This window comes from Campylobacter gracilis, from assembly GCF_018374135.1.
GTDB lineage: Bacteria > Campylobacterota > Campylobacteria > Campylobacterales > Campylobacteraceae > Campylobacter_B > Campylobacter_B gracilis_A.
In genome coordinates, this window is the sequence record NZ_JAHAFS010000011.1 from 1 (window position 1) to 88,415 (window position 88,415).

The window sequence follows — 88,415 nt, forward strand, 5'->3', positions numbered from 1 at the left end:
TATGCTCCTATCGTAGGCTGGATAACGCTAATCGGTCTTTTTTATACGACGGTTATCCCGAATTGCTTTAAATTTATTGCGTGCTACGATGATAAAGTGATAGTAAGATATATCTTTTGGCAAAGAATTCTAAAATATGATGAGATTAAGTATATTGCTACATTTGCATATCTGCCTGGAGGCGAAACACTTTGCCTAAAACTAAAATTTAATTTGGCAAATATCGTATTTAATCTAAGCTCGATTATTTTGCCTTTAAGTTATATAACAAAAGAGGATTTTGAAAAATTAAAAATTTTAATGAGTGATAAAAATATCGAATATAGGGATTTTATCTAAACCGAAGCAGTCTTAAAATTAAATACGCAATCAAGTCAATCAGAATAAAATTTCGGGCGGCGCAAACCGCCCGAGATACCGCACTAAGCCCTACTGCTCGTAAAAGCCGCTCGGTTTGGAGATCGTGTCGATGTAGATGTTTTTGGTCTGGGTGTAGTGATCCAGGATCATCTTGTGCGTTTCGCGACCGATGCCCGATTCTTTGTAGCCGCCAAACGGCGCGCCTGCGTGGATCTGGTTGTAGGTATTGACCCACACGCGACCCGTCTCAAGCAGGCGTGCGACAGTGAGCGCTTTTGCGATGTCGCGCGTAAATACGGCGCCGCCTAGTCCGTAGAGGCTGTCGTTTGCCATGCGGACGAGCTCATCTTGATCTTTAAATTTAATCACGACGCCCACAGGACCGAAGATCTCCTCCTGCGCCACGCGCATGTCGTTGCGCACGTCCACGAGTAGCGTAGGCTCGACAAAAGCCTCTCCCGCGCTATGTCGCTTGCCGCCCACGGCGATCTTAGCGCCCTCCTCTACGCCGATTTTTACGTACTCTAAAATTTTATCGGCTTGCTTTTTGTTGATCTGGCATCCCATCTGGGTGTTTGGATCGAGCGGATCGCCTACCTTGATGCGCTTAAATTTCTCCACGAGCGCCGGTACGAATTTATCGTAGATGCCCTCCTGCACGAAAATTCTACTTCCCGCGCAGCAGACTTGGCCTTGGTTGAAAAGGATACCCAGCTGCACGCCGTCGATCGCAACATCGAAGTCGCAATCGTCAAAGATGATATTCGCGCTCTTGCCGCCAAGTTCAAGCGTAGCGGGGATGATCTTTTGCGCTGCGGCTAGCGCTATGCCTCTGCCGACCTCAGTAGAGCCCGTAAATGCGAGCTTATCGAGCCCTTTGTGAGTGCGGACGAACTCGCCTGCCTTGCTTCCCTTGCCGGTTACGACGTTGATGACGCCTTTTGGAAGCAGCGGCGCGATTAGGCGGATGAACTCCAAAATGCTAAGGCTGGTTTCGGAGCTTGGCTTAAATACGCACGTATCACCCGCGGCAAGTAACGGAGCGAGCTTCCATGCGCCCATCAAAAACGGGAAATTCCAAGGCACGATCTGTCCTACTACGCCGATCGGCTCGCGCAAAACGACGGATAGATAGCGCTCTTTTAGCATATTGGCGCTGCCCTCCTCGCCCAAGATCACGCCCGCGAAATAGCGGAAATGCTCGATCGACCACGCTACGTCGACCGCGCGCGTCTCGCGGATCGGCTTGCCGTTGTCGATAGTCTCTACGGTGGCGATGAACTCGGCGTTTTGCTCTAAGACGTCGGCGATCTTATTTAACAGCGCGCTACGCTCATAAACGCTGGTGCGGCGAAAGCTCTCAAACGCCTTGCGGGCCGCGGCGACCGCTCTATCGACGTCCGCCTTGCTAGCATCTGCGATCTTTGAAATTTTCTCGCCGGTAGCGGGATTAAAAACGTCTAGGCTCGCGCCGCCTTCGGCACCCACAAACTCGCCGTCGATGAAAAGCTTATAGCTTGGTTGGATTGTAGCCATGCTTACTCCTTACGTGAAATATGACATTCGCTATTATATATCCGCGGCGGTTAATGCGGCATAAATTTCGGAGCGAAAATCGGTTAAAATTTCGCGGTGTGTAAATTTGAGAAGCAATGCGGCGCTCGCGAAATTTTAAAATTTAATCTACGCGCGCGACAGCTGAGGTTTTGAGCAGCTTTGAAGCGGCGTGAAATTTAACCCGGCGCGAACGGCGAAATTTCAAAATGTAACGTTTATGAAACGAGAGCGGAAATTCGGCTGCGTGAAATTTTAGAATTTCGCTCCGATAAAATTTTAAAATTTGGCTTCGTCTGGATTTTGAATTCGGCTTCGTTAAAATTTTAAAATTTTGTGAAGTAAAATTTTTGAAACATTTTGCGGAGCGGGCGAGCGGTTTAAATTTACGGCGCGCGACAGCGTGCGACGATCAATTAGCGAGCGCGACTCAAGCTATATGTAACCCAAACTATAGTCTGCCGATAAAATTTTAAAATTTTGCGGGGTAAAATTTCATAATTCGGCTTCGTCGGAGTTTTGAATCGGGCTTCGTTAAAATTTTAAAATTTGGTCTGGTTGAGAATTTTAAAATTTTGTGAAGTAAAATTTCAGAAATACTTTTCGGAATAAAATTTCTACAACTATCTTTCGCGCAAGCTTTGTGAGCCTCTTAACGCTTATTTGTAAGGCTCCGCTTGGTACGGGCGGCTTTTGAGCAAGACGAGAGGGCGGCGCCGAAAGCAGCCGCAGCTGTTTTGTAAAAACAGACACAGCACGCACAACCTACTATCGCTCGTAGCTTCTCGGGTACAGAGGGCACAGTCGCTCATGCGCACGGCTTCGGGCACAGAAGTACAACCACTCGCGCACACGGCTTCTTAGACGCAGGGGGGATAGCTATTCGCCGCGGCTCGTGTACAACTTATACTCAGAAGTGCAATCGCCCGCACCGCAATTTAGACACAGTGATCCAACTGCTCACGCTGCGGCTCACAGCTCGTTCGAGCACGGGGGAAAATAACTGCTCTGCGTGCGTCAGGCTCATTCAAGCCAAAAAATCGAACTAGGCGCACGAAACTCATGTTATCGCAAGAACTGTGCGCTTTGAATTCGTTTGAGTGAAGGAGTGCAAACCGCTTAAAATTTTAAAATTTAGGCTCGAAAAAAGTCTCTTCGTGGATGTTGGCAAAGGCGGCTTGCAGGCTGATAAAAAACCTCGGATGGGCCTTTTCGTACTGCGCCAAAAGCTCCTTCGTAGCGGCGCGCGCGGTGGGTTCCTTGCCGCCGTATTGCTTCGCGGGGCAAACCTCCTCCTCGCGCATGATCGGAAGCTCGTTATCTCTAGCACAGGCGGCGATTTGGCGCTCGCGCGTGAGAATGAACGGGCGGATGATCACGAGCCCGTTTTCGGCGACATAGCACGGAGCGAGAGTGCGAAGCGCGCCGTTGAAGGTGAAATTCATAAAAAAACTCTCCGCGGCGTCATCGAGGTGGTGGGCGATGGCGATCTTATTAAAGCCGTGTTCGAGCGCGTAGGAGTAGATGTATCCGCGCCTCATACGCGAGCAAAAGCTGCAAAACGTGGTGTTTGCGCGGATCTTTTCCTTGCCGAATTCAAAAATTTTAGTATCGATTATCTCGTAGGGGATCTCGTGCTCTTTAAAATGGGCGCTTATCTCGCGCAGATCCTCGCCGATACCGTAGGTGACGGTAACGGCTCGAAACTCCCAATCTAGCGGGCTTACGCTTTGGAAGTGCTTCAGCACGTGCGCCAAGCTCATGCTGTCCTTGCCGCCGCTAAGAGCTAGTAAAATTTTATCGCCGCGCTCAAACATCTTGTATTTGGCGTTGGTTTGTCCGACCCGGCGCAGTAACTTTTTGGAGAGGTTTATCATAACCTTTCGATCATTTTTAGGACGAAATTTGCGCTCGTTTGCGCGCTTTTTACCATAAACTCGTCAAAGTCGAACTCGGCTTTGTGTCCCGCCTCGTCGCTTATCGCGCGCAGCACGCAAAACGGTACGCCCAGCGCGTCGCACACCTGCGCCACGCTCGCTCCCTCCATCTCGACCGCGCTCGCGTCAAACGTCCGCTCGATCCAGCTCTTGCGCTCCTCGTCGCTTACGAACTGATCGCCGCTAGCGATGATACCCGATTTTAGCGTGATGCCAAGCTGCTCGGCGACGCTTTGCGCGATGGAATTTAGCCTCGCGTCGGTTTGGACCGAAATTTTACTTCCCGGCACGAATCCGTGCGGATGACCGAACGCCGTGATGTCCAGATCGTGCTGCACGAGCGAGGTGGCGTATAAAATTTCGCCGATCTTGATGCCGCGCTTCAAAGCCCCCGCGACACCCGTAAAAATGAGCGCGCGCGCACCGAATCTCTCGATCATAACCGTAGCCGTCAGGGCGGAATTTACCTTGCCGATCTTCGAATATGCGATCACTAGATCGTGACCATTAAGCTTGGCGGCGTAGAATTTATTATTCGCATGCTCCGTAGCATCCACGCTCACGTCCCGCTCGCGCAGTACGGATAGCAGTGGCTCGATCTCTTCGGGCATGGCGCCCAAGATCGCTACTTTCATCCATTCTCCTTTGCAAATTTCAGAAACTCGTCTAAGCTTGCAAGATCCGTGATGCTAAAGGTTGATTTCTGCGTGATCTTTTTGTTTATACCTTTTAAAACCGCCGCGCCGAACTCTACGAAGCAGTCCACCTCGCCCTCATAATTTTTGATGCTTTGCTTGTAAAGCACGGGGCTGATAAGCTGGGCTTTAAGCAACTCTAGCGCTTCGGATTTCGCCCTGTATGCTCGCGCCGTGGCGTTAGCGACGACGGGGGCGAAGCTCTCTTTTAGCGCGGGGCGCAAAAATTCCAAAAGCTCGTCGCTGGCACTCCCTAGCATCGGGCAGTGGCTTGCGACGCTCATATTCAGTAGCATCGCACGCTTTGCGCCTGCGGCTTTAAACTCGCCCTCGAGTGCCGCGAGATCGTTTTTTTTGCCCGCAACTACGATCTGCCCGTCGCAGTTATAATTCGCCGCCCATACCTGCTTACCGGCACTCATCGCATCCGCGCAAATTTTCTCGACCGCCTCGTCGGCAAGAGCCAAGATCACCATCATTCCGGCGCCTTTGCCCTCGCAGGCGTTCTGCATGAGCCTACCGCGAATATTTACGAGCTTTAGCATCTGCTTCGGCTCTATGCCTCCCGCAGCGCTTAGCGCGCTAAACTCGCCCAGCGAATGCCCGAGCAAAAACTGCGGAGCGATATTAAGCTTTTCTTGATCCAGCCTTTCTTGCAGCGCCGCAAGCGCCATCATGGAATTTAATGCAATCGCAGGCTGCGTAAATTCCGAAACATCGAGCTTGTCGTTAGGTTCAAACAGTAAATTTTTAAAATCGATGCCGGTAAATTCTGAAGCCTCATCCAAAAGCGCGCGCGCAGAGGCGGAGTTTTCGTAAAACTCCCTGCCCATGCCTACGCTTTGGCAGCCCTGTCCGGGGAAGATAAAAGCGAATTTCATAAAAAAATCCTAATGCTCGTGGTGATGCCCGCCGCAGCACTCGTGATCTTTTCCGTGATCGTGACCTCCGCAACACTCGTGATCCTCTGCGTGATCGTGTCCGTGTCCGCCGCAGCACTCGTGCCCCTCGTGATGATGGTCGTGTCCGCAGCTGCAGCTGTGCGCACCTTCCGGCTGTCCGGTAAGAATTTCGTCCGCCGTCGCTTCGCGGTTCTCGACGATCTTTATATTAAATTCCAGCTCCTTGCCCGCAAACGGGTGGTTAAAGTCGATAGTGACGTCCTGCTCGCCGATAGCTTTGACGCTCACGCGGGTGGTCGCGCCGTCCTCTGCCTGGCCGAAAAGCTCCATGCCCACCGCCAGATCGATGCCCGCAAACTGTTCTTTAGGCAGGATCTGCACGGCGTCCTCTTTATACTCACCGACCCCGTCACTCGGGCTTATACGAACCATTTTGCTCTCGCCCGCTTGTAGATTTAAAATTTCATCTTCCAGCTTCTGGATGATTTGATCCTTGCCGCTAAGAAAGGCAATCGGGTCGGAGTTTAAATTTGATTCTAAAATTTCGCCGGTTTTACCGTCTTTTAGCTCATAATGCATCTTTATAACTCGGTTGTTAGCCATAGTTTTTCTCCTGTTTAAAATTTTATTTTTGATTTTGTATTTAAATTTAGGTTATCTAGTGGGTGCGGCTTTAGCTTCTTTGGAGTCCGGGTATGAAGCCTTGAGCGCTTTGTAGAATTTATCTGCGCTGTCTTTATCGCCGATCTTATCGAAGCTGATCGCAGTGTGATAAAGAAGTTTTGGGGTGTAGTCTTGGCTCTCGTTATGCGAAATGCTCTTTTTATAATAGTTTATCGCCTCTGCGTATGAGCCGGAAAAATATGAAATTTCGCCCAGCATATAGTTTGCCTTAGCTGGCTTATAATTTTTAGATACTAAATAATTGTAGCGCTCTTTTGCGCCGGAATAGTCTTTTTTCGCATACAAGGCGTCGGCCTCTTTCAATACTGAAGCTTGATCTTTTGATTTAAAATCGGAATATACTTTTGTACTAGCGGAGGTTGAAGCAGTGCCTGCGTCTAATTCAGCGTTTTTTTTTACGCTGCCGCCGCTACCTAATTTTTTATTGATTTCAGCGATTTGGGCTTTTATAGTTGAGATATCTCGTTTCATCTGATCTAGCTCGCTGTTACCTTGGCTTTTGCCAGTAGCGCGAATTTCTAGATCCGCTACCCTGTTTTCCAGGTTCGAAATTTTAGAATTTGTTCCTTCAAGGACGCTTCGCAAACCTTCGACACTCTCGCGTGTATTATCTACACTAGCTTGCATCTCGCTTATACGCTTGCGGTTATCGCGCAATACTTGTTCGTTTTCAGTTAAGCCGTAAGAGCTGCCTGAATCAATATTGCCAGCATCAAATGCAGAAGTTTCTGCATTTAAAAAAGTGGCAGCTCCCAAAAGAGCCGCCACCGTGAAATTTTTAAATTTCAAATTAGAATCCAACTTTGAATTCGTCGCGTCTGTTTTGAGCGTCGCACTCTTTAGAATGCTCTGTGCAAGCCATATTGCTCTCGCCGTAGCTTACTACGGAAATTCTGCTCTCATTTACGCCTTGAGCAACCAATGCGTCTTTAGCTGCAGTAGCTCTCTTTAGACCAAGAGCATAGTTGTACTCATCAGAACCCCACTCATCGCAGTTACCCTCAACTTTAACAGTTAGAGACTCTGCGCCTGCTTGATTGAATAGAGCTGCGTTATTATTGATTGTGCCTTGCTGATCGGCTCTAATATTAAATTTATCAAAGTCGAAATAAACAGTGCCAACTTCACTTTGGATCTGAGATGCCAAAGCAGCTAGTCTATCTGCACCACTTGTGCTTGTAGTATCGGCCTCTGGGGTCTTTTTAGAACAACCGCTCAATAATAGAGCAGCAACTGCTATCGAAGATAAAACTAAATGTTTCATTTTCTATCCTTTCAAAAAAAATTGAAGTCATTATATCACGAGATTTTTTAATATTTTACCAATCAACCGATTGAATTTTACCCACTCTTAACGGAAATTGGAAACTTTTATTCTCGTTAACTCTGATAATACCTACCGAGCTTCCGCCGCCGTCTTGCTTGATAAACATAATGCTGCCGCCATCGCTAGAAAATCTAGGAAACATATTTTTGCCGCTAGCCGTTAACTGGCGAATCATATCGGTTTGAGTAGAGATTAAATATATATTAAATCCGCCCCCGCCGTCGCGACTAGAGTAAGTAACGTAATTACCATTTGTGCTGATGGAGTTATTGTTTTTGCCATGATAGACGAGCTGCTGAACGTTGCCGCCATTTATGCTAGTGGCAAATACGTTCGGATAACCTAAACGATCGCTCACAAAAGCCACGCGCGAATCGCCGTCGATAAAATTTCCATTTACATCAATGCCAGCGTAATCGGTAATTTGCTTAGCGCTGCCCGAGGCTATATCATACAAATAAATATCGGGTTGATCTTTAGGCGCATTGGTGATTAAAAGCTTTCTGCCGTCGGCGCTTACATCTGAAGCTATCGTCATGCCATGACCGGTAAAAATTTTACTTTTGCTACCATTGGATAGATTAAATTTATAAATAGCGGGCGTATTTTTATTGACATAGTAGGTATAATAAAATTCGTTCTGCGCTGCGCTTGCCCATTTAGGGAAGATATTTAATCCGCCGCGAAGCACAACCTGCTGGTAAGTAAGCGTATAATCAGCCACCATGATCTCGCTCTCGCGCGTCGAAGTGTAGCGAGAGAGCAAAATCATCTCCTTCATCCAATCGACATTTGAGTAGCCTAACTGCTTGACGATCTCAGATACCGCCATGTGTGCTAAAAACGGATACTTTTCGGCATTTGAAAGCGTAAAGCTCTTCTCGTACATCACCCTGCCGCTGTTCGCCTCAAGTACTTTGGCTTTTAGGCTCATCGGCGAGCTTTTATCACTTACCGCGTAGCGCACGATCAGAGCGGCGCCGCTAGAGCCTAGATTATCGGAAGCGCCCGCATCATAGCTGCTTTGTAGATACTCGTCGCTGACTTCAAAAGTCGCGCCGACCTTTAGATCACCCACCATAAGTTTAAAGAATTTGTTGCCAAATTCTGAATTTGCAAGATTCGATGCATCTTGAACGACGATTTTAGGTAGATTTACCCCTTCGTTTACGATAGACATAGTCGCATCTGCCGCGAAAATGCTACTACAAAATGCAAGAATCAAAAGTAGTTTCTTCATCTTTTCTCCTTAAATTTAATTTGCTACGTCGGATAATACCATTTCAAATGTGTGAGATTTATTATCCGGTGATTTTGGAAAGCTTCGCTTAGGAAGCTCGTCTAAAAATTTCCTTAGCTTTTGGTTAAATTCTGTGCTACGCCCAAGCTCTAAAATTTGATAATCTATCACTCGTCCATCGGTGCTAAATTCTACGCAAACTCTAGCTTCATCGGAAATGCCTACTTGATACTCCGTCCATAGAGTTTGTAATTTCGACGTCATCTGCGAAAAATAAGTATCTAACTCCTTTGAAATTTTAATTTTACCAGATTTTTGCGAAACGGAATTTCTTTCATAAATAAAATTCTGTTCCGAATCCGCCGCAAAAAGCATACAGCAAAACGCAAAAATACAAAAAAGTCTCTTCACTTTTTTCCCTTACGAATTCTAATTTGTCTTCATCACGTCGGACATCCTAGTATCAATCTCATGCGACGCTCCGTCGGGAGACTTCGGGAAAGTCTGAGTCGATAGATTATCCAAAAAATCTCGCAACTTCTGGTTAAATTCAGTCTCTCGCCCCAACTCTATAATAGTATAATCCGCCACTCGCCCATCTGCGCTAAAGACTATCTTAATCCTTGCGTCGTCCTTCGCGGTCGCCACATATCTGCTCCATAGAACCTGAAGCTTCTTCTCGATAGCGCCGTAATAAGCGTTATACTCGCCCGTCCTTTGCGTCCTGCCGCCAAGCTTATCGGATTTGACGACAGCATTTTTAGATGCTGCTTTATCCTTAGCACTAGAGGTGGCGGTTTCTTTATCGGACTTTTTGTTACTCTGAACGGCGTCGCTAGCTTTGGCGCTCTCCTCAAGCTTCTTATTGTCCTTAGTTGTATCCGAAAAAAGATCGCTCAAGCTCGGTTTTTCCTCTTTTTTTGGCTCCGACTTAGCTTCCTCTTTTTTCTCTACTACTTTTTCGGAAGGTTTATCTTCCAACTTAGGCTCAGGTTTGGGCTCCTCTTTTTGGGGCTCAGCTTTAGACTCGTCCTTTTTAGGTTCCGACTTCGGCTCTTCCTTCGGCTTTTCGGGCTCTTTCGGCTTTGCCTGCACCGGAGGTGGCGGAACTACTTGCGCCGTAGTCTTAATTTTATCCTCCGGCACGTCCTTCACATTCTTATTGTCAAACTCGCCTTGCTTCGTTTCTTTAGCGATTTCAGGCGCGGACGGAAGTTTATCATCTATTTCGAAATCAAAAGTAACATCCATATAATCGTTGGGATTGTCAGTATATTTTTTAAATTTTTCCTGCGGCTTTGAAATTTGATATAAAAGAACAAAAATCACCAGCAGATAGGCAAAAAGGGCGATTAAAAACGATTTAAAATTATCGTATTTAACCCCCGTAAAATTTGAATAATTAGCCATTTGTTTGAAGTGCGACTTTTGTAAAACCCGCCTGCTTTAGGCTCTTTAAAACAAACATTACATCGTCGTAAACGAGTCTTTTATCGGCTTGGATATAGACGGGTTTTTCCAAGCTATACTTGCCGGTGCCTTTAAGCAACACGAGATTATCCGGGAATTCAGCTAGGCTCATCGAGCTTTTGTCGATATAAACCTTGCGATCTTCGCCGATACGCACAAGCAAGAATTCCGCGGTATTTTCCGAAACCTGTGCTTTTGAGCCACTAGGCAGTTCGATCTTTTCATCGTAGATAATCGCCGTTTGCGCGACCATTAAAATCGCTAGCAAAACAAGCATAATATCGACGAGTGGAGTTATATTTAACTCTGGATTTTCGTCGAAATTATACATTAAATAGCTTTTCCAGTGTTTGCTTTAAATAGCAAAATATCTGCCGTACGATTTATAATGCTCATAACTTCGTATGCTTTGCGTTTTATAAGTAAGCTGAAGGTGTATGCGGGGATCGCTACAAAAATTCCACATCCTGTGGCAACCAGCGCCTCACTGATCGCAGGAGCGATAGTATCGATGCCGGAATTTCCGCCGCCGAGCTTGGAAAATGTGTGAAGTATGCTAACGACTGTACCAAATAGCCCGATAAACGGCGAAGTGGAGGCGACGATAGATAGCCAAGTAAGTCCGCTAGTGGAGTCGCGTTCAGCTTTGCCTTTATAAATTTCCAAGGCTTCTTTTGAAATTTTATCGGTATTTACTTTTTGAAAAATAGAGCCCGAAAGCGAAATCCTACCACCCATTAGTAAGGATTCGAGTGCCTTTGCTTCGCGGTGTTGCCACGCACTAAGCCCTACAAATCTGGAGATCAAAATCGTAAAAGTGACGATAAAATAGATGGATAACCAAGAAAGCACGAATATCGTAATAAATGTGCTTCTCGTAAAATAACTTAAAATTAGATCTAGCATATTTAACTTTGCCTTGCGAATTCGTCGACTCTAGCCATGATTGCTGCGGAATTTGCCGCATCGGAGCTAATGGACGCAAGCATATCTTTGGCGCGCTGCAAAGACTTTGCTACGGCGCTTTCGCTATCGCCTCCGATAGCTACGGCTTGAGTGGCTAGAATAGTAGTTTTTTCTTCTGTAACTTCCAAAAATCCGTCGTTTACCAAAACAAGCTGTTTTTTGCCATCTTTATCCACGATCTCGACGACGCCACCTTCGCTTTTGTCTTTAAGTCCCGTCAGCAAACTCGCATGCCCTGGCAAAATACCCATTTCACCAGTGATGCCGGGAAGTTGGACGGATTTGACCTCACCCGAAAAGACCATCCCTTCGGGCGTAACGATATCTAAAAGCAAAAATTCTTTCATCTTAAAATTCCTATGCTTTCATCTTTTCGGCTTTTGCCACTACCTCGTCGATATTTCCCACCATATAAAAGGCATTCTCCGGCAGATCGTCGTATTTGCCCTCTAAAATTCCCTTAAAGCCAGCGATAGTCTCCTCTAGCGAGATATATTTGCCCGGACTTCCGGTAAATACCTCGGCTACGAAAAACGGCTGAGATAGGTAGCGCTCGATCTTTCTAGCGCGCTCGACTACGAGCTTGTCTTCTTCGCTAAGCTCGTCCATACCCAAAATCGCGATAATGTCTTGCAAGTCTTTGTATTTTTGAAGCACTGCCTGGACGCCGCGAGCGACCTTATAATGCTCCTCTCCGATAATTTGTGGATCAAGCATTCTTGAGGTCGAATCAAGCGGATCGACGGCAGGATAAATTCCTTTTTCGGCGATCGCTCTGTTTAAAACGGTCGTCGCATCAAGGTGCGCGAAAACGGTCGCAGGCGCGGGGTCAGTAAGGTCGTCCGCAGGTACATAAACGGCCTGAACGGAGGTAATGGAGCCCTTCTTAGTAGAAGTAATGCGCTCCTGTAATTTACCCATTTCGCTAGCAAGCGTAGGCTGATAGCCGACCGCGGACGGAATTCGTCCTAAAAGCGCAGACATCTCCGAACCCGACTGCGAGAAACGGAATATATTATCGATAAACATCAAAACGTCAAGTCCTAGCTCGTCGCGGAAATACTCGGCCATCGTAAGACCGGTTAGCGCGATGCGATTTCTCGCCCCCGGCGGCTCGTTCATCTGGCCATAGGTCAAGGCGACTTTATCCAAAACGCCCGATTCTTTCATCTCGTTATAAAGGTCGTTTCCCTCTCTCGTTCGCTCGCCGACACCCGCAAATACGGAGTAACCGCTGTGTTTGAAAGCGACGTTGTGGATTAGCTCCATGATGATGACGGTCTTGCCGACACCAGCACCGCCGAATAATCCTACCTTGCCGCCCTTTGCGTAAGGGGCTAGCAGATCGACTACCTTAATGCCGGTTTCAAAAATTTCGCTCTTCGTGCTTTGATTTTCAAAGCTAGGCGGATCTCTGTGGATCGACCAGCGGGTTTCAAATTTTTCATCCTCGCCTTCATCGATCAGATCGCCTGTGACATTAAAAATTCTACCCAAAACCTTCTCACCCACTGGCACCGTAATAGGCGCGCCAAGAGCCGTAGCCTCAAGCCCTCGCCTAAGTCCATCGCTCATATCCATAGCGATCGTGCGGACGCGATTGTCTCCAAGGTGTGCGGCTACCTCTAGGATCAGCCTACGATGAGCGCCTTCGACGTCAAATTTAACCTCGATAGCTTCATTAATCTTCGGCAAGTAGTCCTTGAAATCGACATCGACCACGGGACCCATTACCTGAGAAATTATTCCTTTCATCCATTTTCCTTTCATTTCATTGATTCGACGCCGCTTATGATCTCGATAAGCTCAGTCGTGATAGAGCCTTGTCTGGCTTTGTTGTATGCTAAATTTAACTGCGATACGCGTTCTTTGGCGTTATTTGTCGCATTCTCCATAGCGTTCATTCTCGAGCAGTGCTCCGCGGCCAAAGAGTCGATCAGCGCATAATACATGCTGTAGCTAAGATAGCTCTGGATTAAATTTAACATCAATGTTTCTTCGTCCTCAGGGCTTTCAACTTCTACTTCCAATGTAGAGGTTTTTAAAGCGTCCTCGTTAATCGCAGGCTCTCCGATTGGCACCAACGTATTTACCCGCATCTCTTGGGCAATCATATTCAAATAGCCGTTATGGATAAGTATAACTTCGTCAGTTTTACCTTCGTTAAAATCCTTAACCGCGGCTTGGACGATTTCGTTAGCTTTCTCGGACGATGGAGATGAGCTCACGCCGATATATCGCTCCAAAAGCTCAATGCCTTGAAAATCAAAATACTCTATCCCCTTTTTGCCGACGGCGCGAAGGCGAACCTTGATCTTTTTAGCTTTAAGCTCCTCGATCAAAGCTTTGATCTTTTTGATGGTATTGATATTAAAACCGCCGCAAAGCCCTTTATCTGCGGTAATAAACAGCAAATCAACCACCCTTACCTCTCGAGTGGTATCAAAAATTCTAAGTTTTTCGTCGTTACCTGAATTATTACCTACGTAATTTTTAACGCGCGCAGAAATTTCACCCAAGACCTCGTTAATCTTCACCGCATAAGCTCGCGAGCGCATCGCCGCTTCTTTAGTGTTTTTAAGCTTGACGTTGGAGACCAGCTTCATAGCTTTGGTAGTCTTCTCCGTATTTCTGACGCTCTTGATCTGTAGCTTTATATCCTTTAAATTTGCCATAATTTAGCCTTTTTAAGCGGCAAAGGTCGCTTTAAAGTCATTTAGAGCCTTGATTAAATTTTCTTCCAAATCCTTCTCGATGGTCTTTTTGCTTCTGATCTCTTCAAAAATTTCAGGGTATTTTGCCTCGATATACGGATAGAGCTCAGCTTCGAATTTACCGATCGAGCTTGCAGGTATGTCATCCAAAAATCCGCGGCTTCCCGCAAAGATGATGACTACTTGATTTTCGACCGGAAGCGGCGAATAAGGAGGTTGCTTTAAAATTTCGACCATTCTTTGTCCGCGATCCAGCTGCTTACGGCTGCTCTCGTCCAAATCGCTCGCAAACTGCGCAAACGCCTGAAGTTCACGGTATTGAGCAAGATCTAGGCGCAAGGTTCCCGAGACCTTTTTGATCGCTTTAATCTGCGCGGAACCGCCGACGCGGCTAACCGAAAGACCCACGTTGATCGCAGGACGAATTCCAGAGTTAAATAGACCAGATTCTAGGAAAATTTGACCGTCAGTGATAGAGATAACGTTTGTAGGGATATACGCCGAAACGTCGCCTGCCTGCGTCTCGATAATAGGAAGCGCCGTTAGGCTGCCTGCACCGAGTGCATCGCTTAGTTTGCTAGCGCGCTCAAGCAGGCGGGAGTGCAGGTAAAATACATCGCCAGGATATGCCTCGCGTCCTGGCGGACGGCGCAAGATAAGCGACATCTCGCGGTACGCAACCGCATGCTTGCTCAAATCATCGTAGATGATAAGTGCGTGGCGGGAGTTATCTCTGAAATACTCACCCATCGTGCAGCCCGAATACGGAGCCAAGTATTGAAGTGCAGCCGCCTCGCTAGCACCGGCTGCAACTACGATCGTATAGTCCATCGCACCGTATTCTTCAAGCTTCTTAACGACTTGAGCGACGGTAGATTGCTTCTGGCCGATTGCTACGTATATGCAGATAACATCCTGGCCCTTTTGATTGATGATAGTATCAACAGCAACGGTGGTTTTTCCCGTTTGGCGGTCGCCGATGATGAGCTCGCGCTGTCCGCGACCGATCGGCACTAGCGCGTCTATCGCTTTAAGACCGGTTTGAAGTGGCTCATGGACGGATTTACGAGCCATGATGCCTTTAGCCTTTTCTTCAACAAACCTAGTATCGCTAGTCTCTATCGCGCCTTTGCCGTCGATCGGTTCGCCTAGAGCGTTTACCACGCGACCGATTAATGCATCACCTACCGGAACGCGCAAAAGCTTACCCAGTCTTTTAACGCTACTACCTTCGTTAATACCGCTAGTATCGCCTAAAATAACGATGCCGACACTGCTCTCCTCTAAATTTAACGCGATACCACGAGCCCCGTTTTCGAATTCGACCATCTCGTTAGCCATTACGTTTTTTAAGCCGTAAACATTAGCAACACCGTCTGCGACCGAAACGACCTTACCGGTTTCTTCGATATCAACGCTAAGATCGAAATTTTCGATTCGCTCTTTGATTATGCTGCTGATTTCGTCTGCCTTAATTTTCGCACCCACGCTTTACTCCTTTAAATTGCTTTTAAAATATATTCGCTCATTTTTTGTTTCAATCTATCGACTGAAAAACTAATCTCAAATCCAAGATCCTCGACTTCGATCTTAATGCCTTCAAGTTCGCTTTTAACGGGTTGCAGAGTAATATCTGCATTAAATTTCTTTGAAATTTTAGCCTCTAGCTCTTTTATTTTTGCGGCGTCTATTTCAGTAGCAGAATAAATTTTGCCCAAATATTTATTATCCAGTGCTGCAATATTCTCGCGCAGTTCCTCGACTATCTGCGGGATCAGCGCAATACGCCTATTTTTAGCTAGGAGTTTAATAAAATTTACGATTTTTTCGCTTGGATTTTTTATAAACGAAGCAATAAGTTCCACTTTGGATTCCTCTTTTAGCGTCGGAGATTTTACGATATCTTGGAATTTTGGAATTTTAAACGCGCTCGCGACGCTCTCGAGCGTCTGCAAAACAGAGCCTAGTTCATCTTTTTTATAGCTCAGTATAAGGGCGTTTACATATCTTTTTGAGGTGTTATTTATCATCATCCGACCTTTTTCTCTACGATTTTAACCAGTTTGTCTTGACCGAATTTAATGTCGTCCGATGCAAAAACGTCATCCAGTATCTCGCTTACGACCTCTTTTTTGATCTTACGCGCCTCAAAGCTCTTCTGCTCGTCGAAAGATTTTTGCAAATTCGCAATCTCTTGCTCGGTTACATTTTTTATCTTTTCGGCGGCGAACACGATCTCTTTTTTAGCAGTTTCGATTAAAGCTGCACCTTGGACCTTAGCATCTTGCAGATCTTTTTTAGCTTGCTCCTTGCGAGCTGCAGACTCTTTTAAAATTTTTTGATTAGCCTCAAGTCTAGATGCGATGCCGTCGATCCTACCTTGATATGCCGCTTTTGCGGGACCTTTTAAAAGATAAAACAAAATTCCGAAAAACAAAATGAAATTTATACTTCGCCACAGCACGTCGTAGTCTTTGACTCCATCGTGCCCACCGCTTGCTAAAACAAACGCCGGAATTATAAATAAAAATAGATATTTTTTCATACTGAAATCCTCATACTTTAGCCACGGCAGTGCTTAGAGCATTTTTAAATTCCGGAATTTTGGCTTGCAAATCATTTTTTAGATTGCGCTTTTGCTCATCCAAACCGCCTAAAAATTGATCAAAATCCTCCTCCATCGCGGCTTTTTTCTCGGCTATTTCTCTGGCGGCAGCCTGCTTCGCGCTATCCATCGCCTCTTGCTTTATTTTAACAGCTTGCAACTTCGCAGCATCCATGATTCTTACGATCTCTGCTTTATCGGCATCTGCGTCCTGTGCGTTTTTCATCGCATTTGCCTCATCTTCTTTAATAATAGCCTCTCGCTTTTCCATATGCAAAAGTAGCGGTCTATAAAGCTTGATATTTAAGAAGTAAATCAAAGCTAAAAATACGACAATGGTCGTTATCATGGCGGTCAAACTTACGTCTAGCATCGCACCTCCTCCAGGTTAGTTTTAAACAAAATGCGTATTTTACAATATGAAAAATTAAAATACACTATAAAAAATCATCCGATTTTCTTTAAAAACTCGGAAATTTGTAAAATTTCGTTAAATTCGATCGAAATTTTACGCTCTTTGATACTTATTTTACCAAATTGATCAAGCTTAGCCTTTAGCTTTAAAAGCTCGGGCTTGAAGCTTTGAAATTCCACGCCGGGCTTTTTCTCTTTTGGAACGGTTTTATCTTTGAGCTTTTTTACTAAAGTTTCAGTATCTCTTACGCTTAGGCGCTGTCCTAAAATGGTATTTAGCGCTAAAATTTGATCCTCTTTTTCGAGTCCAACCATTATCTTGGCGTGCCCTTGCGAAATTTTATCTGCGCTTATGGCGTCTTGCACTTCGGAGCATAAATTTAAAAGCCTTAGCGTATTGGTAATCTGCGTGCGGGACTTTTTGATGATGTCGGCTAACTCCTCTTGCGTGATCCTGTATTCGCCGATAAGCTCCTTATAGGACTTAGCAAGCTCGATAGGATTTAGATCCTCACGCTGGATATTTTCGATAAGGGCAAGCTCTCTTAAATTTTGAGATTTTATGTCTGCGACTACGGCTTTGATTGTACTCTCGCCCAAAAGCTTCGTCGCTCTTAGACGTCGCTCGCCGGCGATCAGGACGTAAGAATCATCCTTTTGAATAACGATGATAGGCTGAATAAGCCCGTGGCGAGCGATGCTCTCGCTTAGCTGCCTAAGTGCCTCCTCATCGAAGCTTTGACGCGGTTGATATGGATTTGGCTCGATTTTATCGACATCGATTTCGATAACTAAGCTATCGGCATTTCCACTTTCTAGCTCCCTGTTATAGGAGCTTTCTACGTCGTCTAAAATCGCACCGAGCCCGCGCCCGAGTGCTCTTTTTACCTTGCCCATTTTTGCTCCATTATGGATTTAGCGAGGTCTTGATAGGCGATGGAGCCGGCGGATTTTATATCGTATAAAACCACCGGCTTGCCAAAGCTTGGGCTTTCGGCTAGCTTGATATTGCGCGGGATGATGACTAGATCATCACTCTTACCGATACGAAAGAGCTTATCATCAAAATATTCGCGTAAATTCGCAACTGTCTCTTTGGCGAGGTTGTTTTGCAAGCTGTACATTGTCGGCAAAAATCCGCGAATTTTTAAATTTTTATTGAGCGTTTGCTTGACGACTTTTACGGTATTTAGAATCAACGCGACGCCTTCAAGCGCGTAGAATTCGCACTGAATCGGGATAATTACACTATCGCTTGCGACCAAGGCATTTACCGTAATGCTACCGAGCGTCGGCGGCGAATCGATGATGATGAAGTCGTATCTGTCTTTAACCTCGGAAATTTTATTTTTTAGCATTAGTTTGAAGTCTTTCTCTTCGCTTACTTCGCGCTCGATACCTACAAGTCCGATGTTTGACGGCACCAGATCCATAAACTCAAGTTCGGTCTTTTGGATCACTTCGGACATGCTCTTACGCCCCGTTAGGACGTGATAAATGTTAAATTCAAAGTCGCTGCGATTAAATCCAAGTCCGGTCGTAGCGTTCGCCTGAGGGTCTACGTCGATCAGTAGGACCCGCTTTTTCTTTATTGCTAGCGACGCAGCAAGATTAACCGCTGTGGTCGTCTTTCCGACGCCGCCTTTTTGATTGGCAATCGTAATTACTTCACTCATCTTAAAGCATAAACCCTTTCTTCATTTATTATGATCGATCCGTCTTCGCAAAGTTTAGCCTGCGCGAGTGAAATTTTTTCGCCGCCTAGATGAACGCTAAAATTTTGCGATTTTTGGAATTGTAACGAAAAATTTCTAAAAATTTGCTTCCACGGGATTTTATTTTCATATAGTGCGAAAAAGCCCTCTATAGCGTCTTTTGCGCTGATTTTTATATCTAAAATTCCCGCATATTCGGGCGCGCCGAGTAGGTTCATGCCGATGCCGCAGACGAGGGTATTTTTGATCTTATTCGTCATCGTCCCACCGATTTTGCGCTCATCTACATAAAAATCGTTGGGCCATTTTAGCCAAAGCTGCGAACCGAGCGATGCTAGAAGCTCCTGCATGATCATCGCAAAATATATGCTCGCCGACTGAGGCGGCACATCTGCGGGCAGATCGCTCTGCGCGACACAGAACGAAAAGGCGAGATTGCCGCTAGCGCCCTCCCAATCATTGCCGCGCGAGCCGATACCGGCGCTTTGGCGATTTGCGGCTATCGCAAAAGGCGGCGTTATCCTGCCTTCGCGCACGGCGTCTACTAAAAACTCCTGCGTAGATGGCATTTGCTCTACGAATTCTATCTGCAAAACCAGCTCCTTGCATAAAACAAGGCGCTCATCTTACGATATCGCAAGCATTTAAATTCCGCGCTGCGATAGAATTTTGCGACAAGATAAAATTTAGCACGATAAAATTTTACGGCGTAGCGGAATTTTATGCGATGAAATTTTGCGATCTTGCTAAATTTTTCGGTAACGCGGATTTTTCTAGCGGCACTGCGATAAAATTTTAAGGCTCTGTCTCGCAAAAATTCTGCGGCACGATCATAGAATTTTAAGTGGTGCGTGTTCGGTATAGCGCTGTAAAGTCCGCAACCGCGGCAGCGAAATTTTAATCTCCTGTGAGCGTAAAATTTTAGAGCATAGAAGCGAGATTTTAAAATTCTATAAAGCCTTGATTTTGGAGCTTCACTTCGAAATTCCGCACAGCAAAATTTTACCTCACGATCGCGGCGATACCCGGGGCAAAATTCAGTCGTAATGCCAAAAGTGCAGCGCAAATAAAATCCCCGCGTAGCATCATAAGCGCGACGCAAAACGCGAGAATTTAAAATCCCACTTAGCATAGCAGATCGCCGATCTTTAGCCGCTTGCCGTTTAGATACGCGCTAGCGTCCACGGGCTTTTTGCCAGGCTCTTGCACTTTTATGATCTTGACCGCGCCCTCGCCGCAAGAAACGCAAAAGCCCAGCTTATCAACGTGCAGAATTTTACCCGCGCGTTCAAATTTACGCCCGCAAGATTCGCTCAAAAGCTCTAGTTCTAAAATTTTTAACCCGCTAGCTAGATAGATCCCGGGCCAGGGCGTCAGCGCGCGGAATTTATTATAAATTTGCCCCGAGCTTTCCTCAAAACTAAAAAGCCCGTCAGATTTGCTTATTTTTTTACAGTGCGTAGCCTGCGCGTCATCTTGCTTTAGCTGCGTTAAATTTGTAAAATTTCGCAGCACTCGCACGATCAGCTCGCCCGCCAGATCACCCAGTTCGTCAAACAGCTGCGCCGCCGTTTTGTCCTCGCAAGGCGTATAGGCAAAATCAAGCATATCGCCCGTGTCAAGCCCCGCATCCATCAGCATCGCCGTCACGCCCGTCTGCTTTTCGCCAGCTAGTAGCGCGCTTTGAATGGGACTTGCGCCGCGGTACTTAGGCAGGATCGAAGCGTGCAGGTTTATGCAAGGCGCGATATCAAGCACGCTTTGCGGCAAAATTTTACCGTATGCGGCAACCACGATAAAATCAGGCTTTAGCTCTTTTATCTGCGCTCGGGCCGCCTCGTCTTTCAAGCTTGCAGGCTGAAAGATCGGCACGGCGGGAAGGTGCTGTTGCGCGTAAACTTTAACCTCGCTAGGCGTTAAAATTTGCTTCCTGCCGACGGGCTTATCGGGCTGCGTAAAGACGGCCGCGATCTCAAATTTCGCCTCCGCAAGCGCGCGCAAAATTTTAGCCGCATACTCAGGCGTTCCCATAAAAACTATATTCATTCTTTTCCTTTAAATTTAGCCACATCAGGGCGCGAGCGATCATGCAGACGCAATCGTGCTCGCAATAAATTTTGCGCAGACCGTAAGGTAAACCCGGGTCCACACTCGCGCGCCTTATTTGACGGCGGATTGATTTTTATCCTCGGATCCGTCCGGCCAAGGCCAAAAAGCGCACGGATCTTCGGACCAATAAATCTTTACAGACGGTTTCGCTCCCAGCTCATCTAGGCTAATCTTGCCGTCGTGATTAGCATCGAGCCTCTTAAATTCCGAGCCCGAGCGCAGATTTAGCTCTGCTCTCAGCCCAGACGGTACCTCGCCCGCCATCCACTCCTGCAAGCTCAGCGCGCCGTCGTGATCCTTGTCGTTAAAGTCCATAAAATTCGGCACCGGATCGGCGGGATCACAACCGTATGCGCCGAAGCATAAAAATACTAGAATAAAAATTTTATTCATTTCGCTTCCTTAAATTTTATCTTTTTGCGGCGTTTGCGAGCGATAAATAAAATTTAACCGCGTATGCGGGCGCGCTTAAGGCCTGCGTTCGTCAAAACCCCTCTACGGCGCGGCTTTTAGCGCAACCTACAGCTCCTTTTTAAGCAGTTCAAGCAGGTTAAATTTTAGCTCGTTTATATTTTGTCCCGTAGCCGAAGATATCGGCATCACGAAAAACGGCTTAGCGGCGTCAAACTCATAAATATCTTGTTTAAATTTCATCTCGCCAGCCGTGCCCGCAAGTCCCAAATGCGACAAAAAAGCGTCAAATTTTTCCTGCAAATTTTCGGCCGCGTCCGCGCGAGTTAGAGCGATCGCGTAATCTCTTTTTGCAAGCTCTCCGGAAAATTTCGCCGTCTCGGTCCTCAGCGCATCAAACTGCTCCTCAAGGCTGCGGTAGTTCGCAAAATCGAGCATAAAAAGCAAAATTTTAGTGCGCTCGACGTGTTTTAAAAACTGCACGCCAAGCCCGCGCCCTTCGCTTGCGCCCTCGATGATGCCCGGGATATCGGCCATGACAAAGCCGCTATATTCGTCCACCTCGACGAGACCGAGCTTTGGCGTGAGCGTGGTAAACTCGTAGTTTGCGATCTGAGGTTTGGCGTTTGAGACGGTGGATATGAGCGTGCTTTTGCCCACGTTTGGAAAGCCTACGAGCCCAACGTCGGCGATGAGTTTTAGCTCCAGTCTCACCTCGCGCATCTGCCCTTCGAGGCCTTTTTGCGCGTATTCGGGGGCTTGATTAATCGAGCTTTTAAAGTGCACGTTGCCAAGCCCGCCTTTGCCGCCTTTTAAAAACAGCCTCGTCTCGCCGTCATTTAGCATATCAAGCACCAGCTCGCCGCTATCCTCGTCGTAAACGCTGGTGCCCGGAGGGACGATGAGATAGAGATCCTCCCCGCTTTTGCCGGTCTTTTTGCGACCCTCGCCGGGCGTGCCGTTTTGCGCTTTAAACTCCCGCTTGCCCTTGTAGGATGAGAGGGTGTGGGAGTTTTTATCGACCCTAAAATACACGTCGCCGCCGTCGCCGCCGTCGCCGCCGTCAGGACCGCCTAGGATGACGAATTTTTCGCGGCGAAAGCTGACGCAGCCCGCGCCGCCGTCGCCTGATTTGACGCTAAGCTTTACGCTGTCTATGAACATAGCTATCCTTAAATTTAAAACGGCAATTATAGCCAAATGAGTTGAAGATAATTTTTAAACGGATGAAATTTTAAAAGAGGGGCTTGCGCCCCCGAAGATTTTAGCGGCAATTACGCAGCGGGATAAACCGATACTTTTTTGCGATTTTTGTCTTTTCGCTCAAATTTTACGACGCCGTCGATCAGCGCGAAAATCGTGTGATCGCTACCCATGCCCACGTTGCTGCCCGGGTGCGTCGCAGTGCCGCGCTGGCGGATGATGATGTTGCCCGCGCGAACGAACTCGCCGCCGAATTTTTTGACGCCTAAGCGGCGTCCGATACTATCTCTATTATTTTGGGTTGAGCCTTGACCTTTTTTGTGTGCCATTTCCTATCCTTTATGCGTTAATCGAAACGACTTTGACGCGGGTATATTGGCGTCTGAAGCCGCGTTTTACTTTTGAATCTTTGCGTCTGCGTTTTTTGAAGATAACGACTTTTTTATCCTTGCCTTCGCAAACGACCTCCAAAACCACCTTGGCACCCTTTACGAACGGTGCTCCTACCTTTAACTCGCCGTCATTTAGCGCTAAAACTTCGCTAAGCTCGAGCTTTGCTTTCGGCTCTGCATTAAAATGGTCTAAATTTAGGTAGTTGCCCTCTTCGACCTTATACTGCTTGCCGCCGTGTTTGATGATAGCATACATCAAAAATCCTTTAAAATTTGGTAGCCAAAAAGGCATTTGCCGTGCAAAATTTAAAAGCCCGTTTGGTATGAAACTTTGAATATTATCCGAAATTTTATAAATTCCTACTGAAACGCCTCGCAAAATTCCTACGAAATTTCAAATTTCAAGGGCTCGGATTTATTTTAAACTAAAGATAAATGTGCTACTATCGCAACGAAATTTTTGAAGGAGAATTTTATGAGAAATTTAATAGCTGCGCTCGTAGCAGCGGTATTTTTTATCGGTTGTTCCAACTGGAATATATCCAACGAACCAAGCGGAGTACGCAATCAAACAAAATCCCAAAGCAGCAAAACAAATATCGGCGGCGTAAATGATAAAGTCCAAGAGGTTTCCACCGCAGGCACCACCGATATGGTCGAAACGACCTTGCCCGATAGCACAGGTATGACTAATGCGCCGAAAGACCGCAGCGATGCATTTCATATCAATCAAGTAATTTCTGCATGGAATAAACAGCCAGACTCCATCAAAACAACCGAAGACAATGGCAACATATACACCTGGAAAAACTATAAGCCAGGCTGCGACGTATCACTTACCAGCGACTCGGAAGGCTACGTATCAAAATCCGCTATCAAATCAGCACTGTCTCAGTGTCTATAACTAACTTATCCGCGACGCCGAAATTTTAAAATTTCGTAAAATTTCGGCTTACGAGCGGGTCTGCTTCGTCAAATTTAATCTTAGAGTTATATGGTTCGCTCTTAAAAATTTACTATTCGTATTGTATAATCGAGGACTTTTAATCACTGGAGCAAAATATGAAGAAAATTTTATTTGCAGGTGCGCTTTTAGCGGCATTAGGAAGCTATGCGGCGGCGGGCGAACATGTTAAGGTCTATCACGGCGAGAGCTGCGGCTGTTGTCACAACTGGGCAAAATACATGGAGCAAAACGGATTTGAAGTCGAGATGATTTCGCTGGCTGACGAGCCGCTTATCCAGAAGAAGAATGAGCTCAAACTTCCGCTGGAGCTCGCTAGCTGCCACACCGCGATCATAGACGGATATATAGTCGAAGGGCATATGCCAGCAAGCGAGATCCGCACGCTACTAAAAAATAAGCCTAAAGACGTCATCGGCATAGCAGTGCCTGGCATGCCGCTAGAAGCGCCAGGTATGGAGCAAGGCCTCAGCCCGAGGTCTATGATGTGGTAGCGTTTAAAAAAGACGGCTCGTATCAAAGCATCGCCACTTACAAAGGCAAAGAAAAAATCAAATAATCCGCCGCGCTTCAAAGCGGCGAACTTACTTATTGGCTCGATAAAATTTTGCCTATTTATGGCTTGGCACAATTTACTTTAGCCGGCGAATGCTGCCACGATCTGCAAAAATGACGCGCAAATTAATTTCAAACGCTAGCTATGATAAAGGGGATTAAAAATTTAAGTGGATGGGCTAATAGGGGTCGAACCTATATTCACAAATCCAGAGTTTGTTGTCCTGCCATTAGACGATAGCCCATTGCGGAAGCGGTATTTTATAGAATTTTGCTTTAAAAAAGCATAAGAGCGGGCGGAATTTTAAAATTTTGTAAAATTTTAGATTAAATTTAAAGCCCTGCTGCGCCGAAACGATAAAATTCAAACGCAAAAGCTAACGCTGCTTTCATCGGCTCCGATAAAAGAATATGGCTATCATCGCGGAGCTCAATTTTAAAATTTGGCTAGTTCATCCTGTATTTGCGCCTTTGCGAGCTATTTATCGCAGGATGAAATTTTAGCGCATGAATCCACCTCAAAACATATATGTTTAGTGCTCGCTGGGCGCGGGCGCGACCTTAAATGCTATAAATCACACCGAAAATCCGCAGCGAGCATAATTGCGACAAACCCGAATACAGCGCCCTAAATAAGTGTCAAATAGACTTGCGGCAAGATCGCACAAAAAGCCTGTCAAATACTTGCCTCAAGCGAAGCATAGAATTTATCGCGATTAAGTTAGGTTTAACTAAAATCAAAGCCAAAATTTGAGCACGAAGATTGCATAAAATTTCTTGCAAAAGCCATTCGCAAACTCAAAAGACATTGCAAAATTGCGTAAAATTTGGCTACGGCAAGATTTTCCAGTACATTGTGTTAATACAAACCGAAAGTGAATAGAACACAATTACTCGAGGTAGCAAAATTTTCCCATACGCTGTTAATACCGAACATTGACGAATCGATCAAGTACTATGGACAAAGTGAAATATTCCCGTACATTGTTAGTTCGGCACATACAATTACTAAACCAGAGCAGAAATATGCGAAATTTAACTCCGCGTATCGTTTGAACACTTACCTCCAGCTAAATAGCGCGGACAAATTTTATATTGCGCGCCGTTTAAAACGCAAAAATTAATTGGAAATTTTAAATTTCGGGCGCGGGTTCACTTCTAAGTATTCGCAAAAATAGTGCATCGAAGCTAGAAAAATTTCGCTCCGTCGCGCCTAAAATTTCGATGAAATTTCGCGTATCAACTCAACCGCCTCTTTTGCGTCCGCGCATACGAACTCGAAATGCGCCCGTAGCTCCGAGGCACTGCCGTAGCCGCAGCTTACGCCCACGCTTCGCACCGCTGCCGACTTTGCCGCGATAGCGTCAAGTAGCGTATCGCCGATCATAAAGATATTTTGGCTTACAGAAGGCAGGATTTCGTCACTGCAAATTTTGTCATAACAAGGAGTGGAATTTAGCTCATGTGCATCATAAATTTTACCGCCGCGCGCGCCGCCTTTATCGCTCTCGCCCTCGATGCTGACACCGCTCTTTTGACCCTTATCGCCAGCCTCGTATCTATCGCTCTTTGCTTCGCTTAAATTTTTAAACGAAATTGTATCGGAATTTTGACTCGCAATACTGCTTAAATTTTGCTCGAAAACTTTGCCAGAATCAGGATCAAGCGCAGGAAGGCTCTTTAAATCAGGCGCTGAAATTTCATTCAAAATCGCGCTCCTGCTAGCAGCGCTTGTGTTTTTATTGGCAGTAGCATAGCAAGCTTTACTGCTAATTGTATTTGAACTTTTGCTAGCGGTCGCGCCGCAAATTCCTAAATTTTCGAGCGCCTTTAAAATCGGTTCAGCGCTTGGTTTGGGATCTTGCACGTCCTCTCGTCCGACGATGGTGCCAAAAAATTTCGCGACACCAAGATGCTGCAATAAAATTTTAGAAAATTTCGACGTTTTGGTGGTTACGACGCCTAAATTTGCAAACTCGCTCGCCGCACGAACCGCCTCGAACGCACCGCTTAGCAGAACGGTCTGATCTAAAAAAGTCTGCGCGTATCGCTGTTTGTAGGCGAGCACGAAATTCTGCACATCGCGCGTCACACCTAGACGTTCAAACATCACTTCTAACGGATGCCCGATAAGCCTTTTAATCGCTTCGTCGCTAGGCTCTGCGGCGCCCAAATGCGCAAACGCGTAGTGAAAGCCGTCCAGTATCGCGGGCGTGGAGTCGATGAGCGTACCGTCGAGATCAAAAAGCAGAGTGGTTTGGAAATTTGGCATTTTAAAATTTAATTTGGATATAAAAAAAGCGGAGCCGAAGCTCCGCTTATGTGGATCTAGAAAAGATTATTTTCTAAATTTAGCATCTACGCGTCTATTTTGAGCGCGGCCTGCTTTAGTAGCGTTTGTAGCGATAGGCTTAGTCTCACCGTATCCTACAGTGGTGATTCTGCTAGCATCTACGCCGAAGCTCTTAAGCGCACCTCCGACTGCAGCAGCTCTGCGCTCGGAGAGCTTTTGATTATATGCATTCGAGCCGGTGCTATCGGTGTGACCCTCTAGAATTACTTTGTAATCAGGGTGAGCTACTAGCACATCGCTTACGTTTTTAATCTGGTTCATAAACTCAGGGGAAATTTTTGAGCTATCTGTAGCGAAATTTACGCCCAAATTTAATCTAATAACTTTCTCGCAACCATATTCATCTACAACTACACCAGCAGGTGTGCCTGGACATCTATCGACATTATCGCATACGCCGTCGTTATCTGCGTCTTTGCAGCCTGTAGGAGCCGGAGCGGCAGCTGGAGCTGCATCAGCATATCTCTTGCCAAAATCAACTGCAAAGCCTAGAGTATAGAACAATACGTGGTTGCCGTCGTCAAATCTGATAGCATCGCGTGCTTCAAGTTTTGTAGCGAAGTTGTCGGTAATGTAGTATTTTAGACCCAAGCCGTATTGACCAAAGCCGCTATCTTGATCGCCATCGTTGTAAACGTCTTTAGTGTAATCCATATATCCAAGACCTAGCAAGCCGTATAATTTGAAATTATCGGTGAAATTTACCAAGTCTTTTACAGCATTGATATGATAGTATTTAGCGTCAGGCTTATCGTTGCCTACTCTATGAGCTAAATCCTCTACGCCGATATTGCGAGAGTAATCAAAACCAACCTCTACTTGATCGATAAACGAATCTTGTAGATTTTTGGCAAGACGTAGACCGAACATAAAATTCGAATCCAAATCCATATTGCCCTCATGAGTCATTCCGCCAATAGTAGGGGTGATCTCCCAGTGATAATCAGCATCGCTAGCGAACAATGCGCCGGATGCACACAAGCTTAATGCAAGTAGAACTTTCTTCATTAAACATCCTTTCAAATAAAGTTATAATTCGATATTACCATAAAATTTTTAAAGAATTTACAAATTTGCGACAATTTCGCCACAAATTTGCAAAAAACATTATCTCTTAGAGAACTGCGGACTTCTACGCGCTTTGCGGCGACCGAATTTCTTTCGCTCGACCACGCGACTATCGCGAGTTAGCAGACCTTTTGGCTTAAGAGCCGCTCTAAAATCCTTATCCATCGCGGCAAGCGCTTTTGAAATTCCGTGCTTTAGCGCATCCGCTTGAGCCGAATATCCGCCGCCTAAAGTTTGCGCGGTGATGTCCATCGAGGTCTCTTGTTTAGTCGCCAAAAGCGGCTGAACAACCCTTAGCTTGATCGCTTCGTGACCGCCTAGCCAGGTGTTTAGATCCATACCGTTTACTACGATTTTGCCGCTTCCCGGTTTTACCCAAACCTTAGCTACGGCAGTTTTTCTCTTTCCGGTTGCATAAATTGTCGCCATGATTATTTTCCTTTTTTAGTTGTTTGCGCAGTATGAGGGTGCTCGCCGCCTTCATATACGAATAGCTTTTTGATCATTGCCTTGCCGAGCTTCGTCTTAGGAAGCATGCCGCGAACCGCAAGTCTGTAGAGTTTTGCGGGATTGTTTTTAAGCAAGTCTTGAAATTTCACGCTCTTTACGCTTCCGAAATAGCCCGAGTAGTTGTGATAAAGCTTGTCGTCGCCCTTGTTATTGCCGGTAAATACAGCTTTTGAAGCGTTGATGATAACGACGTAATCTCCGCAATCCACGTTTGGAGTGTAGCTTGGTTTGTGTTTGCCGCGTAGCAATACCGCAACTTCGGTAAGCATCCTACCGAATCTTTTGTCGGTCGCGTCGATAACGACCCAGTCGCGCTTAACTTCGCTCGGCTTTGTAATTTCTGTCATGGTTTCCGCCTTATTAAAATTTGAGCTGTGATTATATAGAAATATCCTTACGTATAGCTTAATTTAAGCTATTTTTAATCTGTCTGCGCTCAAATTTCATCTAAATTTTAAAATTTTATCCCTCTTCATTCACTTCGATTAGCCTAGCATCCGCGGCTTCGAGAGCCAGCACGAAGGCGCGCACTCGCGCATGCGGATAAAACTCGCGGATCACGCTTTTATACCGCGCCACTTGAGCTTTGTTTTGCGCGAGGTATTTTTCGGAGCTCTTGTAATCAAAAAGCAAAATTTCATCCTGCCCAAAGCACGCCAGATCCACGCGCAAAAGATCATTCTCCGCGCTTTTAATCGGCATCTCTTTATAAGCTTGAGCGCCCTTTATCAGAGCTAAAAATTCCTCGTTTTTACTTAGTCCTAGCGCCCGCGTCGCGATATTTTCAAAATCCGCGTCATTTAAAAATTTAGCGTAGCGACCTCTCGCCAGGCCTACTCCTCGTAAAATTTCATCCGCCGCAAAGCTTTCGCTCATCTCGAGCGCATAGTGCAGCGCCTCGCCGAAATATATCGCGCTTAGCGCCTCCGTTTCGCCGCCGCCTGCTTTTTCTTGCGCGCCTTGAGGCTCGCCCGCTACGAGCGCGATCTTTTTGCGCGGCGGCTGCTCTTCTGATTTTACGGAGCTTGGGATTACGTAGCCGTATTGAAAATCCGGGATATCCAGCCACTCCACGACGCCCGCGCCCTTGGTCTTTTTGGCATAAGGCGAAAAAAAGCTATAATTGTATTGATCTATTTTTGCCTCGGAGCGTTTTACGATGATGAGCGAGCGTTCAGCGCGTGTAAATGCTACGTAGAGCTTGTTTATATCCTCCTCGTGTGCAGAGCGATCGTTTTCGTCCATTAGCGCCGCAAATTCCGCATCCAGGCTCTTTCTGCTCGCAAATTTATAAAAAATTCTCCACTTATGCGTGGCAAAATCATAGTCCGTCGCGAGCTTTGAGCTATCACCCCGGTCTTTTCCTCCGATGCGGTCGCAAACGATTACGTGCGGGAACTGAAGCCCCTTGGACTTATGCACGGTCATAATTTTAATGCCACTTTGTTCCTTGGCAAATACCTCCGTTTCGTCGTTTGCAAACAGATACTCGCTAAAACTATTAAATTTTGCCAGCGTCTCAAAAAACAGCAGTAGATCCGGATCGACAAAATTTAATTTCAGCGAGCTAGCGATAAATTCCGCCGTTTTTTGCGCGTTTTTATGCAGATCGACCGCTATCTTTTTAAGCCGCCTCCCTAAAATCGCTTCGGCGTTTCGCAGATAAATTTCATCGCCACCTACGCAGAATTTCGCGTATTGAATTACGGCATTTACCTGCTCGCTGCAACGCAGAGCCTTATTTGAGCCGCTGCAAACCTCGCAAAATTCCGATAGCATCTCTTTTAGCGCGCTTACATGCTCGTTTTTCCAGCATAAAATCGCTATATCATCAGCTCTCACGCCGCACTCCTCAATAAGCCTGCGCGCTTGCTCCGCAGCCCCCTTTAGCACATCGTCGTATGAAAACGCTGCTACGTAGCCGTAATCGTCGCTTTGCACCTCAAATAGCGGCATTTGTGGATGAGAAAGAGGATAATCCTTGATTTTTTGCAGCACCGAAGCGGGCAGATCGCTATCTAGCTTATTTGCCGCGATTTGATCTTCATAAGACGCAAATTTATCGCGCAAGATCTCATTTACAAATTTTACAATGAGTTTTAAGCTGCGATAATTGCGCGGCAGGCTCTGCGTTTTGATTTGACTAAACTGCTCGCGCAAAATATCAAAAATTTTTCTCTCTGCGCCGCGAAATTTATAGATGCTCTGTTTTTTATCGCCTACGTAAAAAAAGCTGCCACAGCGCTCCTCCGCCCCTTTGCCAGCAAGCGCCTCAGAGATTAGCGGCAGCATAATTTCATACTGGCAAATGTCGGTATCTTGGAATTCGTCAATTAAAATATGCGTGATTTTAGAATCGAGCCTGAAATACAAAAGCTCGCGATTGCCCTGTAACGCCTCTGCGCTTGGATTTAGCAGCGAGTGCACGGCTGCAGTGACATCGCCGAATGTAAGCTTGCGACTTTTGCGCTGCACCGATTTAAGCGCTTCGGCATAAATTCTAATTAGTCCTGCCAGCTTAGCCGCATATACCGCATCCATCCACGCTATTTCGCGAGCTATGGCGTCTTTCAGCCTTGCTAGCTCGCCGTCAAGATGCGAAATTTTTTTAAGCTGCGAGCGCGGATAATCGAAACTACCGTTGGCAAGAGCCGAAAGAATGAAGCCCGAAGATAATTTTGACAGATCACCAACAGGGCTTAGCCCATTTACGGCTCCCGCGCTTACGCCCGCATCTCTCGCCGCTTTTTGCAAGTGGGATAAAATTTCATTTATCTCTGCCAGCGCGGAGCTTGCGGGAAGCGTGGGCGGATTTATGCTTATATCGCCTCTCCAAATGCTTTGCAAGCTATTTAAAAACTCACCCTTTGTCATTCCTGAGTCGCTTACATAATCCACGACCTCTCTTAATAGCGCTTCGTTTTTACAAATCACGCCTAAAAACGCCGCCTGCTGCACGCCCAAAATCCCTTCATCGTTTTCAAAGCTCGGATCGATGCCGCTATTTAGCGCAAAGGAGCGCAGAGCTTTTGCAAAAAACGCATCGAAGGTAAAGACATTTAGGCTCTCGCTTAAAAATTTAGGCAGTAGGCGCTGTTGCGCTGCCATAACCTCATCCGCGCTCATATTTAGATCCTCGCAAATTTGCGCCAGCTCGGGGCTTGACACAAGGGCGCCGTCGCGCACGACAAGCAAATTTTGAAATTTCTCCACGATGCGCGTTTTCATCTCAGCAGCCGCTTTTTTAGTAAAGGTAAGCGCTAAAATTTCATTGATCGGCTCACCTTTTAGCACCAGCTCGATGAACCTGACCGCGAGATTGAAGGTCTTGCCGCTGCCTGCGCTTGCTTCAAGCGCCAGATAATTTTCAAATTTTGCCATCGATCTGCCCCTTGCAAATGATTTTATAATCGCAGTATTCGCAGCTTTGCACCGCTTCCGTGCGCGTAAAAGCGACCTCGCTTGCAAATTCCTTGCCGATAGAGCTTAGCGTCTCGCGCAGATTTTCTAAGCTAGGCGTTTTGTCGCCAGGAGCCGCAAACGCGCAGTCTTTTAGCGACAGATAGGCGCATTCGCACTCCTGGGCTAAAAGCGCGCGATAAAACGTAAGCTGGAATTTTTCCATATGTTTTTTAGCCGAACCACGTTTGTAATCGATGATAAATTTCCGCCCTGTCTTGTCTTCGTCGATACGGTCGATCCGTCCGCTCAGCCGCACCCCGTCAAGCTCGCCTTTTAGCGATACTTCACTACCGCTAAAGCCCCAAATTTGCTCATGCTCTTCTAAAAGCCTAGCTAGCTTTTCTACCGATTTTAACTCAAGTTCCGCATCAAAGCGCGCGATGCCCGCTTCTCGCGCGAGCTGCGAATAAATAAAGCGAAATTTTTCCATGCTAAATTTCATCCCCGCTCGCTCATATAAACGCTGAAAACTCGTATGTAAAATTTTGCCCAAAAGCGCATTATCCTCGCCAAATTTTAGCCCCTCCTTCAGCCCAAAAACGTAGCGGTAATAATACTTCCTCTTGCATTCTAAAAACGTATCCAACCGCGAAAACGACAGCTCCTCGGCAAAAAAATCATGGCGAGCCACGGGGTCTTCTTGTCCGCATAAGGCGGGCTTAAATTCCTCCCGCCCAAAAAGCCGCAAATAATCCTCCTGCGAAAATTCCGCGTCTTGTTGCACTTCAAAGCTTTTCAAAAACCGCGAAGGCAATTTCTCGACGCTTTGCAGATAGCAAATCGCGCTTTTTTTAGCGCCTCTTAGCAAGCCGTCGTAGTAAAATCTTTGTAAATTTTCGCGGTCCGCGTGGCTGATGAGCCCTGCTCTAGCGCGCAAAGCAGAGTTTAAAAACATCTCTCCGCTACTGCGCTTAGGCACCAGATCATCGTTAAAATCGGGGATTATCACGCCGTCAAATTGCAGTCCGCGGCTCTCTAAAAGCCCCATTACCGTGACCTTTCCGCCACGAACATCATCAAGCTTAATGCGCGAAATTTCTAACAAAAAAAGATCGATCAGATTGCCTAAGCTTAGGTTTTCGTCCTTAAATTTTCGAAGTAAAATTTTAATTAGATATAGCGGCTCTTTTAGCTTTTCTTGCAGCAGCGCGTCGCTAATTTTAGGTAAACAGGCGAGCTTGATAATTAACGCCTCGAAATGCTCGAAGCTTACTTGCTTTGCAAAATCGCGCACGAACTCGCCAAAAAGCGCCTCATCCACACCCACACTCGCAAAAAACAGATCAAGCTCCTGCGGGTTTGGGCGCTGCGGATATTCATCTGCACCCTCGTGCATTTTAGAGTGCCTAAAGCAATCGCGCCGCTCAGGGCTTTTTGAATACCCATCTTCCTCCTCAAGCTCTATATGCTCCAGTTGCATAGAGTATCGTAGGCTCTTTTGCTGCTTTAAAAGCTCTTGCTGTTTTGCACGAGCCGAATAATCGCGCTGCTGCGCACACTCCAAAGGCTCTTGAAACTCCGTAAAATCCAAAGAAAAGCTTTGTTCTCCCGCGCTATTCGTGCGTTCCGCCGAAATTTCGCGCAGAATTTCAAAATTTTCCGTATTTTCAAACTCTCGCGCAGACATAAAATTTAAATCCGTTTTGGAATTTGAAAAAATTTCGCAATCAGGCGCGGAATCTTGCTGTGTAAAATTTTGCGAAATAGAATTCTCCAAAGCGAAATTCCCAAGCGCTAAATTTTGCTGTACCGCAGAATCCTCCGTATTCAAGAATCCTCCCTCCGGGCTTTTAAATGCGCGGTAATCTACGCCAAATTTCGGCGTGCGCGCTTCTTTTAAGCACTGCGAAATTTTCTCTAGCGTTACATAAAATAGGCTATCTTTAAGCTTCTCTCCCATCGCGAAATTTAACATGCGGTGCGAGCCGCGAGCCCTTGCGATACGCTCGTCGTAAAGCCGCAGCGTACCGGCAAAGCTCTCGTCGGGCAAAATCACCGCGATGCGCTCCGGCGCAATGCCCGCGCGCACAAAGGATGAAATTTTTTCAAAAACATAGCTCGCCTGCAAGCTTCGCAGCTCAAAGCCTCTACACACAACCGCTCCGCCCACGCCTAGCGGCTCTCGGCTTAGAATTTCACCCGTACCAAGATTTACGCGATATGCAAAACCTGGCCCCAGGCTTATGCCGCAAAGCTCCTCCACCGCGCGCACGGGCTTAGAATTTAAGGTCGTGGCTCTAAAGCTCAACACAACCTCGCCAAGCTCCGCCGCGCGCTTAAAAATCTCGAACTCAAATGCGCTAGGATTGCCGTCGATTTTGATTTCTATCCGCTCAAATCCGCGCAGATAGGACTCGTTTAGCTCATAAAGCGCGGGTAGCGTGATCTCGTCGTAAAATCCATGCTCGCGCAAAATCCTTGCATACGCCCCCGCTAGCTCTCGCAGAATTTCAAAATGCTCGGCGTACCACGCGTAGGTATCGCTAAGATCGAGCGCATCGATACTCACGCGCTCCGTCGCAAGCTCCTTGAAAAAACCAAAAAGATACTCGCGGTTACGCATAAACTCGTAAAGCTCATTAGGGAATTTAAGCCTCTCGCCTGCACGTTTGCTCTCGTTTACCGCCTGCTTCATAAAAAGCGCGCGATCTATCTCGCCGCAAGCGACAAGATCCGGCACAAAAAGCGCCTTTTCGTAGAATTCCGCCAACGTAATCCTGGGCGCGAGCACGCCGCCACTCTCGCTTTGTAGCGCCGCGCGTAGCGCACGCGAGCTGGTGTAGACAAAAAGATTTTTAGAGGGCAAATTTTTCAAAACAAATCCTTTATGAGCGATTCGCAGAACGCGGAATTTTGCGATATTTTAGCAAGAAATTTTTAGTTTGGGCTTTTAAGCAAAGAAGTTTTTGAGGAGCCTGAGAGGCTAAATTTTATCAAGTTAAATTTAGTAAGTTGGACGAGCGTCAAATTTTAATCTGTGGCGCTTTGAGCGCGAAATTCTGCCTCGCTCCGCATTAATCGCGACGTATTTAGATGCAAAATTTTACGAGTGGATTCCGTAAATTACAAAGCAGCAAAACGCGATCAAATTTAAGCAGGCTCAAGCTCGATCTTGTATCCTAGGCTCGGGACATTTTTTATGATTTCGCCTCCCACTTTATCGCGGATACGCTTGACGAAGGTACGAAGCGCCGTATCGCTCACGGCTCCTTCGGTCCAGACATAACGCTTGATCTCGTCGTAAAGCACCAGCTCGCCCACGCGACTGGCTAGTAGCGAAACGAAAGAAAGCTCCTTTTTAGTAAGCACGATCTGCTCGCCATCCTTCAGTAAAATACGGCAAAGCCCGTCAAATACGTAGCCGGCACCCATATTTACGACTCGTACAGAGTCCAGCTTAGACTTCATCAGCGCACTTATCTCTAGCACAAATGCGGCGATATCTACCGGCTTAAAGTAATACCGCTCGACGCCAATCTCCATAACGCCTTTTAGCTGCTCCTCCCTACTGAAGCCGCTAAGCACCACGATAGGGGCATGTGGAAAGATCTGTTTGATCTGACGTATCATCGCTAGCCCATCTTCGATCGGCATCAAAATATCGGTAATGACGAGATTAGGGCTAAATTTTTTAAATTTTTTCACACCTTCAAGCCCGTTTTGGGCATTGTAAACGTTGTTAAAAATACCCTCAAACGCCTTATGCAGCGAGGCTAGTAATTTAGTATCATCCTCGACTAGCAAGACGTCCAGCTCTTTTAAAGCGCAGCTCATAGCAGACCCCTCAAGGCGAAATTTCAAACGAAATTCTTTCAAATTTTCTCTTTTATTGAGCTTAAAATAATGTTAAGTTAAAAATTTAATTTCATAAAGTAACACAACTCTTATTTTAGGTGCAAATATGGGCGGGATTAAAAAAACAAGCGTGAGTAAAAACTGCAGCCTAGGAGTGGGGCAAAATTTAAAGTGACGCGAGCTAAATCTTATCGGTGCGAAAGAGATTTAAGAGCGGCTGAAAGTAAAATTTTAAAGTTAGCGCAGGTAAAATTTCACTACGCGGCGGAGCGGAATTTTATTTTAGGCAAATATTTTAGAGGGAAATGAAACAGCGCTGATAAGGTTTTAGTAGGTAAACGGCGCTAGATAAAATTTTACGGGCGGCAAAGCGTTTATTGGCATAATTTTGACAGCAACAAGACGACTTCTCAAATTTAAACGGCTTAAGACTGCGCGAAATGTACCGCAGGATCTGTTTTGAAAGAGCTAAGCGCACCAAGTCTGATCTTTAAAGTGCATGAAATTTAGCCGCGTGTGCGCTTAAAAGCTACGTGGAAGCAAAATCGCGCAAATGAAAAGTTACGGCGCGCAGCCAGTTTAAATTTAAAATCGCGACTAGCGCAGATCCGTTTCATCCAAAAAGCTGCTTAATCCAAAATCACCGCGGCAATCCTCAGCCCGCAAAAGCACACTTTGCGTACCGCTCCAGCCTGCAATTATCCAGGCTGCGACGGGTTTTAAATTTACGACGCAAAGACCGCTTTAGAATTTAAAGCTTGCCGTAAATTTAAAATTTTACCGCGCGACCGCGGTAAAATTTCATGCGGGCAAAATTTTAAAAATCATAAAATTTCAAGAAATTCTTTGAATATATATTTGCTCTCTGTTGGCCCCGCGCTGGCTTCGGGGTGGTGCTGCACCGAAAATACGGGATACTCTTTGTATCGCACCCCCTCGATCGTGCCGTCGAAAAGATTGCGGTGCGTGATCTCGCAGATCTGCGCAATCGTTTCGGGGACATTGTAGTTGTGGTTTTGCGCGGTAATCTCGATCGATTTGGTGCGCAGATTTTGCACGGGGTGGTTTGCGCCGTGCTGGCCGAATTTCAGCTTGTAGGTCTCATACCCCATCGCGTTGCTTAGCAGCTGATGACCCAAGCAAATTCCAAAAATCGGCATGCGCGCTTCGACCATCTTTTTGATCTGCGCGATCTCCTCTTTAAGCATACGAGGCTCGCCCGGGCCGTTTGATAAAAACACGCCGTCGATCTGCCCTTCTTTAAGCTTAGCAATCAGGCTCTCTGCCGTAACGTCGTGCGGAAAAACCTCGACGCCGAGCCCCAGATCGCAAAGCTCGTTTAGGATATTTCGCTTGACGCCGTAATCGATCACGGCTATCTTTTTACCGCAGCTTACGGGCTGAGCGTAGCTTCCGCGCTCGGCGTTCCAGCGACCCGATGTGTGCTTATACGGCGCCTTCGTGCTTACGATGCTTACGTAGTTGATCTCCTCTATGTGCGCAGATTCGCTGAGCGCCTTTTTAAGAGCCGCTTTATCGCTAATCTCGGTAGAGACGAAGGCGCGCAGACTGCCCTGATCGCGCAGCATCTTGGTTAAAAATCTAGTGTCGATATCGTAAACGCCGAATTTTCCGTTTTGCAAAAAATAATCCTCCAAGCTCATCTGCGAGCGAAAATTTGAAGGCTCGTTGTTAAAATTTCTTACGAAAATTCCGCTTGCGTGGATTTTGGAGCTTTCCTTGTCATTTTCGTTGATACCTACGATGCCGATTTCAGGCATAGTGAAAATAATAAACTGCCCCGCGTAGCTAGGATCGGAGATGATCTCTTCATAGCCGGTGGCAGAGGTGTTAAACACGAGCTCGCCGAATGCGCTGCCGCCCTTGCCGAACGCCTTGGCTTGCAGATAGATGCCGTTTTCTATGTAGATATACGCGTTCATCACAGCATGCCCCGTTTTCTTAGCTCCTCTTCGTAGAGCTTTTCAAACACCAGCTCGTATTCTTCGGTACCGGGGAGCAATTTTTGTTTGTAACCCTCGATCTTTTCATAGACCACATCCTCAATCTTTTGATAATTTTTAAGATATTCGTCGATCGCGTTATAAATTATCGTTTTTAGCCTGTTTTCCGAGACTTTGTAATCGATCAAATTTTTCTTCCAAACGGTTTCTAAAATTTTATGCGATATGGTGCCGTAGCGATCCTCGAAATTTAGCTCGAAATTCTCGTCGTTTGCGATGTGGCGTTTGATGAGCCAAAACATATCTTTTTTATTCACGCTCATCTCATCTAGCTCGCTTATGCGCTCATCTATCAGCTCGTTTGCGCGTTCGTCTATCGCTCTTTCTTTTTGCAGATCGCCCCTTATGATCTCATCTGCTTCCTTGGCGACGGGCTCTATGCCTGCACTAAGCGTAACGCAGCCCGAGTTTAGCAGATCCAGCGCTATTTTATGCGCGATATATGGCACGTGTGGTAGTCGTATTCGCATGATCGTTCCTTTAAATTCAGTTCTACGAGCGGTCGCGCCGCCCGCAACGGGTAAAATTTAAAATTTTGCCCGATTTATAAAATTATCGTGTCGCTTCTTTCGGGACTGGTAGAGATAAAGCCCACCTTCGCGCCGCTTAGCTCCTCTATTTTGCGGATATAATTTTGCGCGTTTTGCGGCAGATCCTCAAATTTTGAAATTCCTTTGACGCTGTCCCAGCCAGGCATCTGCTCATAAACCGGCTCGGCAGCTTCCAAATCGATCGGAAAATAATCGATCTCCTCCCCCTTATAGCGATATGCGCGGCAAATTTTAATACTCTCAAAGCCGTCTAGGACGTCAAGCTTCATAAGCGCGAGCTTGTCGATGCCGCTAAGGCGCACGGCGTATTTCGTAGCCACTCCGTCGAACCAGCCGCAGCGGCGCGCCCTGCCCGTCGTGGTGCCGTACTCTTTACCGATCTCGCGCATCGCCTCGCCTTGCGGACTCTTATCCTCGGTAGGAAACGCGCCGTTGCCCACGCGGGTGGTGTAGGCTTTTAAAATTCCCATCACCGTGCCGATATCTTTCGGCGCGAGCCCGAGCCCGCTGCAAGCCCCGCCCGCGATGGTAGTCGAGCTCGTGACGTAAGGATAGGTGCCGTGATCGATATCAAGCAGGCTTCCTTGCGCGCCCTCTACGAGCACGCGCTTGTCGTAATCAAGCGCCTTCCACAGCATGTGCGTGGTATCGGCGATGTATGGCTCGAGCGCGCTTTTATAGCGTTTTAGCTCGTCATAAATTTCAAGCTTGCTAGGGATTTTAACCCCCGCTTTTTCAAAAACGCTCTCATGCGAAGCAAAATCGCGCGATAGCGCCTCGGCAAGCCTTTCAGGCTCTAAAAGCTCCACTACGCGGTGTCCCGTGCGCGCGATCTTATCGGCATACGCAGGCCCTATACCCTTGCCTGTGGTGCCGATTGCAAGCTCGCCCTTGCTCTTTTCGCGCGCTTGATCGATCAGCGAGTGGTACTGCAAATTTAAAAACGCCTTCTCGCTTATGAAAAATCTGCCCTTTAAATTTTCAAACTGCGCCATCTCGGTAATCAGCACGTCGGGGTTGATCACGACGCCGTTTCCGATAATGTTGATGATATTTTTGTGAAGCACACCGCTAGGAACTAGATGCAGCGCAAATTTCTCGCCGTTTATGACGATGGTGTGGCCCGCGTTGTGCCCGCCACTGCTGCGACATACGAAATCGTAATTCGCGCTTATCATATCTACGATCTTGCCCTTGCCCTCATCGCCCCACTGGGCGCCGATGACTACGTCAACTTTACTCATTTCTCATCCTTTTGCATAATTTTTTCTATCAAAGCATCCACTAGCAGCGCAAAGCCGCTGGATTTTAGCCCGTCAATCTCGTAATTTCCGCCGTTACAATACACTGCGCCCGCGTCTAAAAATCTAAAAAATAGCGCGTCGTAATAGCGCATTTTAGAGTAATACAGCAGCGAAACGCAGATGCGCTCGTAATCCACGCCCAGGCTTAAAATTTCATCTAGGCATGGCACGAGCTCTTCAGGCACCTGCGTGCGCAGAGCCTGCACGTCCTTTAGCGATGTGGCGCGAGCCGTAGCATCCAGCCAAGGCAAATTTTGCTCAAGCAGCGTCTCAATCTTGCCCTTTTCAAAAATTTCAAGCGGCAAATTTAAAATTTCGCAGATTTTTTTCGGAATTTCGATGTTGCTTAGCTGAAGCGCGGGCATAAGATCAAATTCTTTAAAAAATTCCTGCGCGATTTTAATCGCAAGGGGCAAATTTTTCTCTCCGATCAGCTCTGCGCCGATCTGATAAAACTCGTCGCTTGGGTATTTGAAAGTAGGCTGGACATAAAATAGCCGCCTTAGCTTATCGTCTTTCAGCCGCTTGCGCACGATACGCACGACGTCCACGGTGCTGTCTGCTCGAAGCGCTAGCTCGTGGTTCGTGGGATCGGAGAGCTTAAGAAGCTTTTGCGGCGCGACGCTTAGGTGCTGATGATATGAAAAATATGGCGTTAAAATTTCGCTAAAGCCGTTTTTAACGAGGATTTCGCTCGCTTTATTTTCCAGCTCGCGCTTGAGCTGCGCGCTCTTTCCGAAATAAAGCCTCGAGCCGTTGGGTATCTCGTGATCGAAATCGGCGCTAACGCTATCTATCATGCTGCCTCCAAATCGCTTATGAACTGATCTAGCCGCGCCCTAAAGCCTGAGATGAAGCTTACTAAAGCGCGATAATCAAGCGAAAGAATATCTAAAATTTGCTTACGTATTTCTGTAGTTAACGCAAATTTTTCGCTGCCCGCGCTTTGAGTTTTGTTTAAAATTTCACCGAATTTTGCTCTAAAGCCTTCAAATTCTCCGGGGCTCAGATCGCCCGCATCGGCGCGCGAAACGAAGCTTAAAGCAAGCTCTTTGTAATCAAGCGCGTTTAAAAAGCCGATAAACTCGTCCTTACCGATAGCCGCGAGCTTCGGCGTGTCTTTAAAGCGCGCGATAAAAGCGTCTATCTCTTTGCGATCCAGCGCTTTTGCGATAAAATTTCCCTGCAGATAGTTAAATTTCAAATTGTTTAAGAGCCGCAGCGACAGCGCGTTTTCGACCCCTTGAGCGCCAAGAGCGAAGCCAAATTCTCGCTTTAGCTTACCCGTGATCTCCACCATCGTTCGGATAGCATTTTTTTTCTTGCCTATGTCAAGGCAGAGCTCGCGGTCGATTTTAACGACATCGAAAGGCTGGGCATTCAGGAATGGGATATTATTTTTATTTGCACTATTAAGGGCAAATTTAATCCCAAGATCTGCATAACGCCCACGCGCAGGTGCGAATCCCTTAAAATTTTGCTCGCTAAAATCGGTTATCTCAAACATCAACTCGCCTTTTGCATTAGCCCTGTCTCGCAAGCTGTGAGCTACGAAATCGTAAAATTCGTCGTTTGTAAGCACGGCTATACTTACGTTTATCGAGCAGTTTGCGCCCGTTTGAGCATTAAATTCCATCATCTTTGAAAACGCAAATTTTGAGATCGGTAACTCAAATCGAGGCTCGCTTAATATCTGCGCAAAATCCTGCGGGGCAAGAATTCCGCGCTTTCCGCGATCCCAGCGTAAAAGCAGCTCATATCCGTAAATCTGCGCGCCGCTAATGATCGGCTGATAGAGCACGAAAAACTCCCCCTCTTCGATCGCTGCAGCAATCCCTTCTTCGCTAGGTTCGTCTGCTTCGGCGCGCTCAAAGATGCAGTAGCGGTTTTTGCCGCTCGTTTTAGCGCGATACATCGCTCTATCGGCGCGCGATAAAAGTCCTGAAAATTCGATCTTTTCGCTGCCGTCGTAAAACGCTGCGCCAACGCTGATGCTTGCGCTGATCTCATTGCCTTTAAGATTAAATTTCATCTTTGAAATTCCAAGCAGACGGTCTAATAGCACATGCGCCGCGTCCTTGCTTTGCAGATCGCCGATGATAGCGCCAAACTCATCGCCGCCTAGGCGCGCCAAGATATCGCCTTTACGCAGTAGCCCACTCATCGCCTTTGAGATCGCTTGTAAAAACATATCGCCGACCTCGTGCCCATAGGTGTCATTGATCGCTTTAAAGCCGTCAAAATCGATGAAAAGCACCGCCATAAGCTTGGAATTTTCGCCCGAGTTTGCGGTAAATCTCTGCGCAGCCTTCATAAAATACACTCTATTCGGAAGCCCGGTAAGCGCGTCGTAATGGGCGATCTTGGCTAGCTCGCTCTCTTTTTGCTTGATCTGCGAAATTTCGGTAAACATCAGAATGAAATTTGAAGTAAGCGAAAAATCATCCTTTATCGCAATTGCCGTAAATAACGCAGGAAAGGTGCCGCCGCCTCGTTTTAGTCCGTAAATTTCATCTTTGTAAGAGGTCTGTTTGCCAACGAGATTTTTTCTAATCCTCTCCATCACGTCTGCCCCGCCCTCTGTAGGAGCGAAGAAATTTGGAATTTTGCCGATAGTTTGGCTTTCGCTATAGCCGGTGATTTCATAAAAGGCGTTATTAGCGCGCAGCACGCGACCGCTCTCATCTGTGATTAAGATCGCCTCTAGCGAGCGCGAAAAGACGTTGGCGTTTAAATTTAACTCCAGCTCCGTCTGTTTGCGCGAGCTAATATCTTCGAGCGTAGTTTTTACAAGGCGCGAGCGAGAGCCGTGCTTTTCGGTGACGTAGCCTTGCATACTGATCCAAGTATAGGCATTAGCGGCATTTCGCAGACGGAATTCACAGCTAAAATCGCTTCTAAGTCCGGCGGTGCATTCGCGGATCATTTTATTGAAATTCTCTAAATCCGCGAAGTAAATTTCATAACTGAACTCCCCAAAGCTCATCGCAGTGTTTAGCCTTTTGCCGCGATATTTTAAAATTTTAAAGTAATTTTTATCAAACGACAGCGTCTGCGCATCAAGATCGATTAAGCAGGTGCAAAAATTCCTAGTCTCGATTACGGTGCGGTAAAAGTCCAAATCCTCCTGTAAGCCGCGGATCGCCTTAACATCGTCGTCGATATTTTGAAAATAAAACGCAGCCCTGGCGGCGGACTTTTTGACATAGATGCTCACTTCGTAGCTATAGCGGATATTGTCGTTGTGGCGAATTTTATAGCTTTGAGAAAAGCTTAGCTCTTCTGAAGGCATATCGGCTAAGCGGTTTAAAATTTCGTTTTTAGCCTCATTCGCATCCTTTTCATCCAGCAAATCCCATAGCCTTATCTCGCCACTTAAAAACTGCGCCGCTTCGTAACCCCAAAGCTCTTTTATATTTTTGCTAGCATCTACGATCTTGCCCGAAGTGTAGTCAAACACGAGTGTAACGATAGGCGCGTGATTTAAATACTCATATTTTTGCTTAGTTTCATCGTAAAATCTGCGATATTTTGACGCATCCAGCACCACAAAAAGGGTTGAAATTTTACTTCCGTCGCGGATATAAGATTTTTTAACATAGAGGTCCTTGACGCCGTTTTTGGTCTCTTGGCGGGTTACGACGTAGTTTTCTTTGACGTAGTTTGCGCGCTGGGTTTGATAGGCGTGATCGTAAAACGAGCCTGCTTGCAGCGCGAAGATATTCCGCCCTACGACGTCATCGCCGTAAAGCTCGCGTGCGCCGTTGCTAGCGCTTTCGATCGTGCCTGCGACGTTATCGATACTAAGCACTGAAAGAGAGCTGTATTTTAGCGCATCTTTAAAGCTGAGGCTAAAATCGCCGTGGCGCAGATTAGACTTCAAAACCTCATCTATGGATTTAGAAATTTCTAAGACGGAGCTTAGCGGATTTAGCGCTTCTATATCTCGAATTTTGGAGTGATAGTCCCCTTGGCGCAGCGCGTTTTGAACTGCTGCAAGCGGGATGAAAACGCGCTTTTTTAAAAACGTAAAATTTGAAATTAGAAGGATTAAATAAGCCAAAATAGCTGCTGCTAGCGCTACGACGATAAAATCGTCTGCGCCCAAAAAATAGCCGGCTCGTTCGCGAGCCATTACGAAATTATCCCCAAATTTCGCAAGATAGGCAAAGCTTAACCCAGATTCGTCTTCGAAGCTTACCACTTCGCCTAGGCGCGAAAAATCAAAATCCTGCCCCAATATATCGGTTGCGCTGCCAGGAGCGTTAAAAAATTTACCTTCGGCATTAAAGACCAAAATATCTCCCAGCGAAGAGAGTCTGGCAATCGACCTAGCGGTGTTGGCAAAGCCTAGCAGATATGAATCAGCATTTACACGCTTGATCAAAAAATACCGCCACGCCCCATCCATCATCATATAGCGCGATACCCATTCATCCTTTTTTAGCTCGCTTGCGATATCCGCAAGCCGTATCTCGCCAAGATCCGAAATGCGCGCATCCGATGAAAAATGTGCTAAGCTCTCCTGCTCCGCGCCGTGGGCGCGCATATAAAAAATAGCGTCAAATCTATGAGAAGATTTTACGACATTACGGATCAAATCCGCATAAAGCTCGCTTTGTGCAGCTTCGTGCCTTGCGTCCAAAGAAATGATATTCTCTTTTAGAATTTCAAGCTCGCTAAAAAGCGACTCGTCGGTATTTTTAAGTAAAGTAATCGCCGTGCGCGTCCGCAAATCAAGCTGCGTAGCGATCCTAGTGCGCAAAAAGCTAATCTCGCAAACTACTACAAGCGTAAGTAGCGCAGCGCCTAGAATCAAGGCGGCGTTAAATCTTTCGGTAACGAAGTCTTTTTTGTTTTTCATGCCAAATTCCAAATTTTGCGGGATTTTAGCAAATTTCGTTTTAAAGCCTATTTAAGCTTTGATTTTTGCTCCGCGCGCGCCCAAAAAATGCATGATTAAAAGCACCACGAAGCTAAAGATAAGCATCAGCGCCGAATATGCGTGAGCCTGCGCAAAATCGAGCGTCTCAGTCGCTTCGTAGATCGCGATGGAGGCGACCTTGGTCTGCTCGCTCACGCTGCCGCCGATCATTAGCACGACGCCAAACTCACCCATCGTGTGCGCAAAGCAGATCACCAAAGCGCTAAGTAGGGAGTGGCGAATTGCTGGCAATGCGACGCGAAACAGCTTGGGAAAATAGCTCTTATCCAGCGAGTCGCACGCCCAAAAAAGCGAGCGCGGAAGCGAGCGAAAGCCCGAAACCAGCGGCGAAAACATAAACGGCAGCGAGTAGATACAGCTCGCGATCACGAGCCCGCCGAAATTAAATACGAACCGAAGCCCGAAGTGTTTGTCAAAAAACTCCCCTAACACCGAATAGGGCGATAGAAAAACGAGCAGGTAAAACCCTAGCACCGAAGGCGGCAGCACGAGCGGAAGCGAGATGATCGATTCGATCACGCTTTTGCCGCGGAAATTTTTTCTCGCCATAAAAAATGCAAGCGGCACGCAGATGATAAACAACGCAAATGTCGTTAAGCTCGCAAGCTTTAATGAGACGAGAAACGGCGTGTAATCGAGCCCCTTTAGAATTTCAAACATTTATCCTCCAAGCCGAGCCGCTGGGCTCAAACTATAAAATCTTAAAAGCCTAGCCCTGCTTTAAAATTTAGAGGCAAAGCTAGATAGAATTTACGCAAATCTCATAGTCATAAGGCCTTGCAAAATGAAATTTTGAAAAATTCTGCGCAGAGCTAGCTGCGCAAGAACTTTAGCAAAATGAAATTTTAAAAATTCCATGCAAGCCGAACTGAGCGGAATTTATAAAAGTGCTTGGCTAATAAATTTCTTCAAGCGTGCGAATTCCACTGAGCTTTTAAGCTCTCTACCAAGCTGGCAAATTTTCAAGGCCACGAATTTTGCCTAGCTAAATTTCAAAAAGCTTCACTAGGCTTTAAAACTTGAGCGAGCAGGATTTATCTGAGCGCAAATTTCACGCAAGATATAGCCAAACGGCGTTCTCCGAACAACTTAGCGGAATTACATTGAGCCCGACAAAACGAAATTTTAAAATTTCGCAAACTTAAAAAACCGGGTTAACGAAACCTTGCCACAGCTTGCAAATTAAGCGAGTTTAGCACGCAAGCTTCAAGCCGTTAAAGCTTTTAAAATTTCAAAGTCACAAAATTCAGGCAAAATTCTAAATCTGGAATTTTAAGTTTTTGCGAAGCTTCACATTAAATTTTTTACCAAGATCGCATGATAGAATTCACGCAACTCCTGCCAAAAAAGTAAGCTAAAAGCCGCTAAATTTAAAAATAAACCCACCGCCGCCAAATAATAAATTCAAAGAAGGAATTTAACGATGCCTGCCTGCGCAAAATCTAAAATTTAAAGCTTAATTTCCGCACGCTATCTAGCCTCGCATTGCAATTTTGCTCTAGCCTGCGTTTAAATTTTACGCAGAGTGATATTAAAAGCTTTAGCGCCTGTTTTGACCTCGTCGCCTACTTGCAAGCCCTCGGCTTCCGTATTGCTTAGCACCACTTCGCATAGCTGGCTACCGATCGCTACGACGGCTACTTTGACCCCGTCGCGTGCTTGCAAATCGACAACTTTGCCCGCGAAAGAAAACTTCTGCGAGCCGCTAGTTTTAAGAAAAATTTCCTCCGGCGTACCGGTGCGGACGATCCTGCCGTCCTTCATCTCATAAACTCGCTTGCAAAGCCTATAAATCTCGCTTACGTCGTGGCTTACCAAAATCACAGTCTGATGAAACTGCTCGTGGATCTTTAACAAATATTCTTGGATTTTTTCACGCATCGTAAAATCAAGCGCCGAAAGCGGCTCGTCAAGTAGCAAAATTTCAGGCTCCTGCATCAGTGCGCGAGCAAGTGCCACGCGCTGTTTCTGCCCACCACTAAGACCCTCTACGCCGGATTTTGCAAACTCGCTAAGCTCTAAAATTTCAAGCAACATCGCAGCTTTTTGCGGATCGTTTCTGGCAAAAAGTAGATTGCCCGTCACGCTCATATTCTCAAAAAGTGCGTAATCTTGAAACAGAAAACCGATTCTGCGCTTGCCTGCGCTTAAGAATTCATTGCCTTCTTGTAGCACGCGATCGCCGTCTTTTATGCTACCACTATCTGCGCGCAAAAATCCCGCTAAAATGCGCAGCAGTGTAGTCTTACCGCTGCCGCTGCGCCCATATAGACATACAAACGAGCCTTTGTTAATCTCTAAGCGAGCATCAATCGAGAAATCATCACTGATTTTTTTCTTACAATCAATCGTTATCATATTTTTCTATATATATCGCAGTGGCGCTAATGTATGCGAAAACCTCGTCGCCCTCGCGTAAAGCAAGCTCCTGCGCAGAATGCGCGCTAATGAGCACATCAAAGCTTATCTTGCCTTCAAACCTGAGCGCGCATAGAATTTCGCCCAAGCTTAGGCTCGTAATCTTGCCGTGAATTTCGTTTTCGCTAGATATACCACTTAGAGCTTCGCGAGATAAAAGCACATCGGTGCTTTTAAAGTCCACATAAACTTCACTGCCCACCTTAAGCTCGCTACTTAGCTGCAAAAATACGCCGCGCAGCTTGATGCCGCCCGCGATAAATCCTACAGAATGGATGCCGTCTTTTTGTAAAATTTCGTTGATTCTCGCTCTAATCATTAAAACTCGTATCCGTATTTAGCAAAGATCGCCTTACCCTTATCGCTTAGGATAAAATCATAAAATGCCTTGGCTTCGGCATTGTCTTTGGCGCGGTTTAGCACGACCATGCCTTGAGCTATCGGCTCGTAGAGCTTGGTGTCGACCAAGACGAAATTTTCGCCCTGCTTGCAAGGCTTGCCGTTGCAGCCGTCCTTTGCCATCTTAGGCGCATACATCGCGCTGGCCGCGATAAAGCCGACGTCGGAAGCTTTAAGCGCTTGCGAAAGAGCCTCGCCGATCGATTTTGCTTCTACGATTTTGCCTTTGATCTCATCGTAAACCCCCGCTTTTTGGAAGGCCTGTACGCTTGCAGTGCCGTAAGGAGCGGTCTTTGGATTTGCTATCGAAATCGTTTTGACGCTAGGGTCTTTTAAAGCTTCAAGCCCCTTGCTAAGATCTACACCGCGCACGCTAAACATCGCGACCTTGCCCTTTGCGTAGGTTTTGGCAGGCGCCGTCGCAAAGCCCTCCTTATGCAGATCGTCTGCAAATTTCATATCCGCCGCCATAAAAATATCAAACGGCGCGCCGTTTTTGATCTGCGTGCTAAGCGCACCGCTGGCGCCCAAGCTCACGTTTAGCGTGGTTTGCGGATGCAGCTTGGCAAATTCCGCCTTGATCTCGTCAAACGCATACGTCGTGTTCGCAGCGGCTGCTACGCTGACCTCTCCTGCGCTAAGCGCGCCTGCGGTTAAAATTCCTAAAAGCACTGCTTTTAACTTCATTTTATGCCTTTCGTTTCGGCTCTCGCCGAGAATTGAATTGTATCTAAAATTTTAAATTTACGCCTTAAATTTTAAAATTTTGCGCACCTAATTTCACCCTATTACGCGCCAATAATGATTTCGCTAGGCTCGATGATCGCCGTTACCTCATCTCCTACTCCTAGAGCCATCGCGGTGGCAGATTCTCGCGTGATGATCGCGGTGATGTTTTGATGCGAGCTTGTGCCTAGACAGATCTCTGCGTTTACTGCGCCAATTTTGACCTCGCTAATCGTGCCTTTGATTTGATTCGTCGTGCTAAGTTTTAGCTTCTCCGAAGCTCCTTTGGCAATGATGACGCTTGGAGCCTTGAATAAAAACAGCACATCCTTGCCCGCCTTTAGCCCTAAATTTTTTTCGCTCTCTACGGTTACCGTCGCGCATAAAATTTCACCACCTGCGAGCTTAGCCGTGATCTGCGAGTTTACAGCGCCTGTTTGAACATCCGTAATCTCAACGCTTAGCTGATTTCGCGCAGAAAGCTTCATACCGATCTTCTCTAAGCTCAAAAGGCTCTCTTCGGTGATCTCGTCAAGCTTTAAAATTTCACTCAAAAACGTCTCGCCCGCGTGGCTGATAGCATCATAAGCGCGAATCAGCTTGTGAGCGTAAGGGGTGAGCTCGGAGCCGCTATTTTTCTTTGTGCCTTGAGTGCGGACGATGAGCGGCTTTTTGCTCGCGTTGTTGATTAAATTTAGCGCATCCCAGCCGTTTTTATACGACACTCCTACGATCTCCGCAGCCTTTGTAATACTTTTAGTCTCATCTACGGCCTTAAGAAGCTTAATGTGCTTGGCTAGAAGCGATGCTTCGTTGCCAAGTAGGAATTCCAAAGCAAATTTTGCATCCATTTTCATCCTTTCTTATTTACTTTCGCGTGATTTTATAATATATCCTCTGATATATTTCTTAAAGAGCCGCAGGCTTTATTTTGCGCTATAAAGAGGGAAATTCTATATGAAATTTTACCTTTATTGACAAAATTTCTTTAAATTTGTAAAATCGCCACTTTGATTTATAAAGAAGGGTCACATTTGAAATTTATAAAAATTCTATTCTTAGCCGTAGCATTGGCACTCTGCGGTTGCTCGCAAAAGCAAGACGTAGCGCCTGGCGATACGGATAGTTTTGATGCGGAGTTCGCGCAGCGTGAGGTTTTCGATCCACTTAGCGGCTATAACCGCGTTATGACGAGCTTTAACGACGTATTTTACTCATACATACTAACCCCCGTAGCCAGCGGTTACGACTATGTAACGCCCGATCCGATTCAAGGGGCATTTTCAAATTTTTTCTATAATATTTTATATCCGATGAGGCTCGTAAACAACCTATTACAGGGTAAATTTGAAAATTCTTGGGATGAGACAAAGCGGTTTTTGATCAACTCGACCGTCGGCTTCGGCGGGCTTAACGATATGGCGGGCAAATACTACGGAATTCCGCGCCACGACGAGGATTTCGGGCAGACACTAGGATACTGGGGCGTGCCGGCAGGCCCTCACATCGTCTGGCCGATTTTGGGACAGAGCAATCTCCGCGATACAGCGGGGCTTGTCGGAGATTATTTTTCAAACCCGATAAATTATATTAAAGATGGCACCGTTCGAAACTCCGTCAATGGATTTAGAATATTTAACGACTACTCGCGCGATCCGAAATTTTATGAAAAAATGACCAAAGATGCGGTGGGTCTGTATCCATTTTTACGCGATGCTTACGAGCAAAATCGCGAAAAACTAATAAAGGAATAACAATGAAAATTTTAAAAGTTCTAGCGCTTTGCGGAGCGCTTTTGATTTCGGCGCACGCTATTAGCGATGCGGATATCGAGTCGGTGATGAGCCAGAAGGTCGCCGAGGCCGTAAATATTATGCGAAGCAGTACACCGAAAGACGCAAAGCCTGCGAAAATTTTTGCACTTTTTGACGGCTATTTTGATTATAAAATGATGGCGAAGCTATCCCTTGCCAAGCATTACGCGAGTCTTAGCCCCGCGCAGATCGCGGAATTTAATAAGGCCTTCGAGGCGCATCTAAAGCGCTCCTTTATCGAAAAACTTTCGCTTTATACCGATCAGGATATGAAAGTGCTAAGCAAACAAAGCCCGAGCGATAAGCGCCGCGTGCTAAAAACGCAGGTCATCGGCGAGCAGAAAAACTACGACATAGATTTTAAATTTTATCCTAACGGCGCTGATTGGCGTATCTACGACGTCGATATCGTGGGCGTCAGCTTAATTCAGACCTACCGCTCGCAGCTAGGCGACGTAACGCAAAGCTTGGGCTTTGACGAGCTTATAAAGCGGCTAAATTCCACTGTCATCAATAGCGGCGAATAGCGGCGCACTCAAAAAGAGCGGTATTTGAAAAAAATTTTTCGCTTAATCGTCGCGTTTCCAAAAATCACGCTCGCGCTGTTTACGGTGCTGGCGCTGTTTTTCGGATATTACTCCACAAAGCTAGAGATCGACGCTTCGAGCCAGACGCTTCTACTAGATAATGACAAAGACCTTCAAATTTGGCGCGAAGTATCCAAACGCTACGAAACGCCAAATTTCTTGGTGCTTGCATACACTCCCGCGGGCGATCTTTTAGCGCCCGAGACGATCCGCAAGATAGCGCAGATGGACGCAGCTTTTTCCAAGCTGGATTTCGTCGCTAGCGTCACGGACATCACGAATGTGCCGCTTTTGCTAAACAAAGGTGGCGGCATGAGCGAGCTGCTTAAACACATACCCACCCTTACCGACGCGGACGTAAATTTAACCGCGGCTAGGCGCGAGTTTGCCACGAGCCCCTTTTACGCGTCAAATTTAGTAAGCGCAGATCTTCGCACTACCGCAATTTTAATAAATTTAAAGCCGCAGACCCGCTACGAGGAGCTTTTGCGCCTAAGAGACGGAGCTAAAAGCGCTCTAGAGCAAGCGGAGCACGAGGGCAACCGCTCGGGGGCTCAAATTTCACAGCTTAAAGACGCGCTTAAAGTTGCGGAGCAAAATTTTAAATCCTACCGCGACGAACTACGCGAAAAGGATCACCGCGACATTGTGGCTTTGCGCGCGCTGATCGCGGGCTTTGAGAAGGAATTTACGGGCGACCGATTGTTTCTAGGCGGATTAAATATGATCGCAGACGATATGGTGGGCTACGTCCGCTCGGATCTGGCGACCTACGGACTCGGCGCCTTGGTGCTTCTGCTGGCTTGCTTTTGGCTCTTTTTTAGACAGGCGAAATTTATCCTGCTGCCGCTTATCATCTGCGCGTATTCGGTCGTGCTCGCAGCGGGGCTTTTCGGCTTTTTAGACTTTGAAATTACCGTCATCAGCTCAAATTTTATCGCGCTTCAGCTCATCATCACGGTTTCGGTCTGTATCCACCTAATCGTCGCATACCGCGAATTTAGCGCGCGCTTTCACGCATTTTCGCAACGCCAGCTCGTTTACGCAGTGCTTCGCGAGCGCGCGATGCCCTGCTTTTTCGCAATCTTTACGACCGTTATCGGCTTTATGTCGCTAATTTTTTGCGATATAAAACCCGTAATTTCTCTGGGAATTATGATGAGTGTAGGCATCAGTATCTCGCTAGTTACGGCGTTTGGAGTATTCGGCGCGGTTATGTCGCTGCTAAAGCGTACGCACAATAATCGCAGCTTCGAGCAGCACTTTAAATTTACGCTTTGGTGCGCCGAAACGGCGCTACGCAGCAGAGGCGCGGTCTATGGCGTATGCGCTGCGGCGGTGATCTTTGGGCTGTACGGTATCTCGCAGCTGCGCGTCGAAAACAGCTTCATCGGCTACTTCAAAAAAAGCACCGACATCCGCGCAGGCATGGAGGTCATCGATACAAATCTCGGCGGAACAATCCCGCTTGATATCGTCGTTAAATTTAAAAGTGCAGGCGGCGCAGATACTGCTAGCGGGAGTGAAAATTCCGCAAGCGGTAGCGCAAATTTTAAGAGCGGCGAAAATTCCAATCCTGCGGGGCAAAATTTTGCTGCAAATTCTACTCAGCAAAATTCTACTCAGCAAAATTCTATCGCGCATAATTCCGCTACTAAGAATTCTACCGCCACAGCGCAAAATTCTATTGCAGGAAATTCCATACCTCAAAGTTCCGTTGCCGCGGCGCAAAATTTAAATGATCAAAATTTTATCGCGCAAAGCTCCGTCGCGGCAGCACAGCCAAGCGGCGCCGTAAATTTAGATCAAACCCATGCCGCAAATTTAGAGCAAAATTCCACTGCGAGCGACGATTTTGGCGATTTCGAAGCCGAATACGCCGCCAACGAAAACAAGCCGCAATATTGGTTCACCTCCGAAAAGATGCGTATCATCAGCAAAATAGATGATTTTTTGAAAGACAAAAACGTCACGGGGCACGAGTTTATCGGCGACGTAAGCTCGCTCGCATCGCTTTTGAAGCTCGGCAAGCAGATTAATCAAGGGCGCGATCTGGATGATCTAAGCCTTGCTCTAATCTACTCTGAAATGCCGGCAAACTACCGTGAATTGGTGCTTTCGCCCTTTGTAAACATCGAAGCGAACGAGGCGCACTTTAGCGTCCGCACGATAGATAGCGATCCGCGCTTACGCAGAGCGAAATTCCTAAAAGATCTGCAAAACGAGCTAAATTCTTTGCTCGAAGGCGAGCAGGCAAGCGCACAGATCAGCGGTATAATGGTGCTTTATAACAATATGCTTCAAAGCCTGATGAGCTCGCAGATAGACACCCTGGGTATCACCGTGCTCGTGCTTTTCGTGCTTTTCGTGATCATCTTTCGCTCGTTTTCATACGCTCTTATCGCGATCGTCGTAAATTTAATCCCGCTTTGCGCCTGCTTCGGCATCATGGGCGTTGCGGGCATTCCGCTGGATATCATGAGTATCACGATAGCGGCGATTAGCATCGGTATCGGCGTGGACGATGTCATCCACTATATCTATCGCTACAAGCGCGAGTTTGCGCGCCTTGGCGACGAGGCTGCGGCTATCCGCGCAAGCCACGCAAGTATCGGATACGCGATGTATTATACGTCGTTTGCGATCATTTTGGGCTTTAGCGTGATGATGATGAGCAATTTCTGGCCTACGATCTACTTTGGGATGTTAATATGTCTGGTGATGAGCCTACTGCTTTTGGGCGCGCTCATAATCCTGCCGTCGCTAATAATGAGCCGAAAGGGTTTGAAATTTAGCCTCTTTAAAGCTAAATAAATTTTATCTCGCTATAATTCCCGCATTTGGAGAGGATGGCGACCTGGTGGCGTCTGCGGACTTCAAATCCGATAGGAGGGCGGTTGACCGTTTTCCGGGGGGTTCGATTCCCTCCCTCTCTCGCCGAATTCTTTTAAAAATTCCATCTTTAAATTTTATCTTTCACGCTTTTAACCACGTGCTTCACGAATTTATCTCAAATTTCGGCTCGATAGCAAGCTTTGGGCATAAAAAAGAAGGTGGATCATCAAAGCTTGCTATCGAGCTAAATTTTATCGTAAATGAGGGTAAAAGCGTAAGTCTGTCTGATAAATTTAAACTTATCACGAACGGTAAAGAAGATCCCGTAAATAAAATGAAGTCAAAAGATGTCATAGCAGGCTTCTACGAAAGGCAATAAGCGCCTCATCTCGCGGCTAAATTTTATGAAATTTTAAAATTTAGCCGCTTTTTTTATAATAAAATTTCATCCAAAATTTCAGGTGTGATTTTAAATTTAAAACGCGGCGGAAGCAGTTTCGCTCGCCGCGCCGTGAAATTTTACGCCGAATACAAGCTTATTTGTCGTGTCCTTGCAGATACGCAATCGCGCTAAGTGCGGCAACCGCGCCGTCGCCTGCCGCGCAAACGACCTGTTTAGGCGCATCCTGTCTCATATCGCCCGCCGCAAATAGTCCGTGTACGCTTGTTTGCATCTTTAAATTTACCGCGACCTGCCCGCCCGGCGTGATGTCGCAGATGAACTTGCAGCTTTCGTCTTTTAGCACCTCGTTTCGTACGTCAAGCCCCACGAATACGAAGACCCCGGGTAGTTGCAGCTCACGCGCGGCGGCGCTAATTTTATCCTTGACGACTATGCCCGTTACCCCGCTTGCATCGCCTTTGATCTGCTCTACGAGCGCGTTTGTGATGAGCTCGATATTCTCACTTTCACGCACCTTTTGCACGGTCGAAGGCGCAGCACGAAATTCGTCGCGACGATGGATCAGATAGACTTTAGAGCAAATTTTAGCTAGATACAGAGCCTCCTCTAGCGCCGTGTCGCCGCCGCCGAGGACGGCAACCTCTTTGCCCTTATAAAAAAACCCGTCGCAGGTCGCGCAGGTGCTAACGCCGCGACCGAAGAACTCATCCTCGCCCTCGATCCCCGCGCGGCGCGGAGTAGAGCCCGTAGCGACGATAACGGCGCGTGCGCGACGCGTTTGATCGCCCTCGAGATAGATCGTAAAATTTCCGTCGCCGTCTTTTGAGACGCGTAGCACGCGCACCATCTCATGCTTCAGCCCGAAGCGGAAGCACTGCTCCTGCCAAGGCGCCATAAAGCTCATCCCATCAGTCACCGCAGCAACGCCGGGATAGTTTTCCATCTCGGAGCTTGAGGTAATCTGCCCGCCGGGCATCCCCATCTCAAACATCACGACGTCCTTTAAACCGCCTCTTGTAGCATAAAGCCCCGCCGCTAGCCCCGCAGGACCGCCGCCGATAATTGCTAAATCTAACATTTTTTCTCCTTAATTATTTTATTAAGTAAAGTCGCGAGCGTTAAATTTACGAATTTAATTAATAAAACGATGAGTGGGAGAAAAAAGGGCGAAGCCGCCCTTTGAAATTTACAGAAGCGAGTTTAGCTTGTCGGCTATGATCTGCTTGGATTGCGCGCCGATGAGCTGAGCTTTTAGCTCGCCGTCTTTGAAAAATAGTATCGTTGGGATCGAGCGAACGCCGAACTGTACCGCAAGATCCTGCGCTTCGTCGGTATTTACTTTGCAAATTTTAGCCTTGCCGTCGTAATCGTTCGCAAGCTCCTCGATGATCGGGGCGATCATACGGCACGGTCCGCACCAAGGCGCCCAAAAATCGACTAACGCGACACCCTCTTTAGTAACATCGAAATTCTCCGAAGTAAGCTCTATATACTTTCCCATAATGTTCTCCTTGTGTTAAAATTCTGCGGATTATAGTTCATTATCTTAAATAAATAATAAAAATTCTAATTTAAAAAGATATGTTGGCGATAAATTTTATCTGCTTTGGATAAACTTCCACGACGTCGATCTGCCACGGCTCGTCCGTATCGCAGCTCATCAGATAAAATTCCGCCGCCTTTAAAATTTTAGCCATCTTAGCGCCCGTCACACGCTCTACGGCGTCGTAATCGCCGCTCGTGGCCTTCACCTCGACGAAGTGCAAAATCCCGTCTTTACGCGCGACAATATCAATCTCGCCAAAGCGACAGCGGAAATTTCGCTTTAAAATTTCAAATCCTTCGCCGCGTAAAAATTCCGCAGCACGGTCCTCGCAAGCAAAGCCGAAAATGTATTCTTTTAAGCCCAAGCTAACTTTCTATCCTGATCATAAAAGGCTTTTGCGTGATGAAATTTTCGCCGCTAATTACGCTTATTGCGCGCTTTATGTCCTTCTCGCAACACGTATGCGTCGTGAAAAACAGCGTCACTTCCTCGTCCGTTTTGAGCTTAGGCTTTTGCAAAAAGCTGTCGATCGAAAGATCGTTTAAGCTCATAATATTCGTAAGCTTCGCCAGCACGCCCTTCTCGTCGCGCACGCGCAGTCTGAAATAATACTTCGTGCGGATCTGCTCGCTCGGCAAAATTTGCATAAAATTTTCGCTCGGCAAAATTTTATATCCAAGCATCGGGTTTTTGTTATCGCGCGCGATGTCGATGAGATCGCTTATAACAGCGCTTGCCGTAGCGCTACCGCCAGCGCCTGGTCCGTAATACATACTCTCGCCGACGCAGTCTCCGTAGATGCTCACGCCGTTCATCACGCCGTCTACTTTTGAGAGCATTTGATCCTTCGAAATGAGCGCAGGATGGACGCGCAGCTCGACTTTGTTGTCGCACGCGCGCTTGGCTACCGCAAGCAGCTTGATTATGAAATCAAATTCGCGCGCAAAATAGATGTCCTCCTGCGTGATCTCCTCTATTCCCTCTATTAGGATATCTTCCGGATCGCCGTGCACGCCGTATGCGATGCTAGCTAAGATCAAAAGCTTATGCGCCGCGTCGAACCCGCCGATATCAAAGCTAGGATCGGCTTCGGCGTAACCGAGTTCTTGAGCTCGCTTTAGCGCGTCCTCAAATTTCTCGTTTTTTTGCATCATATTCGTAAGGATAAAGTTGCTCGTGCCGTTTACGATGCCGATTATTTTTTCGATACGATTGGCGCTTAGCCCCTCGCGTAGGGTTTTGATGATCGGAATTCCGCCCGCCACGCTCGCTTCAAAGCCAAAAGGCGTATCGCCCGCCAAAGCCTGGAGCTTGTAGCGATGATAAGCCAGAAGCGCCTTATTTGCGGTAACGACCGCCTTTTTACGCTTTAAAATTTCGCTTACGATCTCGTAGGGCTTTTCTACCCCGCCCATAAGCTCTACAAAAACGTCGATGTCGTCGCGCTCAATGATACTCCCAGCGTCGTTGCTAAGCGGAATTTTCACGTCACGTTTTTTGCTCGTATCGCGCACGAGCCCGATTACGGGCTCTATGCTAACGCCCGCGCGCGCAAGGATGATATCTTTGTTTTTGATCAAAATGTTTGCAACTTCGCTACCTACGGTGCCGACGCCTAAAATCGCTACCTTCATCAGATCTCTTTCAAATATTTTTTTATATTTCTAGCGGCCTGGCGGATCCTGTTTTCGTTTTCGATAAAAGCGATCCGCACATAATCGTCTCCCGCCGCACCAAAGCCCACGCCTGGGCTTACGGCGACGCGCGCCTTGGTAAGAAGCTGTTTGGAAAACTCCATACTCCTTAGATGAGCCGCCGCGGGCGGTAATTTCGCCCATGCAAACATCGATGCGCTAGGTTTTGCGATCTGCCAACCCGCATCCGCAAAAGTATCGATCAAAAAATTTCTACGCTTCTCATAGCTCGCGCGGATCTGCTCTACGCACTCCTGCGGTCCATCCAGTGCGATCGTAGCGGCTACTTGGATCGGCGTAAACATGCCGTAATCAAACCACGACTTGATCTTTTTAAGCGCGGCTACGAGCTTTTTGTTGCCGCTAACAAAACCCACGCGCCAGCCCGCCATATTGTAGGTTTTAGAGAGCGTGTATGCCTCGACGGCGACGTCTTTTGCACCCTGAACCTCAAAGATCGACGGCGTTTTATAACCCTCAAAAGCGATCTCCGCGTAAGCGATGTCGCTGATGATATAAAACCGCTCCTGCCGCGCCATCGCCACGAGCCGCTCGTAGAAGCTCTTTTGCACGACGACCGTGGTGGGGTTGTGCGGGAAATTTACGACGACGTATTTTGGGCGCGGAATGCTCTCGTCGAAGGTTTTTTGCAGATCGATGAAAAATTTATTCTCATTAAAATTTAAATTCTCATCATAGGCAAGCGGGATTTTAACGACGTTGCCGCCCGCGATGATGAAAGCTTGAGTATGTATCGGATACGCGGGATCAGGCACCACCGCGACATCGCCAGGATTTACGATCGCGCTAGTTAGATGCACGAAGCCCTCTTTAGAGCCCATCACGGCGACGATCTCGCTTTCAGGGTCCAAGATCACGCCGTATTTGCGCTTATACCAATTCGCGCAGGCAAGTCGCAGCTTGTAGATGCCCTGGCTTACGGAGTAGCCGTGCGTCTTGTCCTTTTGCGCGCTTTCGCAAAGCTTGTCTATTATATGCTGCGGCGTCCTGCCGTCGGGATTGCCCATCGAAAAATCGATTATATCCTCGCCGGCTCTGCGTGCAGCCATTTTTATGGCGTTAACCTCGGCAAAAACGTAATTTGGCAAACGCTCGATTTTTGAAAAACGGATTTCGTCAAACATCTCAAACCTCTTATTTTAAAGTAATTTTCAAGCCATATTTAAAATTTCGCGCCTTAAACGCAGCGATCTGCTCATGCTGCACGGAGGCAGAATTTCAAGCCCTAGCAGCGATGCGGCGGCGCTTTTATATCACTAAGACGTTTAAAACCCTTGCCTCGCTAAAATTTTAAAACCGCGGAGGCGCAGAGGCGTGTTGATCGTTTAAATTTATCGCGTAGCGACTACTTTGCGGCGACATTTAAATTTACATCCGATCGAAACGACCGAGACCTCCGTTTTGCAGGGCACCATGGACGGCGCCTCTTAAATTTAGTGCGCTACTGCAAGCGCCCGCACCGCTAAATTTTATCTACGCCGTTTAAAATTTTATCCAAGGCAGCGCGATTCAAACTTTTTAAATTTACAGCCGTGAGTTTAAATTTAAACCGAGCGCGCAGCAAGCCGAAATTTACCCTCGATGGCGGCGAAGTCCTACGAGCGAAAAACCGCGCGAGAGCGAGGATTTTACCACTTTTTGCCCTTGTTTAGGCGCAGAAACTCATCGGCTGAAATTTTAGTAATATTGCCATCTTTGACGTGAAATTTTTGAGTGTTTCTTTCGCTGAAAGTTACGTTGCCATCGGCTTTGCCGAGCTCAAACATCCCATGACCGGTAGAGATTAGCAGTTCCTCATCTCCTTGCGAAGCGACGACGTAAGGGGTATTTATGACCATCTCACGCTTCTTGCCGCTTTTTAGATCGATGATGCCGATCCACATCTTACCGCGCGGGCTAAGCACAATATCTTTGCTGGGTGCCGGTTTGCTTTGCGTGGCGTTTTCGTCGGTAAAATTTTCCTCAGTCTTAATGCTCGCGCGCTCGATCCTGATAGAACGGTCCAGCGCATTGAGCGAGCTTAAATTTTCATCCGCAGCAGCGGCTGCATTGGCATCTGACTTTAATGCGAATTTTTCATCTGTAGCGTTGTGTGAAACGACGTCGATACCGATGTTTTCAAGCTTTTTTTGAGTGTTATTTACGATTGGAGCGTCCGAGTAGGTGGTTTTGTTTTGCTCCCATAAAAGCGAGCCAAAAAATTCGCCGAAGCTTTTATAAAGTCCGAAATAAAAGATCGCGCCTATAATTAACACCATCACAAGCAGCCACAAAAGCCAACCGCCGCCGCTTTTGTTAGGGCTGACCCTTTGACCATAAACCTGCTCGACTTTGGCTTTTTTAACAGGCGCAAAGCTGGCTTTGGCGCTCTCAAACTCGCTAAGCCAGTCCGATAGATCCAGCCCGAACTCGCGCTCTAAAATTTTAATGTAACCTCTAACGTTAAAATTTGCAAGTTTTTCGAAGTCTTTATTGATGATGTATTCTAAATTTTGCGCGTCGATGCGCGTCGTACGCGCTATCTCGATCAGATCCATAGATTTTAATTTATCTAGATCGCTGCTTTTTGGTTGCTGCGTTTGCTCCGGCTTCTCGGTTTGTTCCGCCTGCTCGTCCGTATTATTTAACTTCTCTTCTATTTCTTCCATTTAAAATTCCATCACATAGTATCGCAAATGCCGCGCTTACGTTAAGCGAATCCCAGCCTTCGCGCATCTTTATAGATACCGCGCAGTCGCATTTTTTAAGCGCTCTAGCAGGTATCCCCTCTTCTTCGTTCCCCATTACTAGTGCGTTTTTCGCGCCGAGCTCTAACTCCTTAAAGCTCGTCCCGCCCGCACTCGCGGCGTAAATTTCAAAGCCGCTTTGTTTAAGCTCGTTTATCACGCTAAGCCCGTCTGCGGCCTTAACGACGTTTAGCTCGTACGCCGCGCCCGAGCTTGCGCGCACTACGCCCGCCATATTTAGATTATTTGCGACGACGATCACGCTGTCCGCGCCCAAAGCATAGGCGCTGCGCATTATCGCGCCGATGTTTCCGACATCGGTAAGCCCATAAAGGATCGGCACGAATTTATCGTCTTTGACGCTAGCTAGATCGCCGAAGCTAAACTCCTCCACCTCGGCTAAAAAGCCTTGATGGTTGCCGCCGCGAGCAAGGGCTTGAGCTTTTTTCGCATCGGCGCGCTCGATCTTTACGCCGGTTGCGGCGATCTTTTTAAAAATTTCTTTCTCGCACTCCTTTGCAAGGATGATGCGGATAAATTTCTGCGGATGCCGGTTCAAAAGGTGCAAAAACAGCTGCTTGCCGTAAATAATCATTTTGGGATTTTAGCGAAAAACGGTTAAAATATGACTTAGCGTATCAAATTTTTATATATTTCTTTGGCGGGTTCGCCGCTGATTTTTGAGAGTAGTTTTGCTTTTATTTTCGGCGCGATCTCAAGCGAGAGAATATCTTCCTGAGTGATTTTTTCAAAGCTTTTCTCGCCTGCGCCGTCAATCACGACGCACCACTCGCCGTTTAAATTTGCACCGTTTAGGTTGAGTAAGACCTCTGCGGCGCTACCGAAAAATTTGGTTTCAAATTTTTTCGTGGCTTCCTTAATCGCAAAAATTTTGCGCTGCGCGTCGATCCCCGCGATCTGCTCTATTAGCTTTACCACGCGCTTGGGAGATTCGTAAAGCACGCACGGATAGGGGCTTTGCATCAAATTTAGGATCTGAGCTTTGCGCTGCGCGCCGTCATTATTTAAAAAGCCTAAAAAGCTAAATTCTTTCTCCACAAGCCCGCTTGCGGCGGCTGCGAGTAGCAGAGCGTTTGCGCCGCTAAGCACCTCGTAAGGCACGCCGCTTCGTTGCGCAAATTTTACGAGCGCAATTCCCGGATCGCTGATGCAGGGCATGCCCGCATCGCTTATGTATGCGCAAGCTTTTTCGCGCAAAAGCGCCGCATCAAAACCCGCGAAAAACTCCGCTTCATTGTGCGTGTGCAGAGAGTAAAACTGTGAAATTTTAAATGAAATTTGAAATTTATCGGATAATAAGTTTAGAAGTTTTTTTGAAACCCTCGTATCCTCGCAAATTAGGATTTCGCAGCTTTGCAATACCTCAAGCGCGCGGCTCGAGATATCGCTTAGATTTCCTATCGGCGTAGGAATGAGATATAGCAACTATTTCATTCCGTATTTTTGCTTAAATTTCTCGACGCGGCCCGCGCTATCTACGATCTTCTCGCTGCCCGTGAAAAACGGATGGCAGTTGGAGCAGATATCGACGCGGATCTCGGCCTTGTTCGAGCGCGTTTTAAAAGTGTTGCCGCAAGCGCAAGTAACGGTCGTTTCGACAAAGTTTGGATGGATATCTTTTTTCATTTTTGATCCTTTTTGATGATTTTAAAAGGCAGTGATTATACAACTTTTTTATCTAAAAAGCAAATTTAAAGGGTTTTTAAAAATCCCCCGGCGAAGCAGCATTTTTTTTCAAGCATGCTTTTTGAACGCGAAATTTTAAAATTTAGCCCGCTTTGCGAGTAAAATTTATTTCACCGCGGCGTGCTGCGGCGTGCAAAATACAGCGCATAAAGATACGCCACGGCAAATACGCGCCGCGCGTCAAGCCGCCGATAAACATAGCGGATCGTGCAGAGCAAATTTTAAATTCCAAAATTTAAAGCGCGCGACTTTTAAATTTTAAAATTTGCCGAGCGCTTAAAACATCAGCTTCGCGCAAGTTGCGATCAGCGCGGTATTTGAGCGCAAAATATAAGGGCTATTAAGCACATAAGCGTTTTTAAATTTCTCCCTTTCGCGCGGCGAAAACCCGCCCTCCGGGCCGATGAAGGCGATCTCATCACCGCCGAAAATGTCGATGTTCTTGCCGCCAAAATCGATCAGGCTTACGTTTTCATACCTTTGCGCGAGCTCGTCCGAGCCGCCCAAAACCTCGATCTGCATGATGGAATTTCGCCCGCATTGCTGCGACGAGTTGATCAAAATCCGCTCCATCCTCTGCAGATCGAGCCGCACGTTTTTCTGCGACAGATCGGCATAGACCAAAACAAGCCGCCCGACGCCCATCTCGTTTAGCGCAGGCAGGCTCTTTTCGATCACGGCGCTCTCGACGACCGCCCAAGCGACGCAAAAATCGTGCGGCGGCGTAAAAACCGAGCTTTTAAAAACTAAATTCAGAGCCGCGCCTTTGCGCGAAATTTCGGCAATCTCATATAGATAACTCGCCCCGTCCTCAAGATTGCGCACGTCTATGCGCTCGCCCGCCCTTGCTCGCCTGGCCTTTAGGTGCAAAAACTGATCATTTTGCAAAATCAGGCTCTGTTCGCCTGCAAGCTTATCGTAAAAATATACCATCAAATAACACTCGCTATCAAAATTATCGCTAAGCTTAGCCCCAAAATCACCCGCATTTTGCGCTGATACGGCGCAAAGTTTTGGCTCAGATACGCGATTTTTAACCGCTTGTACGACGCCGCGCTAAGTATGATCATCGCTAACGCTGCGGTCGCCATAAAGTAAATTTTAAAGCTCAGATCAAAGTGCAGCACCGGCAGCATCACGCTTCCGCTGATTATCAGCACCGCGATGCACGAATAATAGATCGGCAAAAACAGCCTGATGCGCCTAAGAAATCTAAGTCCCGATCTGCTCTTTTGCTTTAAATTTTTGGCTTGCGGCGCGGAGGCGACGGAATTTAAAGCCTTGCCGCGAGGACGAAATTCTGCCGCCACGTCTATTTTAAGCTGGGTAAAAATCAGATAAATTATCGTTAAAATCGCCGCAGCTAGCGCAAAAAACTTATGAAAACCCAGGGCGCTTTGATACAGATAATCCATCACTTCCGCCGAGGGGTTAAATTTGCAGTATAAAATTTTGCGCGGCTAGAGCCGAAACGATCAAATTCCAACGCAAATTTTTTCGGCGCGAGATAAAACGGATCGGCTCCGCGCCTTTGAAATTTTAAAAACCCTTCAAAGCAGCTGCGGATATTTGTTGCGTCAAAATTTACCGCGCGCGCTCTCAACCCTGGTTTCGCGCCGTATATCTCGCGCCAAGAATGAAATTTTGCAGATAAAGCTTTATAAAATTTAAAATTTTTCTGCGCAGATCGCACGGGTAAGAAGAACGCTAAAATCGCGCCTACGCGCCGCATACGAACCACGCAAATTTTAAAAATTTTCAAATTTAGACGCGGATTTTTCAACGCTCCGCCTTATTCCGTCACCGGAAGCGGCGGCATATCGGCATTTATATCGACTTTGGGCTCGCTAGGCGCGATAGGCACGTCCTTCGGCACCTCGCTATCCACAGGCGGCTTTTGCAAGGCGTCCTTTTTCTCATCGTCGCAACCGCCCAAAGCAAGCGCGCAGACAAAGATAGCGCATGTGGCAAAAACGCGCACAAATCCCGCGCCAAATTTAAAGAAATTTCTCATCAGCAATCCTTTGGATAGATGATTTTTTCGCCGCGCAGTAGCTTTTGCCAAAGCTCCGGCTGCCTCCACTCCTCGCGCACGGCCGGCGAGAATTCTATCTCTTCCAGCGAGATCTCGCCCATCTGCGCGTTGTAGGCGTCCTCGCGGAAGCACTGTGCGTAGCCGGTGGCCGTTTCGTGCACGATGACGCTGTGAAGCTTTACTTCGCGCTCGCCGTTTTGCATCTGAGTCAGGCTCAAAAGTCGGTCCACAAGGACGAAAAAAATTCTACAAAACTGCTCCGCACTCGGATTTAGCGGTATCTGTACCCAGCGCGCGCTGTGTTTTTTAAGATCCGCGATATAGCTCGCATCATCGCGCGCATAAATCGTCGTGGCGTGATCGAAACTATCGATAAGCTCGCGGATACCGAGCTTCATGTAGCCGAAGTCATAAACCATCCCCGCTTCATCTAAAAAATTTGAGCTAAGCAAAATTTCGCATCTGTAGGAGTGGCCGTGGATGCTCGTGCGGCACCGCTTCGAGCCGCACAGGCGCACGATGTGAGCGTTTTCGAATTCGTATAATTTCCTGATTATCATACCCCGTCCTTCTCGCCCCAAATTCTAATATGTAGGCGATCGGAGTAATTATAGCCGTTTTTTAGGCAAAAATCCACGCAAAATTGCGCGCCGCTTTCCAGCTCGTGACGATCTGCGCCGCGCGGCATACAATAAACCTCGCTCTCGCACGCCGCTAAAATTTCGGCAATTTCGGGCTGCGCGTCAAATTCCGGCGAGATGACGAACTTGTAAAAGCTATCCTTTGCGTTTTGCCTTAAGCTTCGCAGCGCGGCGAAGTTTAACCTGCGTTCGCGAGGCTCGGCGGAGTTTGAAAGTTTAGGCGAGACCGCAAAGACGCAGCTTTTGTAGGCGGGAAATTTTTCAAAATCCACGAAAATCGTGCCGTTGGTTTCGAAGTGCACTGCGTGTCCGCGCGCGAGCAGCTCGCAGACGAACTCGTAAAATAGCGCCTCTTTGTGATGCAACATCGGCTCGCCGCCGGTGATAACGACGATCGGCTTTTGATGAAGCTTAGCGCTCTGCGGCAAGACGGAGCTTTGCGGATTTAAATTTAAAGAATTTTCGCTCGTTAAATTTAAAGATTTTTCTGCGCTACCGTTTGGACGGAGAAGTGTTTGCGCGGCGGCGGAATTTAAGGTATCGCTTTCGGAAAAAGTTTCGGCAGTGCAAAACCCCGGCGTAGAGCACACGAGTGCGGAACAGGATGAATCGGATAAATTTGGAATTTTATTCAAAAGCTGCGCTAAATTTAAAATTTCTTCGTGCTCGAAGTGGCTCGCAAACACCGCGCGGATCGTATCGCAGCCGCGCAAGATCTCGCCGGTCTTTGGCGAAACGCGCTCGCCGCCAAAGCCCTCGCAGCGCAGATTACAGCCCGCAAAGCGAAAGAAAAACGCGAGCCTGCCCGCAAATTTGCCCTCGCCTTGGATACTTAAAAAGCTCTCTACGAGCCTCATCCGCCCGTCTCGTAAAATGCGCGACTTGAAATTTCATTCGAAGCGTCCGTTTGCCAGCGATTTTTTTCGGGTTTATTCGCTAAAATTTTAGCCAAAATTTCGGCGGCTGCGGCGATGTCGCCCTCTTTCACCGCCTTTTTGATACTTAGCGCGTCCTCGAAGTAAAGACAAGGGATCAAAAGCCCCTCTGCGCTTAGTCTGATGCGGTTGCAACTCTCGCAAAAATCGTGCTTGTGCGGATCGATGATGCCGAAGGTGTAGCCGTCCCCGAGAGCGTAAAGCGACGCGGGCGAGCTCTGCGATTTCGGCAGAGCGGTAAAGATAAATTTACGCCTTAAAATATCTAAAATTTCACTCGATTTTAAGCCTGTAAGATCGCCGGCATGGGTGTTTTCCATAAATTCTATAAAGCGGATCTGGCAATCCTTTTCGCGGGCAAATTCCAGCAAATAAATAAGCTCGTCGTCGTTGATCCCTTTTAGCGCGACGGTGTTTAGCTTGACCTTTAGCCCCGCTTCAAGTGCGGCGTCAAGGCCCTCCAGGACGTTATAAAGCACGCCGCGCTGAGCTATAAATTTAGCCCGCTCCGGTCGCAGCGAGTCAAGCGACATATTGATGCGCTTCAGCCCCGCGTCTTTCAAGGCGCGCGCGTAGTTTTTGAGATAATACCCGTTGGTGGTAAGCGCAAGATCGATACCCGGAGCGTAATCCGCGATCATCTTTATAAAATCCTCGATCCCCCTTCGCACCAGCGGTTCGCCTCCGGTGATACGGATCTTTTTTACGCCGCCGTCGATCGCAACTTTGACGAATAAAAACATCTCCTCAAAGCTTAAAATATTCTCTCGCGGCACCCAATTAAACGGCGTACTCGGCATGCAATATCTGCATCTGAAATTACACCGCTGCGTAACTGAAATGCGCAAATAATCGATCGTTCGTCCAAATTTATCAATTAGCATATTTTGCCTTAATATCAATTTGCGGCGATTATATAAAAAACAAAGCGATTTTGCAAAATTTTATTTTTATATTGCTCCGGCTATTTTCTTACCGAGCCGATGAGCTCTTTAAGCTGATCCAAAAGCGGTCTGATCTGCTTTTCTACCCGCTCGTCGATCATCGTAGGCACTACGTCTAGTCTTTGTTCTATCGTCTCGTCGATCACGTCGGCAATCGCGTTTATATCGATATTGGGAGCGACTTTACCGCCCGAATCGATCATCTCTTTTAGCTCCTCGACCTTCTTTTTAAGCAGATAGTTTTCCTGCATAGCATCGGTCAGAACTTGATCAAATCGCTCGAATTTTTTGTCGGCTTGCTTATCCTTAAAATATATGACGAAAAACATCAAAAATATAACGACGCAAAGTCCTAAAATGATGATAGTGTTAAGATCCATAGGGGTTCCTTAAAATAAATTTACAAAAATAAAAGCGAAAAACGCAATGCCTAAGTAGCCATTCAGCGTAAAAAAGGCGCGATCGATCTTACTAAAATCACTACGTACGATCTTATGCTCGAAGTACAAAATCGTCGCGCATGCAGCCACGCCAAGATAGGCAAAAAAACCTAAATTTGCCGCCGCGCAAAATAGCAGCCAAAAAAGCACCGCCACGGCATGAAAAATTTTAGAGATAAACATCGACGCTTCCTTACCGTAAAGCGCAGGGATGCTGTAAAGCCCCGCCGTGCGGTCAAATTCCATATCTTGAAGCGAATACAGCACGTCAAAGCCGCCTACCCAAAATACTACTCCGAGACATAGCAGCACCGACCATAGCGGAATTCCGCCGCTAACGGCGATCGCCCCCGCAATCGGCGCAAGCCCCAGGCAAAAGCCGAGCATCAAATGCGCGGTCTCGCTAAAGCGCTTAAAATACGAATACCCGCCCAATGCCGCTAAAATCGGCATCGAAAGCTTAAACGCCAAAGGATTTATAAGCGCCGAAACCGCTACGAAAACTACCGCGTTTGCAATGATGAAAAGCAGTAAATTCCCGCGCCCGATCCGTCCGTCCACGCTAGGGCGCGAAGCGCAACGCGGATTGGCGCGGTCAATATCCTCGTCCAAGTAGCGATTTAACGCCATCGCGAAGCTTCTCGCGCTTACCGCGCATAAAATCCCTAAAAAAAGCAACTTCCAGCCGAACCACACCGAGCCGCTTTGCAGCTTGCTCGCGGTAATCATCGCCGTAAAAATAAACGGCAGCGCGAAAACCGAGTGTTTAAAAACTATTAATTCATTGATGTCGGATAAAATTTCTTTAAATTTAGCCATTTTGCCCCTTATTTTGGGCACCATTGTATCAAAAAAAAGTAAGAATAGCTCTAAATTTGATATAATTTGAACGAAAAATTTACGAAAGGAAACGCCTTGAGCCAAAATCAAAACTCGCACGCAAGCCCGCAGATCGCGATCATCGGCACCACAGCAAGCGGCAAAAGCGATCTTGCGCTAAGCATCGCGCGCGAGATCGGCGCCGTGATTTTGAGCCTCGATTCGCTCTGCATTTACCGGCAGATCGACATCGCAAGCGCTAAGCCAAGCGAGAAGGAGCTGCGCGAGATCAGGCACTTCGGCGTAAATTTAATCTATCCAAACGAGTACTTCAGCGTCGGCGAGTTTATCAAAGAATACGCCGACGCGCGGGCTTTTGCAGGGTGTAGCGGCGCGCCTTTGATAATCACGGGCGGCAGCGGGTTTTATCTTAAAGCGATGCTAAGCGGGCTGGCGCCGAAGGTTCCCGATTTTAAAAGCGAAATTTCAAACGATGAAATTTACGCCCTAGTGCAGCGGATCGATCCGGAATTTGCCGCAAAATTTAGCGCGTCGGACAGCTTTCGTTTAAAAAAATGGCTCAGTATCTATAAATTTTGCGGCGAGGCGCCGAGTAAATTTCTGCGCGAAAAAACCGCCCCGCCCGTCATTTCGGATATTAAAATTTTTGAGATCGACGCGCCCAAGCAGTGGCTTACGCAGCGCATCGAAGCGCGCACGAAAGCGATGTTTGAGCACGGGCTTTTAGAGGAGGCGGAGTTTTTATTCGCCCGCTATGGCGCGGAGTGTAGGGCGCTAGGCTGCATCGGACTAAAGGAGTGCGGACAGCTTTTGCGCGGGCAGATCTCGCGGGCGCAGTGCGAGCAGCTCGTAAGCCTGCACACGGTACAGCTTGCAAAGCGCCAGCGCACCTTCAACCGCTCGCAGTTCGCGGATAAAATTTCGGCGCCGCCGCAAGAGCTGGAGCGTGAAATTTTAAAGCTCCTTCGCCGCAAGATTTGAAATCGAAATTTATCAAAATTTGCGCGCTTGCTAGAAAAAAGTGAGACAAGGAAGTAAAATTTAGATTTAAATTTACCGCGCCGGTCGTATCTTTAAAATTTTGCGGGTCGCGCCAAGGTCTCGTGCGGCGCGAAGCTCAGGTTAAATTTAATCGCCTTCGCAAATATCAAAGCTAAATTTATCGTTATCAAGCCTATCAAAATTTTGATTTTCCGCGCTTGCATTGCGCTTGAAAATAAAGGCGTAACCGTATTTCTCGAGGTGCTGCGAGCTGTTTTTTTTTAGCCCAACGACGCAAAGCTCGTAAGTGCCGCTTTGCAAGCCGAGCTTGAGCGTGGAATTAAATTTTCGTATCTTGCCCGCAGCGCCGCTTTGGCACTCATAGCCTAGCTCAAGTTCGCCGCTTTTTAGCTCATCGAAACGATACTGCAAAGCATCGAAGCTCGCTAGGATCGCGGAGTCGCTTTGCGGGGCGAAATACAGCCTATCGCGCTTGAAAGCTACTTCGTAGCCCGCAGGCGGCGCAAACTCCTCGTCCATGCAAACGAAGATCTCATAGCTGCGCACCGTAAGCGGATAGAAGGGCAAAGCTTTAGCGCCCTTTACGGCATCATAAAACAGCTGCTTGTGCGCGTTCCAGTAGCTTAGAAGCTTTTTTGTTCTGCATTTTCGCTCCTTCAAAAACTCACTCAAATCGCGCACATCAAGCAGCGCAAAACCGTAGCCGTCAGCACTTAGCTCGCCCAAAAACATATCTCTCCTTGTTGGCAAAGCGCGATAGGTTCAGCTCGCGCTTAAAATTTAAGCTCAATACCCGCTTAAAAAGACGAAATTATTTACCGCGCCGGTTAGGAATTTCACTAAAAACGGCGCCAGCACGCACGCCACGCTAGCTAGCACGACGGCAAATTTTATCTGCACCGAGACCACGCTCAGCGAGCCGTCAAGCTCCGCGTCCCCCCGCGGCTCGTGCAAAAACATACGCACGATGAGGCGCAGGTAGTAATACAGCGCGAGCGCGCTATTTACCGCCATGATGACGGCGAGGGCGAAGTAGCCCGAATTGACCGCGGCGCTTAGCAGATACATCTTGCCCCAAAACACGCTGAACGGCGGAATGCCTGCAAGCGATAGCATAAAGATCGCCGCGCATAGCGCAAAAAGCGGATGGGTGCGGATCAGTCCGTCAAATTTCTCAAACGGATGCTCGAAGCGAACCGTGAACTTGGAGCTTTGCTCGCAAGTTTCAGTGCCGAAAAGGGTTGCTTCCGCGCCGGGCTCGCTCGCTTTAAAATTTTGCTCGTTTTCTTTGGAATTTTGCTCGCTTGCCTTAAAGCTCCGCTCGCCGCAAGCTAAATTTTGTCCGTTCGCGCTCAAATTTAACTCGCCGGCAGAGCTCGGCTCGTGATTTTGCGAAAAAGAAAGCTTTGCGTTTGAGATAAAATTCTCCTTCTCCTCGCCGTTTGCATTTAAATTTAAAGCGGGGCTTCGGGTTTTAAATTTTAAATTTAACGAGCGCGCGCGCCTTTGCCGTACGCACCAGATGAAGGCAAACGCCCCGAGATTCGCCACGGCGTATAGGATCCAGTAGGTGAAAAGCGCCGCATTTGCCTGCGTAGAGCCGATCACGATCGCGCAGAGTACGAAGCCCGCGTGCGAAACGGAGCTAAAAGCAAGCATCCGCTTGACGTCGCGCTGCACGAGCGCCATAAGATTTGCTAAGCTCATCGTAGCCACCGCTACGGCGTAGAGCACGATGTTTAGCCACTGCATGCCGATACTTCCCAGCGCTTCAAACAGCCTGATCGCTACGACAAAGCCCGCGATCTTCGGTACGACGGACATAAAGCCCGCCATGGCAGAGCTCGCGCCCTCGTAAACGTCGGGCGTCCAGGTGTGAAACGGGATCAGCGAGAGCTTAAATCCTATCGAGACGATCATAAATGAGCAGGCGGCGAAAAGCAGGACGCTGGTTTGTAAATTTGAACTCTTAGCGATCTGCGCGATATTTGAAATTTCCATAGAGCCGGTCGATAGAAAAAACATCGCCGCGCCGAATGCGAAAAACCCGGATCCCAGCGCGCCCATTATGAAGTATTTTAGCGCCGCTTCGATTGATCTGGCGCGGTTGTGAAGAGCGATTAGCGTATAAAGCGCTAGCGAGCCCGTCTCAAGCCCCACGAGGATCATCATTAAGCTTTCGCTCGCGACCATAAACTCATACCCCACGAGCACGAATAAAAACAGCACGAAAAATTCCGCAGTATGGTACTCGTGCGCGCTTCTTGCACCCAAAGACAGAAAGATGAAAAATATCGAACCTGCGAGCATGATAAGCATCGATAGAGTCGCGATTCCGTCCACCAGCATCACGTCGAAAAGCCCGCGTATGCCGCTGTTGTAACCAAAAACGAGCCCGAAGCCAAGAGCTAGTGCTAGTATCGTAATGACGGCGTAAAATTTATACGATAGCGTGCGCGCAAAAAGCGAAACCGCGAGCATCAGCAGGGCAAATCCTCCGAGTATCGCCATAGGCGCGATCGAGGCTAAATTTAAAAGATTATTTTGCATCGCTTCTTACCTTAAAATTTGCTTTTTCCATATAGGCGCGAGTCGCGGTTTGCGAGGCTTTATTAAACATCAACTCAAGGCTTTGCGTCACGCTAGGTTCGATACTCTTTAGCATCAAATTCGGCGCTACGCCAAGTACCACTACCAGCACGCAGATCGGGATGATAGAGCAAAGCTCGGTTCTATTTAGATCGCTTAGCTTTTTATTCTCCTCATGCACGAGCGCGCCGAAGAAGGTATTTTTATAAAGGTTCATCGAATAGATCGCGCCCATTATGATGCCAAGTCCGCCCAAGAGCGCGTAGCTAAAGCTAATCTTAAAAATTCCTACAAGGCTTAAAAATTCTCCCACGAAGCCGATCGTAAGCGGAAGACCTATCGAGCCTAGCAGCACGACGCAAAAACAAAACGCATAAAGTGGCATCACCCGCGCAAGCCCGCCGAACTCGCTAAAAAGCTTCGTATGCCTGCGGTCGTATAAAAAGCCTACTAGCATAAAAAGCCCGCCGCTTACGATACCATGGCTGATCATCAAAAATACCGCGCCGCTCATTCCTTCGCGGCTCATTGAAAAAATTCCTAGCATTATGACGCCCATATGCGCGATCGAGCTATACGCGATTACCTGTTTGATGTCTTTCTGCGCAAAGGCGATGAAGCTCGCGTAGATGATCATAATGATCGCTACGGCACACATCATCCCGCTAAAATAGACGCTCGCATCCGGAAACAGCGGCAGCGAAAATCGCACGAAGCCGTAGGTGCCCATCTTAAGAAGCACCGCGGCAAGCAGAACCGAGCCTATCGTAGGAGCTTGCCCGTGCGCGTACGGCAGCCAGGTATGAAAAGGAAAGCAAGGCGTCTTGATCGCAAAGGCGAGCGAAAATGCCAAAAATAGAGGAATTTGCGTGCTAAGCGGCAGCGATAGGCTCTGCCAGTCTAGGATATTAAAGCTGTACTCGCCCGTAGCCTCGTGATAGAAATAGCTCATCGCCATGAGTCCTACGAGCAGAAACATCGAGCCTAGGAAGGTGTAGATGAAAAATTTTACCGCGGCGTAAATTCTCTTGCCGCTGCCCCATGCGCCGATGATATAGAGCATCGGAATGAGCGAAAGCTCCCAAAATATGTAAAACAAAATCGCATCCAGCGCCACGAAAACGCCCACCATCGTCATCTCTAAAAATAGAATGCAGATGATTAAATTTTTGGCGCGCTCTTTGATACTTAGGCTAAGTAGCGCTAAAAATGTAACCAGCGTGCTTAGGATCACTAAAAACAGCGAAATTCCATCCACACCGATAAAGTAGTTGATGCCGTATTCGCTTATGAAAGGGTGCAGCACGCTAAAAGCGATGCCGTCCACCGGCTCGTAGAGTATCCACAAAACGAGCGAAAGCACGAACTCTATAAAGCTCATCGTAACGGCGTAGGTCTTAATGCTCGCTTCGTCGATCAAAAAGCCCAAAATCGCAGCTACCGCCGGGAAAAATATAACCAAACTTAAAAAGTATTCCATGCCCACCTCACAGCGCAAACGCCAAAATCAGCAAAATGAAAGATCCCAAAACCATCCACCTTAAATTTGCGCTCAAATCTCCGCTATTGCTTACGCGATCCGCTCCTTCGCCGCTTTTTACCGCCATGCGAGCGATCAGATCGACGCTGGCGTCTATGATCGCGCAGTCACATTTAGCGCAGATCTCGCTAAGCCTTTCGTATCCGCGCACGATCACGCGCTCGTAAATTTGCGGGATAAAATACTGCGCGATCAAAATTTTATAAAATTTGCAGTTCTTTAAATTTTGGCTAAATTTGCCCTTGCCGTATGTCCAAATCGTGCCGATCGCCACCGCGCTTATCATCGCTAGCGTTAGGGCGATCAAAATTACCTCCACGCCGTGCGGGATCGAAGCTTTAAAGCCCGGCAGTATGCTAAGCACGAACTCCGCAAAATCGTGCTCGAAAAAGCCCGCGATCACCGCAGGCACGGCTAATACGCCCATCGCGATAAGGACAAAGCCTTTCGCCTCGTGCGGATGGTGGGTAAATTTTTGCTTGCCGAAAAACACGAGCATTATCAGACGCACGCTGTAAAACGTCGTCATCGCAGCGCCCGTAAACAGCAGCGCCCAGATAAAATACGCGTCCGCGCTCCACGCCGCTTCCAAAATTTTATCTTTTGAAAAAAAGCCCGCGAACGGATAAAATCCGCAAAGCGCAAGCGAGCCTATGCACATTAAAATCGCCGTAGGCCGCATAAACTTATATAATCCGCCCATATTTTGGATATTTAGATCGTCTTTCATCGCGTGCATTACGTTGCCCGCGCCCAAAAATAGAAGCGCCTTGAAAAACGCGTGCGTCGCCAGATGAAATAGCGCGATCCAATACGCCCCGAGCCCCGCGGCTACGAACATATAGCCAAGCTGCGAAAGCGTGGAGTAAGCGATGATCTTTTTAAGATCGTTATGAACCAGCGCCATCGACGCCGCAAAGACCGCCACGAAAGCGCCCAAGCAGACGATAAAGCCGCTTACTTCGGGCGCGAGCGCGAAAATCGCGTTTGCGCGGATCACCAGATAAACGCCCGCCGTAACCATCGTCGCTGCGTGAATAAGCGCAGATACGGGCGTCGGACCCGCCATCGCGTCGGCAAGCCAAGTATGGAACGGAAACTGCGCGCTTTTGCCCATCGCGCCGATAAATAAAAGCGCGGCGATCAGAGTTAAAATTTCAGGCTCCAAGCCCGCTGCGTTCGCAAACACCACTTCGTACCGCAACGAGCCGAAATTTAAATAGATCAAAAAAATTCCAAGCAGCATCCCAAGATCTGCGATGCGGTTCATTATGAAAGCCTCGTTGGCGCACCAGCTGTAACCCTCCCTATCATACCAAAAGCCGATCAGCAGCCACGAGCAGAGTCCGACCCCCTCCCAGCCGATGAAAAGTCCTAAAAAATTATCGCTCGTTACCAAAACCAGCATCGAAAATACGAAAAGCCCCAGGAAGCTGAAAAATTTAGCAAATCCCGCATCCTCCCACATATAATAGATCGAATACACGTGCACGACGCTGGAAACGATGCCTACGACCACCATCATCACCGCACTTACGCTATCTATGAGAAAGCTAAATTTTGCGTCCAAAAATCCCGTGCTTATGAAATCGGCTAAGCTTACGCTGATTAGGCGGTTGTCAGAGACGAGCTCCATCAAAGCAAGCGACGCGATAGTGCTTAAAATCACCAGCGCCGAGCAGATTACGCCAATAAACATCTTGTCTTTGGCGCGAATGAAAACGCCTGCGAAGATCGCCGAGGCAAGCGGTGCGAAAAGGGCGATTAAAAGCCACACAAAAACGGTATCAAGCATCCGGTCCATCCTTAGAAGGATTTTTAAAATTTACGAAGCTGTCAAGTTCGATGCTGCCCGTCTTCTTATACCACAAGATGAGTAGCCCAAGCCCCACGGCCATCTCGCTCGCAGCAATCGCGACAATGAAAAGCGCAAAAATTTCGCCGTTTATATTGTCGTAAAATTTCGCCACGGCGACGAGGGCTAAATTTGCGGCGTTTAATAAAATTTCGCTCGAAAAAAAGAGCATGATCAAATTTCTTCGCTTCATCATACCCGCAAGCCCGAGCCCAAACATCATCGCAGCGACGATCAGATAGTGATTTAGACCCATTTTACCCCTCGCTCTCTTCGTATGTCAAGCTCGCATCCATCTGCTTATGCGCAAGCACGATAGCGCAGATCATCGCCACGAGTAGCATCACGGCGGCAAGCTCAAAAATCGCCAGGTATTTCGTAAAGATAATCATCCCAAGCGCCTCTGTATCGTCGGTGTTTAAAATTTTAAGCGTTTCCACGTTGTTTGCAACTACCGCGCCAAGCACAATAATCACGAGCAAAAATACGATCACGCCGCTAAGCGCGAAAAATAGCCTTGCCCCCTTTTTCGGCTCGCTTACGTTTTTATCCGCGCCTAAAAACATCAGCGCGAAGCCGTAAAGCACGATCACGGCGCCCGTGTAAACTATGATCTGCGCCACGCCTAAAAACTCCGCATCCAGCAAGAAGAAAAATCCGCTCATAAAAACCATGCCGCCGGCAAGCGCGCTAAGGGCGTAAAGAACGTTTTTACTAAAAACGCTGATACCGAAAAGCGCCAGGCAAACCGCGCTGAAAAAATAAAATGCAAGCGTTTGTATCATTGCTCCTCCCCCTGCGCTGAGGAATCCGGCGCGGAGCTTTGCGTGAAATTCTCAGCGTCCGCGGCGGAATTCTTTTTGGAATTTGCCTTAGATTTTTTACCTCGCGCGGCGGAACTCCCCGAGTCTTGCATGGCGGAATTTTCTTTGGAATTTTCCCCAGAATCGTCGTTCGTAGCAAGACCGCCCGTGGAATTCTCGACGTGCGGCGCAATCGAATTATCTTTAAAATTTTTACTTTGAGTGGCGGAATCTTCGGCGCTTTGAGAGACGGGATTTTCTTTGAAATTCCGCGCCGAATCAAGCGTAGAATTTTTAGCGACAGCGGAATTTTCTTTAAAATTTTCGACGTCTGCGGCGGAGCTTTCCTTTAAGCTTGCCCGCCCGACATCTTGCCGCTCGGCTAAAATTTCGCTGCTTAAGCTCGCGCCCTTTGAAAATAGAATTTTATCGCTAGCGGCACCCTCTTTTTTGGAGCTTTCCGCGGCGCTGCTTTTTAAATTTGAATCCGCGCTCTTTAAGCTTGGCTCGTCGCTTGCGGCGTCGCTTTTTATATAGGCGTTCGGCGTCATCTTGATCCGCGCGCCCGCGTTTTCATCCAGACTGCCGTAGCCCGCAAACTCCTGCGCCGCGCCGTTTAAACATAAATTTTCGCCGCGAATCAAAAGATCCTCTTTAAAGCCGTAGTATGCCCGCTGTTCGCTCGCAAGCTCGTACTCGCAGCCGTGCACGATAGCGATCTCGGGGCAGACGTCCGCGCAAAGCCCGCAATAGACGCAGCGCCCTAAATTTATCGAGTAGTTATCTACCTTTTTGCGGCCGTCGGCGCCGAGGCTGGTCTCCATCGCGATGCAGTTCGCCACGCAGATCTTCTCGCACAAGCCGCATCCGATGCAGCGCTCGCTGCCGCTTTCGAGCAGGCGCATTAGCTTATGCACGCCGCGGTATCTAGGCGGCATAACAAATTTTTCCATAGGATACCGAAGCGTGTGCGAGCCGCCGCGCTTAAACATATTTTTTAGCACCACCCACAGCCCCACGAAAAGCTCGCCGTTAAAGGTGCGGGCTAGGAATCTGCGAAGCTTATCGCCGCCAGATTTAATAGGGGCTCGTTTGTCGATCTGGACATATCTTGCCATCGCACCCCTCCTTAAACGATCGCTAGCGCGGTAATTAGCACGCAAGCAAGAGCTAACGGCATGCAGACTTTCCAGCAAAGCCCCATCAGCTGATCGGGGCGCAGATGCGGCCACGCCGCGCGCGCCCATAGGAAGCAGAAAAACACGAGGCTTGATTTTAATACCATCATAATGCCGCCGGGGATAAACCAAAACGCGTTAAATCCGCCCAAAAACAGTAGCGTCGTAACGACGGAGTAGGTTATGATATTAGCGTATTCGCCGATAAAAAACATACCCCAGCGCATTCCCGAATACGCCGTCCCCGCACCCGCTACGATCTCGGTTTCGTTTTCGGTAAGGCACAGAGGCGTGCGGTTGCACTCTACGAAAGCGGCGATCAGAAATAGCGCGAAGCAGACGGGCTCTTTCCAGATAAACCACTTGTCGATACCGCCGCTTTGCGCGCTTACGATGTCTATAAGCGAGAGCGAGCCGGTGATCATCACGATAGGGATTAGGCTAAGCCCGTTTATCACCTCAAAGCAGGTTATCTGCAAAAACGCGCGAAACGCGCCTATCGTGCCCCATTTATTGTAGCTCGCAAGCCCTCCGATCAGCAGTCCGTAAACGCAGGTGCCGCTAGCTCCGAGTAGGAATAAAATTCCCACATTTATATCGCTTAAAATCGGCTGTATCGTCCGCCCGCCGATAGTAAACTCCGGCAGCAGCGGCACCACCGAAAGCGCCACGAAAGCTCCCGTAGCCGATATGATCGGCGCGATTTTAAAAAGAAGCTTATTCGCCCGCGCAGGGATCGCGTCCTCTTTGGTAAAAAGCTTTATCATATCCGCGCCCACCTGCAAAAGTCCCGCAGGCCCGACCATAGAGGGTCCGATCCTGCGCTGCATAAAGGCAAGCACCTTACGCTCGGCATAGGTCGCAAGCCCCGAGAGCAGCGCGATGACGGCTAAAATCACGAGCGCCTTTAAGACGGTGGCTACGAAATAAAATACACTATCGCTCATCTGCCCTCTCCTTTGAAATTTTCTCGATTTTTACGCCGGCGTAGCGCGAGGTTTTGAAAAATATCTCACCGCGCAGCTTCTCGTCAAAATACGGCAGATACGCGCCGCTAAAGCCTGGATCGATCTTTACGCTAGCGACGATTTCGCGCTTTAAGCTTACGAGCCCCTCTGCGCCGCTTTCGCCATTTTCATTACCGGTGGCATCGGCTTTGCGAGCACCGCTTGCACGATCCGCTTTTTTTGCACGACCGGCACCGCCCTTGTCGCTTTCATTATCAGCAGCGCTAGCTTTAGGTGCGTCGCTAGTTTTTTCATTATGCCCCGCATCGTCCGCTTGGTAAATTTTAACGACGTCGCCCGCGCTCACGCCCAAGCTTTCGGCGATGCTAGGGCTTAGATACAGTGCGCCCGCTTCGCCAAGCCCGCTGCTTGCGCCGCTAAATTTATTGAATTGATGCAGAGGATTCGCCTCATAGATTAAAATTTCGCCCTCGCCTGCTCTAAGCGGCGCGGAAGGCGAAATTTCAAACTCCTCCTCGCTAGCGGCAAACTCCTTATTTCGCAGCTCATATCCGCGGTGGTTTGCGCCGCCGTTGTCGTAAAAATTTTCTAAATCATCAAATTTAACCTGCTCAAAATCTGCGCCCAAGCTTGACGTATAGCTGATCGCGTGTTCCGCGCAAACTCCCAGCGCACAGGCGATATCGTTTAGCTCATATCCGCCATAATCAAGCGCCGCATTGGTAGGCACTACGCGCTTGTCGTAGTTCGTAAACGTGCCCTCTTGCTGCACCAAGCTAGGCGCGTCCAGATCCGCTTCAAGCACGCCGAAGCTAATATCGCCCGCTTCGTTGTAGCCTAGCGTCTCGCCCGCGCTCATTTGCGCACTAAGCTCACAGATGAGCGCGACGCCAAGGCTATTCGTGCGCGGCGGCACCACTAGTACTTTTAGCGGCGTGTAGCGCTGCACCAAACCCGCTAGGCGCGCGAGCGTGGCGCTATTTGGCGTGCGGATAAAATCCTCGCCGACGATGAGCGAAAAGCTCTCCTTTTTAGCCAAAAGCTCATCCACTTTCTGCTCGTCCAGCCCGAGCGCTGCGGCAAAATTTGAAATTTTACTTTCCGTAACATTTTCGGAATTCTGCGCGGAATTTTTAGCACCGCTGGCACTCGCAACGTTCTCGGTGCCATTTGCCTCCGTAGAATTTTCAGGATTTTGCGAATCCGCGGATTTCTCGTCTAAATTTTGCTTCGCCGCGGCGCGCGAAATTTTAAATTCCGCCGCGAGTTTCGCATCCAGCCACCCAGGCAGATCGCGCCCGAACTTTTGCAAGATCCAAAGTAGGATCTGCGCCTCCAACCCCGCGGCGTGCGGCTGATGGATGAAATTTTTACTAAAGCCTTTAATGCCCTCGTCGCAAAACGGATGGAAATAGATTCCGCTTGCCTTATTTAGCTTGCAGGCGCTGTTTACCGCATAGCCCAGATTTGGAGCGTCGCTGCGCAAAAATGTGCCGCAAACGACGATGAAATCGCTATTTTTAATCGTCTGAGAATCCGCATTATAAAATTTCGTGCCGCTAAGCTTTGAAAATTCGCGCAGGAATTTTTGATAGGCAAGCGCTTCGTCGTTGATCAGAGCGAGTTTAAATTTTTGCCGCAAAAGCTCTAAAATCCGGGCTTCTTCATTGGTGATGAAACTATTAAATTTAATATTTTTGATCTCGCCGTCCTCGATGCCGCGCACGATGCGGTCAAAAACCGCTTCGTTTTTGCTCGCCCGCTCGTTTGAGAAATCCCAGCCAAAGCGCGCTGCGGCGTGTAGGACGCTAAAATTTACGTCGCTGCTAACGCGATAAATTTTTTCACGCGGCTCGCCTATGCTGCGGCGCTTGATCTCGTAATAAAGTAGTTCGCAGTCGCTGCTGTGCGGATTAGAAGCGGGGATTTGACGCAGCTCCCAGGCGTTTGAAACGTATTTAAACGCGCTCTCTACCAGAGCCCCCGTCGGGCAGACCGCCGCGCTCTCGCCGTAGTTTACGCAATCATCCTCATTGTTAACCCGCGCGATTAGGCTTTTTTGCAGCTTGTTCCACACGGCGTAGGCGTCTTTGGGCATCACGTCCTTTTGCTCCTTACTAAGCGCGTCTCCGCCGCGCGGGACGAGCTTAAACGCATCTACGCCCAAGCGGTCTTTCGCGGCGGTGATACAGCGCTCGCAGACGATACAAAGGCTAGGATCGTAGCTCAAATATCCCCAATCCTGCACCTCGCGCGCCGTATCGCGGATAGCGTAGCTTTGAGCGTTTGTGCGCATCAGATGAGCTAAATTTTGAAGTTCGCACTCGCCGCTTTGATCGCAAACCCCGCACGCCATCGGATGGTTGATGCAATAAACCTGCGTGATCGCCTCGCGCTCAGCATCGATCTCGGGGCTGCGGCTGTAAACGACCATGCCGTCTTTGGCTTTGGCGTTGCAGCTATAGACGCGCTTGCCGTCCGCTTCAACCATACAAAGCCTGCATGCGAGCGTCGGCGTACCGCCGCTTAGATAACAAAGCGCAGGGATAAAAACGCCGCAACGACGCGCGACCTGTAAGATATACTCGCCCTCGTCGCACTCGCAAGTTTTGCCGTCGATCGTGATCTTTGCCATTTTAAACCTTAGAAATTTCTGCGAGTTCGAAATTATAACCGCCAAAGCCCTGCCCGCCCGAGCCCAAAAGCGCGATCGTGCCCTTTAGCTCCTCATCCAAAATAAATTCTTTTTCTAAATTTAGGTGCGGCGTTTTGATGCGGACGCGATCGCCGTGTTTGATCTTAGCAACCATACTAAAATACCTTCCGCCGATTAGTCGGTCGTCCGCATCGTGTTTGAAAACCACGGCGCCGTCGAAATTCTCAGGCTCTTTAAGGGGGCTTAAATTTGCCCGTCCTTGCGCGCCCAAATCAGCTCGCTCGCCGCGTAAGCTTAAAATTTTAACCCCGAACTTCGCCGCTATGAGAGATAGAAAGGCTTTGATATTTTCGGCGTCGGGATGAGTTTTAATGAGCGCATCGTCGATCAAAAGCGCGTCGCATCCGCTTTGCAGAAACTCCGCGATCTGCTCGATCTCCTCCTCGCCCACGCTGCTTTCGCCGCTTAGATACTCCAGATCCAGATCCGCAAAATAGGGCTCGTCGCAAAAACTAGCGCAGATTAGCGCCAGCACGAAGCTTTGCGCGCCGATCTCGCATTTTATCAGCTCGCCCGGAAGATGCGGATCTTGCAGCGGCGATACGCTTAAAATTTCAGCGCTCTTAAAACCTTCTGCAAGCGCGGGATTTTGCAAGCTAAGCAGCGACGCAAAATTTAAAATTTTCATCCTCTCCCCTTTTTGGCGACGACCATCCAATCGACTTGGTTATAACGGATCGAGCTTAAAAGCGTAGAATTTAGCCCCTCCACCAGATCGGCGCTTTTTTGAACAGCGCTAAAATCACCCATCTCAAACATAAAGATCATTGTCTCGCCGCGAGCGGAATTTTTTAAAATTTCGCCCATGCGGTTTAAAAATTTATCGCCCAGATGCCTCAAATCGTAGCGCTTCATCGATCCACCTCGCCTAAAATGATATTCGTGCTGCCGATGATCGCCGCGGCGTCGGCAAGATACTGCCCGGGTAAAATTTCTTCATAGACCGCGCAGTGCCAAAAGCTCGGCGTGCGGATCTTAAGGCGGTAGGGGCGGCTTTCGCCCATCGAGCGGATATAAAATCCAAGCTCGCCCTTAGGGCTCTCGCTCGCAGCGTAAATTTCGCCCACGGGCGGGCGCAGGCCCTGCGTAACCAGCACAAAATGCTGCATCAGCGAGTAGTTTTGCGTCATGATCTGCTCTTTGCTAGGATTTACGTAAGCGGGATCGATCGCTAAAATTTGCGGATCGCTTAGCGGATAGTGTTTCGCGCACTGGCGCAAAATTTTAAGGCTCTCGCGCATCTCCGCCATATAGCACTTATAGCGCGCGTAGCAATCGCCCTCGCTCGCATACGGCACGTCGAAATCAAGCTCGTCGTAGATGAGATAGGGCTCCTCTTTGCGGATATCCCAAGCATGCCCGCTAGCGCGGAGCGTCACGCCGCTACAGCCGCAGCTAAGAGCCGCTTCGTGCGAGATCACGCCCACCCCTTCGGTTCGCATCAGCCAAATTCTATTCGTATCGAGCATATCTTCAAATTCTTTAATGTCGCTCGGAAATTCGTCGCAAAATTTCAACATCTCTTCTAACCAGCCGTTAGGCAGGTCCAAAAATACGCCGCCGATTTTGATATTGTTGTGCGTAAGGCGCGCGCCGCAGTATTTTTCTATGAGATCGAGTATGTATTCGCGCGAGCGAAAGCAGTAGAGAAATACCGTCATCGCGCCGATATCAAGCGCGTGCGTACCCAAAAACAAAAGGTGCGAGCTGATGCGATTAAGCTCCAATAAGATCGTGCGGATGATCTGCGCGCGGCGCGGCACTTCGATGCCGCAGAGCTTCTCTACCGCGGCGCAAAAGCCGTAGTTGTTCGAGCCCGATGCGACGTAATCGATGCGATCTGTTACTGGGACGAACTCCGCGTAGATCATATTTTCGGCCATCTTTTCGATGCCTCGGTGCATATAGCCTACGCCGGGGCGGGCTCGCACGATGCGCTCGCCGTCAAGCTCCAGCACGAGCTTTAGCTGGCCGTGCGCGCTTGGATGCTGCGGGCCGAAATTTAAAATCATATTCGCGCCCTCGCGCTCGTACTCGATATTTTCGAAAAACGGCCTTAGCTTGCTTGGATTTTGCATTATTTTCTCTTTGTGATGATCTTGTAAATTCCGCGTTTAGCGCGTTTTACAAAGCGCACGCCGCCCTCTTCTTGGTATTCTTGTAAAATTTTCTCTTGCGGCCGAGGCTCGCCGTAACCGCTCTCGTGATAGAGCCGCGCGAAGTTAAAGGTATCTTTTTCATCTACGAATGCGGAATTTCGGTTTTCTTCGCCGATCCGCTCGCGCGCGTCAGATCCAAAAATTTTATCCACCTCGTACCACTTGGCAAACTCGTCTCCTTGCAGCGGATAGGACTTTAAAAGCGGGTGTCCGAACCAATCATCGGGCATTATTAGGCGCGCCAAGTTCGGATGGGCCTCTATCCAAACGCCCATCATATCGTATAGCTCACGCTCCGCCCAGTTCGCGCTTTTGTAGATGCCCGCAGCGCTTTGCAAAAAGCTCTCATTCGGCACGAAACACTTTAGCCGCGCGCGGCGCGCCCTTTTGATATCCAAAAGCTGATAGAAAACCTCGATGCCGCCGCGAGCCTCGGTAAAATCCACGCCGCTTAGCTCGCATAAAATTTCATATCCCGCGCCCTTAAGAGCACGCAGCGCCGCTAAATTTTGCGCAGGCTCTACATAAAGCACGAGAGTGTTAAATTCCACGTACGAGTTTAAAATTTGTATGCCTTCAAGCGCGTCCAGATCGTCTTTGAAATCGCTCTCGTTTGCGCTGGATTTAGGCGTTTCCTCGGGGATGAAAAATCTGTCTTTGTAGTAATTTTTTTTACTCTGATCGCCTTTGGGATTAAATTTTCTCATCAGATCAGCCTTTTTGCTTTCTGCGCGCGGCGCGGAGTTTGGGTGCGAATCTTTTTTTGCAGCACCATCATCGCAAACTGCAGCGTCTCGGGGCGCGGCGCGCATCCGGGCAGATAGATATCAACTGGCACTATTCGGTCACAGCCTTGAACGGTCGCGTAGGTATTAAACATCCCTCCGGTATTGGCGCAGCTGCCCATGCTGATGACCCATTTGGGTTCGGGCATCGCGTCGTATAGGCGGCGCGTAAATTCGGCGTGCTTTTTGCTAAGCGTGCCTGCGATTATCATCACATCCGATTGCTTGGCGCTTGCGCGAAATATCGTGCCGAAGCGGTCAAAGTCAAATCTGCCCGCGCCCGCTGCCATCATCTCGATCGCACAGCAAGCAAGCCCGTATGTCATCGCCCACAAAGAGTTACTTCTGCCCCACGCAATTAGCTTATCGACGGTGGTAAGAACTACGGGAAGTCCGTTTTCGCGCGCGTAGTTTATCTTATGCTCTGCCAATTTAGCGCTCCTTTTTTCCAGGCGTAGATGAAACCGATGCCTAATAATACGATGAAAAACGCCATCTCTACAAGCCCGAACACGCCTAAAATTTTAAAATTTACCGCCCACGGAAACATAAAGATAATCTCGACGTCAAAAAGTATGAAAAGCACGGCTATCAAAAAAAAGTGGGAGTTTATTCGGTTAGGCTGTTTGACGGCCTCGGGGCCGCTTTCGTAAATTTCGCCCTTTAGCCGTTCGTCGCGTCTATCTGCCAAACGCGAGCCTACCAAAGAGGATAGTTTAACGATGAGCGAAAAGACACAAAAAGCTAGGATTAGCATTACAAATATTCCGAAATACGGGCTTTGCAGCGGAATTCTAGACATTTTTCGCCTCGGTTTTAAAATTTAATGTGGATTGTAACGAAGTATTGATTTAATAAAGCTTAGCGCGCGCCACTAAATTCGCTTTTAAAATTAAAATTTATATACCTCGCCCGTGCGATTTAGTGGGGATTAAGGCGCGTGTGGTAAAATTTCGCGGATTTTAAGGGAGAGCTATGAAATCTAGCAAGATAAGTCTCATTTTCTACGGCATATTCTGCGGCGTAACAATCTATTTTCTTATCTGGGGATTCGGTTTTATAGGAAGCGGCGATAAAACGCTATTTTTGGTTTCGGTATTTTTGGGCATCTTTATGGCCTTTAATATCGGCGGAAACGACGTGGCAAATTCCTTCGGCACCAGCGTCGGAAGCGGCACCCTTAGTATCGCGCAAGCCCTTTGTATCGCGGCGGTATTTGAAGCAAGCGGCGCTGTAATCGCAGGCGGTGAAGTAACCTCGACGATTCGCAGCGGCATAATCGATCTTAGCAAAATGGACGTGCATCCTAGAGACTTTATCTACGTAATGATGAGCGCGCTTTTTGCGGCGGGCGCGTGGCTGCTTTTTGCCAGCAGAAAGGGTTTGCCCGTATCCACCACTCATGCGATCATCGGCGGTATCGTGGGCTCGGGGCTTACGCTAGGCGCCCTGCTTAATACCGCAGAGACTTCCGCATTGTGGCTCGTGCAGTGGGATAAGATCGGCAAAATAGCGATCTCTTGGGTGCTCTCGCCGATTTTGGGCGGAGTGATCTCCTTTGGAATTTTCTGGCTTATCAAACATTATATTTTGGATTACAACCGCTACGCTCAAATAAAGATCGACCGCATAAAGCGCGAAAAAAAATCTCTCCGCAAATTGCATAAAAAGACCTTCGAGACCCTGGACGACATTCAAAAGATCGCCTATGCAGAAGCGCTAAATCACGATATTTACGCGATGCGCGATCCCGATTTTGACCCAAGCGAGCTGGATAGCGAGTATTATAAAAAGGTGATCGAGCTTGACGCTAAAAAAGAGAAGCTCAAATCCCACAAAGCCCTAGAGTACGGGATCCCCGCCGTAGCGGGTATCGGCGCTTTCGTAATCTCGGCGATGCTGATATTTAAGGGGCTGCATAATCTAAATTTCGGGCTTACGAATTTTTACAACTACCTCATCATCGGTATGTCGACGCTAATTACCTGGCTTTTGATGTTTATTTTCGCTAAAACCCTACGCCGCTCAAATTTAAACAAATCCGCGTTTTTGATGTTTAGCTGGCTGCAGGTGCTCACTGCTAGCGGCTTTGCCTTTTCGCACGGCAGCAACGACATCGCAAACGCCGTGGGTCCGTTTGCCGCCATCATCGATACGATGGCTACGAATAGTATCAATCCCTCCACTCCCGTGCCGCAGCAGATTATGATAATGTTCGCAGTAGCCCTCATAGCGGGGCTTTGGTTCATCGGCAAAGAGGTGATCGCCACCGTAGGCACCAATCTTACGAAAATTCACCCCGCCTCGGGCTTTAGCGCCGAGCTCGCAAGCGCCGTCGTCGTCATGGCGGCATCGGTGCTTGGACTTCCGATCTCCTCGACCCACGTGCTAATCGGCGCGATTTTAGGAATCGGCTTGGTAAATCACAGCACGAACTGGTCGCTGATGAAGCCGATCGGGCTAGCGTGGATCATCACCCTACCCGTCTCGGCGCTGCTTTCGGCGTTTGCATTCGTGCTTTTGCGCCACGTATTTTAGGCTAAATTTAAAAATCCGCTCCCTGAAATTTTAAAATTTCGCAAATTTCTACGCAGGCTAAATTTTAAAATTTCACGGCGCCAAAGCGAGTAAATTTTGCAGCTCCTCTTGCGGCGCATCACCGCATAAAACTCGCTAGCGACGGCACAGATTCGCCCGCATGCTCTTTAAAATTTAATAAAATTTTAGCTACAATCGCGCTTTTAAATTTAGGAAAAATATGAGTAAATTTGAAATTTTTAGATCCACCCTCGCCGTGATGATGGGCTACGTGCCGCTGGGGCTGGCGTTTGGTATCTACGGCATCAGCCAAGACCTGCCCGTATGGGCGCTGGCGCTAACCTCACTGCTAATCTACGCAGGCAGCGTGGAGTTCGTGCTGATCGCTTTCATCGTAACTCATGCCTCGCTCGTAGATACCTTCGTCGTGGCGTTTTTGCTAAATTTTCGCCATTTTTTCTATACGATGTCGCTGCTAGACGAGCTGCGCTTCGTGCGTCATAAAATTTACGCCGTATATGCCCTTACGGACGAAACCTTTGCGCTGCTAAAAGCGCGCGCCTTTTTGCGCCCCGAGGAGCTTAGCGGCGAACAGCCCGTAACGCCGCAAAGACTAAAAGAGCTTGATCTGCTCTATAATCTAACCGCGGTATTAAATCAATCCTATTGGGTCGCGGGCGTCGTTGTAGGGGCTGTTTTGGGAGCAAGCCTAAAGCTTGATTTTAGCGGAGTCGAGTTCAGCCTGACGGCGCTTTTTGCGATGCTAACCTATGAGGTTTTTAAAGCAAACCCGCAATACAAAGTGCTATTGCTAGGATTTGCCTGCGCATTTACAGGGCTTTTTATCTTTCCTACAAAATACTTTTTATTCGGCACTCTGATTTTTGGCACAGGGGTTTTGCTGCTCTTTCGTAAATACTTCGAGCGACCTTCGCGCACGGGACGCAGGCTGCGAAAATTTCTAAAAAGGAGCAGGTAGTGGAAATTTTGCCCTATATCTTTCTGGCCTCGCTCGCTACGATTTTGACGCGATTTTTGCCGCTGCTGCTTTTTAAGAAAAAGACCGCGAGTCCAAGCTTATCGTATCTGCAGAAAAACTCGGGTCTTCTGATAATGGTCGTTTTGACGATCTACGCGCTTAAGACGATGCTGCCTAGCTTCTCAGGCGAGCGAGCTTTTAACGCGGATGTGCTGCAAACGGCGATGCTGCTATTTTGCCTAATCATGGCGTTTGTCGTGCATGCTAAATTTCGCAATTCGCTCGTTACGATAGCGCTTCCTACGCTAATATATATGGCGGCGCTACACTTTTTATTGAATTATTGATAAATTTATAAGTTAGTTTTCGATAAACTTCAAAAATTAATTTTTAAGTTTAAAAAAGGTTAAAGTTTTATGAATTTTATCAGCCAAATGGTGCATAGCTTCGCCAAAAAATACGCCGCCGAAACTATGCAAAAATCTCTATACAACTCCCTTAGAATCGACATCACGCAGGAAAATATCGCTAAAATTCCAAACCCAGATAAAAAATATATGCTCTACATGCACGTGCCCTTTTGCCACACGTTTTGCCCGTATTGCTCCTTTCACAAATACGCCTACGAGCGCGGCGCGTGCAGGGCGTATTTCGGCGCGCTACGCACCGAGATGCAGCGCACGAAGGACGCGGGCTACGACTTTGAGACACTTTATGTAGGCGGCGGCACGACGCTAATCGACGAGGATGAGCTAGCGCGCACGCTGGAGCTTGCCAAGTCGCTTTTTAGCATCAAAGAGGTTTCGTGCGAGAGCGATCCCAACCACATCGAGCCTGAGAGCTTGCTGCGATTTCGCGGGCTCATAGACCGCCTAAGCGTGGGGGTGCAGAGCTTTGATGATGATATTTTACGCAAAGCTTCGCGCTACGAGAAATTCGGCTCGGGCGAAATTCTGCAAGAAAAGCTATCCCGTGCAGTCGGAATTCTACCGATTTTAAGCCTGGATCTGATCTTTAACTTTCCGTTTCAAACTCGCGAAATTTTACTTCGCGACATTGAAGCGGCAAAGGCGGTAAAACCAGAGCAGATCACGCTGTATCCGCTGATGAAATCGCCTTTGATGCGCGATCAAATAGCGCGAAGCCTCGGCGTTAGCAATGTAGATCACGAGGAGGAGTTTTACTCCATCATCTGCAAGGAATTTGCAAGCTGGCACCGCAGCAACGCATGGGCCTTCGCTCGCGAAAAATCAAACATCAACGACGAGTATGTAGGCACAAACCACGAATACGTAGGCATCGGAAGCGGCGCGTTTAGCTTTTTAGGCGGCAGACTGCTCGTAAATGCGTTCAACCTCGAAGAGTACGCAAGCAGGGTGCGCAAAAACGAAAGCACCGTCATCGCCACCTGCGATTTTAGCAGATCCGAGCGCGCGAAATACCTCTTTTTGACCGAGCTTTTTAACGGCGAGATCGATATCACCAAATTTAACGCTGCAAACGATTTAAGCCTGCGCCGCGAACTGGGCAGAGAGCTTAGTCTGCTAAGGCTTGCAGGCGCCGTGCGCATCGAGGGCGAGATCATCCGTACGACGGAATTCGGCGCGTATCTGTGTCTTGTTTTGATGAAGGAATTTTACACCGGCATGGACAAGGTGCGCGCGGCGTTTCGCGACGATGCCAAGATTAAGCGCGCAAAACAGCTCATCATCATGGACGAAAGCGAATCCGCCGCAACCGGCGCGGCAAAGAGCGAGATAGCGTCGTAAATTTTGTGCCCGGCCGCTTCGGCTAATGCTTGGGCGCACCCAAAGTCTTAGCGCAAACTATCTAGCCATTTTAAAAATACAAACGAAATTTTGATTTCAAAATTTAGGAGCGCGGCTGTGAAATGCAGAATGGTCAAACTATTCATTTTGTTTCTGTTTTTTGTCCTTGTATTTGAGCTCGTCGGCAATCTTTTTAACTTCGGCCGCTTCCCGTTTCATAAGAGCTGTGAGGCATTTATGATGATAAACCGCTATGATAGTGGGTATCCAAACGATAAGTGCATAATGCAGCTTATGGATGAAAATCGAACGGGTGATCTTTCGCTATATTATCTTAAAACCAGATGCAATCAAGAGGAGCCATTGTCCGAACTGGATGAAAAAGCTATAAAATTTTTAAATAGACCGGGATGGAAGATAATCGACATAAAGGAAGATGGCGTAGAAAAGAAATTTCTAATAAGCGATTAAATTTAAATAGCAAAGAAGCCCTGCTTCAATTGCAATATCAAAGCCTAACAAATCGAGAATTTTAAAATTTATAAAATTAAAGGAGGAGCAATGAATAATCTAAAACTCATACAAAACTGGTAC

92 protein-coding genes and 1 tRNA gene are annotated in these 88,415 nt (G+C 47.7%); 14 read left to right on the forward strand and 79 right to left on the reverse strand.

All coding sequences use genetic code 11. The features are described 5' to 3' along the window. Window positions 1-339, forward strand: a 339-nt coding sequence (locus KH703_RS06205) for a hypothetical protein (protein WP_304295012.1), incomplete at its 5' end; no start/stop codon positions are given. Between the two features lie 90 nt (window positions 340-429). Here KH703_RS06205 and KH703_RS06210 read toward each other — a convergent pair. From KH703_RS06210 to KH703_RS06315, 22 genes are all read right to left on the reverse strand, one after another. Further along, window positions 430-1,896, reverse strand: a complete 1,467-nt coding sequence (locus tag KH703_RS06210; protein ID WP_297894493.1) for an aldehyde dehydrogenase family protein — start codon at window positions 1,894-1,896, stop codon at window positions 430-432. Window positions 1,897-3,041: 1,145 nt separating this feature from the next. After that, the gene (locus KH703_RS06215) at window positions 3,042-3,791 is read right to left on the reverse strand and encodes an ATP-binding protein (protein WP_304295016.1); all 750 of its coding nucleotides are present in this window, start codon (window positions 3,789-3,791) and stop codon (window positions 3,042-3,044) included. Further along, window positions 3,788-4,486 (reverse strand): 5'-methylthioadenosine/adenosylhomocysteine nucleosidase, encoded by a 699-nt coding sequence (locus KH703_RS06220; RefSeq protein WP_304295018.1) that lies wholly within the window; start codon window positions 4,484-4,486, stop codon window positions 3,788-3,790. Before KH703_RS06220 ends, KH703_RS06215 begins: the two co-directional genes overlap by 4 nt. After that, window positions 4,483-5,427 carry an ACP S-malonyltransferase gene (fabD, locus tag KH703_RS06225; protein WP_304295020.1) on the reverse strand — a complete coding sequence of 315 codons (945 nt, stop codon included), beginning with the start codon at window positions 5,425-5,427 and terminating at the stop codon, window positions 4,483-4,485. The genes KH703_RS06220 and fabD overlap by 4 nt, the downstream gene beginning before the upstream one ends. A 9-nt stretch (window positions 5,428-5,436) precedes the next feature. Next, window positions 5,437-6,051 carry a peptidylprolyl isomerase gene (locus KH703_RS06230; protein ID WP_304295022.1) on the reverse strand — a complete coding sequence of 205 codons (615 nt, stop codon included), beginning with the start codon at window positions 6,049-6,051 and terminating at the stop codon, window positions 5,437-5,439. 51 nt (window positions 6,052-6,102) lie between these two features. Beyond that, window positions 6,103-6,921, reverse strand: coding sequence for a tetratricopeptide repeat protein (locus KH703_RS06235; protein ID WP_304295024.1), 819 nt, complete (start codon window positions 6,919-6,921; stop codon window positions 6,103-6,105). Window position 6,922: 1 nt separating this feature from the next. After that, the gene (locus KH703_RS06240; protein WP_005869621.1) at window positions 6,923-7,396 is read right to left on the reverse strand and encodes an OmpA family protein; all 474 of its coding nucleotides are present in this window, start codon (window positions 7,394-7,396) and stop codon (window positions 6,923-6,925) included. Window positions 7,397-7,451: 55 nt separating this feature from the next. Further along, window positions 7,452-8,699, reverse strand: coding sequence for a Tol-Pal system protein TolB (gene tolB / locus KH703_RS06245; protein WP_291938295.1), 1,248 nt, complete (start codon window positions 8,697-8,699; stop codon window positions 7,452-7,454). Between the two features lie 15 nt (window positions 8,700-8,714). Beyond that, a complete protein-coding gene (locus KH703_RS06250) occupies window positions 8,715-9,110 on the reverse strand; it encodes a TonB C-terminal domain-containing protein (RefSeq protein WP_304295029.1) in 396 nt (131 codons plus the stop codon). A gap of 18 nt (window positions 9,111-9,128) precedes the next feature. After that, complete coding sequence (locus KH703_RS06255; RefSeq protein ID WP_304295031.1) at window positions 9,129-10,109, reverse strand: TonB C-terminal domain-containing protein; 981 nt, start codon at window positions 10,107-10,109, stop codon at window positions 9,129-9,131. Continuing rightward, window positions 10,102-10,500, reverse strand: a complete 399-nt coding sequence (locus KH703_RS06260; RefSeq protein ID WP_005869629.1) for a biopolymer transporter ExbD — start codon at window positions 10,498-10,500, stop codon at window positions 10,102-10,104. The genes KH703_RS06255 and KH703_RS06260 overlap by 8 nt, the downstream gene beginning before the upstream one ends. Continuing rightward, window positions 10,500-11,075: a MotA/TolQ/ExbB proton channel family protein gene (locus KH703_RS06265; RefSeq protein ID WP_177389416.1), complete on the reverse strand. Its 576-nt coding sequence runs from the start codon at window positions 11,073-11,075 to the stop codon at window positions 10,500-10,502. Before KH703_RS06265 ends, KH703_RS06260 begins: the two co-directional genes overlap by 1 nt. 2 nt (window positions 11,076-11,077) lie before the next feature. Further along, window positions 11,078-11,482, reverse strand: a complete 405-nt coding sequence (gene atpC, locus KH703_RS06270; RefSeq protein WP_291938303.1) for an ATP synthase F1 subunit epsilon — start codon at window positions 11,480-11,482, stop codon at window positions 11,078-11,080. A gap of 10 nt (window positions 11,483-11,492) precedes the next feature. Next, complete coding sequence (atpD, locus tag KH703_RS06275) at window positions 11,493-12,890, reverse strand: F0F1 ATP synthase subunit beta (protein WP_295151010.1); 1,398 nt, start codon at window positions 12,888-12,890, stop codon at window positions 11,493-11,495. An 11-nt stretch (window positions 12,891-12,901) separates the two neighbouring features. Further along, complete coding sequence (atpG, locus tag KH703_RS06280; RefSeq protein ID WP_304295032.1) at window positions 12,902-13,810, reverse strand: ATP synthase F1 subunit gamma; 909 nt, start codon at window positions 13,808-13,810, stop codon at window positions 12,902-12,904. A 12-nt stretch (window positions 13,811-13,822) separates the two neighbouring features. Next, complete coding sequence (gene atpA, locus KH703_RS06285; protein WP_297950558.1) at window positions 13,823-15,337, reverse strand: F0F1 ATP synthase subunit alpha; 1,515 nt, start codon at window positions 15,335-15,337, stop codon at window positions 13,823-13,825. A gap of 11 nt (window positions 15,338-15,348) precedes the next feature. Next, entirely contained in the window at window positions 15,349-15,879 is a 531-nt protein-coding gene (locus KH703_RS06290) for a F0F1 ATP synthase subunit delta (protein WP_304295033.1), read from the reverse strand. Continuing rightward, entirely contained in the window at window positions 15,879-16,394 is a 516-nt protein-coding gene (locus tag KH703_RS06295; protein WP_304295034.1) for a F0F1 ATP synthase subunit B, read from the reverse strand. Before KH703_RS06295 ends, KH703_RS06290 begins: the two co-directional genes overlap by 1 nt. A gap of 10 nt (window positions 16,395-16,404) precedes the next feature. Then, the gene (locus KH703_RS06300) at window positions 16,405-16,827 is read right to left on the reverse strand and encodes a F0F1 ATP synthase subunit B' (RefSeq protein ID WP_297900601.1); all 423 of its coding nucleotides are present in this window, start codon (window positions 16,825-16,827) and stop codon (window positions 16,405-16,407) included. Between the two features lie 74 nt (window positions 16,828-16,901). Further along, window positions 16,902-17,765 (reverse strand): ParB/RepB/Spo0J family partition protein, encoded by an 864-nt coding sequence (locus tag KH703_RS06305; RefSeq protein ID WP_304295035.1) that lies wholly within the window; start codon window positions 17,763-17,765, stop codon window positions 16,902-16,904. Further along, the gene (locus KH703_RS06310) at window positions 17,753-18,544 is read right to left on the reverse strand and encodes a ParA family protein (protein WP_177389424.1); all 792 of its coding nucleotides are present in this window, start codon (window positions 18,542-18,544) and stop codon (window positions 17,753-17,755) included. Before KH703_RS06310 ends, KH703_RS06305 begins: the two co-directional genes overlap by 13 nt. Then, window positions 18,541-19,176 (reverse strand): biotin--[acetyl-CoA-carboxylase] ligase, encoded by a 636-nt coding sequence (locus KH703_RS06315; RefSeq protein WP_304295037.1) that lies wholly within the window; start codon window positions 19,174-19,176, stop codon window positions 18,541-18,543. Before KH703_RS06315 ends, KH703_RS06310 begins: the two co-directional genes overlap by 4 nt. Between KH703_RS06315 and KH703_RS06320 the strand changes: the two genes are divergently transcribed. Next, window positions 19,146-19,382 (forward strand): hypothetical protein, encoded by a 237-nt coding sequence (locus KH703_RS06320; protein WP_304295038.1) that lies wholly within the window; start codon window positions 19,146-19,148, stop codon window positions 19,380-19,382. The two genes, KH703_RS06315 and KH703_RS06320, sit on opposite strands and share 31 nt — an antisense overlap. Window positions 19,383-19,708: 326 nt before the next feature. Here KH703_RS06320 and fmt read toward each other — a convergent pair whose 3' ends face one another. The 6 genes from fmt to rplU form a co-directional block, all read right to left on the reverse strand. Continuing rightward, window positions 19,709-20,629: a methionyl-tRNA formyltransferase gene (gene fmt, locus KH703_RS06325; RefSeq protein WP_304295039.1), complete on the reverse strand. Its 921-nt coding sequence runs from the start codon at window positions 20,627-20,629 to the stop codon at window positions 19,709-19,711. After that, complete coding sequence (locus KH703_RS06330; RefSeq protein ID WP_304295040.1) at window positions 20,601-20,732, reverse strand: hypothetical protein; 132 nt, start codon at window positions 20,730-20,732, stop codon at window positions 20,601-20,603. Before KH703_RS06330 ends, fmt begins: the two co-directional genes overlap by 29 nt. Before the next feature lie 11 nt (window positions 20,733-20,743). Beyond that, window positions 20,744-21,085: a hypothetical protein gene (locus KH703_RS06335; RefSeq protein ID WP_304295042.1), complete on the reverse strand. Its 342-nt coding sequence runs from the start codon at window positions 21,083-21,085 to the stop codon at window positions 20,744-20,746. Between the two features lie 126 nt (window positions 21,086-21,211). Further along, window positions 21,212-22,267 (reverse strand): GTPase ObgE, encoded by a 1,056-nt coding sequence (obgE, locus tag KH703_RS06340; RefSeq protein WP_304295044.1) that lies wholly within the window; start codon window positions 22,265-22,267, stop codon window positions 21,212-21,214. Between the two features lie 110 nt (window positions 22,268-22,377). Then, complete coding sequence (rpmA, locus tag KH703_RS06345; RefSeq protein WP_295151027.1) at window positions 22,378-22,635, reverse strand: 50S ribosomal protein L27; 258 nt, start codon at window positions 22,633-22,635, stop codon at window positions 22,378-22,380. A 10-nt stretch (window positions 22,636-22,645) separates the two neighbouring features. Next, the gene (gene rplU, locus KH703_RS06350) at window positions 22,646-22,954 is read right to left on the reverse strand and encodes a 50S ribosomal protein L21 (RefSeq protein WP_040303368.1); all 309 of its coding nucleotides are present in this window, start codon (window positions 22,952-22,954) and stop codon (window positions 22,646-22,648) included. Window positions 22,955-23,173: 219 nt separating this feature from the next. Here rplU and KH703_RS06355 point away from each other — a divergent pair, with 219 nt between their 5' ends. Together KH703_RS06355 and KH703_RS06360 are read left to right on the forward strand one after the other, a co-directional pair. After that, complete coding sequence (locus KH703_RS06355; protein WP_040303372.1) at window positions 23,174-23,602, forward strand: hypothetical protein; 429 nt, start codon at window positions 23,174-23,176, stop codon at window positions 23,600-23,602. Window positions 23,603-23,760: 158 nt separating this feature from the next. After that, window positions 23,761-24,156 carry a DUF411 domain-containing protein gene (locus tag KH703_RS06360; protein ID WP_304295048.1) on the forward strand — a complete coding sequence of 132 codons (396 nt, stop codon included), beginning with the start codon at window positions 23,761-23,763 and terminating at the stop codon, window positions 24,154-24,156. A gap of 232 nt (window positions 24,157-24,388) precedes the next feature. Here KH703_RS06360 and KH703_RS06365 read toward each other — a convergent pair. From KH703_RS06365 to KH703_RS06450, 18 genes are all read right to left on the reverse strand, one after another. Beyond that, window positions 24,389-24,462, reverse strand: a tRNA-Gln gene (locus KH703_RS06365). A gap of 968 nt (window positions 24,463-25,430) precedes the next feature. After that, a complete protein-coding gene (locus KH703_RS06370; RefSeq protein ID WP_304295050.1) occupies window positions 25,431-26,489 on the reverse strand; it encodes an HAD family hydrolase in 1,059 nt (352 codons plus the stop codon). 66 nt (window positions 26,490-26,555) lie between these two features. Beyond that, on the reverse strand, window positions 26,556-27,578 hold the full coding sequence (locus KH703_RS06375; RefSeq protein WP_297941712.1) for an OmpA family protein: 1,023 nt from the start codon (window positions 27,576-27,578) through the stop codon (window positions 26,556-26,558). Window positions 27,579-27,677: 99 nt separating this feature from the next. After that, a complete protein-coding gene (gene rpsI / locus KH703_RS06380; protein WP_005869670.1) occupies window positions 27,678-28,067 on the reverse strand; it encodes a 30S ribosomal protein S9 in 390 nt (129 codons plus the stop codon). A gap of 2 nt (window positions 28,068-28,069) precedes the next feature. Continuing rightward, on the reverse strand, window positions 28,070-28,495 hold the full coding sequence (gene rplM, locus KH703_RS06385) for a 50S ribosomal protein L13 (protein ID WP_304295053.1): 426 nt from the start codon (window positions 28,493-28,495) through the stop codon (window positions 28,070-28,072). A gap of 115 nt (window positions 28,496-28,610) precedes the next feature. Beyond that, window positions 28,611-31,529: a RecB-like helicase gene (locus KH703_RS06390; RefSeq protein WP_304295055.1), complete on the reverse strand. Its 2,919-nt coding sequence runs from the start codon at window positions 31,527-31,529 to the stop codon at window positions 28,611-28,613. Then, complete coding sequence (locus KH703_RS06395) at window positions 31,516-34,425, reverse strand: PD-(D/E)XK nuclease family protein (protein WP_304295057.1); 2,910 nt, start codon at window positions 34,423-34,425, stop codon at window positions 31,516-31,518. Before KH703_RS06395 ends, KH703_RS06390 begins: the two co-directional genes overlap by 14 nt. Before the next feature lie 275 nt (window positions 34,426-34,700). Continuing rightward, the gene (locus KH703_RS06400) at window positions 34,701-35,426 is read right to left on the reverse strand and encodes a response regulator transcription factor (protein ID WP_304295058.1); all 726 of its coding nucleotides are present in this window, start codon (window positions 35,424-35,426) and stop codon (window positions 34,701-34,703) included. 803 nt (window positions 35,427-36,229) lie between these two features. After that, window positions 36,230-37,348: a glutamine-hydrolyzing carbamoyl-phosphate synthase small subunit gene (gene carA, locus KH703_RS06405; protein ID WP_304295060.1), complete on the reverse strand. Its 1,119-nt coding sequence runs from the start codon at window positions 37,346-37,348 to the stop codon at window positions 36,230-36,232. Further along, window positions 37,348-37,899: a DUF507 family protein gene (locus KH703_RS06410; RefSeq protein WP_304295062.1), complete on the reverse strand. Its 552-nt coding sequence runs from the start codon at window positions 37,897-37,899 to the stop codon at window positions 37,348-37,350. Before KH703_RS06410 ends, carA begins: the two co-directional genes overlap by 1 nt. Window positions 37,900-37,973: 74 nt before the next feature. Further along, window positions 37,974-39,224 carry an adenylosuccinate synthase gene (locus tag KH703_RS06415; protein WP_304295063.1) on the reverse strand — a complete coding sequence of 417 codons (1,251 nt, stop codon included), beginning with the start codon at window positions 39,222-39,224 and terminating at the stop codon, window positions 37,974-37,976. Continuing rightward, complete coding sequence (locus KH703_RS06420; protein ID WP_304295064.1) at window positions 39,221-40,084, reverse strand: ATP phosphoribosyltransferase regulatory subunit; 864 nt, start codon at window positions 40,082-40,084, stop codon at window positions 39,221-39,223. The genes KH703_RS06415 and KH703_RS06420 overlap by 4 nt, the downstream gene beginning before the upstream one ends. Then, window positions 40,081-44,148 (reverse strand): diguanylate cyclase domain-containing protein, encoded by a 4,068-nt coding sequence (locus tag KH703_RS06425; protein WP_304295066.1) that lies wholly within the window; start codon window positions 44,146-44,148, stop codon window positions 40,081-40,083. The genes KH703_RS06420 and KH703_RS06425 overlap by 4 nt, the downstream gene beginning before the upstream one ends. A gap of 51 nt (window positions 44,149-44,199) precedes the next feature. Continuing rightward, the gene (gene modB / locus KH703_RS06430; RefSeq protein WP_304295068.1) at window positions 44,200-44,889 is read right to left on the reverse strand and encodes a molybdate ABC transporter permease subunit; all 690 of its coding nucleotides are present in this window, start codon (window positions 44,887-44,889) and stop codon (window positions 44,200-44,202) included. Between the two features lie 849 nt (window positions 44,890-45,738). After that, entirely contained in the window at window positions 45,739-46,587 is an 849-nt protein-coding gene (locus KH703_RS06435) for an ABC transporter ATP-binding protein (protein WP_304295070.1), read from the reverse strand. Further along, a complete protein-coding gene (locus tag KH703_RS06440; protein WP_304295072.1) occupies window positions 46,574-46,966 on the reverse strand; it encodes a molybdopterin-binding protein in 393 nt (130 codons plus the stop codon). The genes KH703_RS06435 and KH703_RS06440 overlap by 14 nt, the downstream gene beginning before the upstream one ends. Further along, window positions 46,966-47,733, reverse strand: coding sequence for a molybdate ABC transporter substrate-binding protein (modA, locus tag KH703_RS06445; RefSeq protein WP_304295074.1), 768 nt, complete (start codon window positions 47,731-47,733; stop codon window positions 46,966-46,968). The genes KH703_RS06440 and modA overlap by 1 nt, the downstream gene beginning before the upstream one ends. Window positions 47,734-47,834: 101 nt before the next feature. After that, window positions 47,835-48,623 (reverse strand): TOBE domain-containing protein, encoded by a 789-nt coding sequence (locus tag KH703_RS06450; RefSeq protein ID WP_304295075.1) that lies wholly within the window; start codon window positions 48,621-48,623, stop codon window positions 47,835-47,837. Window positions 48,624-48,806: 183 nt separating this feature from the next. On the opposite strand from KH703_RS06450, the gene KH703_RS06455 reads away from it, so the two are divergent. The 4 genes from KH703_RS06455 to KH703_RS06470 are packed head-to-tail and all read left to right on the forward strand — an operon-like array spanning window position 48,807 to window position 53,387. Continuing rightward, on the forward strand, window positions 48,807-49,526 hold the full coding sequence (locus KH703_RS06455; RefSeq protein ID WP_304295077.1) for a VacJ family lipoprotein: 720 nt from the start codon (window positions 48,807-48,809) through the stop codon (window positions 49,524-49,526). Window positions 49,527-49,528: 2 nt separating this feature from the next. Further along, window positions 49,529-50,113 (forward strand): ABC transporter substrate-binding protein, encoded by a 585-nt coding sequence (locus tag KH703_RS06460; protein WP_304295079.1) that lies wholly within the window; start codon window positions 49,529-49,531, stop codon window positions 50,111-50,113. A gap of 24 nt (window positions 50,114-50,137) precedes the next feature. Next, the gene (locus KH703_RS06465; RefSeq protein ID WP_304295081.1) at window positions 50,138-52,987 is read left to right on the forward strand and encodes an MMPL family transporter; all 2,850 of its coding nucleotides are present in this window, start codon (window positions 50,138-50,140) and stop codon (window positions 52,985-52,987) included. A gap of 46 nt (window positions 52,988-53,033) precedes the next feature. After that, window positions 53,034-53,387, forward strand: coding sequence for a hypothetical protein (locus tag KH703_RS06470; RefSeq protein ID WP_304295082.1), 354 nt, complete (start codon window positions 53,034-53,036; stop codon window positions 53,385-53,387). Between the two features lie 157 nt (window positions 53,388-53,544). Here KH703_RS06470 and trxB read toward each other — a convergent pair whose 3' ends face one another. The 18 genes from trxB to mqnP form a co-directional block, all read right to left on the reverse strand. Beyond that, window positions 53,545-54,489, reverse strand: coding sequence for a thioredoxin-disulfide reductase (gene trxB / locus KH703_RS06475; RefSeq protein WP_304295084.1), 945 nt, complete (start codon window positions 54,487-54,489; stop codon window positions 53,545-53,547). Window positions 54,490-54,597: 108 nt separating this feature from the next. Then, on the reverse strand, window positions 54,598-54,912 hold the full coding sequence (gene trxA / locus KH703_RS06480) for a thioredoxin (protein ID WP_005869718.1): 315 nt from the start codon (window positions 54,910-54,912) through the stop codon (window positions 54,598-54,600). 70 nt (window positions 54,913-54,982) lie between these two features. After that, window positions 54,983-55,321 carry a YraN family protein gene (locus KH703_RS06485; protein WP_304295086.1) on the reverse strand — a complete coding sequence of 113 codons (339 nt, stop codon included), beginning with the start codon at window positions 55,319-55,321 and terminating at the stop codon, window positions 54,983-54,985. A gap of 1 nt (window position 55,322) precedes the next feature. Further along, window positions 55,323-56,591 (reverse strand): homoserine dehydrogenase, encoded by a 1,269-nt coding sequence (locus tag KH703_RS06490; protein ID WP_304295088.1) that lies wholly within the window; start codon window positions 56,589-56,591, stop codon window positions 55,323-55,325. Then, window positions 56,591-57,796, reverse strand: coding sequence for an LL-diaminopimelate aminotransferase (locus KH703_RS06495; RefSeq protein ID WP_298977865.1), 1,206 nt, complete (start codon window positions 57,794-57,796; stop codon window positions 56,591-56,593). The genes KH703_RS06490 and KH703_RS06495 overlap by 1 nt, the downstream gene beginning before the upstream one ends. A 504-nt stretch (window positions 57,797-58,300) precedes the next feature. Next, on the reverse strand, window positions 58,301-59,320 hold the full coding sequence (locus KH703_RS06500) for a RodZ family helix-turn-helix domain-containing protein (RefSeq protein ID WP_304295091.1): 1,020 nt from the start codon (window positions 59,318-59,320) through the stop codon (window positions 58,301-58,303). Further along, entirely contained in the window at window positions 59,292-59,993 is a 702-nt protein-coding gene (gene rlmB, locus KH703_RS06505; RefSeq protein ID WP_304295093.1) for a 23S rRNA (guanosine(2251)-2'-O)-methyltransferase RlmB, read from the reverse strand. Before rlmB ends, KH703_RS06500 begins: the two co-directional genes overlap by 29 nt. Window positions 59,994-60,028: 35 nt before the next feature. Then, window positions 60,029-60,844: a 16S rRNA (cytidine(1402)-2'-O)-methyltransferase gene (gene rsmI / locus KH703_RS06510; RefSeq protein WP_304295095.1), complete on the reverse strand. Its 816-nt coding sequence runs from the start codon at window positions 60,842-60,844 to the stop codon at window positions 60,029-60,031. Beyond that, entirely contained in the window at window positions 60,845-61,045 is a 201-nt protein-coding gene (rpmE, locus tag KH703_RS06515; protein WP_005869728.1) for a 50S ribosomal protein L31, read from the reverse strand. A gap of 336 nt (window positions 61,046-61,381) precedes the next feature. Further along, a complete protein-coding gene (locus KH703_RS06520; RefSeq protein ID WP_304295147.1) occupies window positions 61,382-62,038 on the reverse strand; it encodes a 16S rRNA (uracil(1498)-N(3))-methyltransferase in 657 nt (218 codons plus the stop codon). Further along, the gene (locus tag KH703_RS06525) at window positions 62,038-62,520 is read right to left on the reverse strand and encodes a hypothetical protein (RefSeq protein WP_304295097.1); all 483 of its coding nucleotides are present in this window, start codon (window positions 62,518-62,520) and stop codon (window positions 62,038-62,040) included. Before KH703_RS06525 ends, KH703_RS06520 begins: the two co-directional genes overlap by 1 nt. Further along, the gene (locus KH703_RS06530) at window positions 62,520-62,888 is read right to left on the reverse strand and encodes a hypothetical protein (protein WP_304295098.1); all 369 of its coding nucleotides are present in this window, start codon (window positions 62,886-62,888) and stop codon (window positions 62,520-62,522) included. The genes KH703_RS06525 and KH703_RS06530 overlap by 1 nt, the downstream gene beginning before the upstream one ends. Window positions 62,889-62,897: 9 nt before the next feature. Next, on the reverse strand, window positions 62,898-63,119 hold the full coding sequence (locus tag KH703_RS06535; protein WP_304295100.1) for a hypothetical protein: 222 nt from the start codon (window positions 63,117-63,119) through the stop codon (window positions 62,898-62,900). Then, complete coding sequence (locus KH703_RS06540; RefSeq protein ID WP_304295102.1) at window positions 63,119-63,700, reverse strand: 6-carboxytetrahydropterin synthase; 582 nt, start codon at window positions 63,698-63,700, stop codon at window positions 63,119-63,121. Before KH703_RS06540 ends, KH703_RS06535 begins: the two co-directional genes overlap by 1 nt. Further along, entirely contained in the window at window positions 63,697-64,638 is a 942-nt protein-coding gene (locus tag KH703_RS06545) for a 7-carboxy-7-deazaguanine synthase QueE (RefSeq protein WP_304295104.1), read from the reverse strand. Before KH703_RS06545 ends, KH703_RS06540 begins: the two co-directional genes overlap by 4 nt. Further along, window positions 64,635-65,600, reverse strand: a complete 966-nt coding sequence (gene moaA / locus KH703_RS06550) for a GTP 3',8-cyclase MoaA (RefSeq protein ID WP_304295106.1) — start codon at window positions 65,598-65,600, stop codon at window positions 64,635-64,637. Before moaA ends, KH703_RS06545 begins: the two co-directional genes overlap by 4 nt. Before the next feature lie 80 nt (window positions 65,601-65,680). Continuing rightward, on the reverse strand, window positions 65,681-66,040 hold the full coding sequence (locus tag KH703_RS06555) for a hypothetical protein (protein ID WP_005869739.1): 360 nt from the start codon (window positions 66,038-66,040) through the stop codon (window positions 65,681-65,683). Between the two features lie 9 nt (window positions 66,041-66,049). Beyond that, complete coding sequence (gene mqnP / locus KH703_RS06560) at window positions 66,050-66,919, reverse strand: menaquinone biosynthesis prenyltransferase MqnP (RefSeq protein WP_304295109.1); 870 nt, start codon at window positions 66,917-66,919, stop codon at window positions 66,050-66,052. 96 nt (window positions 66,920-67,015) lie between these two features. On the opposite strand from mqnP, the gene miaA reads away from it, so the two are divergent. Further along, window positions 67,016-67,921, forward strand: a complete 906-nt coding sequence (gene miaA / locus KH703_RS06565; protein ID WP_304295111.1) for a tRNA (adenosine(37)-N6)-dimethylallyltransferase MiaA — start codon at window positions 67,016-67,018, stop codon at window positions 67,919-67,921. Between the two features lie 147 nt (window positions 67,922-68,068). On the opposite strand, the gene KH703_RS06570 is transcribed toward miaA, so the two are convergent. The 15 genes from KH703_RS06570 to KH703_RS06640 are packed head-to-tail and all read right to left on the reverse strand — an operon-like array spanning window position 68,069 to window position 83,337. Then, window positions 68,069-68,674 carry a hypothetical protein gene (locus tag KH703_RS06570; protein ID WP_304295113.1) on the reverse strand — a complete coding sequence of 202 codons (606 nt, stop codon included), beginning with the start codon at window positions 68,672-68,674 and terminating at the stop codon, window positions 68,069-68,071. A 54-nt stretch (window positions 68,675-68,728) separates the two neighbouring features. Beyond that, window positions 68,729-70,492 carry an NADH-quinone oxidoreductase subunit N gene (locus KH703_RS06575; protein ID WP_304295115.1) on the reverse strand — a complete coding sequence of 588 codons (1,764 nt, stop codon included), beginning with the start codon at window positions 70,490-70,492 and terminating at the stop codon, window positions 68,729-68,731. Next, window positions 70,482-72,011 (reverse strand): NADH-quinone oxidoreductase subunit M, encoded by a 1,530-nt coding sequence (locus tag KH703_RS06580; RefSeq protein ID WP_304295116.1) that lies wholly within the window; start codon window positions 72,009-72,011, stop codon window positions 70,482-70,484. Before KH703_RS06580 ends, KH703_RS06575 begins: the two co-directional genes overlap by 11 nt. 7 nt (window positions 72,012-72,018) lie before the next feature. Continuing rightward, complete coding sequence (nuoL, locus tag KH703_RS06585) at window positions 72,019-73,866, reverse strand: NADH-quinone oxidoreductase subunit L (protein ID WP_304295118.1); 1,848 nt, start codon at window positions 73,864-73,866, stop codon at window positions 72,019-72,021. After that, window positions 73,859-74,182 carry an NADH-quinone oxidoreductase subunit NuoK gene (nuoK, locus tag KH703_RS06590; RefSeq protein WP_005869753.1) on the reverse strand — a complete coding sequence of 108 codons (324 nt, stop codon included), beginning with the start codon at window positions 74,180-74,182 and terminating at the stop codon, window positions 73,859-73,861. The genes nuoL and nuoK overlap by 8 nt, the downstream gene beginning before the upstream one ends. A 1-nt stretch (window position 74,183) precedes the next feature. After that, window positions 74,184-74,711, reverse strand: a complete 528-nt coding sequence (locus KH703_RS06595) for an NADH-quinone oxidoreductase subunit J (protein ID WP_304295121.1) — start codon at window positions 74,709-74,711, stop codon at window positions 74,184-74,186. Beyond that, window positions 74,708-75,847: an NADH-quinone oxidoreductase subunit NuoI gene (nuoI, locus tag KH703_RS10065; protein WP_369692728.1), complete on the reverse strand. Its 1,140-nt coding sequence runs from the start codon at window positions 75,845-75,847 to the stop codon at window positions 74,708-74,710. Before nuoI ends, KH703_RS06595 begins: the two co-directional genes overlap by 4 nt. 11 nt (window positions 75,848-75,858) lie before the next feature. Beyond that, on the reverse strand, window positions 75,859-76,854 hold the full coding sequence (gene nuoH, locus KH703_RS06605) for an NADH-quinone oxidoreductase subunit NuoH (protein ID WP_297948148.1): 996 nt from the start codon (window positions 76,852-76,854) through the stop codon (window positions 75,859-75,861). Continuing rightward, on the reverse strand, window positions 76,844-79,510 hold the full coding sequence (locus KH703_RS06610; protein ID WP_304295123.1) for an NADH-quinone oxidoreductase subunit G: 2,667 nt from the start codon (window positions 79,508-79,510) through the stop codon (window positions 76,844-76,846). The genes nuoH and KH703_RS06610 overlap by 11 nt, the downstream gene beginning before the upstream one ends. A 1-nt stretch (window position 79,511) precedes the next feature. Further along, window positions 79,512-80,219, reverse strand: coding sequence for a hypothetical protein (locus KH703_RS06615; RefSeq protein WP_304295125.1), 708 nt, complete (start codon window positions 80,217-80,219; stop codon window positions 79,512-79,514). Continuing rightward, entirely contained in the window at window positions 80,216-80,446 is a 231-nt protein-coding gene (locus tag KH703_RS06620) for an NADH-ubiquinone oxidoreductase subunit E family protein (protein WP_177386790.1), read from the reverse strand. Before KH703_RS06620 ends, KH703_RS06615 begins: the two co-directional genes overlap by 4 nt. Next, a complete protein-coding gene (gene nuoD, locus KH703_RS06625; protein ID WP_298831488.1) occupies window positions 80,443-81,669 on the reverse strand; it encodes an NADH dehydrogenase (quinone) subunit D in 1,227 nt (408 codons plus the stop codon). Before nuoD ends, KH703_RS06620 begins: the two co-directional genes overlap by 4 nt. Then, the gene (locus KH703_RS06630; protein WP_304295127.1) at window positions 81,669-82,457 is read right to left on the reverse strand and encodes an NADH-quinone oxidoreductase subunit C; all 789 of its coding nucleotides are present in this window, start codon (window positions 82,455-82,457) and stop codon (window positions 81,669-81,671) included. Before KH703_RS06630 ends, nuoD begins: the two co-directional genes overlap by 1 nt. Continuing rightward, window positions 82,457-82,966, reverse strand: coding sequence for an NADH-quinone oxidoreductase subunit B family protein (locus KH703_RS06635; RefSeq protein WP_005869772.1), 510 nt, complete (start codon window positions 82,964-82,966; stop codon window positions 82,457-82,459). The genes KH703_RS06630 and KH703_RS06635 overlap by 1 nt, the downstream gene beginning before the upstream one ends. Continuing rightward, entirely contained in the window at window positions 82,948-83,337 is a 390-nt protein-coding gene (locus KH703_RS06640; RefSeq protein WP_304295130.1) for an NAD(P)H-quinone oxidoreductase subunit 3, read from the reverse strand. Before KH703_RS06640 ends, KH703_RS06635 begins: the two co-directional genes overlap by 19 nt. Window positions 83,338-83,510: 173 nt before the next feature. On the opposite strand from KH703_RS06640, the gene KH703_RS06645 reads away from it, so the two are divergent. From KH703_RS06645 to KH703_RS06665, 5 genes are all read left to right on the forward strand, one after another. Beyond that, a complete protein-coding gene (locus KH703_RS06645; RefSeq protein WP_304295132.1) occupies window positions 83,511-85,073 on the forward strand; it encodes an inorganic phosphate transporter in 1,563 nt (520 codons plus the stop codon). Window positions 85,074-85,293: 220 nt separating this feature from the next. Further along, the gene (locus KH703_RS06650) at window positions 85,294-86,052 is read left to right on the forward strand and encodes an AzlC family ABC transporter permease (RefSeq protein WP_304295143.1); all 759 of its coding nucleotides are present in this window, start codon (window positions 85,294-85,296) and stop codon (window positions 86,050-86,052) included. Next, the gene (locus KH703_RS06655; RefSeq protein ID WP_304295144.1) at window positions 86,052-86,399 is read left to right on the forward strand and encodes an AzlD domain-containing protein; all 348 of its coding nucleotides are present in this window, start codon (window positions 86,052-86,054) and stop codon (window positions 86,397-86,399) included. Before KH703_RS06650 ends, KH703_RS06655 begins: the two co-directional genes overlap by 1 nt. A 69-nt stretch (window positions 86,400-86,468) precedes the next feature. Then, window positions 86,469-87,821: a coproporphyrinogen III oxidase family protein gene (locus KH703_RS06660; RefSeq protein WP_304295145.1), complete on the forward strand. Its 1,353-nt coding sequence runs from the start codon at window positions 86,469-86,471 to the stop codon at window positions 87,819-87,821. Window positions 87,822-87,938: 117 nt separating this feature from the next. Then, window positions 87,939-88,292 carry a hypothetical protein gene (locus KH703_RS06665; protein WP_304295146.1) on the forward strand — a complete coding sequence of 118 codons (354 nt, stop codon included), beginning with the start codon at window positions 87,939-87,941 and terminating at the stop codon, window positions 88,290-88,292. Window positions 88,293-88,415 lie beyond the last annotated feature (123 nt).

Excerpts from the sequence above, each read along its gene's own strand:
- KH703_RS06300 (WP_297900601.1), bottom strand. The coding sequence starts at position 16,827 with ATGCTAGACGTAAGTTTGACCGCCATGATAACGACCATTGTCGTATTT.
- KH703_RS06230 (WP_304295022.1), bottom strand. The coding sequence starts at position 6,051 with ATGGCTAACAACCGAGTTATAAAGATGCATTATGAGCTAAAAGACGGT.
- KH703_RS06540 (WP_304295102.1), bottom strand. The coding sequence starts at position 63,700 with ATGATAATCAGGAAATTATACGAATTCGAAAACGCTCACATCGTGCGC.
- KH703_RS06255 (WP_304295031.1), bottom strand. The coding sequence starts at position 10,109 with ATGGCTAATTATTCAAATTTTACGGGGGTTAAATACGATAATTTTAAA.
- KH703_RS06320 (WP_304295038.1), top strand. The coding sequence starts at position 19,146 with ATGGCATTTGCTCTACGAATTCTATCTGCAAAACCAGCTCCTTGCATA.
- nuoI (WP_369692728.1), bottom strand. The coding sequence starts at position 75,847 with ATGGCAAGATATGTCCAGATCGACAAACGAGCCCCTATTAAATCTGGC.
- KH703_RS06490 (WP_304295088.1), bottom strand. The coding sequence starts at position 56,591 with ATGAAGGTAGCGATTTTAGGCGTCGGCACCGTAGGTAGCGAAGTTGCA.
- KH703_RS06410 (WP_304295062.1), bottom strand. The coding sequence starts at position 37,899 with ATGCGAATACGACTACCACACGTGCCATATATCGCGCATAAAATAGCG.
- trxB (WP_304295084.1), bottom strand. The coding sequence starts at position 54,489 with ATGTTAGATTTAGCAATTATCGGCGGCGGTCCTGCGGGGCTAGCGGCG.
- KH703_RS06220 (WP_304295018.1), bottom strand. The coding sequence starts at position 4,486 with ATGAAAGTAGCGATCTTGGGCGCCATGCCCGAAGAGATCGAGCCACTG.
- KH703_RS06215 (WP_304295016.1), bottom strand. The coding sequence starts at position 3,791 with ATGATAAACCTCTCCAAAAAGTTACTGCGCCGGGTCGGACAAACCAAC.
- moaA (WP_304295106.1), bottom strand. The coding sequence starts at position 65,600 with ATGCTAATTGATAAATTTGGACGAACGATCGATTATTTGCGCATTTCA.
- modB (WP_304295068.1), bottom strand. The coding sequence starts at position 44,889 with ATGTTTGAAATTCTAAAGGGGCTCGATTACACGCCGTTTCTCGTCTCA.
- rpsI (WP_005869670.1), bottom strand. The coding sequence starts at position 28,067 with ATGGCGACAATTTATGCAACCGGAAAGAGAAAAACTGCCGTAGCTAAG.
- KH703_RS06620 (WP_177386790.1), bottom strand. The coding sequence starts at position 80,446 with ATGAAGCGCTACGATTTGAGGCATCTGGGCGATAAATTTTTAAACCGC.
- KH703_RS06420 (WP_304295064.1), bottom strand. The coding sequence starts at position 40,084 with ATGATAGATAGCGTTAGCGCCGATTTCGATCACGAGATACCCAACGGC.
- rplU (WP_040303368.1), bottom strand. The coding sequence starts at position 22,954 with ATGTATGCTATCATCAAACACGGCGGCAAGCAGTATAAGGTCGAAGAG.
- nuoH (WP_297948148.1), bottom strand. The coding sequence starts at position 76,854 with ATGAGCGATAGTGTATTTTATTTCGTAGCCACCGTCTTAAAGGCGCTC.
- rlmB (WP_304295093.1), bottom strand. The coding sequence starts at position 59,993 with ATGATTATTTACGGCAAGCAGCTGTTTTTGCACCTTTTGAACCGGCAT.
- KH703_RS06640 (WP_304295130.1), bottom strand. The coding sequence starts at position 83,337 with ATGTCTAGAATTCCGCTGCAAAGCCCGTATTTCGGAATATTTGTAATG.
- trxA (WP_005869718.1), bottom strand. The coding sequence starts at position 54,912 with ATGGGAAAGTATATAGAGCTTACTTCGGAGAATTTCGATGTTACTAAA.
- KH703_RS06290 (WP_304295033.1), bottom strand. The coding sequence starts at position 15,879 with ATGATAAATAACACCTCAAAAAGATATGTAAACGCCCTTATACTGAGC.
- KH703_RS06495 (WP_298977865.1), bottom strand. The coding sequence starts at position 57,796 with ATGTTTGACGAAATCCGTTTTTCAAAAATCGAGCGTTTGCCAAATTAC.
- KH703_RS06295 (WP_304295034.1), bottom strand. The coding sequence starts at position 16,394 with ATGAAAAAATATCTATTTTTATTTATAATTCCGGCGTTTGTTTTAGCA.
- KH703_RS06370 (WP_304295050.1), bottom strand. The coding sequence starts at position 26,489 with ATGCCAAATTTCCAAACCACTCTGCTTTTTGATCTCGACGGTACGCTC.
- KH703_RS06415 (WP_304295063.1), bottom strand. The coding sequence starts at position 39,224 with ATGAGTAAAGTTGACGTAGTCATCGGCGCCCAGTGGGGCGATGAGGGC.
- KH703_RS06435 (WP_304295070.1), bottom strand. The coding sequence starts at position 46,587 with ATGATAACGATTGATTGTAAGAAAAAAATCAGTGATGATTTCTCGATT.
- KH703_RS06425 (WP_304295066.1), bottom strand. The coding sequence starts at position 44,148 with ATGAAAAACAAAAAAGACTTCGTTACCGAAAGATTTAACGCCGCCTTG.
- KH703_RS06500 (WP_304295091.1), bottom strand. The coding sequence starts at position 59,320 with ATGGAAGAAATAGAAGAGAAGTTAAATAATACGGACGAGCAGGCGGAA.
- KH703_RS06615 (WP_304295125.1), bottom strand. The coding sequence starts at position 80,219 with ATGAAAATTTTAAATTTTGCGTCGCTGCTTAGCTTGCAAAATCCCGCG.
- KH703_RS06335 (WP_304295042.1), bottom strand. The coding sequence starts at position 21,085 with ATGAATAAAATTTTTATTCTAGTATTTTTATGCTTCGGCGCATACGGT.
- rplM (WP_304295053.1), bottom strand. The coding sequence starts at position 28,495 with ATGACAGAAATTACAAAGCCGAGCGAAGTTAAGCGCGACTGGGTCGTT.
- KH703_RS06360 (WP_304295048.1), top strand. The coding sequence starts at position 23,761 with ATGAAGAAAATTTTATTTGCAGGTGCGCTTTTAGCGGCATTAGGAAGC.
- KH703_RS06580 (WP_304295116.1), bottom strand. The coding sequence starts at position 72,011 with ATGGAATACTTTTTAAGTTTGGTTATATTTTTCCCGGCGGTAGCTGCG.
- tolB (WP_291938295.1), bottom strand. The coding sequence starts at position 8,699 with ATGAAGAAACTACTTTTGATTCTTGCATTTTGTAGTAGCATTTTCGCG.
- atpD (WP_295151010.1), bottom strand. The coding sequence starts at position 12,890 with ATGAAAGGAATAATTTCTCAGGTAATGGGTCCCGTGGTCGATGTCGAT.
- KH703_RS06460 (WP_304295079.1), top strand. The coding sequence starts at position 49,529 with ATGAAAATTTTAAAAGTTCTAGCGCTTTGCGGAGCGCTTTTGATTTCG.
- mqnP (WP_304295109.1), bottom strand. The coding sequence starts at position 66,919 with ATGGCTAAATTTAAAGAAATTTTATCCGACATCAATGAATTAATAGTT.
- fabD (WP_304295020.1), bottom strand. The coding sequence starts at position 5,427 with ATGAAATTCGCTTTTATCTTCCCCGGACAGGGCTGCCAAAGCGTAGGC.
- obgE (WP_304295044.1), bottom strand. The coding sequence starts at position 22,267 with ATGTTCATAGACAGCGTAAAGCTTAGCGTCAAATCAGGCGACGGCGGC.
- KH703_RS06645 (WP_304295132.1), top strand. The coding sequence starts at position 83,511 with ATGAAATCTAGCAAGATAAGTCTCATTTTCTACGGCATATTCTGCGGC.
- atpG (WP_304295032.1), bottom strand. The coding sequence starts at position 13,810 with ATGGCAAATTTAAAGGATATAAAGCTACAGATCAAGAGCGTCAGAAAT.
- KH703_RS06595 (WP_304295121.1), bottom strand. The coding sequence starts at position 74,711 with ATGATACAAACGCTTGCATTTTATTTTTTCAGCGCGGTTTGCCTGGCG.
- KH703_RS06535 (WP_304295100.1), bottom strand. The coding sequence starts at position 63,119 with ATGAGAAATTTCTTTAAATTTGGCGCGGGATTTGTGCGCGTTTTTGCC.
- fmt (WP_304295039.1), bottom strand. The coding sequence starts at position 20,629 with ATGAATATAGTTTTTATGGGAACGCCTGAGTATGCGGCTAAAATTTTG.
- KH703_RS06610 (WP_304295123.1), bottom strand. The coding sequence starts at position 79,510 with ATGGCAAAGATCACGATCGACGGCAAAACTTGCGAGTGCGACGAGGGC.
- KH703_RS06450 (WP_304295075.1), bottom strand. The coding sequence starts at position 48,623 with ATGGATGCAAAATTTGCTTTGGAATTCCTACTTGGCAACGAAGCATCG.
- KH703_RS06555 (WP_005869739.1), bottom strand. The coding sequence starts at position 66,040 with ATGGATCTTAACACTATCATCATTTTAGGACTTTGCGTCGTTATATTT.
- nuoL (WP_304295118.1), bottom strand. The coding sequence starts at position 73,866 with ATGCTTGATACCGTTTTTGTGTGGCTTTTAATCGCCCTTTTCGCACCG.
- KH703_RS06240 (WP_005869621.1), bottom strand. The coding sequence starts at position 7,396 with ATGAAACATTTAGTTTTATCTTCGATAGCAGTTGCTGCTCTATTATTG.
- rpmE (WP_005869728.1), bottom strand. The coding sequence starts at position 61,045 with ATGAAAAAAGATATCCATCCAAACTTTGTCGAAACGACCGTTACTTGC.
- KH703_RS06210 (WP_297894493.1), bottom strand. The coding sequence starts at position 1,896 with ATGGCTACAATCCAACCAAGCTATAAGCTTTTCATCGACGGCGAGTTT.
- KH703_RS06375 (WP_297941712.1), bottom strand. The coding sequence starts at position 27,578 with ATGAAGAAAGTTCTACTTGCATTAAGCTTGTGTGCATCCGGCGCATTG.
- KH703_RS06545 (WP_304295104.1), bottom strand. The coding sequence starts at position 64,638 with ATGAGGCTCGTAGAGAGCTTTTTAAGTATCCAAGGCGAGGGCAAATTT.
- KH703_RS06440 (WP_304295072.1), bottom strand. The coding sequence starts at position 46,966 with ATGATTAGAGCGAGAATCAACGAAATTTTACAAAAAGACGGCATCCAT.
- KH703_RS06520 (WP_304295147.1), bottom strand. The coding sequence starts at position 62,038 with ATGGTATATTTTTACGATAAGCTTGCAGGCGAACAGAGCCTGATTTTG.
- atpC (WP_291938303.1), bottom strand. The coding sequence starts at position 11,482 with ATGAAAGAATTTTTGCTTTTAGATATCGTTACGCCCGAAGGGATGGTC.
- nuoK (WP_005869753.1), bottom strand. The coding sequence starts at position 74,182 with ATGGGTCTAAATCACTATCTGATCGTCGCTGCGATGATGTTTGGGCTC.
- rpmA (WP_295151027.1), bottom strand. The coding sequence starts at position 22,635 with ATGGCACACAAAAAAGGTCAAGGCTCAACCCAAAATAATAGAGATAGT.
- carA (WP_304295060.1), bottom strand. The coding sequence starts at position 37,348 with ATGAACGCGTATATCTACATAGAAAACGGCATCTATCTGCAAGCCAAG.
- KH703_RS06310 (WP_177389424.1), bottom strand. The coding sequence starts at position 18,544 with ATGAGTGAAGTAATTACGATTGCCAATCAAAAAGGCGGCGTCGGAAAG.
- KH703_RS06650 (WP_304295143.1), top strand. The coding sequence starts at position 85,294 with ATGAGTAAATTTGAAATTTTTAGATCCACCCTCGCCGTGATGATGGGC.
- KH703_RS06660 (WP_304295145.1), top strand. The coding sequence starts at position 86,469 with ATGAATTTTATCAGCCAAATGGTGCATAGCTTCGCCAAAAAATACGCC.
- KH703_RS06265 (WP_177389416.1), bottom strand. The coding sequence starts at position 11,075 with ATGCTAGATCTAATTTTAAGTTATTTTACGAGAAGCACATTTATTACG.
- KH703_RS06305 (WP_304295035.1), bottom strand. The coding sequence starts at position 17,765 with ATGGGCAAGGTAAAAAGAGCACTCGGGCGCGGGCTCGGTGCGATTTTA.
- KH703_RS06260 (WP_005869629.1), bottom strand. The coding sequence starts at position 10,500 with ATGTATAATTTCGACGAAAATCCAGAGTTAAATATAACTCCACTCGTC.
- KH703_RS06575 (WP_304295115.1), bottom strand. The coding sequence starts at position 70,492 with ATGCAAAATAATCTTTTAAATTTAGCCTCGATCGCGCCTATGGCGATA.
- KH703_RS06570 (WP_304295113.1), bottom strand. The coding sequence starts at position 68,674 with ATGTTTTTGGGCGAGCTAAGTGCTGACGGCTACGGTTTTGCGCTGCTT.
- KH703_RS06390 (WP_304295055.1), bottom strand. The coding sequence starts at position 31,529 with ATGGCAAAATTTGAAAATTATCTGGCGCTTGAAGCAAGCGCAGGCAGC.
- modA (WP_304295074.1), bottom strand. The coding sequence starts at position 47,733 with ATGAAGTTAAAAGCAGTGCTTTTAGGAATTTTAACCGCAGGCGCGCTT.
- KH703_RS06355 (WP_040303372.1), top strand. The coding sequence starts at position 23,174 with ATGAGAAATTTAATAGCTGCGCTCGTAGCAGCGGTATTTTTTATCGGT.
- nuoD (WP_298831488.1), bottom strand. The coding sequence starts at position 81,669 with ATGCAAAATCCAAGCAAGCTAAGGCCGTTTTTCGAAAATATCGAGTAC.
- KH703_RS06630 (WP_304295127.1), bottom strand. The coding sequence starts at position 82,457 with ATGAGAAAATTTAATCCCAAAGGCGATCAGAGTAAAAAAAATTACTAC.
- KH703_RS06525 (WP_304295097.1), bottom strand. The coding sequence starts at position 62,520 with ATGGATTATCTGTATCAAAGCGCCCTGGGTTTTCATAAGTTTTTTGCG.